This window comes from Streptomyces sp. WP-1 (assembly GCF_030450125.1).
Classification (GTDB): Bacteria; Actinomycetota; Actinomycetes; order Streptomycetales; family Streptomycetaceae; genus Streptomyces; species Streptomyces incarnatus.
This window is the reverse complement of the sequence record NZ_CP123923.1, coordinates 56,728-172,070: the sequence shown is the minus strand read 5'-3', so window position 1 is coordinate 172,070 and position 115,343 is coordinate 56,728. Positions and strand designations below refer to the sequence as shown.

Here is a 115,343-nt window from a genome sequence, read left to right as displayed (position 1 = left end):
CGACAAGGGCCTGCGGCCCGCCCCGGACCACCTTCCCGCAACACCCCGGACGCAGCAGAGCGCTGTGCCTTTCACCAGGAGAAGATGATGAACACCCGTATCCGCCGTACCGCCGGTCTCCTCACCGCCGCCGCCGTGCTCCCCCTGGTCCTGACCGCCTGCTCCGGCAGCGGCAGCGACTCGGGCAAGTCCGACTCCTCCGACCGGGCCTCGGCCTCGGCCACCACGGGCGGCAACGACATGAGCACGATGGACCAGCCGTTCGGCCCGGCCTGTTCGTCCGTGCCGAAGAACGGTGCCGGCTCCTTCAACGGCATGGCCAAGGACCCGGTGGCCACCGCCGCCTCCAACAACCCGGCCCTGTCCACCCTCGTGACGGCGGTGAAGAAGGCCGGTCTGGTCGACACCCTCAACAACGCCCAGAACATCACCGTGTTCGCGCCCACCAACGACGCCTTCGCCAAGATCCCGAAGGCCACCCTGGACAAGGTCCTCAACGACAAGGCGCAGCTGACGAAGATCCTCACCTACCACGTCGTCGGCCAGAAGCTCACGCCGAAGGACCTGGTGAACGGCTCCTTCGACACGCTGGAGAAGTCGAAGGTGACGACCACCGGCTCGGGCGAGTCCTACATGGTCGACGGCTCCGCCAAGGTCGTCTGCGGCAACGTCCAGACCGCCAACGCCAACGTCTACATCATCGACACCGTCCTCATGCCGAAGAGCTGACACCACCGCAGACCGGGGACGCGCGCCCGACCGGGTCGCCTCGACGGGAGCGACCCGCCGCCGCGCGTCCCCTTGTACCAGGGCACCCGCCTGCCGCCCGACCGGCAGGGCGCGGCCGGTGCCCTGCTCCCGGGCCGGTGCGCGAGCGACGACGCCCGCGCACCGGCCCCGAGGAGTTCTTCACCCGAAGGGGAGGCAGACCACACCATGGAACGACCGTCCCACGCGGCGCCGAGCGCAGCGGCAACCGGCGCCGGCGGTCCGCGCCGTACGGCCGTCATCGGCAGCGGCGTCGCGGGGCTGACCGCCGCGCACATCCTGGCCCGCGCCCACCACGTCACCCTCTACGAGGCCGACGACCGACTGGGCGGCCACGCCCACACACACGACCTGACCGCGCCGGACGGGCGCGCGTACCGCGTCGACTCCGGTTTCATCGTGCACAACCACCGCACCTACCCGAACCTGCTGCGCCTCTTCTCCGAACTCGGCGTCACCACACAGGAGTCGGAGATGAGCATGTCCGTGCGGTGCGAGGGCTGCGGACTGGAGTACGCCGGGGCCCGCGGCCTTCGCGGACTGCTGGCCCAGCCGCGCAACGCCCTGCGCGTGCCGTACCTGCGGATGCTGGCCGAGGTGCCGCGCTTGCACCGGGCCGCCCGCGGCCTGCTGGAGCGGGGCGCCGACGACACGCTCACCCTGGGGGAGTTCCTCGACGCGGCGGGCTTCTCGCCGTACTTCCGAGCCCACTTCATGACGCCGGTGGTGTCCGCCGTGTGGTCCTGCGACGCGCAGACGGCCCTGCGCCACCCGGCCGCCCACCTGTTCCGGTTCCTCGCCCACCACGGCATGCTCTCGGTGAGCGGATCACCGGTGTGGCGTACCGTCACGGGCGGCTCCGGCACGTACGTCGCACGGATCGCCGCCGCCCTGCACGAGGTCCGCGCCGGCACCCCGGTACGGTCCGTGCTGCGGCACGCCGACGGCGTGGCGGTGACTGCGGCCGACGGAAGCACCGCCTCCTACGACCACCTCGTCGTCGCCACCCACCCCGAACAGGCACTACGGCTGCTCGGCGACGCGACCCCGGTCGAGAAGGACGTCCTCGGCGCCTTCCGCTACTTGCGCAACACCACCCTGCTGCACACCGACACCTCGCTGCTCCCGAGGTCGAGCGGGGCCCGCGCCTCCTGGAACTACCTGATGCCCCACTGCCGGGCCGGCGCCGACCGGGTGCGGGTGAGCTACGACATGAACCGGCTCCAGCGACTCGACGCCCCGGTGACGTACGTCGTCACCCTCGGCGGCCAGGAACGCGTCGACTCCGACCGGGTGTTGGCCCGTATGACCTACGAACATCCCGTGTACACACCCGAGTCGGTCGCCGCACAGCACCGGCTGCCCGAACTGAACACGGCCGTCACCGCGTTCGCGGGCGCCTACCACGGCTGGGGGTTCCACGAGGACGGCTGCCGTTCGGGCGCCGAGGCCGCCGCCGCCCTGGGGGTGAGGTGGTGACCACCGCGTCCGCCGGGCCACCGGCAGCCGCCCTGTACCCGTGCGTGATCACCCACCAGCGCCGCGCACCACAGCGCTACCTCCTGCGGCACCGCACCTACCTGTGGCTGGTCGACCCCGACCACCTTCCCGAACTGCCCCTCCCACTGCGGCCGTTCGCCCGCTTCACCGCCCGTGACCACTTCACCGGACGAGCCCCGTCGATCAGGGCCGCCCTCGACGGCTTCCTGGACGAGCACGGCATCGACCTGCGCGGCGGCCGGGTGCTGATGCTCGCGCACCCCCGGATCCTCGGACACGTCTTCAACCCCCTGACCCTGTACTGGTGTTACGGCCCCGACGGCACCATGCGCTGCGTGGTGGCCGAGGTCCACAACACCTACGGCGGGCGCCACGCCTACCTGCTGCACACCGACACGACCGGAACCGCCGCGGTCGCCAAGGACTTCTACGTGTCACCGTTCCACCCGGTCGACGGCCACTACGAGATGCGGCTCCCGCCGCCCGGTGAGCTGCTGCACCTGTCGATACGACTGCACCGGCCCGGCACCCCGCCCTTCACGGCCGCAGTCCGCGGCACCCGCCGCCCCGCGACGGTCCCGGAACTGCTGCGCCTGACCCTGTGCCACCCCTGGCCGACGCTCCTGGTGTCGGCCGCCATCCGCTTCCACGGTGTCCGCCTGTTCCTGCGCGGCCTGCCGGTGCAGCCGCGCCCGGGCCGCCGTACCCCGGAGAGTGCGCCATGACCACGATCGAAGACCGCCCCGCCACCCGCCACCCCCGGACCACCCCCGTCGACGCCGGACGCTGGCCCGACGTGGCCGCCGTACCGGGGGCGTCCTGGCCGGTACGGGCCGTCACCGCGGCCGTACTGGAACGCGCCCTGCGGCAACTGCCCCTGCGCGTACGGTTCGCCGACGGCACCATCCTCGGCCTGGGCGGACCACTGATAGCGGTGTACGACCGGAAGGCGTTCCACTCCCGCATCGGCACCAGCGGGCTGATCGGGTTCGGCGAGTCCTACCTGGCGGGGGAGTGGGACGCCCCGGACCTGGTCGGCGCGCTCACGGTCCTCGCCGCCCACTCGGCCGACCTGATCCCGCCCGGCCTGCAACGGCTGCGCGGCCTGTGGGCGCAGCGCCAACCTCACGCGCAACGCAACACCCCCGACGGGTCGCGTACCAACATCAGCCGCCACTACGACCTGTCCAACGACCTGTTCGCGACGTTCCTCGACGAGACGCTCAGCTATTCCTCGGCCGTGTTCCGCGGCTTCCCCGCCGACCGCTCGCTGCTGGCGGCCGCCCAGCGGCGCAAGACCGACCGGCTGCTGGACCTGGCCGAGGTGCGCGAGGGCACCCGGCTGCTGGAGATCGGCACCGGCTGGGGCGAACTGGCGCTGCGGGCCGCCGCCCGCGGCGCGCACGTCACCTCGCTCACCCTGTCCCGGGAGCAACGCGAACTGGCACTGCGACGGGTACGCGAGGCCGGGTACGACGACCGCGTCTCGATCGAACTGTGCGACTACCGCGACGCGCACGGCACCTACGACGCCGTCGTCAGCGTGGAGATGATCGAGGCCGTCGGCGCGGAGTTCTGGCCCCTCTACTTCCGGACCCTCGACGAACGCCTGGCACCCGGCGGCCGGCTGGCCCTCCAGGCGATCACCATGCCGCACGAGCGGATGCTGGCCGGCCGCGACACGTACACCTGGATCCAGAAGTACGTCTTCCCCGGCGGCCTCATCCCCTCGACGACGGCCGTCGAGGAGACGGTCCGCGACCACACGGGTCTCGCCTTCGCCGCGCGGGACGGCTTCGGCGCGCACTACGCCGAGACGCTGCGCCTGTGGCGGGAGCGGTTCACGGACCGTGCCGACGACGTCGCCGCACTCGGCTTCGACGAGACCTTCCGCCGCTTGTGGACCTTCTACCTGGCCTATTCCGAGGCGGGTTTCCGCTCCGGATACCTCGATGTCCAGCAGTACCTGTTCACCAAGGAGGACCCGGCCCGATGACCACCACCCGCACCCCGGTCCGCACCGGGGCCGCGCAACGGCTCGCCGCCCTCGCGGAGGACACGCTCGGCGGCCCGCTGCCCGTGCGGCTGCGCGCCTGGGACGGCAGCTCGACCGGCCCCGCGGACGCCCCCGTGGTCGTCGTACGCTCCCGGCGCGCGCTGCGCCGCCTGCTGTGGCAGCCCGGCGAACTCGGCCTCGCCCAGGCGTATGTCACCGGCGAACTCGACGTCGAGGGCGATCTGGCCGAGGGGCTCCGTGCCATGTGGACCGCCGTACGGGAGCGCGGCCTGCACACGCCGACGCCCTCGGCGGCCGACCGGGCGCGCATGATCGGCGAGGCTCTGCGACTCGGCGCCCTCGGCCCGCGCCCGCCCGCCCCCGCCACCCAGGCCCGGCTGCGCGGCGGCCTGCACAGCAAGGCCCGGGACCGGGCCGCGATCAGCCACCACTACGACCTGTCCAACGACTTCTACCGCCTCCTGCTCGACGACACCATGGCCTACTCCTGCGGCTACTGGCCCGATACGGAGCCCCCGATCGGCTCGGCCGACGCGCAGCGCGCCAAACTGGAACTGGTCTGCCGCAAGCTCGGCCTCGTGCCCGGCGGCCGCCTGCTCGACATCGGCTGCGGCTGGGGCTCGCTCGCCTTGTACGCGGCCGAAGTGCACAAGGCGCAGGTCACCGCCGTCACCCTGGCCCGGGAACAAGCCGCGTACGTCCGCGAGCAGGTACGGGAACGGCGGCTGGGGCACCGGGTCGACGTGGTGTGCCAGGACTACCGGGACATCACCGGCTCCGCCTACGACGCCGTCGCCACCATCGAGATGGGCGAACACGTCGGGGACGACGAGTACCCCGCCTTCGCCGCCGCCCTGCACCGGCTGGTCCGCCCGCGCGGACGCGTCCTGGTCCAGCAGATGTCCCGGGGCACCCGCGCACCGGGCGGCGGCGCGTTCATCGAGGCGTACATCGCCCCCGACATGCACATGCGGCCGATCGGGGAGACCGTCGGGCTCCTGGAGACGGCCGGGCTGGAGGTGTGCTCGGTGGAGTCGCTGCGCGAGCACTACGCGCGCACCGTCGACGCCTGGCACCGCAGGCTGGAAGAGCGCCGGCACGACGTGGTGCGCCTGGTCGGCGAGGAGACGGCCCGGGTGTGGCGGCTGTACCTGGTCGGCGGGGCCCTGGCCTTCCGGGAGCGCCGCATGGGCGTGGACCAGATCCTGTGCGTCCGGCCCACCACCGACGGCGACAGCGGTCTGACGGCCGCCGAGACCGCCGACTGGTACCGGAACCTGGGGGCGACGTGAGCGCCTTTCCGTGGGGCGCCTACGCGGTGAACCTCGGCTGGGCGGCGGGGTGCGCCCTCGCGGTCCTGCTCGCCACGTTCCTGCTCGCCCTGCGCAAGGGCGTGCACCGGATCGTCGACAGCGCCTGGGGAGCCGCCTTCGCCGCGGTCGCGCTGCTGACCTACGGCCTGTCGGCGGGCACCGGCGACGGGGGCCGGCGCGCCCTCGTCGCGCTGCTCACGGCCGTATGGGGGCTGCGGCTGGCGGTGCACATCGCCTACCGGGGCCGCGGCCACGGCGAGGACCCCCGCTACGAGGACCTGCTGTCACGCGCGCCGCGCGGCCGCGCGCTGTACGCGCTGCGGACGATCTACCTGTTGCAGGCCGGACTGGTCTGGCTGGTCTCGCTGCCGGTGCAGGCGGCGGCGTACGCGCCCGGACCGCTGTCCGGCCCGGCCTGGACCGGTACGGCCCTCTGGGGCGTCGGGATGTTCTTCGAGGCCGTCGGGGACGCGCAGTTGGCCCGGTTCAAGGCCGACCCGGCCAACCGGGGCCGGATCATGGACCGGGGCCTGTGGCGGCTGACCCGGCACCCGAACTACTTCGGGGACTTCTGTGTCTGGTGGGGGCTGTTCCTCGTCGCCTGCGACGGCGGAGCCGCCCCCGCCGCCGTGTCCCTCGTCTCGCCCCTGGTCATGAGCCTGCTGCTGATCAAGGGCAGCGGGAAGCGGCTGCTGGAGCAGCGCATGGCGGGCAGGCCGGGCTGGGCCGAGTACGCGGCGCGCACGAGCGGCTTCTTCCCCCGCCCGCCCCGCGACCGCCGTTGACCGACAGCACAGCCCCCGGCACCGGCGAACCGGTGCCGGGGGCCATCTTCCCGCCCTCTCAGATGGCGGCTGGCGTCCGCACGCGCCGGTCCCTGGAGAGTCGGGAAAGCGGACGCGCGTGTCGCGGGTTCAGGACGGGAGCGCCAGCAGTCCGATGGGCGCACTGGTCGGCCGCGCCGAGCCACCGGCCGGCTCCACGGTGATTCCGACGCCCGAGGCCCCGTCCACGCCGCCCCGCATCAGCACGGTCTGACTGGCGCGGTCAGGACTCATGAGCCCGGCCGAACGCATCGTCCCGCCGACGGCGAACCACAGCTGGTAGACCTTGCCCCGGGGAGGCTCGGCCATGCCCGAGGTCACGAACACCGCCCGGTCACGTCGGGCCGAGACCACCACGGTGCCCGTACCGCCCGCCACCCGCGCCGAACGCGTCTTCGCGTCCGGTGCGGCCAGCACCCCCGCGATCTCCTCGGCGTGCCGTTCGGACTCGGCCGCCTGATGCCGGGCGTCCCGGGCACGCTCGTACTGCCAGGCGGCGGTCCCGCCGAACGCGGCAGCGGCGGCCACACTGGCGGCCAGCGCCCATCGGGTCAGGCGCCGTCCACGCCGTACACCGCGGCGTACCCGCTCCGAGGGCGCCGCGCCGGGCGGCACCTGCCGCACGGTGGTGATGCGCGTGAGGACCTGTTCCCGCATGCCGGGGCGCGTGCGCACCGTGGCGGCCAGGGCCAGGCGCCCGGCCGTGGCCGTGAACTCCGCGACCTCCTGCGCGCAGGCGGCGCAGTCGGCCAGATGATGCTCGAAGGCGGCACGCTCCTCGTCCTCCAGCGCGTGCACCGCGTAGGCACCGGTCAGGGCGTGCGGATCGGTCGTGGTCATGCCGTCACCCCCAGGCAGTCGCGGAGCCGGATGAGTCCGTCGCGCAGGCGGGTCTTCACCGTGCCGAGCGGCAACGCGAGTGCCTCGGCGACCTCACGGTAGGTCAGACCACGGTAGTAGGCCAGGGTGACCGACTGGCGCTGGAGATCGGTCAGGGTGCGCAGACAGCGCCGCACCTGCTCCTGCTCCAGCCGGCTCTCCACCTGCTCGGTCACCTCGTCGTACGCGGGCTGATGATCGAGAAGCGCGGCCTTGGTGTCACGGGCCGCGGCCGCCTCCACCGACCGGACCCGGTCCACGGCCCGCCGGTGGGCGAGGGTGAGGATCCAGTTGACGGCACTGCCGCGCTCGGGCTGGTAGCGCGGGGCCGTGCGCCACACCTCCACCAGCACGTCCTGCGCCACCTCCTCCGACTGCGCCTGATCGCGCAGAACCGCCCGGACGACCCCGAGAACGGATCCGGCGACGGTGTCATAGACCGCCGCGAAAGCCTCCTGGTCCCCCAGCGCCACCTCGTGCAGCAGGCGCTGCAGATCGGGTTTCGCGGAGGGGTTCGTGCCGATATGTACTGGAACTGGTTCTTTCACCGTGGTTCTCTCCCGTGGCCGTCACCGAACATCACCTGTAATCCGGGGCCACGCGGGCTGCGGATTGCTCCCGAGGAGAAGTGTGGGCGACAGCGCACCTCCGTCCGCTGTGCCACGGGCCGTATGAGCGGTCCTTGAAGGGGTACGCGGTGGATCACAACCCTGAGAACTGAGGAGGCGTCAATTGTCCGCGTCGTTGGTGGAAACCGTTGATCTCCAGGCTCCCGTTTCCGTTGCCTGGGCGCTGTGGAGCGATGTGGCCCGGTGGCCGGAGTTCCTGAGTCACGTGGCCAGGGTGGACAAGCTGGACGAGCGGCGCTTCGGCTGGCAACTGGAGCTGCCGGGAGCCGACAAGGCCTTCATCGCGGAGCTGACCGAGGTGATCCCGGAAGACCGTATCGCCTGGCACACGGTGAACGGCGTCGAGCACGCGGGAGTGGTCACCTTCCATCGCCTGAGTGATACGACCAGTCGTGTCACCTTGCAGATCGAGTACGACCCGAAGGGATTCATCGAGCATCTCGGCGCACTGACCAATCTCGATTCGGCGCTCGCCAACTACGATCTCGGTGAATTCCAGAAGCTGGCCGAGACGACAGCCGGAGCCTTGTGATACTCCAGGTAATCCAGTCGTAGCCGAAAGATCCGCCCGGTGACTTCAAGGGCAGCTGCCCCAGTGAGTGCCGTCGCTGCGGGCTCATGCGCGCGCCTCCTCCCGCACCGGGCGCAGTCCCGGCCGCGTCCCGCAGGAGCCGGCGTCCGTGTACGACGCCGTGAAGGAGCCGTCGTAGCCGAAGAGCGGCCCGAAGCGGCGGTTCACCACGCGCACCCGGATCCGGAAGCGCCCGGTGGTGTCGTCGAAGGACTCGCGCACCTCGGCCGTGGCGCCGATGAGTTCCGGTATGCGCACATCCACCGGGCCTTCCCGGAAACGGTGTTCGCCGGATCGGATGAGCAGCGAGCCGTCCGCCTCGGCCGCGAAGTGCAGTTCGCTGGCGAGGTGCTGATGGGTGCCGAGGTAGTCGAGGATCCGGTCGCCCTTGGGGCTGAGCACCATCTGGGCGTCGAAGCGGCGGGGGCCGCCGGGCAGGTCGAAGGTGCGCACGAAACTCACCGTCTCCCGGCCGAAGGTGTCGGTGTACGGGACGTTCTCGATCACGAACGGGATGTCGCGGCCGGCCCGGGGGACAAGGATGTTGCGGGTGGCGCCGAGGGCGAGGAACGGCTTTATGTAGGCCGGGCCGTGCCATATCCGGTCCATGACGCCTCGCCCGGTGCAGGCTTCCCCGCTCGCCAGGCCCACCGAGAAGCGGCGCCGCAGTTCGGGGTGGAGGCGGTCGAAGCCGTCGCCGAGGACGGTGCGGAACATCGAGGCGGGGGCGGTCATCAGTGCTTCTCCAGGGTGCGCAGGACGCGGGGGGTCCGGGTGTGTTCCGCCGGGGCGCGCAGGCACCGGCGGGCGGCGGGGGTGCGGGCGAGGGGAGCCTTGAAGAGGGCGAGCGCCATCACGGCCGCCAGCAGGAGCGGGCAGAGGCAGGCCACGCCGGTCCCGAACCGGCCGAGGGCGCCGATGGCGGGCTCCAGCCCCAGGCCGGTAAGGCACCCGGCGAACAGCAGCGCCCGGACGGCCAGTTCGGCCAGCCAGTTGGCCCGGGCGCGCTCGGGGCTGATGCCCCGCTCCAGCCACAGCCGCAGCCGGTCGAAGGACCAGGCGGTCGCCCAGCCCATCAGGGGGCGGAACAACAGCCGGTCGGCGAACGCGCCGAGGACGCCCCAGCGGGGCCGGTAGTCGTAGCCGGTGAGGAAGCGCACGCCGTGCGCGTCGGGCACGTAGCGCCAGTAGCCGCTGCCGTGGGCGAGCAGAGAGAGCGGGTGCGGGGAGGCGAAGCGCAGGGCCGAGGTGCGGGTGCCGTCGGGGCGCTCCCGCTCGCCGGCGGCGATCCCGGTGCCGGAGATCGTGAGGAAGGGCAGGACACGCACGGCGTAACGGAAGCGCTGGGGCTCGCCCGCCGCGCGCGGAAGGTAGTCGATCTCCGAGAACCGCAGGTCCCAGCGCCGGTGCTGGGCGGGTTCCTGGGTGCGTGACCAGAGTTCGTCCAGGTCGGCGCGTATATGCGCCTCCACGTAGAGACCCATCGTGTTCCCCCCGGTTCCTCGGCGTTTGAGCGATCGCTCAAACACTCTGCGAGGGAAGGTACACCGCTTTGAGCGATCGCTCAAAACCTTGAGCCGGAAAAACCCCGGGCCCGGGAACTGTGAGACCCGGGGCCGGGGTTCACTGTCGTGCCCGGAACCTGGCTTCCCGTCAGACGAAGAAGGCGTTCATGCCGGGAACGTCGGACAGATAGGTCTCGATGCCGGCGATCCTGCCGTCGCGCAGGCGGCAGACGGTGCTCAGGTATTCGTCGAGGACCGCGTCCGGGCGCTGGGCGGTGTTGTGGAGCGACAGGGCCATGTTCTCGCGGCTGACCAGGATGTGCAGCAGCTCGAAGGACAGGCCGTAGGAGGCGATCTTCCGGGCGCGCTCCACCACGGCGTCCGCGCCGACGACGGTGCCGCTGATGGTGTTCTCGCCCGGCAGGGTGCACCCGCCGACATCGGTCGCGGCTTCGGCCCGCGCAACGGCTCGGATGCCGTGGCCCACGTGCTACGGGCGGGGTTGACCCAGCGGTCGCACTCGCCCGAACTGCTCAGCAAGGACGAGCACTTCGTCGTCGGTGGTGGACGTGGCGCGCGAACCCTAGGAACTTTCCCTGATCCGCTCGGCACGCGCTTCGGAGAAGCTGGCGGTCAGCGGCGGGACAGCGGTGGAAGCCGTCATCGACAGCACCACTCCGTGACCGGGACACGAGGTCCCACGCACGGGGCGGATCATGAGCGGAGTTTCGAAGTTTGCATTCCTTGACCCATGGGACGCCCGAGTCGGGAAGGCCGTCGCACGCACGGACCGGTGGGAGGCGGGGAGCGGGGGAGCGGTACCCCTCCGCAACCATCCGTCCGGCGCGCACCGCGGGGCGGGGACGCGGATGATCGAGGGAACGCGTGACACCCGCATCTCGACCATCCTGACCCTGTTGTCGCAGCGCGCGGAACTCCATGTCCGTCTGCTGCCCTCCGTCCTGGGCGTCTCCGGTCCCACCGTGCGCCGGGACCTCGCCGTCATGGAGGAGAGGGGACTGATCCGGCGGTCGTACGGAAGGATCGCCGCCGCCCGGCGCAGCGCCGAACTCCCGGTGAGCCTGCGGCGGTCGCAGAACACCGAGGCGAAACGCCGGATCGGTGCGCTCGCCTCCTCCCTCGTCCCCGGCCGCCCGCTCACCCTGGCGCTCAGCGGAGGCAGCACGGCGGGCTTCGTGGCGAGGAGCCTGGCCGGCAGGTCGGACCTGACTGTGATCACCAACGGGCTGGACACGGCGACGATACTGACGGAGCGTCAGGCGGCGAGGGTGGTGGTCACCGGCGGCACCGCACGGCCGCTGTCCAACGACCTCGTCGGCAGACCCGCCGAGAAGACACTGCGTTCCTACCGCTTCGACTACGCGATCGTGGGTGCCGACGGCATCAGCCCGGCGGCCGGGTTCACCCAGTACAGCTCCGACGGAGCGGAGATCGACCGGGTCATGCTGGAGCAGGCGACACAGCGGATCGTCGTGGCCGACAGTTCGAAACTGGGGCAGGTGCACCAGGCCAAGATCGCCGACATCGACGCCGTCCATACCGTGGTCACGGACTCGCACGCGAGCACGGACCTGGTCGCCCAACTGCGCGCTACCGGCCTGAACATGGTCCTCGTGGCCATGCCCTCGGCCCTGCGGCCCCACCGTCGCCGCTCCTCCTGACAGACGCGGTCGCCGCGGCCCGGGGCGTTCCGCGCCCGCTTCACCGGCGATCGCCCGCGCCGCCCGCCTCCTGGACCCGTCGGCGCAGTTCTCTACGGCTGCGGATACCCAGCTTCACGAACACGCTCCGCAGGTGGTACTCGATCGTCTTCGCACTGAGCGTCAGCTCGTCGGCGATCTCCCGGTTGGTGCAGCCGAGCCCCACCAGGCGGGCCACCTCGCGCTCTCGTCCGGTCAGCAGGTGGTCCAGGGCCGACGCGTCCCCGCGCTCGGGCACGCAAACCCGGCGCTCGGCCCGGCACTCCTCCAGGAACGGCCGCGCGCCCAGGCGGGTGAACAGGTCTTCGGCACTGTCGAAGTACGCGGCCGCCGAGCCCTGCCTGCCGAGCGCCGCCGACACCCGCCCGCGCGAGATCTCCAGCAGCCCTCGCACCAACGGGATGTCCCGGCCGGGCCCGAGCAGTCCGACCGCCTCGGCGTACCGGCCGAGCGCGTCCTCGTGCGCGCCCGCCGCCTCCGCCGTACGGCCCCGCAGCCAGGCGTCGGCGACACGCAGGTGCGGGTTGGACGCGGCGCCGGCGGACCGCAACTCCTCCAGGGCCGCACGCGCGAGGTCGGCGAGCCCGCACGAGACGAGCGACTCGGCGAGGAAGGGCAGCCAGCTCGTGGAGACGATGCGCACGCGCTCGGAGTGCGCGGAACGCTCGGCCAGTATCTGAAGGGCGTCCACCACACCCCGGTGGTCCCCCCGCGCCCGCGCCCGCATGGCCCGGGCCATGGCCGTGTGGTACTGCGGACCCCCGAAGTCCAGCGGTTTTGCGAGTCGTTGGGCCTGGCTCAGACTGGCCTCGGCCGCCCTGTCGTCGCCCCGGAACGCGTCGAGGACCGAGCGCAGGGACCACAGGGCGGGCGGGTCGAAGCAGCGTCCCTGATCGTCGTCGAGTGCCGTCTCCACCTCCCGTACCGCCCGGTTCCAGTCGCCCCCGAGCAGATGACACATGACGAGGTGCACCGAGGCACTCGTACCGAGGAGGCGGGCGGCGGCGGGGCGGCGGCGGGCCGTCACCATGGTCAGGTCGGCCGTCCCGGACGACAGCTGCGCGTCCGCGAGCCGGAGTATGCCCCGGACGGTCAGGGCCGGAAGGTCCTCCTCACCGATCCGGTCCGCGTCCTCGGGCAGGCCCGCCAAGAGGTCCAGCCCGGCCCGGGGGCCGTCCCGCAGCGCCGTACCGTAGGCGGCCAGAGCCCCCGCCGCCTGCCGGACACCCGGGGGTACGACGACGTACGGCGCCTGCGCGCAGACATCCGGGTCTCCACCGGACGGCGGGCGGGCGTCGGCGGGGCCGCCCGGCACCGGCTCGACCACGGCCGGGCCGGTTCCCCGGCGGCGTCCCACGGGACCGTACGGGCACACATCCCCCGCCGGGGGAGCCGAGTGGAGGGCCTGGTCGGCGTGGAGCCGGGTGGCTTCCCCCTGTCCCAGGATCGCGTGCACCAGAGCCAATTCGGTGCGGATGACGGCCTGTTGGCCGGGATCAGCCTCGCGCAGGGACTCCTCTGCCCGGTCCAGCAGCCGCCGTGCCGAGGTGAGGCGCCCGGCGGCGAACTCGGCCAGGCCCAGCGCCTCGTCCCGCCAAGGACAGGGCCGACGGGTGGCCAGCGCGGGCCCGTGCCGGGTCAGCTCCGCGTCGGCACCGGCCCAGAAGAGGAGCCGCACGGCGCCGTAGAGCAGATGGTCGGTCCGGTGGTCGTCGGCGGGCGAGAGGGACGCCGCCGACAGCAGCGTCCGTGCCGCGTGCAGGATCCCGCCCTCGGCGAGTTCGCGGGTCGTGGTCTCCAGGAGGTCGGCGGCCAGGCGCGTGTCGACGGCCTCGGCGGCCGCCACCTTGTGCGCCAGCGCCTGCCGCTCGTCGACCACCTCGACCGCGGCGACGTGCAACGCGCGCCGCCGCGCGGCCGGAAGCGTGCCGTACAGCGCGTCACGGAACACGCCGTGCCTGAACGCGACGGTGGGCACATGGACATCCGTCCGCGTGATGAACTCCTCGTGGACGAGCGGATCCAGCGCCGAGGCGCAGTCGGGGGAGCCCAGGACGGCGCCCAGGGCCGGCACGGTCGCGGAACCGCCGAGCACGGCCAGCGCCTGAAGGGCCGCCACGCCCTCGGGCGGAACGCCCTTCAGCTGACGTCGCACCACGGACGCGGGCAGGGCGTGCCGGGGCGGGCCGCTGGGCCGGGCGGTGCCGTGGCCGTCGAGCAGGCTCCTGAGGTACAGCGGATGGCCGCCGGACCGCAGCACCAGGCGACGTATGAGCGCGTCGTCGGCGAGATCGCCGAGCGCGGTGGCCACCAGGGCCCCGGCATCCGCCTCCCCCAGCTCGGCCAGGTCGACATGGGTCAGGGGAGCCACCGTGTGCAGCGCCCGCAGGACCTCCTCGTCCCAGCCGCGCGAGTGCCGCGCGGCCAGCACGAGACACAGGGGGCCGCCCTCGCGCGCGGCCTCCAGCAGCGCCTTCAGGGAGGGGCTGTCCGCCCACTGGGCGTCGTCCACGAACAGGGCCCAGGGGGCCGCCGCCGACGTGTCCAGCAACTCCCGCAGCGCACCCGGCCCCGAAGGAGCGGCGGCGGGCCGCTCCGGCCCCGGCGCACTCGGCCCTCCGGTGGGCAAGCGGTGCGGCACCCGCACCGTCGCCTGATGCAGCAGGCGGGACAGGCAGTCGAAGTCGGCGGGCGCGGCGGACGGTGTCGCCGCGCCGTCCAGCACGGTGAAGTCACCCAGCCCGGCCAGGAACTGCCGCACGAGGGTCGTCTTTCCGATGCCGGGCGGCCCCTGTACGAGTACGACCGTGGCCGTGCCCGCGTGGGCCGAGTCGGCGGCGGCGCGCAGCGCCCGCGACTCGCTCAGGCGGCCCGTGAACATCTCCACGTCGTCACCGCCACGATCCTGGAACCGGTTCCCTGGTGCTCTCATGCTGGTCTGGCCGTACTTGCTCTCTCCGCCGGGCCCGTACGCCTGGCCATCCAGGCCGTGACCTCGGCTCCGCACTGTGGAACGGCAGCCTATGCCACCGGCGACGGAGCAAAGCCGCGGTGCGGGGTCGGGGGTGCCCGGGACGCCCTCCACGGGCCCTGCCGTCCGCACGCGCCGGATCGTGTTCCCCAGCCGCCGTCTCTCGCCCCGAGGCTGGCCGGACGGGTAACTCGGCCCGCCCCAGCACACGAATTCCGCACCGAATCCATTACACCGACCCCGCCGTGCCGAGTCGCCGGAACGGAAAGAAAACCGGGCAATTCCTCGGGAAAGCGTTCGGACGGATCGTGCACGAACGGTGAGCGTTTCCAGCCCGTCGTCATACCCTCCGGTTGCCCCGGTCCGCCGCAGGGGGACGATGTCCCGGACCACGCCGTCGCGGGGTCGCCCGGGACCGTTGCCGATGGATCACCGCTGGTCACTCCGGTGTGGAGTGGCTTCGGGGCGGGCCGAGAGCCGTGCCGCAGGCGCGCGTGGTGGTTCGGATCCGGGGCCGAAGCGCCGGTTCCGGGGCTCCGGATCCCCAACGCATGCGGAAATTGGATGCCTTGACGAGAATCGACCCCGGGGACTAAAACGCATCGCGGAGCCGGCCGGAACAAACACCCCCCTCACGGATTCATTCACCCCTCAGGCCGCCTCCTTGCTCACGAACAGTCCCTCTCCTCGCGAAGGCCGAATGATTCCGGCAGCGCGCCGGAGGAAAAGAAAGTGGAGGCACGCCGCAATGAGAAGCAGGAGTGACCTGGACCGCAGCCCGGGCGCCGGAAGGAGGCGCCGTCTGTGCGCGGCGGCCGTGAGCGCGGGCATGGCCGCCGGCGCCCTGGTCTCCCTCCCGGTCGGCGACGCGTCCGCTGCCGCCGGCATCCAGCAGAGAGTGGCCGTACCGGCGTACTTCAACCCGGGCGACGGCAACCTGTGGGCACAGCTGTCCAGTTCGGCCCCCGGCGCGGGCCTGGCCGTCGCCAACCCGCAGACCGGACCCGGCGACAGCAAGGACACCGGCTACGCGAACGCGATCAAGGCGGCGCACAACGCCGGGACGAAGGTGGTCGGATACGTCGACTCCGGATACCTCGGCACCAAGGGCTGGACCGCGCCCGACGGCGGCACGTCCATCGACGACTGGGTCGACGGCGCGGAGCGGAACATCGACAAGTGGTACAGCTACTACGGCGGTTCCGGCCTGGACGGGATCTTCTTCGACGACGGCCTCACCGCCTGCGGCACCCCGTCCGACGCCAACGCCTACGTCGACGCCTACAAGAGGCTCCGGTCCTATGTGAAGGGGAAGGACGCCGGCGCCGAGGTCGTCGCCAACCCGGGCGCCTCGCCCGAGGAGTGCTACACACAGGCCGCCGACACCCTGGTCACCTTCGAGGGCACCTACGACGACTATGTGAACCACTACGGCGACGACCGCGAGTCCTGGGAGGCGACGGCCGACCCGTCCAAGATCTGGCACCTGATCCACACCACGGGCAGCCAGGCGCGGATGCAGAACGCCATCGCCCTCTCGAAGCAGCGCAACGCGGGCTACGTCTACGCCACCGACGACGACAACTCCCACGCCCCGGGCCAGGAATGGGGCAACCCGTGGGACACCCTCCCCTCGTACTGGTCCGCCGAGGTGAACACCGTCGGCTGACCCCGGCCGGTCCCCGCCGCCGGCCGTCATGACCCGCGGTCCTGCGCCGTCGGCCACCAGGCCGGCCTCCAGGACCGCGCAGATGGCGCCGTCGGGCAGCGATTCCCGCTCCATGACGGCGCCATGAACCGCCTCCCGCCGACCGCGCCCCCCACCGCGGTCGGCGGGAGGCGCCACACCGGCGACACGGTGCCGCACGCGCCCCTCGCCGGCGGCCCCACAGGCCGCGTGCATGGCCCCTCTCACCCACCGGAGCGCTATATGAGGGCCCTACCAGCCCCACCCCGCAGAATCGCCCTGCTGACATTGTCCGCACTGCTTCTCTTCCTACCCGTCCTGTGGCCGCCGCTGACGCAGCCCGCGTCGGCCGGCACCGGCTCCTTCTCGCTGCTGTACGACCCCGGCCCCTCGCACGACTGCTATTCGCTGGTCGTGGAGGATCCGCCGGACAAGAACACGACGCCCGATCCCGGGCGTACCAGCAGCGCCGGCTGCGGCGCCTTCGCCGGTACCGAGGAGTTCACCCGGAAGAGCCCCGAGCGCCCCACCTGGGACATCGGCACCTACGGATGGAACACCTCCGCCTGGGGGGCCTCACCCGGTTACTCGTTCACCACCCAGACCGCCGCCAAGACGGTGACCATGCAGAACGACGCCTCCGGGGTCTGCGGGCTGCACGAGACCAATGTCAGCTACACCTACCCCGACTCCCAGCTCGAACCCGGGCCCGACCGCGCGTACCGCACCGCGGCGGACGGCCGGATCGATGTCTCCTACCGCGCGAAGGTCCAGCAGACCAAGCCCTTCACCTGCGACGAGAAGCGCGCGCTCCTCACCACGGACCTCATCTTCGAGGACTCCGAGCACGGCTCGGCGCACCCTGACGTGATCTCCGTCGTGCACTACGACCCCGGCACGTTCAAGGCTCCCGACGCCAACGGTGTCGTCTGGTACACGAGGGACGACACGACGAAGACCTGTCCCGACGGCTGCCGGGTCATGGTGCGCAGCCCCGACCTGATGAAGGACGCCACCTGGGCGTCGATCGACGACGACTTCAGCCAGTTGTTCGACAAGTACGTGGACTACGTCAACCCCGAGCACCTCCCGAAGTCCGACTTCGTCCTGCGTGGCGTGCAGATCGTCAGCAGCAACACGGGCAGTTCCACGACCGCCTCGGTCAGCGACGTCGACGCGCGCATGACGCCGAACGCACCCGTCCACGCACCCCTGACGTACGGCCTCAAGGGCAGCGAGGGGCAGTCCCTGTGCCTGGACGACTACGACAACGCCACGCAGCCCCCGGCCGTCGCCGACATCTGGGACTGCAACGGCGGCGACGCGCAGGACTGGACCATGGGCCAGGACGACACCCTCCAGGTGCACGGCATGTGCCTGAGCGCGTCCGGAGACGGCACGGCCGACCACACGCCCGTCGGCCTCGACCGGTGCGACGGGGGACAGAACCAGAGGTGGGTCCTGGGCCGCTACGGACAGGTGTACAACCCCGTGTCCGGCCGCTGCCTGGAGGTCGCGAACGCCTCCACCACCCGGGGCGACAAGAACCTCGAACTCTTCGACTGCTGGGGCGGCACCCAACAGAAATGGTGGACTCCGGCCGGCGACTACCGCTGAGGGATCACCCGCCACCGGTTACCGGTGGCACCCGCCGAAGTCGTGGCCTGCGCCTCCCCGCCCGGGTGAGCTGATCATCAGAGGTGCCCTGGACGGGATCGTCCGCAAGCCGGGAGTGGAGCAGTTCCGCGACGGTCACCTCTACTCGCCCGCATACGAGCGGCATCTGTGCCGAACAGAGCCGGACGGGACATTTGTTAGGCTCCCCTTGTCTCCCGTGGGGGAAGTCCGGTGAGAGTCCGGCGCTGACCCGCAACGGTGTGCACGACGACCGGTCCGACGGTCGTCGTGCGAGCCCGATCGCCTGCGGGGGCGTATCGACCCGATGACTGCTCGCCGTGGACTGCGAGAAGGGGGCCGGGCCGCCGGATCGGCCGCACGGGGTGCTCCTGCTCGACGTCCCACGGCGGCCCGCGTGAAGGACGGCTCTCCCGTGCGTCGAGGTACGGCCCCCGGCCACATACCCGTGCTGCCGCTCGGCTTCGCCCTGGCGGTGCTGCTCCTGCTCTCCCTCGTGAGCGGGGTGGGCCTCGGGGCCGCCGGCGTCGGCTGGGCCGACGTGCTGCGCTTCTTGTGGGCCGGACTCAGCGGCGGCACCGTGCACGCGCGTGACGAGGCCGCGTACACCATCGTCTGGGAGCTCCGGCTGCCGCGGGTGCTGCTCGGCGCCGTGGTCGGAGCGGGTCTCGCGGCCGTCGGGGTGGCCGTGCAGGCGATGGTCCGCAACGCGCTGGCCGATCCCTTCGTCCTCGGCATCTCCTCGGGCGCGGCGGTGGGCGCCAACGCCGTCATCCTGCTCGGAGCGTTCGCCGGGCTCGGGGTGTGGGCGCTGTCCGCGTCGGCGTTCGCCTCGGCGCTCGCCGCCATGGCGCTGGTGTACGCGGTGGCCCGTTCCCCGCGGGGCCTGACGCCCTTGCGGCTGATCCTCACCGGTACGGCACTGGCGTACGGCTTCGAGGCCGTCACCACGGTCATGGTCTTCGGCGCGGCCCGCGGCGAAGCGGCCCGGTCGGCGATGATGTGGCTGCTGGGCAGTCTGGGCGGTGCCACCTGGGCCCAACTGCCGCTCGCCGCGGTGACCGTCGCGGCGGGATGGGCCTGGCTGCGATGGCGGGCCGAGCCGCTCAACGCCCTCGCCATGGGGGACGAGACCGCCGCCGCGCTCGGCGTCGGACCGGCTCGGCTGCGCCGGGAGCTGTTCCTCGTCACCGCGGCCATGACGGGGACGGTGGTGGCGGTCAGCGGAGCCATCGGGTTCGTCGGACTGATGGTGCCGCACGTCGTACGGATGCTGGTCGGCGCCGACCACCGACGGGTGCTGGCGGTCGCCCCGCTCGCGGGAGCCGTGCTGCTGGTGTGGGCGGACCTGTTGTCCCGGTTGCTGTTCACTCCCGCCGAGCTGCCGGTCGGGGTGATCACCGCGATGGTGGGTGTGCCCGCGTTCCTGCTGCTGATGCGGCAGGCCGGCTACGCGTTCGGAGGGCGTTGAACATGCGACTCGACATCGATGACGTGACGATCGAGGCGGCCGGGACCCGCCTGGTCGAGCACATCGATCTCACCGTGGACAGCGGGGCGTTCGTCGGAGTCGTCGGCCCCAACGGCAGCGGCAAGTCGACGTTGTTGCGCTCCCTCTACCGGGCGCTGCGGCCGGCCGGGGGAGTGGTGCGGCTGGACGGCCGCGATCTGCACGCCATGGACGCGCGGTCCGCCGCCCGGGTGCTGGCCGCGCTGCCACAGGAGTCGTCCGCCGAGTTCGACTTCACCGTCGCCGAGGTGGTCGCCATGGGCCGGCTGCCGCACCAGGGCCGTACGGCCGCCTCGGACCGGGAGATCTGCGACCGGGCGATGGCACGCACCGGCGTTGACCACCTCGCCGAGCGGGGGATCCTCGGCCTGTCCGGCGGCGAGAAGCAGCGGGTCCTCATCGCCCGGGCCCTGGCCCAGCAACCGAGGATTCTGATCCTCGACGAACCCACCAACCACCTCGACATCGCCCATCAGTTGGACATCCTGTCCCTGGTGCGCGGCAGTGGTCTGACCGTGCTGGCCGCCCTCCACGACCTCAACTTGGCGGCGGCGCACTGCGATGTCCTCCATGTCCTCGACGGCGGCCGGATCGTCGCCTCCGGACCGCCCCGGGACGTCCTTCAACCCCCGCTGCTGGCAGAGGTGTTCGGCGTCCGGGCCCATGCTGTCCGGCACCCCGAGACGGACGCCGTGCGGCTCCTGTTCGACCTGCTCCCGCCCACCACCTGAAGGACGACCATGCGCAAGCAGCTTGTCGCCACCACCCTCTGTCTCGCCGCGACCGCCACGGGATGCGGCGCGACGGTGGAACGGGCCGAGGACGCGAAACCGGCGTCCGCGGTCACCCTCACCAACTGCGGTCGCCAGGTGACCTACGACAAGGTTCCCGAGAGGGTCGTCACCAACGACGTCGGCATCACCGAGTTGATGTTCGCCCTCGGGCTGGAGAACCGCATGGCCGGCTTCGCCATGCCCGACGACAAGGGCGATGTGCGCGATCTGCCCTGGAAGGACGGCTACGACAAGGTGACGTGGCTGTCCAAGGACCAGCTCACCAAGGAGAACGTACTCGACGCCCGTGCCGACCTCGTCTTCGCCGGCTGGAACTACGGCTTCCGGGAGGACGGCGGCTTCACCCCCGACAGCCTGAAGAAGCTCGGCATCGCCTCGTACATCCTCACGGAGTCCTGCCACAACGGGCGCGGGAAGTCCGCCCGGGGCATCATGCCGCCCCTCGACGCCCTGTACGCCGACCTCACCAACCTCGGCAGGCTCTTCGGCGTGCAGAAGCGCGCGGCCGCGCTGATCGCCGATTTCAAGAAGCAGATCGCGGACGTGCGGGCCAAGGCGCCCAAGGGCGCCGACCGTCCCTCGGTCTTCCTCTACGACAGCGGCCAGGACACGCCCTTCACCTCCGGCCGCTACGCCGCCCCGGAGCAGATCATCACCGAGGCCGGCGGCGTCAACGTCATGCACGACCTGGCGGACTCCTGGACCACGGTCGGCTGGGAGAGCGTCGTGCAGCGGAACCCGGACGTCATCGTCATCTGCGACTACGGCGACGTCAGCGCCGAGCAGAAGAAGAAGTTCCTGCTCTCCTACCCTCCGCTGCGGAACGTCGCCGCCGTCGCACACCGGCGGATCATCTCCCTGGACTACGCCGACCTGGTCGAAAGCCCCCGCAACCCGTCGGCGATCGCACGGCTCGGTGCCTATCTGCGGACCGTGCCGGCCGGCCGGTGACGCGGCGGCTCAGCGGACCGTGCCGTGTCCCACCGCCGTGCCAACCCGGTCGACGCGGATGGCGTCCACGGCGACCGGAACCCCGGCACAGCTGCGGCGAGCGACGAGGGCGTAGGCGTACGGCAGAGACGTGCGGACCGTTTCCATGAAGTCCTCGCCCTTCACCGCGCCGTTCTCGGCTTCGGTGAGCAGGCGAGGGGAGACGTCGAGCGACATGAGCGATGCCCTGTCAGCGCTCGGGTGAGGAAGTCGGGCCGGGATGGTCAGTACGGCGGGGCCGTGCCGGAATTCGGGGCCGGCCTGGGCGGCGAGATCCGGTCCCGTCGCCGCGTCGGCCCGAGCGGTGGCATTGCACAGGTGGGAGTGCACGGCGTGCGCCCGGACGGCCGCCCAGTCCTCGGGGCGGCCGTCCAGGGCCTCCCGCAGCCGGCCCGGGTTGGCGGGTGTTGTGGCGGATCCAGGCCGCCGTGGCCGCGGCTCCCGTGTGCTCGACACGCCGCGGTAGAGGTTGCGGGTGGTCTCGGCGCCCTGTCCGAAGTCGGCGACGGTGGTGCCGCGCGGCCCGGCCGCTCGAACGCTCCAGAGCACGGTCGGTGGCGATGCACCGAAGGGCCGCACCAGCCGAGATGCGGCCCTTCGACACGCCCGCCTCATCTCAGGCAGGGCTCTTCCCGATCACGCCAGCGAGAACTTCTGGGCGGCGGAGCCGTTGCAGTCCCAGATCTGCAGGCGGGTGCCGTTCGCGGTGGCGCCCGAGGGTGAGTCGATGCACCGGCCGGTGGTCGGATTGGACACCGAACCGTCGGCGTTGGCGACCCAGTTCTGGTAACCGCCGCCGTTGCAGTTGGCCAGCTGAAGCTTTGTGCCGGCCGCGTTCACACCACCCGCGATGTCCAGGCACTTGCCCAGGGTGCGCAGGGTCTGGCCGCTCCACGTCCACTTCTGGTCGAGCGACGTGGCCTGCTGGCAGTCCCAGAGCTGGACCGCGGTGCCGTCACCGCCGGTGTCGTCACCGGCCACGTCCACGCACTTGCCGCCCGGTCCGTAGATCGGGGTCCCGATGGCGAACTGCTGGGCGCCGGAACCGTTGCAGTCCCAGATCTGCAGGCGGGTGCCGTTCGCGGTCGCACCCGACGGCGAGTCGATGCACCGGCCGCTGGTCGGGTTCCGCAGCGAGCCGTCGGGCTGCCGCACCCACGACTGGTAGCCGCCGCTGTTGCACGTGGCGAGCTGCAGCTTCGTACCGGCGGCGCTGTTGCCACCGGCGATGTCCAGGCACTTGCCCAGGGTCTGGAGGGTCTGCCCGTTCCAGGTCCAGTGCTGGTCCTTGGCCGCCGACTGGCAGTCCCAGAGCTGGACCGCGGTGCCGTCACCGCCGGTGTCGTCACCGGCCACGTCCACGCACTTGCCGCCGGGCCCGGTGATCGTCTGGCCGCTCACCGAACCGCCGCCGCCCCCGGAGCCGGGTCCCTTGTTGTAGACGGCCACCGAGTCGATGACCAGCTTGCCGCCGGAGACCGTGGCCGCGTTCGGGCCCCCGCCGAAGGCGTCCGGGAAGCCGCCGCCGATCGCCAGGTCGTAGATGATGAAGAAGGGGTGGTCGACCGCGTCGGACCAGGTCGTGGCGTCCACCTGGTTGGCGTTGATCGTGTAGAAGTTGTTCCCGTCGAGGTAGAACCTGATCTGCTCCGGTGACACCGAGCGGTCGATCTCCGCCGCGTAGTCGTGGAAGCCGGTCTGGCAGCCCGGACAGGCGCGTTCACCCGAGCCGATGCCGGTCGACTCGTTGCACGGCCCACCCGGGTTCACCCCGCAGTGCAGGGTGCTGAAGACGGAGCTGCGGCCGTTGATGTCCTCCATGATGTCGACCTCGCCGGACTTCGGCCAGGTCACACCGTCGCGCAGCGGCGCGCCGAGCATCCAGAACGCCGGCCAGTAGCCCGCCCCGTTGGCGGTGGTGACGTTCGGCTGCTGGAGGACGGACTCGATGCGTACGACACCGCCCGCCGGGGCGCCGAAGCCCGCCGACTGGGTCTCCACACGCCCGGAGGTCCATCCGCTGCGCGCGTCGGAACCCGAGTGCAGGGCCTGGAGCACGAGATGACCCTGACCGTCGTAGTAGACGTTCGAGGTGCTGTTGGTCATCGTCTCGATCTCACCGGTGCCGAAGTTGCTGCCCGGCCCGGTGTCGTACTTCCACAGGCTCTGATCGATGCCGGTGCCGGACGCACCGTTGAAGTCGTCGCTCCAGGTGAGCGTGAAGCCCGACGGTGGCGAGGGCACCGCCGCCTGGGCGTTCAGTGTCGTGGTGACGGTGGCGGCCACCGTCATCATGACGACGGGAAGCAGAGAGAGCGCTCTCTTCCACCCGACGCGGCGTGCCCTTGCAGGGGGTAGTTGCATAGGTCTGGCCTCCGAAGAAGGAGATGATCGGGTCTGTTCGATATCCCGCCCCCGACCGGCGGATGCATCGTCAACTCTGCTGCGAAGCAGCGGTGTTGAACCGTGTGGAGTTCTGGGCGAGGCAGAGGGTATTGGCGCATACCAATACCGTCAAGGCTGCGTAACAGGGCCACCCATCGGCTACCGGGCCGGTGCGGAGCCTGCTCGCGCGCAGGGCCCAGCCGCTGACCGGCCGGGACGGAAGGAGCCGCGCTCTCGCCGCGTCACGGGGGTTGACGGGATCGCCGGACGGCCCTAATTTCACGGCTTGTAAAAAGCGGTAAGACGAGCACGGCATCTGGCTTGTCCGGCAAGGCATTTCACCCCGGAAGGGACTCGCCCCGTGCCTCTTTCGTCCCGCCGCCACCGCCACCGCGACCGCGACCGCGACCGCCACCGCCACCGCGACCGCCACCGCCGCCGGTCGCGCGCGCCCCTGGCCATCGTGCTGGCAGCCTCCCTGGCCGTGGCCGGCGCCCTGGTGGCCGTCGACTCCGGGCCGGCCCGCGCCGCGACCGCGGGTGCCCTCACCAGCCTGGGCAACGGCAAGTGCCTCGATGTCACCGGCGCGGCCGTCACCCCGGGCAACAACGTGGCGTACCTGACGAACTGCCCGTAGCCGCCCCGAGCGCGGGACACCCCCACACCAGCCGTGCCAGGAGGAACCCCCGTGATACGAGCCCTCAGAAGATGGTTGGCCGCCTCGATCTGCGTCCTTCCGCTGGTCGCCGGCGGCCTCCTCGCCACCGCCGGAACGGCCTCGGCCGCCGCCGGCCCCGGCCCCGGCCCCGGCCCCGGCTTCCCGGCCCACTACGCCGCCCCGTACGCGGAGATGTGGAACGACCCGTCGTCGCTGATGAACGCGTACAACGCGACCGGGAACAAGTACTACACGCTCGCCTTCATCATCAGCCAGGGCACCTGCAACGCCACGATCAACGGTGACACCCCGGTCACCGACTCCGGCTGGAACAACGCCATCGACAGCCTGCGCGCGAAGGGCGGCGACGTCATCGCCTCCTTCGGCGGTGCGAGCGGCTCCGAACTCACCTCGTGCGGCACGGTCGCGGCCATGCAGGCCCAGTACAAGAAGGTCATCGACCAGTTCGGTCTGACCCGCGTCGACCTGGACATCGAGGGCGGCACCCTGGACAACACCGCCGCCAACGACCGGCGCAACCAGGCGCTCGCCAACCTCCAGCAGCAGTACGCCGCCCAGGGCAGGAAGCTGGACGTGGACTACACGCTGCCCGTCAGCCCGAACGGCCTGGAGTCCAACGGTGTCGCCCTGCTGCAGAACGCCAAGAGCCACAATCTGAGCGTCAACCTGGTCAACATCATGACCATGGACTACGGACCGGCCATGGACATGGGCCAGGCCGCGATCAGCGCCGCCGACGGCCTGCACGGCCAGCTCGGCCAGATCTGGAACACCAAGACCTCCGCCCAGCTGTGGGCCATGGAGGGCAACTGCCCGATGATCGGCGTGAACGACACCGGCGCCGAGGTCTTCACCGTCCAGGACGCCCAGGAACTGGAGTCCTTCGCGGCCACCAACGGCATCCAGGAGCTGACCTTCTGGGCGCTCAGCCGGGACAACCAGGGCTCCAGCGGCACCGCGCAGAGCGACCACCAGTTCACCGGCATCTTCAAGGCCATCACCGGCGGCGGCACCACGCCGCCCCCGACCGGTGGCACCGCGCCCATCCACGGCTACGGCGGCAAGTGCGTCGACGTCGCCGGGGCCGACTCGGCCAACGGCACCCCGGTCACCCTGTACACGTGCAACGGCACCAACGCACAGCAGTGGACGCACAGCGGCAACACCCTCACCGCGCTGGGCAAGTGCCTCGACGTCACCGCCGCCGGCACGGCCAACGGCGCCAAGGTCCAGCTCTACGACTGCAACGGGACCAACGCCCAGGCGTGGACGGCCGGTTCGAACGGCAGCCTGGTCAACACCGGCTCGGGCAAGTGCCTGGACGACACCGACTGGAGCACCGCCGACGGAAACCAACTCCAGATCTGGACCTGCACCGGCACCGCGAACCAGAGCTGGACGCTGGGCTGACCCCCGCCGGACCGGCGACGCCCCCACGGCTCAAACCACCCCCCACGCAAGGAAGTTCCCATGGCCAGACCCAGCGTCATCCGGCTTCCCCGCACCCTGCTCCGTCTGTTCGCCCTGCTGGCCGTCGTGCTCGGCGTCCTGGCGGTCCCCGCCCACCGGGCGCACGGCGCCACGCCGTTCAAGATCCTGGCGTTCTACGACGGGACCTACGACGCCGCGCACATCAGCTTCGTCCACGAGGCCAACGCGTGGTTCCCGCAGCAGGCGGCGGCGAACGGCTACTCGTACACCGCGACCAACGACTGGAGCAAGCTGAACGCGGCGAACCTGGCGGACTACCAGGTCGTGATGTTCCTGGACAACTACCCGCAGACCGCGGCCCAGCGCAGCGCGTTCCAGACGTACATGAACAACGGCGGCGCCTGGATGGGCTTCCATGTGTCGGCGTACAACGACCAGACGCCCAGCGACTGGTCCTGGTACCACGAGACCTTTCTCGGCACCGGCACGTTCCGGTCCAACACCTGGGGTCCGACCTCCGAGACGCTGAAGATCGAGGACCCGGACCACCCGGCGACGGCCGGCCTGCCCGCGACCATCACCTCGTCGGTCAGCGAGTGGTACAGCTGGCAGCACGACCTGCGGCAGAACCCGGACATCGACATCCTGGCGTCGATGGACCAGTCGACCTTCCCGGTCGGCACGGACCCCGGTCAGTCGTGGTACAGCGGCTACTACCCGATCGTATGGTCCAACCGCAACTACAAGATGATCTACAACAACTTCGGCCACAACGCCATGGACTACGCCACGAACACGACGCTGTCGTCCACGTTCGCCAGCGCCGAGCAGAACAAGCTGCTGCTCCAGGGGCTGCGCTGGCTCGGCGGCGCGTCCGGCCCGGTCACCCCGCCGCCCGGCGGCGGTTCGGGCGCGATCAAGGGCATCGGCGGCAAGTGCGTGGACGTCGCCTCCGCGAGCACGGCGAACGGCACGGCCGTCCAGCTCTACGACTGCAACGGCACCGGCGCCCAGACGTGGACCGCCGGCTCCGACGGGACGCTGCGGGCGCTGGGCAAGTGCATGGACGTCACGTCGGCCGGTACCGCCAACGGCACGAAGGTGCAGCTGTACGACTGCAACGGCACCGGCTCACAACTCTGGCGGAAGGGCGGCGACGGCTCGCTGGTGAACCCCCAGTCCGGCAAGTGCCTCGACGCCACCGGCCAGAGCTCGGCCAACGGCACCCGGTTGCAGATCTGGTCCTGCACCGGCGCCGCCAACCAGACCTGGACGCTGCCGTCCTGAGCCCGCCCCGCCCCGGCTGCCGTCGCGCCCGGCCCCGCGCGGACCGCGCCGGGGCGGCAGCCGCCCGGTACGGGAGTCGTGGCCGACATGCCCGCACGGGCCGGTGTCAGTTCGCGCCGGTCTCCAGCTCCCGCTTGAGGTTGCGCAGCGTCGCACGGATGTTGCGGGCCTGGAAGGCGGCGAAGGTGTGTCCCCCGGTGGCGATCCGGTCGAAGGTGTCGGCCACGAAGGCGGGCCAGGCGCGCCGGTCGTCCGTCCAGGTCTCGGTGACCCGCGTACCGCCGTCGGCGGGCTCGAAGCGGTACTCCCAGCCGGCGATCGGGCCGCGCAGGCGCGGCCGGCCGATGCCGATGGCATGCACACGGAAGGCGAAGCGGTGGCCCGGCTCGGCCGCCGTGACCGTGCACCGGGTCACCCAGCGGAACCGGCCGCGCTTGTTCCGTCCGACGAACGTGGTGCCGAGCTCCGCCGGCGCGTGCCCCGTCCCCTCCGTGGTGCCGAGATTCTCCGGACTCCAGCGGCCCATGTCACCGGGGCGGCAGATGGCCTGGTAGGCCACATCGGGCGATACGTCGATGTGGATGCTGTCGCTCACCGTGAACACGCGGGCCATGGGGCACCTTTCCTCGACGTCGACACCCTGGGAGTTACCAGTCGGTAGGGATTGTGGCATGCCGCCCTCGCCGACGGGCCGGAAGGGCTCCTTCAGCGGGCGGCAGCGGCGGCACCGGTGCGGGGGCGCGCCATGGGATCCGGCGAACCGGCCGGGCCCCGCGAGGCCAGGCGCGTGAAGGCGCGGCGGTAGGCGGTGGGGGTGGTGTCCAGCGCGCGCCGGAAGTGCAGCCGCAGATTGGCCGCCGTGCCCAGCCCGCAGTCCCGCGCCACCTGGTCCACCGACCGGTCCGTGGATTCCAGCAGTTCCCGCGCCCTGCCGAGCCGGGCGCCGAGCAGCCACTGCAACGGGGTCGTGCCCGTCTCCTCGGTGAACCGGCGCATGAAGGTGCGCTGCGAGAGGCCCGCGTGCCGGGCGAGAACGCGCAGCGTGAGCGGCTCGCCGAGCCGGTGCAGGGCCCAGCCGCGGGTACCGGAGAGCGAAGCCTCACCGGCCACCGCGACGGGAGCCGGCACGTACTGGGACTGCCCACCGTCCCGGTGCGGGGCGGCGACCAGACCGCGGGCGATCTCGTTCGCCACCTCCGCGCCGAGGTCGCGGCGAACGATGTGCAGGCACAGGTCGATGCCGCAGCACACCCCGGCCGAGGTGAGGACGTCGCCCTCGTCGACGTAGAGCACGTCATGGTCGACCGTGACGGCCGGGAAGTCCCGCTCGAAGTCGTCGATGTGCTTCCAGTGGGTCGTGGCGTGCAGCCCGTCCAGCACGCCCGCCGCGGCCAGCGCGAAGGCGCCCGTGCAGATCGACACCACGCGCCTGCCCCGGTCGCGGGCTTCGGCCAGCGTGTCGAGCACGGTGTCCGGCACCGCGGTGATCGGTTCGAATCCCGGCACGATCACGGTGTCGGCGGCGCGCACCTGCTCCAGGCCCCCGTCGGCGACGAGGGCGAAACCCGCGGTGGTCCGCACCTTCGTGTCCAGCGCGCACAGGGTCATCTCGTAGGTGGTTTCCGGCCGGGCGGTGAAGATCTGCGTCGGGATCGCCAGGTCGAGCGGGGTGACCCCGTCCAGCGCCAGTACGGCGACATGATGCACTGTCATGGCAAGATCCTAACGAAGCATGGAAATTTTGCCGCTCGCCAGGTCACAGCCGTCGCGGCCAGGCTGAAGGCATGACCGGACCTACTCACGAGGCGACCGCCGACCCGACCACGCTGCCCGGCACGCCACTTGCCGACGCCGTCATCGGTCTCATCCGATCGGTGGAGACGCCGTCCGTCTTCCACCACAGCATCCGCAGCTACCTGTTCGCCCGGCTGCTCGCCGTCCGGCGGGGCCTCGCCGCCGACCGCGACTACGACGACGACCTGTTGTTCGCCGCGTGCGCGATGCACGACCTCGGCGTGGCCTCGGACGGGCCGCACACCCAGCGGTTCGAAGTGGAAGGCGCCGACCGGGCCGCCTCGTTCCTCATCGACCACGCGGTGTCCGAGGCCGACGCCGACCAGGTCTGGCAGGCCATCGCCCTGCACACCTCCCCGGGCATCGCGGAACGCCGCGGCACGCTGTGCACGCTCGTGCGTGAGGGCGTGGCCCTCGACTTCGGTGGCCCCGGGGGCGCCGACCACCTCGACGTCGTCACCGACGAGCAGGCCGAGGCACTGCACGCCGCCTATCCGCGGCTGGACATGGTCCGTTCCCTCACCGACGCGATCGTCGCGCAGGCCGCGAAAGACCCGAGGAACGCGCCCCGCCACACGGTCCCCGGCGAACTGCTCCGTGAACGCGAGACCTACGGCCGGACCCGGCTGGAGCACGCCTGCCGTTCGTCCCGCTGGGGCGACTGACACCACCGGCTCGACGACCTCCACGGCCCATCCAACCCATCGGCAAAGAGAAGGACACACGGCAATGACCGTCCGCACCATCGCGATCCCCGAGGACAACCCGGTCTTCGGAGAGACCACCAGCGCCTTCGCGGACTTCGGCTACTCCGCCGCCGTCCGCGCGCACGGTCTCCTGTTCATCGCCGGAACGATCGGCCGCCGCGCCGACGGGACCGTCCCGGACACCATCGAGGAGCAGACCGGGATCGCCCTGCGGAAGATCGAGGAGATCCTCCGGCTGGAGAACCTCGACCTGTCCGCCCTGGTCGACGTCACCAGCTACCACGTCGACATCCGTCGCCATCTGCCCGGCTTCATCGAAGCCAAGCGGCGCCTCGTCGAGGCGCCCTACCCGACCTGGACGATCATCGGGGTCAGCGGCCTCGCCAGCCCGGGACTCCTCGTGGAGATCCGCGCGACCGCGGCCTACCCCGACGCTCCTCGGTAGACCACCGCTCCTGGGCCCGCCTCCGAGCCCAGGAGTTCGGCGCAGTCGACCGGCGTGATCGCGGCGTGCGGGCGGATCGCGAGGGTCCTGCGACCCCACCGACGACGAGTGAGCACGCTCCGGCCGGACCGACCACCGGCCCGGCCGGAGCGCGCCCGAGGCCCGGTGTCCCTGAGGCGCGGTGTCTCGGGCGCGGCGCCCGTGGCGACCTGAAGCCGTCGCTTGACCCGTGCCCCGGACCGAGGCCGGAGCCGGGCGCGGGTCAGAAATCGGCGGCGTGGTCCGCCGCCCAGATGTCGAACCCGGTCGCCGGGCGCCCCGTGACCCGCGTGACGGTGTCGGTGGCGGGCGAGTTGCCGGCCTCGGCGTCGTCGAGGAACCGCAGCACCGCCTCGGCCTGGTCGGCGGGCATGAACCGCGAGAACCGGTCCGAAGCCTGGCGGCGGGAGAGCTCGGTGACGGTGATGTCCTTGCCTGTGGCGGCCGCGATCACCGCGACCTGGTCGCGCCGGCTCAGGCGCGCCGGGCCGGTCAGCAGGCCACTCACCCACGGCGAGGTATTCCCCGTCAGCGCAGCGACGGCGACCGCGGCGATGTCGCGCTCGTGGACCGGAGCGGTCAGGGCATCAGGCTTGTACAGGGCCACGGCGTTGCCGGCCTTGATCGGCCACGCCCAGTTGAGCGCGTTGGCCGCCAGCACGAGCGGCCGCACCGGCACCACGGTCAGATCGGACGCCGCCGCGAAGGCGTTCTCGATCGCGCGGTGCTCCTCGGTGATGGTGTTGCCCACCGAGGACGAGTGGATCACGCTGCCCGAGGACAGCAGCACCAGCTTCTCCACCCCGGCGGCCCGAGCGGCGGCGATCACACCGTCCGTACCGCCGCGATGAGCGTAGAGGAAGACCTGGCGCACACCGGCGAACGCGGTGCGCAGGCCGGCCGGGTCGCCCAGGTCCGCGGCGAACACCTCGGTGCCCGCCGGGAATTGCCCCGGCTGCGGCGTGCGGGCCGAGGCACGCACCGCCAGGCCCTGCTCACGCAGAGCGCTGAGAACGTACGCCCCGATGCTGCCGCGGGCGCCCATGACGAGGGTGGGCCGGCTGTCGGAGTGGGACATGGGGCAAGCTCCAATGCACGTAGAACCACGCGCCATGGAGCCGCAACCGGCGTCGAGGCGTTCCGACGCTTCACCTCGACGCCGACCACCGTACGACATCCCGGCGGCAGCCGCTCGACGGACCACCCCGTGGCCTGTCGGCCGTCTCGTCCCGCGCGGGCCCTACAACTGCCGAGCGAAACCGCACCCCCCGGCCACGTGGGCGAGCTTGCCGTTCCGGCTCGCACCGCCGTCAGCGGACGGTGGCCTCGGCCCTCGTCTCCGGCTCGGCGGAGAGGATCATCCGGTCCGGTACGTGTCCGGTGTCCCGGCGGCCCACGAGCCAGTAGAGGACGGCCGGGACCAGCAGTCCCACGATCCAGGAGATGTCCGTACCGCCGAGCGGAGCGACCAGCGGACCGGTGTAGAAGCTGGTGGCCAGGAACGGCAGTTGGGCCAGAAGTCCGACGCCGTAGACGACGAGGGCGCCGACGCGCCAGGCGCCGTAGCGGCCGTGCGGGTCGCTCAGCGCGGGCAGGTCGTAACGCTCCTTGGCGATCAGGTAGTAGTCCACCAGGTTGATCGCCGACCAGGGGGTGAAGGCCGTGAGCAGGAAGAGCAGGAAGTCCTTGAAGGAGGTGAGGAAGCTGTCCTTGCCCACGAGGGCGATCGCGGTGCCCGCGACCATGATTCCGGCGATGTAGAGGGCGCGGACGCGCGGCGAGATCGTGCGCTGCTGACGGAAACCGCCGATTCCGGTCACCAGCGACATGAAACCGCCGTAGGTGTTGAGCACGTTGACCGTCAACTTGCCGAGGGCGATGACGAAGTACAGGAAGGAGGCGATCAGACCGGCACCGCCCAGACCGACGACGTAACCGACCTGGTCGTCGAGGAAGGCGCCGCCGGCCGTCGCCGCCACGAGGACGCCGAAGGTCATGGACCACTGGGACCCCAGGGCCGAGCCGCCGAGGGTCCACCAGAAGGTGGCGCGGGGAGAGGTGTCACGGGGCAGATAGCGCGAGTAGTCGGCGACGTACGGGCCGAAGGCCAGCTGCCAGGACGCCGAGAGGGAGACGGCGAGGAGGAACAGCGGCAGGTGGAAGGAGCGGTCGGCCAGGAGGGTGGTCAGGTCGGCGCGCTCCAGCAGGCGGATCCCGAGGTAGACGAAGGCGAGCGCGCACACGATGCCGGCCACTCGGCCCAGGGTGTGGATGAGCCGGTAGCCGATGACCGTGGTGACCGCTGTGACCAGGGCGAAGATCACGATGCCGGTGGTGTCGCCGAGGTGCGTGAGGTCGCCGACGGCCTCACCGGCCAGCACGCTGCCGCTGGCGAAGAAGCCGATGTACATGATGATGACCAGGGCCAGGGGTACGACGGCGCCGCGGACGCCGAACTGTGCCCTGCTGGAGATCATCTGCGGCAGCCCGAGCCGGGGCCCCTGGGCGGAGTGCAGGGCCATGACCGCACCGCCGAGCAGATTCCCGAGCAGCAGGCCGATGAGCGACCAGAGGGCGCCCCCGCCGAGGACGACGGCGAGCGCCCCGGTCACGACCGCGGTGATCTGAAGGTTGGCGCCGAGCCAGAGCGTGAACTGGCTGAACGCGGTGCCGTGCCGTTCGGCGTCGGGAACCACGTCGATCGAGCGCTGTTCGACCATGCCTGCCATAAGGATGTCCTCTTCCGCGGATACACCACCGGCTGAATGCGTCCATGCAGGATGGTTTCGAATGAATGAGAGGTCAATACTCTGGCGGGAGACAAGTGTGCCGACCATCGACATCGGTGGGCGAGGCCGCCAGGGAGCCGCAGACGGGGCGGAGATCACCCACCCGTTCCGGGGCCGCGCCAGGACCCGCAGGGCGCTCGCCGTCAAGGGGGTAGCCGGGGGAGCGGGCCATCTCGACCGGAATCGTTTCCCCTGAGGCCGGTATCGGCGCACCGAAGCCCGCAGACGGACCTCCCGCCGACCCGGCGGACCCGGATCGCGCGTTGCGGCTCCCACCAGTCAGGACGGCCGGCGCCACCGCCCACGGGCCCCGGTGGACGGATGATCGCCTCAAGTCAATTCATTCAGGGCAATGGGCGCGTTATTCGGTCAAAGCCCGTAGCGGTGTCTATGGCAACCGGGGTTGGGAACCCCGTAACGCGTACGGCACACACCACAAGGGGATACCGGGGCCCCACATTTTCCGCATCACTGATTCTCCGATTCACCCGCCCTTTCCGAGGGCGTCATCCGTGCTGTCGAAAACAAGGAGAACGCCATGTCGTTAGCGGGCGGCCGGCCCGAAGGAGCGCCGGCCATCGAGCTGCTCGACTGCACCCTGCGCGACGGCTCCTACGCCGTCGACTTCCAGCTCGACGAAGAGTTCGTGACGCACCTGCTCACCCGGCTCGACCGCATACCGGTCGCCAAGGTGGAGGTGGGCCACGGGATCGGTCTGGAAGCCGAACGCAGCGGCATCAAGCCGTGCAACATCGACCACTACCGCTGGGCCGAGATCGCCCGCTCCGCCCTGACCCGCAAGCCCTGGGGCATGTTCGCCCAGCCGGAGTTCACCCGCCTGGACACCATCGGGGAGATGAGCGCCCGGGGCATGTCCTTCGTCCGGGTCGGCATGGAGCCCGACCGGGTTCCGGAGCACCTCGACTACCTGCGGCGCGCCACCGAACTGTGCGGTCAGGTCTACCTGAACCTGATGAAGTCCAGCGCCACGCCCGTGCGGCAGCTCGTCCAGCTGCTCGACGGCGTGACCCCAGAGATCGCGGGCGTCTACGTGGTGGACTCCTACGGCGCGATGCTCCCCGCCGACGTGCAGACCTATGTGAGCGCGGTGGGTAAGTACTTCCCGGTCGTCGGCTTCCACGGACACGACAACCTCGGCATGGCCAACATCAACAGCATCACCGCCATGCAGGCGGGCGCCACCGTCGTCGACGCCACCCTCGACGGCATCGGCCGAGGATCCGGCAACGCCGCCATCGAAGCGCTGGCCGGTGTCATCAAAATGCTGGGCACCGACCTGTTCGACTACCAGGAACTCGCCAAACTCGCCGAGTACTGCCGGGAAAACATGGTCCCCATTCCCGAGGACCGTACGATGCAGGTACTCGGCGCGGTGATCGGAATCCACTCGGGCTATTTCCCGCTGGTGGAGGAATTGGCCGAGGAATACCACACCGAGCCGGCGCGGGTGATGGAGACGGCCGTAGAGATCGCCGACCACAGCCCGCGCAAGGCCGACTTCCGCACCGCCGCCAGGCGGATCAGCGCCTGACCGCCCCACGGGCCGCGCTCGCCGCGCCCACCACGCGTATCAGGCGTCGTCACCGGCCACAGCCCTGCGCGGGGATCCAGCACCTTGCCCGGCCACCGTAGTCCGGGGCGGCGCGGGCCGTACTCCATCCCCCCTCACCCGTCGGCCCGCCGCGCCCGCTCGGAGCGGCCGGAACCGGAAGCAGGGCCCAGCCGACCGGCGGCCCGGTACGCCCACCCACGGGAGACCACCATGAGAATCACCAGGACCGGCAGGACCGGCACGTCCACCGGTGGACACGGCATCGCCGTCCACCACCGCGACCAGTGGTTCGACCTGTCCGACATACCCGGCCACGCCGACAGGACCCGGATCGGCGACCTCCTCGGCGAGACCGAGTCCCAGGAGCTGACCCGCTCCCTCGAACGGAACGCGGACGCCCACCTCCCCGCACCACCCGACCTCGACCTCGCCCCCACCGTCGTCGACCCCGGAGCCGACATCTGGGGCGCCGGTCTCAACTACCGTCGTCACTCACAGGACCTGGCGTCCGAGCAGCCCCGCTCCGGGCCCGGTTCCTATCTGCGCCCCGCCAACTGCCTGATCGGCAACGGCGATCACATCGAACTGCCCCGGCAGTCCCGGCGGGTCACCGCCGAGGCCGAACTCGGCCTGGTCATCAAGACCACCTGCAAGAACGTCGACCGCGCCGACTGGCGCTCCGTCGTGGCGGGCGTCACCGCCGTCCTCGACATGACGGCCGAGGACGTCATCCGCGAGAACCCCCGGCACATCCCCTGGGCCAAGGGATTCGACACCTTCTGCAGTGTCGGCCCGGTCCTGGTCACACTCGACGAGTTCGGCGACGACGACCTCACCGCCCTGCGCATCGCCACCGTCCGCAACGGAGAGACGATCGCCGCCGCCACCCCCGCCGACATGAAGTTCGGCCTGGACCGCCTGGTGGAGTACTTCAGCGCGGGACGCACCCTCGAAGCCGGCACCGTCATCTGCACCGGCACCCCCGGAGCGGCGGTCATCGACGCCGGGGACACGGTGCAGGCGGTCGTACAGGACGTCGGCACGCTCACCCACCCCGTCCGGCAGCAAGGGGCGGGCCGCCACGAGGCACGGTTCCCGGCAGTCCACAGCGAAGGAGGGTGACATGACAGCCACAGCACAACCGGTGGTCGACGGATTCGACCGCGCCGTCCGGGAGTATCCGGACAACGAGGCACTGCGCACCACGAGTTCCGTCCTGACCTACCGTGAACTGGGCGGCCTGGCCGACGAGTTCGCGCAGCAGTTACGGCAGCGGACCCGCCCGGACGAATGCGTCGCCCTGCTCGGCACCCGAGGCACGGCGGCGATCGTCGCCCTCCTCGGCGCGCTGAAGGCGCGGCGGCCGTTCGTCTTCGTCGACGAACGGGACAGCGACACGTCCAACACCGCGAAGACCGGCCTGCTGGGCGTCCGGCTGCTGGCCCGCGGCTCGGGCGGCGACGGTGACGGCGACATCAACGGTGATGTCGACGGCGACGTGGAACTCACCGAACTGCCCGCCCGCTGGCGCACCACGGTCGGCACACCCGAGACGCGCCATCTGCCCTTCGCGGACGGCGAGATCGGCTACGCGATCCACACCTCGGGCTCCACCGGCACCCCCAAGTGCGTCCTCGTCCGGGCCGCCCCGCTCGCCCCGGTCGTCCGGGACCACATCACCCGGCTGTCCGTCGGACCGGGCAGCCGCACCCTCCAGTTCGCCCGGCTCACCTTCGACGGCTGCCTCACCGAGATCCTGTGGACGCTCACCGCCGGCGCCTGCCTCGTCGTCGTGGACGAGAAGCGCCTCGCGCCGGGCGCCGTGCTCGCCGACACCCTCGAACGGTTCGGCATCACCCACCTCAAGACGACACCGTTCGCCCTGACGGTCACCGAACCCACCGACGGGATGCGCCTGGAACACGTCGTCAACGGGGGCGGCCCGTGCCGCCCGGCCGTGGTGCGCACCTGGTCGAAGGCGGCGAGCTTCCACAACGCCTACGGCCTGACGGAGACCACCGTCTGCAACCTGCTCAGCGACGCCCTGGACCCGGACGAATGCCAGGACGCCGTACCGCTGGGCGAACGCGTCGGCGACTGCGCGTACGTCCTGCGCGACGCCCGCACGGGCGCCACCGGGCCCGGGGTCCGGCGGGGCGAACTCGTCGTCACCGGCGCCTCCGTGGCGGCCGGATACCTCACCGAGGAGGGGGTCACCCCGCTGCCCGGCCCCGCCGGGACGGGCGGCTACGCCACCGGTGACATCGTCGAACTCCGCGACGGGCGGCTGTACTTCGTGGAGCGGCTGGACCGCCAGGTGAAGGTGCGCGGCTACCGGCTCGACCCCGGCGAGATCGAGGCCGCGGTGTGCCGCCACCCGGATGTACGGGAGGCCGTGGTGGTGGCCGAGGCCCAGACCGACGCGGCCGAGACCCACACGGACATGGGCGAAGCCCGCACCGACGCGGCCGAACCCCACACCGACGCCGCCCCCGCCGCCGACACCCTGGTCTGCTACTACCAGGGCGGCGCCGACCCGCGCACCCTGCGGGCGCACCTCGACGGTCTCCTCGACCCCTACAAGATCCCCTCGGTGCTGGAACGCGTCGACGTCTTCCCCAGCACCCCCAACGGCAAGATCGACCGGGACGCCCTGCGCACACGGCGGCACGCCCCCACCCCCGCGGACGCCCCCGACGGCCCGGACGAGCAGCTGCTGCACCTCGTACGCACCCTCACCGGGGTGCGGGACGCCCGGCTGGACGACAACTTCTTCGAGCTGGGCGGCGACTCCGCCTCGGCCGTCGTACTGGTCACCGGTATGAAGAAGCTCGGCTGGACCGACGCCGGCGTCCGTGACGTGCTCCGGGCGGAGGACCTGCGGGTCCTCGCCGACCGGCTGCGGGAACGGAGCGTGTGACACGATGTGCGGCCTGTGCGGGACCTACGCCCCGGACAAGACCCTGGACCGGTCCGTCGCCGCCGCGATGCACACCCGGCTGGTGCACCGCGGTCCGGACGAGACCTACTCCCTCGACACACCCACCCTCTCCGCCAAGCTCGGCCGGCTCGGGATGACCGCGCTGAAGGACGGCTGGCAGCCGGCCGAGGACCCGAGCGGCCGGTACACGGCCCTGACGAACGGCGAGATCTACAACACCGCCGAACTGCGCGCCCTGCTCGGCGGCGCCCCGCCCGACAACCGGCTCGACGTCGCCGTACTGCCGGAGCTGTTCGCCCGCCACGGGCCCGCCGGGCTGGCCCGCGTCGACGGGCAGTTCGCCACCGTCATCCACGACCGGGCCGACGACACCCTCTACCTGGGCCGGGACCGCTTCGGCATCTGCCCCCTGTTCTACGCCGTGCTCGGCACCCAGGTGCACTTCTGCTCCGAACTGAAGCCGCTCGTGCGCAGCGTGCCGCGCACCTGGCGGCTCGACCTCGGCGCGGTCGACCAGTACCTGGCGCTCGGCAACATCGTCGCACCCCGGACCCTGGTCGAGGACGTGCGCGCCGTGCCTCCCGGCTGCGTGGTCCGCTTCGGCGACGGAGCGCCCGAGACCGTGCGCTACTGGCGGTACGGGGACTTCGAACCGGCCGGCCGACCCGTCACCGGGGAGGAGATCCGCGCGGCCGTGGAACGCTCGGTGGCGGACCGGCTGCACGCGGACGTCGAGATCGGCGCCTACCTCAGCGGCGGATTCGACTCCAGCACGCTCGTGCTGGAGGCGGCCCGCGCCCGGGGGAAACCCACCCGTACGTACTCCGTGCTCTTCGACGACGCCGCTCTCGACGAGGGGCGCTTCCAGCGCGAGGTCGCCGACGCCGTGGGCAGCGAGCACCACCAGATCCGCTGCACCCCGGCCCATGTCGCCGCCGAGTTCGAGGACATGGTGCGCCACTGCTGCTATCCGCAGCGGGAGACCTACAACGTCGCGGCCCTGATGCTCGCCCGGAAGGTCCGGCGCACCGGACTCAAGGGCGTGATCTCCGGCGAAGGCGCCGACGAACTGTTCTTCGGCTACGACTCCTACGCGTTCGACGGCGCCCGCAGAAAGCCGCCCGAGCCGCACGCCGAGAACGAACAGGCCTGGGGCCGGGCCGACTTCGCCTGGGAGACCGACCGCGCCCGCACCGCGCGCCGACGGGAGCTGTGCCTCGCACCGCAGGCGCTCCGGGCACTGCCCGGCAAGGAGTACTGGCAGGACCGGCTCATCCCGTTCGACGACCGGGAGACCGCCGCGCTGACCCCGATGCAACTGCGGTCGATCGCCGACGTGTACGTGCAGCTGAGCGGACATCTGCTCGGCGACCACGGCGACATGATGCTCATGGCGAACTCCGTCGAGGGCCGCTACCCCTTCCTCGGGGAACCCGTGGTCACGCTGGCGCTCGGCATCCCCGACGAGCGGAAGGTGGCCGACTTCGAGGGCAAGGCGTGCCTGAAGGAGGCCTACGAAGGCATCGTGCCCGAACGCGTCCTGCACCGCGCCAAGCAGGGCTTCACCGCCTACGGCCTCGCCGACACGGCCGACGAGCGGACCATGGCGCGCTGGCGGGACCTGGTCGCGGCCACCGGCGTCTTCAGCCCCGACGCGCTGACCGCCCTGGCCGCCGACCCCACCCCCGACAAGTGGGACGTCCGGCTGAGCCTGATCAGTATCAGCGCGATCATCGACGAGTTGGGACTGCGGTCATGACGGACACCTGGCACGACCTGCTGCACGGCCCGCAGTGGTCCGGCGCGGACACCGTGTGGGTCGAGGACGGCACCGAGTACAGCTGGGCGGACGTCGACCGGCTCGCGGCGGCGGTGGAGGCCGCCGTCCGCGCCGAGGGCCCGGCCCGGGTGGTCGTCGTCCGGTCGCGGGACCGGCTCGGCTGCTTCGCGGGACAGCTGGGCGCCTGGCGCGCCGGCTCCGTCGCCGTCGCCGACGACCACACCCTCACCGAACCGGACCTCGACCGCGTCCGGCCCGACCTCGTCCTCACCGTGTCGGCGGGCCCCCACCCGTCCGTCGAGCCCGCCGGGCGCGCGGACGACCGGCTGCCCCCGGAGCGGCTCCCCGAAGAGGTCGTCGCCGTCAACTACACCTCCGGGAGCACCGGCACCCGCAAGGCCGTCGCGGTCACCCGCGGCAACCTGCTGGCGCTGTTCGGCTGCCGGGACCTGGACGTACCCGAGCCCGGCCGGCTCACGGCGGGCGGCTTCGCCACCCCGACCTACGACGGCTGGTGGTTCGACACCTGGCGCACGGTCGCGGCGGGCGGACGCGTGGTCTGCCTGCCCCACGTCAACGACGACATCTTCGCCTGGCCCGGCCTCACGCGGACGTACGGCATCGGCCGACTGCTGCTGCCGGCCGCCGTCCTCGCGACGGTCGTCGAGGTGCTGCCCGAGGCCGTCGCCGACGTCCCCCGCCTGTTCAGCGGCGGCGAGCAGTTCCGGATGTCGACGTACCGGCAGGCGAGGGAGGCGGGCCTGCGGCGGCAGTTCGTCAACCTGTACGGGCCGACCGAGGCCACCTTCGCCACCCACCACTACCGGCTGCCGGAGGACCTCGACGCACCCGCCGTACCCATCGGCCGCCCGCTGGACGGGTGCCAGCAACTGCTGCGCCCACCGCGGGACGGCGCGCCCGACGTCCGCGAACTGGTCGTGAGCGGCCCGTTCGTCTGCCTGGGCTACATCGACCGGGGCGTCATGGCCCGCCGGTTCCGCGACGCGGACGGCGTGCCGTCGTACGACACCGGTGACCTGGTGCGCGTCGACGGCGACGGCGACCTCGTGTTCGCCGGAAGGCTGGACGGCGGGGTCAAGGTCAACGGGATGCGGGTCGACACGGCCGACCTGGAACAGCGGGTCACCGCCCTGCCCCGGGTGCGGGACTGCCGGGTCGTCCAGCACGAACGGCACACCGTGGCCTTCGTCCGGACCGACCGGCCCACGATCGAGGACCCGGCCGCCCGGACCCGCATCGAGACCGTCGTCCAGGGCTTCTCACCCGCGATCGGGGTCCGCCTCGTGGACCGCTACCCGGTCCGGGCCGGCGGCAAGGTCGACGTCCCCACCCTGATGGACCACTACCGAACGACAGACAAGGCCGAAACGACCGACAGGGCCGATACGACAGACAGGGCCGAGGAGACATGACAGACATCTCGCCAGCTGCCATCACCGACTGCGTACGCACCGTACTCGACCGCGAACTCGCCGACGACACCGACATATTCGCCGCCGGTGTCGACTCGCTGGCCGTGCTGCGCTGCCGCGCCCTGCTGAAGGAGCGGACCGGGGTCAAGGTCCCCGGACACGTCTTCTTCGAGGGCCGCACCCCGGCACGCATCGCCGGCCTGATCGGAGGCCCGCATGCTCGTCGTTGAGGACAGCCCGCTGTACTCGCCGGAGTTCTTCGCCGACGGCGACCCGTGGTCGTACCTGGCCGACCTGCGCGCACACCACCCGGTGTCCGTGCACCGCCGGGACGACGGCTACGAGTTCCACGCGCTGACCCGGTACGCCGACATCTACGCGGCCTACGTCGACCACCAGCGGCTCAGCTCGTCCTACGGGACCATGGTCGACGGCTCCTACCTGCCGCAGAAGGACTCGGCCTCGGGCCGCATGCTCATCGTCACCGACCACCCCGAGCACACCGGCATCCGCAAGCCGATCAAGACGAGCGGATTCAGCCGGGAGATGCTCGCCAGGGTCGGCCGCACGGTGCGCCGCAACATCCGCGACGCCCTCGGCGAGCTGTCGGTCGGCGACCGGCTCGACTTCGGCAGCGTCGTCGCACCCGAGCTGCCCAAGGGCGTCCTGGAGGTGCTGTTCGGCATCGGCCCCGGGGACGCGAACAAGCTCCTGGAGGACACCCGCACCATGATCGGCTACCGGGACGAGGTGTACGCCGGCACCTCCCCGCTCGACGCGCTCGTGGACGCCCAGCTGGACGTGCTGGAGTTCATCGACGAGCTGATCGGGCACCGGCTCGACTCCGGACAGGCCGACGACATGATCGGCTTCCTCGCCCGGTGCGTGGCCGACGGCACCATGCCCCGCGACGTCGCGGTGCTCAACGGCCTCAACGTCGCCGTCGGCGGCAACGAGACCACCCCGCACACCGCGAGCCTGACCGTCCACACCATCGACGGGCACCGGGACCAGTGGCGCACGGTGGCCGACGGCGACACCGGCTGCGACGTGGCCACCCAGGAGTTCCTGCGGTGGACCTCCACCAACAGCTACGTGCAGCGGCTGGCCGTGGAGGACTTCCACGTCGGCGGCCACGTCATCCCCGCCGGCAGCTTCGTCACCCTGTGGAACATGTCGGCCAACCGGGACGCCGACGTCTTCGACCGCCCCGACGACTTCCTGATCGACCGCGCGGACAACAGGCAGCTCGCCTTCGGAGCCGGGGTGCACCGCTGCGTCGGCGCCCCCGCGGCCACCCTGGAGATCCAGACGTTCGTCGAGGAACTGGCGGCCTGGGACAAGGCGTTCGCGGTGCTGGAGGAGCCGCGCAGGCTGCGCTCGAACTTCATGCTCGGACTGACCGAACTCCAGGTGGAAGTCGTCGACGCCAAGGAGTTCCACACGTGAGCCGGGCCGCCGCGGACCGGGACCTGTGCGTCTGCTTCCCGGCCGCCGGGGGCGGCGGCGCCCCGCTCGCCCTGATGAGGGACGCCGCCGCCCGGCTCGGACTGACCGCGCTGGCCCTGCCGAACGCCGAGTCCGTGACCGACCTCGACTCGGGGCAATGGGAGCGCCGGAGCGTCGAGGCGATCCGGCGCGCGGCGGACCACGGGGCCGCCCGCCGCCTCGTCCTCGCCGGGCACTCCATGGGCGGACTGTCCGCCATCCGTCTGCTCCCGGCCCTCGGTGTGCGAGAGACCCGCCCGATCGGGGCACTGGTGATCAATACGCCGTGCCCCGACTCCTCAGGACGCATACCGACGATGTCACGACTGCCCGACCCCGAGATCGCCCGGATCCTCGCCCACGACGGCTTTCCCCAGGAGGTGCTCGACGACGAGAACATGCTGGCGGAGATCGCCCACGGCCTGCGCGGCGACACCGTGGTGGCCGACCGCCTGGCCGAACGCCTGGACCCCGCCGACCACCTCACCGGCCTGCACGTGCTGTGCGGCCGGGACGACCGGTTCATCCCACCCGAACGCTGCGCCGCCTGGGCCCACCGGGTGTCGGGGGAGTTCCACCTGACGGTCGTCCCCGGCGGACACAGCCCGGACCCCACCTGGGCCGCCGCCCTCGACCGCGCCCTCACCGGCGTGCTCGCCACGACCCCGGCCGCGAAGGAGGCGGCGTGAGCGGACTCCAGAAGTCGCTGGGCGGCGCCGTCGGCACCTTCCTCGCGCTCTCCACCATCCTGGGCAGCGGGATGATGATCCTGCCCGGCACCAGCTACCAGGAACTGGGCCGCTCCGCGTGGCTGCCCTGGGCCGTCGCCGCCGTATCGGTCATCCCGCTGCTGTACTGCTACGCCTGGCTGGGCCGCCGCCACCCGTCGGCCTCCGGCGTCGCCCACTACTCGGAGGTGGCCTTCGGGCGGCCCGTCGGACGCTCCGCCGGACTGCTGGCCACTCTCGCGCTGGTCGCCGGCATCCCGGCGACGGCCATCACCGGCGGGCGTTACGTCGCCCAGTTCTCCGGCCTGCCGAGCCTCGCCTGGCTGTTCCCGGTCGCCGTCCTCGCCGCCGCCACCCTGATCGGCTGCCTGGGCACGAACGTCTCCGGGAAGGTGCAGGTCACCCTGGTGCTCGCCCTGTTCGCCCTGATCACCTGTACGGCCCTGGTCGCGCTCGGGGTGCACGGGGTGCGCGCGCCGAGCACCGCGGTACCGCCGCTGGGGAAACTGGGCGGCGTCCTCACCGCCGTCTACGTCGCCTTCACCGGCTGGGAGACCGTGGCCTTCACCTTCGAGGAGCACAAACGCCCGGATGCCATCCCGCGCATCTTCGCCGCCTCCTACGTCATCGTGGTCGCCCTGTACGGGCTGGTGCTGCTGGGCCTGTTCAGCGCGGTGGACCCCGGCGACAAGGCCCTCGACCAGGCCCCGCTGCTCCGACTGGCGGAGCGCTCGCTCGGGGAGCTGGGCCGCCCGGTGACGCTGGCGCTGGTCGTCGCCGCCATCGCCGCGAACGTGTGCGCCTCCGTGCTCGCCCTGTCCCGGCTGGTGTACGGCATGGCACGCAGCGGGTACCTGCCCGGCCCGCTGGCCCGGGTACGCACCCGGGACGGCAACCCGGTGACCTCCGTGCTGGCGGTCGGCGCCGTCCTGACCCTGATCGCGCTGCTCGGCTCCACGGGCGTGATGTCCTTCCAACTGCTCTTCGTGCTCTCCGGCGGGATCTACTTCGTGCTCTACGGGCTGGGCGCGGCCTCCTACTCGAAGCTGGCCGGGCCCGGCGCGCCCCGGGCGGTCGCCGTGCTCTGCGCGGTCACGGTGGTCGCCGTGACCGCGCTCGCCGGTCCGCCGATGTGGTTGTGCTGGGCGCTGTTCGCCGTCGTCTGGCTGGCCACCGCCGCGCTCACCCGGCGCCCGTCGAAGGTCGAACCCGAGTACGAGAGCGCGGACCGGTGAGCCCGACGGCGAACCCACGGCAACGGAGGCCGGAACCATGGACAGCGTCAATACTGTGTTCTTCCCCGGCGCCGGCTCCTTCGGCACGGAGTTCCGTCCGCTGACGAAGGAACTGGGCCGGACGTCCTGGGCGGTGCGCTATCCGGGACGGCCCGGCCGGGACTTCGGGATCCCCGCCGACTCCTTCGACGCGGTGGTGGGGTCCTGCGCCGACCAGATCCTCCGCCGGGCCGCCGCCCGGATACTGCTGTTCGGGCACAGCTACGGCGCGTACGTCGCCTACGCCACCGCGGCCCGTCTGCGCGCGGCCGGTACGGAGGTCACGGCGCTGGTGGCGGTGGGCGCCGCCGGACCCGCCCGGCTGCGGGTGCCGGAACAGGCCGCCGCCGGCCCGGCCGGGGCGGCGGCCTTCCTGGACCGGGCGGACCCCGGCGCCCTGGCCGGGGCACCGTCGGACGACTGGCGCGCCGTGGTCGCCGAGACGGCCGCCCAGGACCTGCGCCTGCTGAAGGGGTTCGACCCCGCGGCCGTTCCCGGTCTGCGCTGCCCGGTGCTGGCCGCACGGGGCAGCGAGGACCCGCTGACGACGGACGACACGATCGCCGCGTGGCAGCACACCACGACCGGCCCGTTCACCCGGCGCACCTTCCCGGGCGGCCACTCCGGCCTGCTGGGCACGCCCGCGTGCGCCGCGTGGCTCCTCGGCGTCCAGGAGATGACGGGCGTCGGGCCGTCCTGAACCGCCTGCGGTGACGCGGGGCCCACCCCGCACCCCCGGGGCGTTTCCTGGTTCACTGGTGCTTCCCGGCAGCGACACGGAAGGCCCAGCTCCCGCCATGGTGTATCGGCGTACGGAACGCACGGAGCGGCACGCTCGCACGAAGGAAGAGGCCTTCGTGCGAGCCGCGCACGAGTTGGTGGCCCGGGAGGGCTTCGCCGGGGCGAAGGTGGCCGCGGTGGCCGGCGCGTGCGGGGTGAGCGCGGGCTCGCTCTACTCGTACTTCGGCAGCAGGGACGAGCTGCTGGCCCGGGTCTTCCGGCGTGCCGCGGGACGTGAACTGGACGCGGTGCGCGCCGCGGTGGACACCGCGCCCGGGGACCCCGAGGCCCGGCTCAAGGCGTTCGCCGACACGTTCACGGGGCGTGCCCTGCGCGGCCGGCGGCTGGCGTGGTCCCTGCTCTTCGAACCGGTCTCGCCGGTGGTGGAACGCGAACGGCTGCTGTACCGGCGGGAGTACGCCCAGCTGTGCGAGGGCGTCATCCGGGACGGCGTCGCGGCCGGGCTGTTCGCCCCCCAGAACGCGGCGGTCTCGGCCGGCGCCGCCATCGGCGCCATCTCCGAGGCACTGGTCGGCAGACTCTCACCGGAGGTCGCGCAGAAGCCGGAGGTGCCGGACGGGCAACTGGTCGCCGAGATCCGCGACTTCTGCCTCCGCGCCCTCGGCCGCACATCTTCGTGACCGACGGCTTCGTACTACCGAAGTCCCATTGCCTCGCCCCCGTACCGTTCCGTAACATGAATTGAACGAGCATTCATAGCTTGAACTGCGACGGGGACCCCATGCGGCACAGTGAACAAGTGGCAATGATCGACCGCCTTCTCGCGCTGCGCGAGACGCGCCGTGACGAGAAGATGCTCGACGAGGTCGTCACGATTCCGGTCAGCAAGTACACCGACGAGACGCTCCTGGAGCGGGAGATCGCCTCGGCCTTCTCCCGCTACCCGCTGATCGCGGGGCACGCCTCCGCGCTCGGCGAACCGGGGGCCTATCTCACCAGCGACTGGGACCAGTTCCCCTATGTCGCCGTCAGGGGCGAGGACGGCCGGGTCCGCGCCTTCTACAACCAGTGCCGCCACCGCGGGGCCCGCCTCGCCGACCAGCCGACGGGCACGGTGCAGAACTTCATCTGCCCCTTCCACGGCTGGGTCTACGGGCTCGACGGCACCCTGAAGGGCATCACCCGGGCCCATGACTTCCCCGGCGTCAAGACCTGCGACTACGGCCTGGTGGAACTGCCCGCCGCCGAGTCGGGCGGCCTGATCTGGGTCGGCCGCACACCCGGGCAGACGCTCGACATCCCCGGATTCCTCGGGACGTTCCACGACGACCTGGTGAACTTCGACGTGGCCTCGCTCGTCCGGTACAAGAAGACCAAGGTGGTCAAGGAGGCCAACTGGAAGCTGCTGATCAAGACGTATCTGGAGGGCTACCACGTCCCGTATCTGCACCGGGACACCCTCGCCTTCGCCTTCAAGAAGGGGGTGATCGCGCACGACGAGGACGGACCGCACATCCGGCTGTCCGCGGCGCGCAGCAACATCGGCGAGACGGCCCTGAAGCCGCGGGAGGAGTGGCGCATCCTGGACTACGCCTCGGTGTACTACACGCTCTTCCCCAACACCTTCTTCATCCTCCATCCCGACTACGTCTCCATCAACACCTTCTGGCCCCTGGCGGCGAACCGCACGATCTGGACCCACGAAATGCTCTACCGCGACGGTGACTTCGCCGGATCCGCCGGACAGAGCGCGCTGGCCAAGCGCTTCCACTTCACCAACGACACGGTCTTCGACCAGGAGGACTTCGCCATCGCCGAGGACGTGCAGCGGCATCTGCCCCACGGGGGCAGCGACCACCACGTCCTGGGGCTGGCGGAGGGCCTGCTCGCGATGTTCCAGCAGAACATCGACGAGCGGCTCACCGACCCGGACGCGGACACCCCCACCACCCCTCAAGCATCAGGACGCCACTCATGACCATGGACCACGCCGGTTTCGCGCAGAGCATCTTCAAGGCCCAGCCGTTCAGCATGTTCCTGGGCGCCGAACTCACCTCCGCGGGGCCTGACTCGGCCGAGATCCGCGTGGCCAACCGGCCGGAGATCCAGCAGCAGCACGGCTTCGTGCACGGGGGAGTGCTCAGCTATCTGGCCGACAACGCGCTGACCTTCGCGGGCGGACTCGCCCTGGGCGGTGACGCGCTCACCGCCGAATACAAGATCAACTATGTGCGGCCGGCCGTGGGCGAGTCCGTCGTCGCCCGCGCCAAGGCGACCGTCACGACCCGGCGTCAGGCCGTGTGCCAGTGCTCGGTCTACGTCGTCTCGGAGCAGGGGGAGGAGCGCCTGGTCGCCGTGGCGCAGGGGACGATCGTACGGGCGGGCAAGCAGGAGGACTGAGACGCCGCGCGGGGCCGGTCGGGCGGCCGGCGGCCGACCGGCCCCTGGCGCCAGGCGTGTCAGGGGCCGGTCCGCACCTGCTCGCGCAGGATGTGCTTCTGCACCTTGCCGGAGGGCGTGCGCGGCAGCGACGGGACCACCACCAGATCCCGGGGGATCTTGTACTTGGCCAGCCTGGTGGAGAGGAAGCCGCGCAACTGCTCCAGCGTCACCGCCGGGTCCGCCTCGACCACGGCGACGACCGTCTCGCCCCAGTCCGGGTGCGTCCGCCCGACGACGGCGGCGTCCCGGATCGCCGGATGCTGGAGGATCGCCTCCTCCACCTCGGGCGAGTAGACGTTCTCCCCGCCGGTGATCACGACGTCCTTGATCCGGCCGACGATGAACAGGTACCCGTCCTCGTCCACCCGCGCGAGATCCCCGGACCGGTACCAGTCGCCCACGAAGGCACGCTCGGTCGCCTCCGGGTCGTCGAGATACCCCAGCATGCGGGTCCCCGAGCGCAGCCACAGCTCCCCGGTCTCGCCGGCCCCGGCGTCCACGCCGTCGTCCTTGACCACGCATATGTCCACGCCGGGCATGCCGCCCGCCCCGATCGACCCCGCCTTGGCGAGCTGCTCCCGCGGGCGGAGCACGGCACCCACCGGCCCCATCTCGCTCATCCCGTACACCTGGCAGAAGCGGTCCGGGCCGTACGCCGCCTCCAGCGTCCGCACCGTCTCGGCGCCCAGCGACGCCCCGCCGTAGGCCCACAGCCGCACGCTCGACAGATCGAATCCGGACAGCTCGACCCCCGCCGCGGGCAGGGCCTTCAGCGGGGCGAGGTAGGCGATGGGGGCGCCGAAGAAGGCGGTGACCCGGTGCCTGCGCACGGCCTCCAGGAAAGCGAGCGGCTGGTACTCCTTCAGCAGGACGACGGTGCCGCCCAGGTAGATCATCGACAGGAACCAGTTGTTCAGGGGCGATGCGTGCCAGATCGGCATGGCCAGCAGGAACCGGTCCTCGCGGCGCAGCCCTGCGGCGGCCGTGGTGTACGCGGGTACGGCGGACAGCCCGCGGTGCGAGTGCAGACAGCCCTTGGGCGCGCCGGTCGTCCCGGAGGTGTACAGCACCTGCGCGACGGCATCCGGTCCGACCTCCACCCCCTCCCATTCCGGCGCCCCGGCGACCAGCCCGTCGAACTCTCCGCCACCGGTGTCGTCCGTGGTGAGGACATCGACCTCGGGGGCGCCCTCGCGCATGCGCCCGGACAGTTCCGCCGCGACGACGGCGACCCGCAGCTTCGAATGCCGTGCGACGTACGACAGTTCGGGCGCGGTCAACTTGTGATTGACCGGCACCAGTGCCGCCCCGGCCCGCCAGATCCCGAACGCCGCCACGGCGAAGGCGGGGGTGTTGTACGTCATCACCCCGACGCGATCCCCCGGCCGCACCCCGCGCTCCCGCAGCACGGCGGCGGCCCGCTTCGAGGCCGCGAGCAACTCGGCGTACGTCATCGACCCCAGATCGGAAACGAGGGCCGGCTTCTCGCCGCGACCGCGGGCCGACGCCTCCAGCATCCATGTCAGGTTCACCGCAGGGTCCTCCGCGTTCCGGTGGGGCTGCCGTGCCGGACGATCCCGTCGGCACGGCAAGAATTGAATCATCGTTCAATATCCCAGGGGAAGCTTCAACTCCCTTTACCGCGAGGGGTTCCCGGGCCGAGGCAAGACGGCGGCCTGGACGGCGGGTCCGGCCGCGAGGACGCCGGCGACGGGGTCAGCGCTCCTCGCGCAGCCCCCACGGAGTCCCGTACTCGATCAGCAGGTCGAGGAAGGGCCGGGGCGGGAGCGCCTCGGGGCCGAGGACGCCGGTGCCCCGCCACGCGCCGCCCGCGATCAGTTCGAGGGCGATGACCGGGTTGACGGCCGTCTGCCAGACCACGGCCTGGGAGCCGTACTCACGCATCGACCACTCGTTGTCGACGACGTGGTACAGGTACACCTCGCGCGCGGCGCCGTCCTTCGTGCCCTTGACCCACGTGCCCGCGCAGGTCTTGCCCTTCATCCGCTCGCCGAGCGTGGCCGGGTCGGGCAGACAGGCGGCGACCACGTCGCGCGGGGAGACCTCGACCGGTCCGTCCGCGCCGGGGACGGCGACCTTCGCCGTGGCGTCGAGCCCCAGCTCGTGGAGGGTCTTGAGCCTGGCGATGAAGTCGTCGCCCAGACCGTACTTGAACGTCACCCGGCGCGCGTCCACCCAGCGGGGCATCAGCAGCACCTCCTCGTGCTCGACGTTCACGCACTCCACCGGGCCGATGCCCTCGGGAAAGTCGAAGACCTCCGGCTCGCTGAACGGCGGCGTGGTGAACCAGCCGCGGTCCCTCTCATAGACCACGGGCGGGTTGAGGCACTCCTCGATGGTCGTCCAGATGCTGAAGGAGGGCGCGAAGTCGTGGCCCTCGACGGTGAGATTCGCGCCGTCGCGGACCCCCAGCTCCTCGATCTCGTCGAAGAGTTCGTCGGCGGCGTAGCGGGCGAAGACGTCCGACAGACCCGGCTCCACCCCCATCCCCACCAGGGCGAGGCGGCCGGCCTCCGCCCAGTCCGCGGCGCGGGCGAACTGCTCGTCGCCGAGCTTCACCCCGCACCGCTCGTACGGCGCGGTCGCGTGCGGCACGGACAGCGACATCGCCATGTCCAGATAGTGCGCGCCCGCCGCGAGCGCGGCGTCGAACAGCGGCATCACGAAACGCGGGTCCGTCGCGTTGAGCAGCACGTCACAGCGCTGCGCGACGAGGAGCCGCCGCACCGCCTCCTCGTCGGAGGCGTCCAGGCGGCACGCGCTGAAGCGGCCGCCGGGGTCGTCGAGCGCGGCGACGGCCGCCTCGGCACGGGCGAGGTCGTAGTCGGCGACGATCATGTGGGCCAGGAAGCCGCGACGGGCCGCGATGCGGGTGACGGCGGTTCCGACACCGCCCGCACCGACGAGGAGTACGCGCATGTCACACACCACTTCGTTGAGACGGTCCCACGGGCGGGAGCCCCGGGAGGTGACCCGATGGAACACGAGGCGGCTTGTTAAGGTCTACGGCGTTGGCATAAGGAGCACGAGGCGGTGACGCGATGCCCAAGAAAGTGGTTCCGGAGGCGGAACGGCGCAGACGGCGGCCGACCCGGCAGGGCACCGTCCTGTCGGAGGGGCTGATCGTGCGGACGGCCCTGCGGATGCTCCACGAGCACGGAGCCGCCGGGCTGACCGCCCGCCGCCTGGGGGCCGCTCTGGGCGCCGACCCGAGCACGCTCTACCGCTACTTCGCCGGCCTGGACGGACTGACCCGGGCCATCGGCGAGGAGCTGATGGGCAGGGCCCTGGACAGCTGGACGCCCACCGGGAAGTGGCGCGCCGACCTGCGCGCCCTCGGCCTCGCCATCCACGCCTCGTACCTCGCCCACCCCCACGCCGCGCTGCTCACCGCCAGCCGCGTCACCGGCCGGCCCCGCGAGATCGCGGTCGACGAGACGATCCTCGGCATCCTGCGCGGTGCGGGCTTCGACGACGCGGACGCCGTCGGCGTCTACCACGCCTTCATCGACCTGACGCTCGCCTTCGCCGCCCTGGACGCGGGCGCACTCGCCATCAAGGACGAGGACAGGGAGGCGGACGAGGAGGTCTGGACCTCGACGTACGCCCGGCTGCCCGCCGAGACCCATCCGCACATCGCCGCCACCGCGCACCTGCTGGCGGACCGGATGAACCTCAGCGCCTATCCGGTCGTACTGGACACCCTCCTGGGCCAGGCCGAGGCCCGGCTGGCAGGGGGTTCCTCCGCTCGCCGCACACGACCGGGAGAGCCGTGCGCGGCGAGCGGAGGTCCCCGGACCGACGAAGCCGTACGGTACGGCCGCTCGCCGGCTCAGTGACGCAGGTGCGGCCGACCGGAGCCGGTCCTCTGGCCGGGCACCCGGCCCGTCCCTACGAGGCGCTGGTCCCGGCGAACCGACGGCACCTCACCTGCCGGCTTGCCGCGACGCGCGCCACCGTGCTCACCCCAGTACAGGACGCTGCCGGCGGCCAGGGAGAAGCCGATCCCCGCGCCCACCGGAGCACCGAAGCCCCCTCCCGACGCGAAGCCGACCAAAGCTCCGGCCAGCAGTCCCACCAACGAGGCGAGGGTGAAGTACCTGCGGATTCTCTCGTCCATGAAATCACCGCCTTTCATAGGCCCCTGTGCCCCGCCGTACGGCATCAAACCGACGATTCGTCACATTAGGCGAGTGATCGCGGTGCCGAAGAGAACTGAGTTGCTTTCAGTTCGGGGCCACGAACCGTGCAGCCGCCTTCGCCGCGTTCCCCACCGAAGCCGGGCCGGGAGCTGCCGGACAGTCCGGTCGTCGGCGAGGCCCCTGCCCGCTGCGGCGCGGTCGCCCACGGCGCGAGGGTCGATCGAGGCCGGCATCCCTCGCCAACGGCGACCCGGAGTGAGCCATGCTGTCGGATGAGACATAGCCGGATCTCCTGAGTACCGCCGTGAAGGAGCGCGTTCTTCAGCAACTCGGAGACGATCAGCATCGTCTTGCCCTGGGCGTCCTGTTCACGGGGTGGCGCCGACCGGACCATACGCGCGAGGTCACTGCCGCGGTAGCGCAGGCGCGGGGCGCAGTTCCGGGCCACGTCGGCGAGCGCGCGTCGACAGGTGCGTCGCGGGGCAGCAAGATGCTTCATCGTCTGGACTTCGCCTGCTGCGGCGCCGATCGCCCCCGCGGCTGCGGGACCACCTGACGGAGCGGCTTGCGCCGTTCGGGGCCTGAGCCCGCGTCACCTGCGGCGGTGTACGCCGCGTCGACCTGGACGGCGGCCTGGATCTCGGCAGCGCGCTGGTCGCCCTCATGCCGTTCGACCCCGAGTTGTCCGCCGACCTGATCCGGCACGTGGTCACCTGCCCCCATGTGGAGTACGGACTCGCGATCGGCCGCAGGCCGACGTGTGGCAGCTGATCGCCGTGGGCTGCTCGGGCCGCTTATGACCTGAGCGTTTTTCGTGGCGCGGACGAGCCTCTCCGTGTAGCGTCAGGGTCAGCTGTCGTGGTTCCGAAGTACCGGTCGCCCGTGAGCAACGCGCACGGGCGATTCTGCTGTTCACAGTCTCTGAGGACCAGGGCGATCACCTCCGGTTCCCGCACGGTGCGGGAGCCGACCTGCGAGTCCCCTTGGAGGGCACAATGGCCAGCGGAACCGTCAAGTGGTTCAACTCGGAAAAGGGCTTCGGCTTCATCGAGCAGGACGGCGGCGGCCCCGACGTCTTCGCCCACTACTCCAACATCGCCAGCTCCGGTTTCCGTGAGCTCCAGGAAGGCCAGAAGGTGAACTTCGACATCACCCAGGGCCAGAAGGGCCCCCAGGCGGAGAACATCACCCCCGCCTGAGCCCCGCCCCACGCTGCTCTCGGCACCCGCCCCGCGACTTTCGCCGGGCGGGCGCCGTGCGTTCAGGAGCTGATTTCGTCCGCAGGCCGCGGCCTCGAAGGACCTGCATGCATCCGCGCCGATAGGCTGTTTCAACACACCCGGTCACCACGGCATTGAGCTGACCGGCCTCCTCGTGCCCGGCGACGCACGGCGCGACGCCGTACCCTATCGCCCGGGCGGGGGAGGAGAGCCAGGACGTCACGGCCTCGCCGCTCACAGGTCCCGGCGGTGGACGGCCCCGCCCTTCATGACGAAACGGACGCGGCCGGTGGCGGTGATGTCCTCGAACGGGTCACCGTGCAGCGCGATCAGATCGGCGGTTACTCCTGTGGTGATCCGGCCGAGGTCGGGCCGTCGCAGCAGGTCGGCGGCGACGGTGGTGGCGGCGCGCAGAGCCCGCGGGGCGGTGATTCCGTGAGCCAGCATGGTGGGGAACTCCCGCCAGTTCTCGGCGTGGGGGAACATTCCGGCGTCCGTGCCGAACGCCACCCGGACTTTGGAGGCGGCCGGCCTCAGCAGTCCGGCGCGGAGCGCGGCGGCGTACTTCCGGTACTGGGAGCGCATGGTCGCCGAGCCGTTCCAGAAGTCGTCGTCGTCCAGCCGGTCCAGGAAGTACGTCTGCGCGTAGTGGGTGGGAACGAGATAGATCCCCTGGCGTGCCATCAGCGCGTAGGAGGTGTCGGTCGCCAGGCAGGCGTGCTCGACGCTGCGGACTCCTGCCCGCACCGCCCGGACGACGGCCTCGTCGGTGAAAGCGTGGGCGGCACACGGCAGGCCGAGGTCGCCGGCCGTCGCCACGAGCGTGTTCACCTCGTCCTGCGAGTAGGGCACGCTCGACGGGCTGTCGACCGGCGAAGAAAAGCCGCCGCTGCCCGCGTACTTGATCCAGTCCGCCCCCGCACGTGCCTGCTCACGCACCGCGCGCCGTATCTCCTCGGCACCGTCGGCCAGGGTGCCGACCTCGGTGCCGTAACGCTGGCCCAGGTCGGGCTCCTTGTCGCCGTGGCCCGACCTGGGGGACAGGATGTTCGGTGCCGCGAGTACGCGCGGCCCCTCGACCAGCCCGTCGTCCACGGCCCGCGCCAGTGACACGTTCAGCGGCAGGTGCGCGCTGCCGAGATCCCGTACGGTGGTGAAGCCGCCGTCGAGCAGGGCGCGCAGCGCGGGTACGGCGGTGAGCAGTTGGTAGCCGGCCGGCGCGGTTTCCGCGGCCTCGTCCAGCAGATGGACGTGGCAGTCGATGAAACCGGGCGTGAGGGTGCAGCCGGGGAGGTCCACGACGAGGGCACCGGCCGGTGGTTGGGCGAGGTCGCCGACGGCCGCGACGAGTCCGTCCCGCACGAGGACGCCCAGGCCGGTCACCGGCGCGTCGTCGACCCCGTTCCAGACCCGGTCGGGCCGCAGCAGGACGTCCTGGTGGGAATGTTCGCTCATGAGGATCCTCCTGGGGAGCGAGGCGGGATGTCCTGTCCGTCGAAGACGAGGGGCGTGTAGTCGGGATCGGACCACACATCACCGGGGCCGGGATTGCCCGGCTCATGGCTGCCGCCGAGCAGACGCAGCACGCCCCACGCGGCGTTGAGACCCGAGGCGAGAGCGTGGTCGAGCCAGCCCGGGGACCAACTGGTGTCGTCGCCGGCGAGGAAGAGGGCGTTGCACGGTTCGCCCGGTACCGCGGGCGCTCCGGTGAAGTTCTTCATGAAGTGGGCGAACAGGTCACGCACGTACGCCGCCTCTCCTGGGCGGGAGAAGCGGCACAGACCGCGGAAATGGGGCTCGTTCTCCCACGAGATGGTCACCGCCTCCGCCGTGTCCGCGTACCGCGTCAGCTCGGTGGCCACGTCGGGGTGGATACGGGCGAGGTCGCGGACGAAGAGGCGTACCCGGTCGCCGAGGCCGGAGGAGGCGACCTTCATGGCGTCCTGGGCCCAGGTGAACGACAGGTCGAGCACCGCCCGGCGGCCGCCCTCCCCGCGCGCCGGCCCGTAGTCGACGGTGTAGGCGGCACGGGGCAGCCGGTCGGTGAGGGTCACGCCGTCGAGAGTGGTGCCTTGCCAGAAGGGCTGTTCCAGCACCAGAGCCGTCTTGGAGCAGGGCCGGTAGCTGAGCCCGCGGACGGCACGCCACAGCCGTGGACCGAGCGGAGACCGCCCCGCAGTGGTGGAGCGAAGGTCGACGTCCGTCTCCAGCAGATGCAGCTGCGGGGTGAAGACGGCCGCGGCGAACCGTTCGCTTAGGCCGTCTTCACTGTGCACGACCACGCCGCGGTCCGGGTCCTCCGCCACCTCCAGCACGGTCACGGCTGGCCGGGGCGCGCCCTCGTTGATCTCTTCGAGACTGGTGGACCGGCCGGCGGGGGAGGACACCCGGTGGCACCAGAAGCCCTCGGCCAGGGCGCTGATCCCCTCGCGGGGGCGGTACATGGTGCCTCCCTGGGTGCAGAGCAGCAGCCGGAAGACCTCCAGCATGCTGATGTCGAAGAAGCTGTCCCAGGCGGCGGGGCCGATGCCGGCCGTGCCCAGCAGACGGGCCTGGTCGGCGCTGAGTCCGGCACCGCCGGGATCGCGCAGGAAGCGGTAGAAGGTCCACTGCTCGTAGTCGCGCACCAGCCGGGTCCAGTGGGAACGCAGTGCGCCGAGGGCCCGCGCCGCGACATCGCGCTGTACCTGCTGGAACCCGACGCGCGTGAGGGCCTGCTGCCACCGCGTGTGGGCGCGGCGGAAATCCTCGTGCAGGTCGTGCAGGTCGGTGATCTCCTCGGCGGGGTACTGCTTGCCGTCCACGTCCCATACGGTCACGGGGGTGGTGCCCTTGGCGTAGTTCTCACGGAACGGGTCCCAGTGGATGCCGAAGGTGTCGGCATACTGGCGCAGCAGCCGGGCGGAGTCGGGGAAGCGCATGCAGCCCAGCTCCACGACGGCGCTGTCCGCGGGGTTCAGCCGGACGCTGTGCATGCGTCCGCCCAGCCGGCGTCCGCCGGGTCCGCTCGTGTCGGACTCCGCTTCGTACAGCACGGGTCGGCAGCCGGCCCGCATCAGCTCGTAGGCCGCCGCCAAGCCGCTCCCGCCCGCGCCGATGACAGCCACCGGCGTGCCGAGAGCCGTCTCGGGCAGACGGCCGACACGCCGGGTTCCGGCGATGTGGGCGGCGTAGTCGAAGGGGAAGTCGACCTGTAGGTCGCAGGCGGGTGGAGGCGTCAGGTCCATGGCATTCAGCGCTCCTTGTCGTGCTTGGGTCCGGTCGGGCGGAGGGTGAGGCGGCGTTCGGGGCACGGCCAGGTGTGCACCGGGGCACCACCGGCGGAGAGTTCGGCGTACTCGGCGGTGACCCGGCGCAGCGCGGTGGTCCGGTCGGCGTGCCGTTCCTGGGCGGACAGCCGGCGCTGCTGCCACACGGCTCCGGTCATGCCCGTGATGACGCGGCGGCCGATGGTGTCCAGCAGCCGCCCCGTCTCCCGCGGGTCGACTCCGAGCAGGTCCAGCCCCTCGGCCGCGTACGGCAGCAGCCCGGGTACGAGGACGCGCGCCGGATGACGATCGGGGCCGCCGCCCCGGCCGGACGGCCACCACAGACGGGCATCGGGGCCCGAGCGGGCGGCGCCGTAGAAGTTCGCGGCCGCGTGCTCGGGGGACAGCTCGGCGCGTACGCCCGGATCGGCCGCCAGCCGGGCGGTGAGGCCGACGAGGAACGCGGTGTTGGCCGCCATGTCGGTGGCTGTGGGACCGGAGGGCAGGGCCCGGAACTCGATGCGCAGGTGCCCCGCCGGATCGTAGACGGGCCGGTTCCAGCGCCATACGGTGCTCAGGTGCACGCGCAGTTCGTCCAGCAGCGGCAGACCGCTGTGCGGGTGCCGGCGGGAAGCCGCGGCGGGGGACGACGCGGGCAGCAGGACCGGGTGTGACAGGGCCGGCTCCGCGAACAGATCGTACGCGCGGCCACTCGTCCCGACACCGCCGAAGGCGACCCTGCTCGGGCGCCGCGCGGCACGGTCGCCGAAACCGCGCTCGTACAGGGGGACGCGCCCCTCGTGCCACAGGCGCCGCCCCAGCACAAGGGACGAGTTGCCGCAGACGGACAGTACCGGTCCGGTGGCGAGCTGCGCCGCGTCGTAGGTGCGCACGAGCGCATCCGGAGGGACAGTGAGGTGTACCTGCCAGGAACAGGCCGCGCCCTGCACGGCGATCGACTCACAGCGCAGGGACCGGCCCTCCGGCCCCGGCAGGGCGACGGTGAACGGTGTGGGCCGGCGGTCGGCCATCGACCGCTCCAGCGCCAAAAAGCGCGGCAGCGCGGTGAGGGCGGAGGGCCCGAGGTCGTCCGGCGTCAGGGAGGGAAGGCTGCCGATGGGCACGGCTCGCGCCCCCAGAGCCGCCGGCTCCCGCGCCACGCGGTCCAGCATCTCGTCGATCTCGTGGCTCATGGCGCTGAAGGGCGCCCCGGCCAGGGGGAGGGGGGTGAGGTTCAGCTCCAGGTCGCACTGGCTCACCTCGGGGGCCAGGCGCCGGTCGGCCACGGCCGTGCGTACGGCATCGGCGCGGAACACCGGCCGCCCCGCCCGGCTGCTCAGAAAGAACTCCAGCTCAGCGCCGACGGTCGGTGGCACCTGGCCGAACCCGGGGGCGACCAGCACCCGTGCCAGTTCGGTGAGGTCCTCGCGCAGGCGGCGGGCGGACGTCGCGAGGTCCGTTTCGTCGAAAGCCTCCCGGCTGATCGCCCGGCCCATCAGTGGTCCGCTTGTCCTGTTCCCGAGGCGACGGACCGCCACCAGGCACGCAGGGCCGGCTCCATCCGCACCGCGCTCCGGGCGACCCACTCCTCGCGCTCGCCCCGGCCCAGGCCGTACTCGATGACCTCCAGGACACCGTCCGCGACCTCCGGCGGGTTCTGACGGTAGGCGTCGACGTAATCGACGATCTCGCTCGGCACGTCGGGTACCTCCCGCAGGACGTCGCCGAGCGCGGCGCAGGTGTTGCACCACAGGGTGAAGTCGGTGCGCGCCAGCAGGGCGGCCTCCGCCGCTCCCGCGTGGAGCGCCACCCAGGAGATGAACTCGGTGAAGCGACGCACCGGTTCCGCGACCGGCGCGGTGCGCATCTCGTCCGCGGACAGCCCCACCGAGGCGGCGGCACCGGACACCATCCGGTGCCGCGCCTTCATGAGTTCGTGGGCCACGAACGAGAAGAAACCGCCTGGCACTTCGTGCGGGTAGCGCGACAACAGAAGTCCATAGGCCGTGAACTCCGCCTCCTGCGACTGGAATTCAGCCAGGGCGAATCGCCTCAGATGCGACGTGTCGATGTTTCCCTCACGGGCCAGGGCGATCAGCTCGTTGCTCCTGACATGGTCGGCGACGTTCGCGCCGACCGCGTCGATGAACTCCGTGGCTGCCATGGGTAACCCTCCTCATGGGTCGGATGCGTGGCATACGGATGGTGCTTCGGGTGACTTGAGGGCGAAAGGTCTTTCCACGTGGTCGAGTTCGCGGCACGATCACGCGGTTCGTGCGGCTCTTTCGTCTGAGCCGGTCGACCATGCACGAATAGCCCGCGCCGCGGACCCTATGCCGTAACTGCACTGGTACCTTCGGGCTGGTCCGTACGGGAAGACAGGGAATCGCCGTGTCCGGTGGTACCGGATCCGTCTCCCGATCTCTCTCCCTCTCTCTCCCGGAACACGCATCACACCGATGAGCATGATTCGGCACATCGCTGACCGGTCACCACGGGAAAAGTTCCGGGCAATATGTCCACGGCCCCGCCGGTGTGTTGCTTCGCCGAGGCGGCAAGGAGTATCACGAAGTACGAGCGCTGAGAAGTGTTACCGCCGCGCCACCCTCGCACGATCTCCGCCGGAAAGAAGTTGATCTTCCATCATGCCACACGTCTGCGAAGTGGGCGGAGAGCATGCGCACGTGTGCTCCGAATGTTGCCTGAAGTGCGAACTGCGATCTTCTCTCCGAAAGATCTCCGACACTTTGAGCAGGATTGAAGAGAGATGCAATGGTGGGCACGGCGAATGCGGGAGTTCCCCGCTCGTCCCCTCTCCAACGGGGCAGTCCACGAAGGGAAAGGACGACGAATTTCCCTGGTCGCAGCTCACCGACCGGGAGAGGCAAGCGGTCGACTTGCTCGTCACCGGCGCCTCCAACCGGATCATCGCGAAGAGGATGGGCCTCTCCGAGCGCACGGTCAAGAACCATCTGCAGTCCGCCTACCGGAAGTTACAGGTGCACAGCCGCTCAGAGGCGATACTGAAACTGGTGGGCTGGGCCGCCCGGAACCCGACGGCCCCCGCACCGTCGGACGTCGATCCCTGACCGCGGCCCTGAGACGAGGGCGCTGCCTCCCTGGCACGCGGCGCGGGCGGCGACTCCGCACCGCTCGACGCCGGCGGAAGGAGGCTTCTGCGACTTCCAGCCCGTCGTGGACGGCGGCACCTGCCCCTGGAACTTCGACTGCCACAACTGCGACAAGTTCGCCATGACGGGCGCCGGTCTCGTCCACTGGCACCGCAAACGCGAGCACTGGCGCACGCTTGCCGAAGGCGCCCCCGACCCCCGCCACCGGGGCTACCCGCACAAGTACTCCGACCCCACCGCCCGCGCGATCGACGGGCTGGAGGGCGCTTTGACCGCCGTCGGCCTGCTCGAAGAGGCCCTCGGCCTCGACCTGCGCCGCCCGCAGCACTTCTGCGGCCGCGTCTGGTCCGCCGCCTTCCGGGCCGGTGAACTCGCCTACCAGCAGGACGGGTTCGAGACCGACCTCGACGACCTCAGCCCCCGGGCCGGCTGAACGATGACGTCCATCATCCCGCCCGCGGCCGCCCTCGCCGCACGGCACCGGCAGACCGAGCGCGGGCTCGCCGACGTCCAGGCCGCCATCGCCCGGCTGCGCCGCGAGACCGGACAACTCACCGTCACAGCCATCGCCCGTCGCGCCGGCGTCTCCAGCACCTTCCTCCACGAGAACCCACAGGCCCGCCTCCTGATCCAGGACGTGGTCGCCACCGCCCGAATAGCGCACCCGCCGCGTCACCGACGAGCACGACCGTGTCGAGGCGGCCTGGCACGAGCGTGCCCTCAAGGTCGAGCACGGCCTCACCCAGGCACACCACGAGATCCGGGCCCAGCGCAATCGCATCGGCGAGCCCATGGGCCGGCTTCGCGGCACCGAGACGACCAGCAACGGTGCCCCCAGCTCCTCGCCCGCTGCCAGCCGGTCGACGGTGGACACGGTGTTCCGGCTCGGCCCAAGGCCCGCCGTGAGTACCAGAACCGGGTAGGCCACCCTCACACCCTGACCAAGATCGTTCTCACCGACAACCGCTGTACCGATGTTCCAACCGCCGCCAATTGCATCAGATGCGAATTGGCGACAGCGTGCGAATCGCCCTGAAGGGGGGCGCCAACCGCGCTGCGGATTCGTGGCGTTGGGCGCTTGAGCTACCGGTGACAGTAGCGGCAGACACAGCCTTGCCGCCACCCATCCAGGGGGCTGACCTGCGGGTTTTCTGGCGACTCGCATAGGATGCGATTTCCTCGCATCAGATGCGAGTCGCGGAGAGTGGTGAATCGGTGGGGTTCAACGGGTCGATACCGGGTGCGGCAAGGCTGCATCTGGTGGACGGGGTCGCGCTGCTGCGGCCGGAGGAACAGGTCTTCACGGCGATGCTGACGGGGTTCGCCAATCAGCAGCTGGCGCGGAATCTGGCCCGCACGACCGTGGAGGGCCGGGAGAACGCGGTGAAGGCGTTCACCGCGTACGTGAACACCTACCCGTGGAACTGGACGCCGGCGATGGTCGACGAGTGGCTCGGGGATCTGCGCTCGCTGCGCGATCTGAAGCGTTCGACGATCCGTTCGTACTCGGAGGCCGTCCGGTCCTTCTGCCACTTCGTGACCGACCCCCTCTATGAGTGGACCGCGACCTGCGAGGAGCGCTTCGGCACCCACCCGGTTCAGGTGGTGCACGAGTGGAACACCGCGGTGCACGTCCAGGACAATGAGTCCGACCCGAAGAAGCGGGCGTTCACCAAGGCTGAGCTGCACGCCTTCTTCGCCCACTGCGACGACGAGGTCGCCCGCATCCGCTCGCTGGGCCGCAAGGGCTGGCTGCCCGCGTTCCGCGACGCCACCGTGTTCAAGACCGCCTACGCCTACGGGACACGGCGCAACGAAACGCGGATGCTCGATGCCGCCGACTTCGGCCGGAACCCCCACGGGGCCGAGTTCGGCGAGTTCGGCCGCTGCCAGGTGAGGTTCGGCAAGGCGAAGAAGGGCTCGCCGCCCAAGCGCCGCGGAGTGCTGACCGTGTTCGACTGGACCCCGGACGTCCTGGACGAGTGGTTCACCGAGGTCCGCCCTCACTTCGGGACCGACGGCAACCCGGCAGCGTGGCCGTCCGAACGGGGCCTGCGGATCGGCTGCCAGCGGATCAACTCCCGTTTCAAGGCATACCGCGAGGCCCTGGGCCTGGACGACGGACTGGACTTCCACTCGCTGCGGAGGTCCTACGTCACCCACCTGATCGAGGACGGGTGGGACCCCCGCTTCGTCCAGGAACAGGTCGGTCACGAGCACGCCAGCACCACCTCCATCTACACCTGTGTCTCGTCGGACTTCCGCACCCGGACCCTGCGCCGGCACCTGGACGACACCATCGCTGCGGCCCTTCAGACCCGAAGCGGGAGGAACGCATGAAGCGCAAGGTCGGCTACACCTGGCGGCTGCGCGAGGTGATGGCCCAACATCAGATCTTCACGGCCACCGAGCTGGTCCCGCTGCTGCGTGAACGCGGGATCGACCTGTCCGCCTCGCAGGTCCACCGTCTGGTCTCCGGGACCCCGGAACGGCTGTCGTTGCAGGTCATGGCCGCACTCTGCGACATCCTCACCTGCACCCCGGCCGACCTGGTGGCCACCACCGCCGAGAACGCCGGGGTCCGCAAGACCGCCACCGGCGACCTTCCGGCCCTGTCCGCGAACGTCGCCAAGCTGCGGCCCCGCGCGGCCCGCATCCTGCCCGACGCATGAGTCGGACCTATGCCACCGACGAGCAGTACGAACGCTGGTTCCTGGCGGAGTGCTGCCGCTGCGGACGCCGCAAGCACAAGGCCGGCACCTGGCCGGACGGCTACGTCTGCCGGACCTGTTCGGACCGCGCGGTTCGGACACGGGGCACCTGCCCCGGATGCGGCCAGGACCGGGCGCTTCCCGGTCTCCGTCCCGGCGACGGCGCCGCGATCTGCACGACCTGCGCAGGTTTCTCCCAGACCTTCGACTGTTCACGCTGCGGCTTCGAAGGCAAGCTCCTGGGCGGGCGGCTCTGCGAACGCTGCACGCTCGCCGACCGGCTCACCGCTCTGCTGGACGACGGCACTGGCCGCGTCCGCCCGGAACTGACACCGCTGTTCGACCTGCTGGTGGCGATGGATAAGCCCAGCAGCGGGCTGGCCTGGCTGGCCATGCGCCGCGACCAACCGGGAAACGCCTCCGAGCGGCTCCGGCAGCTCGGCCTCGGCCAGATCCCGCTGACCCACGACGCCTTCCACGAACTCCAGCCCTGGCGGTCGGGCGCTCACCTGGAAGAACTGCTGATGGCGAGTGGGGTCCTACCCGCCGTCGACAAGTACATCTGCTCGTTCCAGCGCTGGCTGCCCGGTCATCTGGCCGATATCGCCAACCCCGAGCACGCGAAGACGATCAGGCTCTTCGCGACCTGGCGCGTCCTTCCTCGACTGCGGGCACGAGCCGACCGCGGCCACATCACACCCAGCATCCGCCGCTTCGCCGCCGAGCAGATCAAGCACGCGACCGCCTTCCTCCAGTGGCTCGGCGATCGGAACACCACCCTCGCCACCTGTGGCCAGACCGACGTCGACGCCTGGTGGGCCGAGAACAGCGAGCACGGCCGCAACTGCCTTCGGGCCTTCCTCAACTGGGCCATGCAGAGCCGCCACTGCCGACGCTCGCTCTCGCTACCCGCGATGAAGACCACCCGGCGAGCCGCGCTGAGCGAAGACGAACGCCTGGACGCCCTCGGTCGACTGTTGACCGATCCGGACACGCCGACGAACCTCCGCGTCGCCGGCGTCATCGTGCTTCTCTATGCCCAGCCCCTCACCCGGATCGTCCGGCTCACCGTCGACGACGTGATCCACGACGGAGACGCAGTCCTGCTCCGGCTCGGGGAACCGGCCTCACCCGTCCCCGAGCCGGCCGCCTCCCTGCTGCGGGACTACATCGCCGACCGCGACCACATGAACACCGCCACCAACCAGGCGTCCCCCTGGCTGTTCCCCGGCCGCGGTGCGGGCCAGCCCTTCCGCCCCGACCACCTGTCCGCACTCCTCAACGAGATCGGTGTCCCAGTGGCAGCAGCCCGCGGCGCCGCCATCCGGCAACAACTCCTGGAAATGCCCGCCCCCGTCGTCGCAGACGCTCTCGGCTACCACGACAAGACCACCACCCGCCTCCTCAAGGAGACCGGCGGGACCTGGAGCCGATACGCCACCGGAGATCACGCAAAGTCACCAGCAGGCTGGGTCCCACGAGAAACTGGCGACAGTTGAATACGAGCCCCTACCAGTACCGAGGCCGGTGACCGACGCTGCGGCATTCGAGGACGCCTTGGCCGACAGCCTGGACCGGGCCGTGACACCTGTCCGGTGAACCGGGGCCCCGGTGTCTCCGTAGTACCGGACGCGTCCGCGGGCGGCATCCGGATCCGGTGCCGCCGCGCTGTGGTCCGCGTCCGCGGACACGCGGACGTCCTTCGCCGACAGATGGTTACGGCGTGAAACACGGCCGGGTTCACGCCATGGACGGAAAGGAGCCGAGAACCGGGCGCGAGCGCGGTGCGTTCGCCCCGCACGGGCACCGGGAAGGTGTTGCCGGTGTCTGTTCGTTCGGCCGCGCGACGCGGCCGAGGACCGTACAAGCGATAAGGACCTTTTTCATGAGCCGGACCAAGTCACCTACGCGGATTCCGAAGACGATGCCCGCGGTGGCGTACCGCACTCCTTTGCAGGCCGATGATCCGGAGAGCCTGCTCGACGTCGTACTGGACGTGCCGGAACCCGGGCCGCGCGATCTGCTGGTGAAGGTCGAGGCGATCGCCCTCAACCCGGTGGATCACAAGGTGCGGCAGAGCACCGACCCGGGCGGTGAGGCGAAGGTGTTGGGCTGGGACGCGGCCGGCACCGTCGCGGCCGTGGGCGACGAGGTCGAGCTGTTCTCCCCCGGCGACGAGGTCTACTACGCGGGCGCTCTCGACCGGCCCGGCGCGAACTGCGCATACCACGCCGTCGACGAGCGTCTCGTCGCCCACAAGCCGGCCACCCTCAGCTTCACCGAGGCGGCGGCGCTGCCGCTGACCTCGCTCACCGCCTGGGAGGGCCTCTTCGAGCGGCTGAACCTGCGGGAGCGCCCCATGGAGCGGACGGGCAGCCTGCTCGTCACCGCGGCGGCGGGCGGCGTGGGCGCCATGGTGACGCAACTGGCGCGGGCGCTCACCAGTCTCACGGTCATCGGCACCGCCTCCCGCCCCGAGACGGCCGACTTCGCCCGCAGGATGGGCGCCCGGCACGTGGTCGACCACCACCAGCCGCTGCTGCCCCAGCTGTCGGAGGTGGCGCCCGACGGCCTGGAGCACGTCTTCAGCACCGCCGGCACCGACCGCAACCTGGAGGCCTACGCCGAGGCGCTCAGGCCGTTCGGGCACATCGTGGCCGTCGACGACTTCGAGAGCCTGCCCGTCGGTCTCCTCAAGCCGAAGAGCATCTCGTTCCACTGGGAGTTCATGTTCACCCGCTCGATGTTCGGCACACCCGACCAGGCCGCACAGCACCACATCCTGGCCCAGGTGGCCCGCCTGGTCGACGCGGGCCACCTCACCACGACCGCCACCCGGGACCTCGGTCCGGTCAATGCCGCGAACCTGCGCCGGGCGCACCAGCTCCAGGAGTCCGGGAAGACGGTCGGCAAGACCACGCTCACCGGGTTCTGAGCCACCACCGGGACAGCGCGCGGAAAGGGCCGGGACAGCGGCGACAGGTGCACTGGGCTCACCGAACAAGGAGCCCAGATGGCCAACCCCGTGGATCGCCCCGACGCGGCATCCTCCTGGACCACGCCGGACGTCGAGGACGCCGGCGTGGTCCTCACCCCGCTGATGAACCAGCGGTACCTGCGCGACCTGGCCCGGTACCGGTGGCTGCTCGCCTCCGCCACGCGGGTCCCGTACGACCGCGCGCAGGCCCTGCTGGACTGGTGGAACACCCTCACCACGGTCATGACCGCACACCACCAGGCCTTGGAGGCGACCTTCCGGGCGCTGCCGGCCGCGACGGACCCCGAGGCCGAATCCGCGCTCTCCGCGCTGGCCACACGGCACGCCCTGCTGGCCGCGTCGCGCGCCGACGCCGGCATGTTCCTGACCCACGTCCTCGACACCGGCCGGCCGTCCAGCTCGGCGCAGCTGCCCTTCATCCGTTTCCACGAGGAGGCGACGGCGACCGCCTTCTGGGAGGAGCGCGAGTTCCTCCCCCTGGCGGCACGGTCCCTCACGCCTGCCGACCGGCTGCGGGTCGAGGCCTCGGTCCTGGCCGTTCAGGCAGCCGGGGACACCCTCGCCTTCGTCCTGCCCTGGCTGTGCGAGACGCTGCCGCCGTCCCGACGGCAGGTCATCCTCTCCGCGTTCCCCGCCGGCATGACCCGCGTCTACCACGAACAGTGGCTTCCCGCCCATGCCCGCCTCGCCGCCCGCGCGTGGAGCGGACCGCCCGCACAGCCGCACGGGCCCGCGTGAAGGCCGGTCCACCCGCGGTGCGCGGGCCCCGGCGTACCGGGCCGCGGTGAACCGGGGTGCGGCAGCCGCCGTAGCCAGGCGTGAAACGGCGTCGAGCACGGTGAACCACCGGCATGCGCCGTCCGTAACCATCCACGACCGAGTTTTTCCCCTCATACGAAGGAATCGACATGCCGCTCACAGGAAACCTCGCCCAGCCCTCTCCCGCCGAGGAGCAGGCGGTCCGCCATATCGACACCGTCTTTCAGATGCTCACGGGGCACTGGGTCGCGCAGACGGTGCGGGCCGCCGCGCATCTGCGGATCGCGGACCACCTCGCGGCCGGGGACCGTACGGCGGACGACGTCGCGCGGCGGGAGAGGAGTGACCCCGCGACCACCTACCGTCTGATGCGTGCCTGTGCCTCGCTCGGGCTGCTGGCCCATGAGGGAGAGGGCCGCTTCACGCTCACGCCGCTCGGCGAGGTGCTGCGCGAGGGCGTGCCGGGTTCGCTCCGCGAGGCGGCTCTCGCCCAGGGCGCCCCCGGCCACTGGCAGAGCTGGGGGGTCTTCCCCGAGGCCGTCAGGGTGGGTGGCAACGGCAGCGAACTCGCCCTCGGTGAGAGCCTGTTCGACTACTTCGGCAAGAATCCCGCCGAGGCCGCGCTGTTCTCCAAGGCCATGTCCAACATGACCGGTCTGGTCGTGGAGGACACGGTCGCGCTGCTGGACCTGGCCGGTGCCGAGCGGGTCGTGGACCTCGGTGGCGCGGACGGCGCCCTGGTCATCGCGCTGATGCGGGCGCACCCGCGTCTTGAGGGTCAGGTGTTCGACCTGCCGCACGTGGTGGGCGGCGCCGAGCAGGCGGCGGCCAGGGCCGGTGTGTCCGACCGCTTCACGCCGGTTGCCGGGGACTTCTTCGAAGGCGTGCCGGAAGCCGACTACTACCTGCTGAAGTGGGTCCTGCACGACTGGGCGGACGAGCAGTGCCGGACCATCCTCGCCAACTGCCGCGAGGCGGCACGGCCGGGCGCCCGCATGCTGGTGATCGAGGCCCTGGTCGGGGAGACCGGCGGACCCGACCCGGCCGCCGTGCTGGACATGAACATGTTGGCCGTCTCCAGCGGACAGGAACGCGACCTGGGCGAGTTCGACGCCCTCTTCGGCGCCACCGGCTGGAAGCGTACGGACATCCGTCCCACCCGGTCGCTCTACTCACTCATCGAACTGGAAGCGGTCTGACGAAAGCGCCGCCCGCCCCGGTCCGTCCGCCCTGCCCCCGCACCCGTCGCGGGGGCAGGGCGGAGGCATGTCCGCACACCGGAAAGCGAATTGTCACAGAACTGTCTCGACGCATTGTCCGGCGAACCGCTTCCGATGAATCCCCGTAATCCGAGTGTCAGCGTCCCACCGCGACGGTGTGGGGCTGAGGTTGTTCCATGTTCCGATTACCAAGGGGTACGAGATGTTCCGTACGCGCACCATGGCTGCCGTTGCCGCCGTGACCGGTGCACTGCTGCTTTCCGCCTGCAATGGCGGTGGCGGCGGCGAGACCAAGAGCGACGCGGCTGCGGTCGACACGAGCGCATTCCGGTTTCTGTCCGGTACGGCCAAGCAGAACAATGCCGACCTGACCCAGGGCGACACCGCGGCCGGCGCGGTGCCGAGCGTTGTGACGAGGAATCCGAAGCCGATCCTGCGCAAGTGGGTCCAGCTGTCCGCCGGAAAGGCCGGCGACCTGAATCCGGTGACGATCAACGGCGCGGGATTCGTCCTCTACCGATTCGACAAGGACTCGACCGACCCGTCCAAGTCGAACTGCTCCGGCGACTGCGCCACCATGTGGCCGCCGTACCTGGTGGCTCCGGGCGGCCGGGTCTTCCTGGACGGCGTCAAGAAGGAGAACGTCGGGTTCATCCGGCGGGACGGCGGCTTCCAGGTGACCATCGGCGGCAGCCCGGTCTACCTCTTCAGCATGGACACGAAGGCCGGTGACACCAACGGGCAGGGACGCCAGGGCACTTGGTTCGGTGCGACCCCCGACGGGCAGCGCGCGGGCCGGAAGGGCGACGGCAAGGGGGCTCTCCCGCCGCTGCCGTCCGGCCCCGGCACCACTCCGGCGGCCACCAGCGCCACCTTCTTCGACTCGGCCGACTTCGCCGAGCCGGCCGAGGGCATCGTCGGCCCCGGCTGCAAGCCCGTCCGGTTCGACGGTTCGGTCTCCATCACCGGTTTCGCGAAGGTGTGGTCCGGTGACAACTGCACCGGCAAGTCCGCGCGTATCGACAAGAACGTCAAGGACCTGAAGGCGCTGGGCATCGGCCCGGTCAGGTCCATCGGCTTCACCTCCGGCGACTCGGCCGGCAGCCCGAGCCCGAGCGCCTCGGCCGCGGCGAACGCGACCTTCTTCGACGCGCCGAACTTCGGTGAGCCGGCCCAGGGTCTGGGCGGTCCCGGCTGCCAGGCCGTACGGTTCGGTGGCTCGGTCTCCATCTCCGGTACCGCGAAGGTGTGGTCGGGTGACAACTGCACCGGCAAGTCGAAGGTGATCGACAGCAATGTCGCCGACCTGGACTCGCTGGACATCGGCCCCATCAGGTCGGTCCGCTTCTCCGGCTGATCCTCTTCGCTCCGGGGGGGGCTTCCCCCGGTTGACCAGTGGGCCCCCGCACAGCCGTGTGCGGGGGGCCACTCGCACACGCGGCGCCCACCGGTCGCGCGTTCCCGTGGGCTGCCTCAGCAGAAGCACGCCAGTACGGAGGGCGTGGCGGCGAACCAGGCGTGGACCGTGCTCACGTCGACGGCGGCGGCACCGGCGGCCGACCGGCCGGCGTCGAGCCGCTCCAGCAGGACGCCGATGGCGCGACGGGCGAGGGGTTCGAGCACCCGGCCGTGGGCCTCCCGGGCTCGGCCTGTCCACAACGCGGAGGTTTCGCGGGCCTTTCGAGGGTCCGGGAAGCCGCACAGCGCGACGGCCGCGAGACCGGCGGCGGCCACCGCCCGGCGGTCCAGCGGCGCGGCCGGGGAATCCCAGACGTCCCGGAAGATCGTTTCCGCGTCGCCGAAGTCGCGGCCGTGCAGCGCGAGGAACCCGCGCAGGCCGGCCGTGGCCGCCAGGAGGTCGTCCGCGCTCAGCTCCTGCGCGATCCGCACCGCCTCCACCAGCCGCCGCTCGGCCTCGGCGAGGGCTCCCTCGGACAGGTCCAGGAAGACGATCCTGAGCACCACGTACGCGTACCGGGCGCGGGCCCCGATGGGCCGCAGGACGCGCGCGGCCTCGGCCCACTGGTCGCGGGCGCGTTCGCGCAGGCCGTCGCTCTCGTCGGCGTCGCCGCAGAGCATGAGCGAGAAGGCGCGCGCGAAGTCGTCGTTGCCGGCGCGGGACGCCGAGACCGCGATCAGTCCGTGCCGCCGGGCGCCGTCGACGTCGCCGTGCTGGAGGCAGTAGGTCGACCAGTTGGTCTGGAGGACGGCCCGTTCCCAGTGGAAGTCGGTGTGCCGGACGACGGACTCGGCGCGGGCGAAGCGTTCGGTGACGTCGTCGTACCCGTTGAGCATCGCGTGCAGGGTGTCGTAGCACGGTCCGACGACGGCGAGGGCGGGGTTGCTCGCGTGGTGCCAGGCAGCTTCGTGCCGCTCGATGAAGGAGCCGGCCTCCTCGTGCCGGCCGGCGACGTGGTTGAGCCAGGCGAGCCAGGCGATGGTGTAGAAGAGTGCCCACTCCTCTTCCTGCGTGGGAACCGGGGACGGCTCACCGGAGGCCGTCGTCCGCTCCGCGAGTGCCGCGTCGTAGGCACGCAGACCGCGCCGGAGGCGGTCGATGCCCTCTTCCTCGCGGCCGCTGATGAACCAGTAGTAGCCGAGCCGGGCCTCCAGCAGCAGGCAGGTGACGGTTCGTGAGCGGGCCTTCAGCAGGTCGGAGGCGGCCTTGATGTTGGCGGACTCCTCGGTGAGCCGTGCGGCCCACCGGGCCTGGTCCCCGGAGGCGAGGTCGCGGGTGCCCTCGGCCACGAAATGGACGGCCCACCGCGTGAAACGCTCCTCGGCCTCGTCCGCCGTGCCCTCCTCACGGAGCCGCGCACCCGCGTACTCGCGGACGGTCTCCAGCATCCGCAGCCGCGTCCCGTGCGCGCCGGGGGCCGGAACGAGGAGGGACTTGTCGACCAATTGCGCGAGCACGTGCAGGATTTCGGAGCTGTCCTCGCCGGCGAGCCGGGCCGCCGACTCGGCCACCTCCACACAGCAGCCGCCGGCGTAGAGGGAGAGTTCGGTCAGCAGCTTCTGTTCGGCCGGCTCGAGCAGCGCGTAGCTCCAGTCGAGGACGGCGCGCAGGGTGCGGTGCCGGGCCGGGGCGGTCCGTTCGCCCTTGACCAGCAGGGCGAAGCGGTTGTCGAGACGCGCCTCGATCTCCTGGACCGACAGGACCCGGACATGGGCCGCGGCCAGTTCGACGGCCAGCGGCAGACCGTCGAGCCGGCGGCACAGGGAGCGGATGTCCTGCCGTGCGGAGCCTTCCCGTCCGAAGGACGGGTCGATCATGACGGCGCGCGCGCTGAACAGGTCGGCCGCCTCGTCGTCGGGCAGCGGTGCCAGGGTGTGGACGGCCTCGCCGTGGATGCCGAGCGGCTCCCTGCTGGTGGTCAGCACGGTCAGGGCGGGGCAGCGTCCAAGGAGGGCCGCCACCAGCGAGGCCACGGGCTCCAGCACGTGCTCACAGTTGTCGAGCACGAGGATCACCTCGCGGCCGGTGAGGAACGACACGAGGCGGTGCGTGGTGTCGTGCGGGGGCTGGTCGGGACGGACGGAGGCGTCGGACAGGCCCAGGGCGACGGCGACCGCCGCGATGACGTCGGTGGCGTCCGCCGAGGCCAGTTCGACCCACCAGACGCCGTCGCAGGACGGCTGGAGCCGGGCGCAGGCCTCCAGGGACAGCCGCGTCTTTCCGACCCCTCCGGGCCCGAGCACGGTCACCAGCCGCTCGCGTACGACCGCGGCACACAGGTCGTCCAGCTCGCGGTGCCGACCGACGAACGGCCCGAGGGAGGGGCTGAGGTTGCCCGCGGGCAGCGGCTCGGCGGAGGGTGCCCCGGCGGCGCGGGGACTCGCGGCGCGGGTGCCTTCGGCAGGGGCGCGGGCGGGTCCGGCGAAGGCACCGGGTCCGGCAGAGGAGGGGGCGGGCCCCGCAGGGGTGCGGGAAGGTCCGGCAACCGGACTCAGGGAGGCGTCCTGGCGCACCATCGAGGCGTGCAGGGAGCGCAGTTCGACGGAGGGCACGGTACCGATCTCGGCCTTGAGGAACCGCCGCCCCTCCTCGTACGCCTCCAGGGCTTCGGCGACGCGTCCGGCACGGTAGAGGGCCAGCATGAGGCGGCCCCGCAGCCCCTCGCGCAACGGTGAGCGGGACACCAGAGCCTTCAGTTCCGGGACGAGTTCCTCGGCCCGGCCGAGTTCGAGTGCGGCCGACGCGCTGTCCTCCAGGGCGCTCAGCCGCAGTTCCTCCAGGCGGGCCCGCTCCGCGTCGAAAGCCGGCCCCTCCAGGTCCTCCAGCGCGGACCCGCGCCACAGGGACACGCCCTGCCGGAAGGCGTGCAGGGCCTCCAGGTGCCGCCCCGCGGCGAGTTGGGCCCGGCCGCGCGCCACCGCCGAGTCGAAGAGAGCGACGTCCCTCTCGTCGTCCGGTTCCAGCTGCAGCCGGTAGCCGCCGTGCCCGAACAGCAGCCGGCCCTCCTCACCGTGCGCGGCCAGGACGGCGCGGGTCTTGGCCACCTGGACCTGGAGGGCGTTGACCGGGTCCTTCGCCTCCCGGTCCTGCCACAACTCGTCGATGAGGGTGTCGCGTCGTACGGTGGCGCCCTCGGCGAGGAGGAGCCGGCCGACGATCGCGCGGGAGAGGGCGCCGGGCAGGAGGACCGCGCCTTCGCGGCTGTCCAGCTCCAGACGGCCGAGCAAGCGGAACTGCATGGAGGTCATTGTGCCGTGCCCTCGCCACCTGCCCGAACGGGAGTAGTTCCGGGCGGGGAGAGGCGGCACGTCTACGGGGCCGGTCCGGTGAACCACAGGCGCACCGCGGTCGTATGACAGCTGCGGCCGGAAAGGTGTCCCTTCCCGGCCGGTCCGGGCCCACTTGTCCCTCCCGGCGCTGGGCCCGGACCTCCTCCCTCCGTCCGACGGCGCGACGGCGCGCGCCATGCCCTCCCGGTGGCGTGTTCAGGCGGTGTGTCCCCGCTTGGCCAGTGCTTCGCGCAGCGACTTCAGGGCCAGGTGGGTGCGGGACTTCACCGTGCCCGAGGGGATGCCGAGGAGCTGCGCCGTCTGCGCGACGGGCCGGTCGAGGTAGTGGACGTGGACGAGTATCTCCCGGTGCTGGAGCGACAGGTCCCCGAGTGCCTCGCGCACGATCTTCTTGCTGAGGGAGCGCTCCACGTGCTCCGGGCCGGGCAGGTCGTTCAGCGCGGCGTCCCCGGTCTCCGGGGGGCGGGTCTGCCGGGCCCGGTGGCCGTCGATGACGAGGTTGCGGATCACGGTGACGAGCCAGGGCCGTACGCCCTCCGCCTCCGGGTCGAGCCGAGCCGCGTGCCGCCATGCGCGCAGGACGGCCTCCTGCACCACGTCCTGCGCCTGGTGGGAGTCCCCGAGGAGGAGCCCGGTCGCGAACCTCAGGAGGTGGACGCCGTGCTTGTCGTAGACGGCGCGGATGAACGCCTCGTCGCCTTGCCGTTGCTCTTCCCTCTTCCGGCCAGCTCTGTCCCCGTTCCCCGCGCCGCGTTCCTGCCCGGCCTCGATCGGCCGGCCCGGCGCCGTCCCCCGGTTGCCCGTACTGAGTCTCATGCTGTCCCCGATGCGTGCCGGTGGTGAGGCCGGACACCTGTGCTCGTTGAAAACTGAACGAGACCCACCATCGGAGAGGGCGCTTACCAGGCTCTTAACGCCCGCCTTCCCCGCTCGCCCGGCCGGGAAAGCACCGCGAAAGCGCCGGAAAGGGGGACGGGAACACCCCCGCGCGAGCCGCCTGTTCAGCCCTCGCCGCCCGGCCGGACCCGCGAGACGGAGAGGCCTTGCAGGAACGGCGACACGTGCGGCCGCGTGCGGGTCCAGTGCCTCGCAGATGGCCAGGGCCGTCCCCCACGCCTCGCGGGTGCCCCCGGGGTCTCCCATGGCGAGCTTGGTCCGCCGACGTGGGAGAGGGCGTCGGCCTCGTTGACGGCGTCGTCGAGGCCCCGGTCGACCTCGTGCCTGGCAGCATGCCCGAGGCTTGAATCTCGGCGCGTCCCCCGGAGACCGGCGAGGATCAACTCCTCGGCCTCTCCTGCCTCGACGACGCCGACGGCCACCTCACGAGGAGGGTCGTCCGCGACGCACTGGGGCGACCGCCGCTGGATCCGAACCGCACCGCGCCCCTGTACGAGCGGGCACGCCTCGTCGCCGGCCGCTCTGGCGGCCCGGATGCGTGCCGCGCGGTGTACGGAGCGATCGGGCTCCCGGCCGTACGCCGTCTCCGTGCCCGCCGTCTGGAGGCCGCCCCCGACTCGCAGCCGTTCCGCTCCGGCCCGAAGGACGGCCGCCGCCTCCTGGAGTTGGAGACCGGTGTCGACACGGTGGAGCAGACCCGCCGGATGTTCGAAGCCGCCGCCCGGCTGGCCGCCCGGCTCCAGGACGGCACGTGGGAGCGCGCCGTCGCCCATGCCCCGGCTACTGCCCGCCCTGGCGACGGCCCGGCAGCCGGGCACCCGGCAGCCCGGCACCCGGCACACGCCGGGCCGGACCACTGGAGGAGTTGTGCGAGCATCCCGGAAGAACGCCCCGACCCCGTCGCCGCACTCGCACGCGCCCGTGCGGCCCGCGCGGAGACGGCCGCCGCGCTCGACGAGGACCAGGAGCCCGGACCCGGGCCCGATGAGCTCCCGGGGGCAGCCGGTCTGGAAGCACCCCCGGAAGCCGAGGCCGATGGCTGCGAAGAAGAAGAAGGAGGAGCAGTGGAGTCCACCCGGTGGGCTCCACCGGGTGGACTCCACTCCGCTGGGCGGCAGCCGCGGTTTCCAGGACGACGCGCTGCTGCGGGTCGACCGGACGTTCAGCAGGCGGGGATCAGTTGAGGATGTTGATCTGAGTGTTGCGGATGGTGGTGCCCAGCGGGCACTCGACATCGGTGCGTGTCCGGCCGCCGTTGACGATGATCGGCGCGGAGGTCTTGTTCTGTCCGTAGGTGCAGTTCAGGCGGAGACTGAACGTCCCGCTGCCCGAACAGGCTCCCCATCCCCAGGTGTTGCCGCTGCCGGCGTCGATGCCGGAGCCGCAGTCGTAGAGACCCGACGCCGAGGCGGTGCCCGCTCCCACCACGCCGGGCACTACGGCGCCCGCCAGCAGGGCGGCCGCCACCAGCAGTCGGCGCACGCGGCGGGCGGGGCGGCGGGCCCCGGGGACGGCTGCCGACGGAACGGATGTGTCTTCAGACATGACGATTCCCTTCGGTTCGGCCGGGCTTGCCACCGGTGGTGCCGCCCGGTGCCGTCTTTTGTAGACCGCGGTGCGGCCGCCCGGGCCCGAGTGTGCACGGGCCCGTCGCCCGTGCACACGCGCTGCCGTGCCCGGGCGCCGTGTGGTATAGCGCGCCGCCGCGCAGTATGTGGCGCCCCTCGTCCGAAAATCGGCTCGTAGCGAGGGACAAAGTGCTTCAGGGTGGGGTGAACGGGCAAACGCGGCAGAGCGGATCGGCCGGTGTGCAGAGGGGGCCGTGTGAAGGGCAACGCCTTGGCCGGCCCGGCGGCCATCCGGTACATGCCGTGGCAGGTGTGCGCGGGCTGGCTGCTGCGTGCCCACCGGCTGTGCTCCGCCCGTACGTCCCTGCGATCCCTGCCCGCATTCGCCCGCGCCTTCCACGACGGCTATCAGGGCGCGGCGGGAAGGAGCCCCAGCTCGCTGTCCCGCTGGGAAACCGGCCGCGTCCCTGTGACACAGGAAGCCGTCAGACGGTACGAGGAGGTCCTCGGCCTGCCCCCGTACTCCCTGCTCGCCGCGATCCAGACCGTCGCACGCCACGAGGGCGGTGCCACCGCGGCGGTCTTCCTGCGGGGAGGAAGCGGCCCACCGGTGTCCGGCGTACCGGGCATCCGTTTCGAGTCGCTCCTGGACCGGGCGCTGGACGGCGGCGTACTCACCGGCGACGACTGGGACAGCCTCAGCCGCACCGCCGTACACGGGCCGGCACACGTGACACCGGGACGGGTCCGCAGCGCCGTCGCCCGGCGGCTGCTGGAGGAGACACTGGTGTCGGACGGCACCTCGTGGATGCGGCGTTTCGAATCGCTGGGAAGACTGATGGCCGATCCGCGGTGGGGCCCGGAGGTGACAGCCGTCTGCTCCGGCGCGGCCGAGCAGCCCGGACACGTCGGCCTGATCGAAGCGGTGTGCGCGCTGGACGGCAGCCCGCACCCGGACGCCGGACGCGCGGTACTGCGACAGCTCACGCACCCGACGACCCAGGACAGCAGGTACGGAGCCCTGCTGGCCTGCGCCCGCAAAAGCCGCAGGCGTCACTTCGACGCCGGGCAGACACGCACCCTGGTGGACGTGGCCGACGCGATCCTGACGAGCGGTCCGGGACCGGAACTGTCCCCGGCCGCCGTCGAGGCCGCCGCCGTCCTTCTGCACGAGCTCCCGCTCACACCCGCCCACTGCGCACGGCTCCTGCGCACGGTCACCCACCAGAACGACACCGTCCGGGCGATCGTGCTGCACGGCTCGCTGACGGATCCCGCCTCGGCCTCGGTCGGCGTCAGCCGCATCCTCTCGCGGCTCACCGCCGAAGTGCCCCCGCAGACCGCCACGGTCCTCAGCGGCCTCCTGGACAACCTTCTCCACCACCCGGTGGCTGACGTCCGCCTGTACACGGCGATGCTGCTGCGGGCCAGCCCGTTCGGCCCCGCGGTGGCCGCCGCGCTCGCCGCCGAACTACGCCGGTCCGCCACGGCGCGCGCAGAGCACCGCGCCATACCGCTGCTGCACGCGCTACGCGTCCTCGCAGGCCCCGAGCAGCGCGACACCGTCGCGAACCTCACCCTGGAACGGGGAGTGCCGGCAGGCGTCGCGCTGGCCGCCGTCCACGCACTGAGCCATGTCGGCGGCCGCAGCCCCGAAAGCTACTGGCGCGCTCTCTTCGACCACCACACCGCGACGATCGCCGCGGCCGACCAGTACACCGTGGTCAAGCGACTGGTCTACTGCTTCGCGATGGCCGGCGAACTTCCTCTGCTCACGCGCCTCATCGAACAGGAACGGGACCGGGCCGCACCCGCCCGGCGCCTGTCCGTGTGGTGGGTCAGCCTCGCCCACCACATCAGCGCCAGCGCCCGCCGATAACGAACGCCCCCGACAGCGACAGCGTCCCAGGAACACTGCTCTCCGCGAATAAGCACCGGCCCGACACCCATCGGCAGCTGCGGATTCTCTGGGCGATCGGCGTCAACACGCTCATCGCGGGCACTTGCACGGTGTTCCCGAAGCTGGGCGCCAGCCGGCCGTCCGGGCGGAACCTGGCTCATGCCGCGCCGTACTCTGACGACCGGGCGACGAGGAGGGGCGCATGGCTGTGGGGGCAGGCTCGGGCACGGTGCTGGTCGTGGACGACGACGCCGCGATCCGCCGTTCGCTGGAGCGCGGGCTGCGGCTGGGCGGCTTCACGGTACGCACCGCCGCCGACGGCGCCCAGGCGCTGGACGCGATCGGTGAGACGCCTCCCGACGTGCTCGTCCTGGACGTCTCCATGCCCGGCATCAGCGGTATCGACGTGTGCGTCCGGCTCCGGGACGAGGGCAGCGACCTGCCGGTGCTCATGCTCTCCGCGCTGGACGAGACCGCCGACCGCATCGCCGGCCTCCAGGCCGGGGGCGACGACTATCTCGTCAAACCCTTCGCCCTCCAGGAGCTGGTGCTGAGGCTGCACGCCCTGCTGCGCCGAAGGCCCCCGGACGTCCGGGACACGCTGCGGGTCGCGGGCCTGGTGATCGACCCGGCAGCCCGCACCGCCACCCGCGACGGCCACCCGCTGGAGCTGACCCGTCGCGAGTTCGAGCTGCTGGAGGTGCTCGCCCGCAACGCGGGCCTGGTACTCACCCGGACCCAGCTGCTGGAGCGGGTGTGGGGCTACGACTTCGACGTGCGTACCGACACGGTGGACACCTTCGTCAGCTATCTGCGGCGCAAGCTGGAGACCGGCGGGCGCGGCCGGCTCGTCCACACGGTCCGCGGGGTCGGGTTCGTGCTCCGCGAGGAACAGGGCGCCCGGTGAGGCTCTCCACCCGGATCGGCCTCGCCGTCGGCTGCACCGTCCCGCTGCTGGTCCTGGCCGCCGGCTGGCTGCTGCTGCACCTGGTCGCCCGCGACCTGCACCGCGCCGAGGACCAGCATCTGAAACAGCGCGCCGCGGCACTCGCCCCCCAGGCCCGGGCCCTGCTGCGCGCCACGGCGAACGACCGCTCCAAGGTTGCCGACACCCGGGAACGACGGCTGTTCAGCGCCGCCCTCGACGTCGGCGTACGCGTCACCGCGGCGGACGCCGACTTCCGCGGCGGACCCCAGCCCGGCCCCGCGACCCCGCTGCCGGCCCACGCCACCGCACCGGTCACCGTGCACGACGGTGCCAGGGGCTGGCGCGTCCTGTCCCGGCCCGTCCAGGTGGCCGACGGCACCGGCACGCTGTGGGTGTTCGCGCCCGACACCGCCGACCGCACCCAACTGCGGCTGGTCCGGCGCCGCGTGCTGTTCACCGCGCTGCTCGCCGCGCCGCTGTCCGGGCTGCTCGCCTGGGGCCTGGCCGCCGGTGCCGGGGCACCGTTGCGCCGGCTGACCCGCCGTACCGCGGGCCTCGACCCGCGCACCAGCACCGCCCGGCTCGATCACCGGCCCACCGGGGTGACCGAGGTGGACGAACTGGCGGCCACCGTGCGGACCGTACTCGCCCGCTACGACGAGCAGGCCGCCCGCACCGCCGAAGCCCTCGACACGGCCCGCTCCTTCTCCTCGGCCGCCGCGCACGAACTGCGCACCCCGCTGATGAGCATGGGCACGAACCTCGACATCCTCGCCGGGCACCCGGGCCTGCCCGCCGCCGACCGGGACGAGATCGTGGCCGACCTGTGCGGCGAACACGCCCGCCTGCTCAACCTGCTGATGATGCTGCGCGCGCTGGGGCGCGGCGACCTGGTGGAGGCGGAGTCCCTGGGCGCCGTCGACGTGTCCGAGCTGGCCGAGGCGGCCGTCGCCGGGGCGCGCCGCGCGGCACCGGACGCCGACGTGCGCCTGGACGCGGCGCCCGGCGTCACCGTGCACGGCTGGGAGCCGGGCCTGCGGATGCTGCTCGACAACCTGGTCGGCAACGCACTGGCCCACGGCCGCGACGACCGGGGCCGGGCCGTGGTGCGGGTGGGCGTGCACGGCGGACCGGACCTGGTGACGATCACGGTGGACGACCAAGGGCCGGGCGTGCCCCCGGACGCCCGCGAGTCCGTCTTCGAACGCTTCCGGCGCGGCCCCGCCGGCGACGGTTCCGGGCTCGGCCTCACCCTCGTCGCCCAGCAGGCGGCGCTGCACCGGGGGAGCGTGACCGTCACGGACGCGCCCGGCGGGACGGGCGCCCGCTTCGAGGTGCTGCTGCCCTCGGGCGACGGCGGACTGCCCGGCCGGCGGGACTGGCTGATCGGCACCGCCGGGACGAACCGGTCACAAGGTTTCCCCAAGAAGCCTTCCTAGCCTCCCTCACGACGGGCGGCCGACGGTGGCCGTCCGGGAAGTGAACGGAGAGGCAGATGAACGGACGACGACGCACGCGCACCCTGCTCGCCGGTGTGGCCGTGACAGCCGTGCTGGCGGGCTCGGCGACAGCGGCGGCCGCCGCCGACGGCACCTCCTCGGCGGGTCCGTCCGGTGACGGGGCGAAGGCGTTGTGCAAGCGGCTGCCCAAGGTCGACCGGCGCGTCGAGCGGGCCCTGAAGCGACTTGACGCCAAGGCGGGTACGCGCGGTTCGGTGGCGCGGCTGGAGAAGCGTGTGGACAACGCGAAGAAGGCCGGGCACACCGAGATCGCCACCTACCTCCAGAACCGGCTGACCTTCCGCAAGACGCTGCGCACCACCTTGCAGCAGCGGCAGAAGGACATGGCGGCCGTCAAGACGTGGTGCCAGAAGAACGACGACGGGAAGGCGGCGAGCTGATGCGGAGCCGGTGGCCGGTCCGGGCCGCGGGGACGGCCGCCGTCCTGGTGGCCTTTGCCACGGGCTGCTCGCACCAGGACGACGCCCCGTCGCCCAAGGCACCGGGCGCCTCCCCGTCGGCACCGGCCGCCACCGGCGCCCCCTCGGGCTACGACGAGATGGAAGGCAGGCTGGACGCGGCCGAGTTCGCGGCGGCCGCCGCGGACCGGGACGCCACCAGCGCCGCGGACCGGTGACCCCGGCAGGCGGGGAGCGACCAGCGCTCCGCGCCCGGTGCACCGCCTCGGCGCGAGTCGGCCGACGTGTTCGAGGAGCACGGCCCGGTGACCTGTGCGGAGCCGTTCGAGTTCGTCGTCCGGGCGCAGGACGTTGCCGATGAACAGTCCGGGTCCGGCGACGGTCCACCGGTAGCGGCGTCCTTGGCCTCCGCTCCGGCAGACGGCCAGTGAGAGGGCAGCGGTGGCGACGGCCGTCAGGGCCGACGGAGCGGAAGACACGGCGAGTGGTCATGATCCGAGCCCCCCGACACGGGGCGTCCACAGGCGTGGTCCCGGCCGCCGCCCGCTCGCGCATGCCGGTCGGCCGCCTCTGCTGGCGCCCTGCGCGTCGTCGAATGAGCCTCGGCTAGGAGTTGTTCGTCACCTTGTTCGTCACCTTCTGCCCGCCTTCGATAACGGCCGCACCGCCATCTTCCGCGAAGTGGGCGCGCACGCGGTCCACCGCGTCCAGGTGCGACTCGCGGACGACGTAGCGGGTGATGCCCCAGCGGCGCCGGTGCTCGTCCAGGGCGCCCGTGATCTCCCGCGCCGTGCCGATCCATGCGTAGGGCGAGGCGAGCACGTCGGCCGCGGAGCAGTTCATTTGCCCGGCGATGCGGTGGGCCGCGGCCTCGGCGTCGTCGGTGACCTCCACCATCTGGACCAGTGCTTCGCGCGCCGGGGCGGTGGACCGGCCGGCGGCGCCCTGTTGGATCAGGTCGACCTGGCGGTCGATGTCCTCGGCGTTCCAGCGCGCCTCGTGCGTGTGGCCGTCGGGCAGGGTGCGGCCCAGCCCGCTCAGGCCCACGGCGTCCGCGTGCGCCCCCGCCCAGCGCAGCAGCGCGGTGTTGCCGCCCCCGAAGGTGAACGGCACATCGCCCCGGACCGGGCGCGGCCCGGTGAGCCGGGCCTGGTGGGCGCGCGCCTCGGGGCCGTCGAGGGTGACGGTCTCGCCCGCGAGGAGCGCGCGGCAGGCTTCGGCCACGACCTGGAAGCGCCGGACGCGCCCCGCCACGTCCGGCCGCCGCCCGCCCAGCATCTCCCACTCGGCCGGGGTGTGGCCCGCGCCCAGGGCCAGGCGCGCGCGTCCGCCGGAGACGAGGTCCAGGGTCGCGACGTCCGACGCCAGCAGCAGCGGCTCGCGCACCCCCGCGTGGGAGACGTAGGAGCCCACGCCGAGGCGTTCGGTGACCGCCGCCGCGGCGGCCAGCGCGACGAACGGGGAGGCGGCGGTGCCCGGGTGGTCGGCCGCGAGCAGCGCGTCGTACCCCCCTGCCTCCGCGCGCCGGGCCAGCGCGGTCCAGGAGGCGGCGTCTCGCGGTTGGGCCTGTACGGAAACGATCGGTGACTGCATGTCAGGAGGCTAGGGTGAGGCCCCGCCGGGCGGTGGTCTTTGCGCGTGTGGCGAAACCGTGCCGCCCGGTTCGGGCGCGGCGTCAGCCGGTCGTCGCCGCGTCCTCGGAGACCCGTGTACCTGCCTCCACGGGCCCGGCGAGGCCCCGCAGCGGGCGGTTCCTGACCACGTAGCAGATGAGCAGCACGTACAGGCCGCCGAACAGTCCGAGGGTGGGGCGCAGGCCGATGTTCTGGGCGAGCCAGCCCGTGGCGAAGATGCCGACCGGCGCGGCGGCGAAGGCCATGGCCATCACCGCACCCCAGACCCGGCCCAGCGCGTCCGGCGGGGTGGAGCGCTCCACGACGCCGGTGACGAGGGGGTTGACCGGTCCGCTGGCCAGTCCGATGGCGAAGGTGATCGCCAGCATGATCCACAGCCCGGGTTCGGCGACCATGGCCAGCCGGGCGGCGCAGATCAGCGCGAAGCAGCCCACGAAGGTCGCCCACCGGTTGGCCAGCAGCCTGCGGCTCGCCGGGGCGTAGGCGAACGATCCGACGACCGCGCCGATGCCGTTGGCCGCCAGCAGCAGCCCCACCGCCCGCTCGCCGCCCAGCAGTTCACGGCTGTAGACCGGCAGCACCACCGGAGTCAGCGCGTCGTCCAGGAAGTTGGTGCACACCACCACGCTGATGATGGCCGCCAGCACCGGGGTGCGCAGGATGTAGCGCGCGCCCTCGGTGACCTCTCGCAGCAGGCCCGGACGGGCCCCGGCGGGCTCCGCCGTGTCGCCCGGCTCCGCCTTCCGGGAGCGCGCGGCCGGTTCCCCGCCCGGCACCGCCATGATCAGCAGGGCCGAGGCGAGGAATGTGCCCGCGTCCACGTAGAGCACGGCGGTCGGACCGGTCAGGCCCGCCATCAGCGCGGCGAGCGGCGGACCGACCACGAACGCCACCCGCTGGGCCGAGGCGAACAGCGAGTTGGCGGTGTCCGAGCGCACTTGCCCGCGGGCGGTCACCCGGGGCAGCAGCGCCAGCCGGGCCGCGGCGCCCGGCGCGTCGGCGAGGGTGCGCAGGAACAGCAACGCCATCAGGGCCGGCAGCGCCAGACCCACCGTGCCGTGCAGCAACGGCACCGCGGCCATGCACGCCCCGGCGGCCAGGTCGGCGACCACACTGGTGCGCTTCGGGCCGACCCGGTCGGCGATCACGCCCCCGGCGAGGCCGGCCACGATCATGGGCAGCGCGTTGGCGAACCCCGCCGCGCCCGCCTCGGTGGCGCTGGACGAGATCTGGAGCACGTAGAGCGGCACCGCGACCAAGGTCATGGTGTTGCCGATCCAGGACAGGTAGTTCGCCGTCACCAGCGCGGTGAGGGGGCGCCTGTCACGGGTGGTCGTCGATGTCATGCGGTAGGGCTCTTCTTCTCTCGGGTCAGTTCGGCGAGCATGCGGTTCACTTCGTGCAGGGACATGCCCGCCGTCGAGGGCGGCTGGGCACCGCGCTGCCCGGCCAGCCGGGTGAACTCCTCGGCGGCGCCGGCCGCAGCGGCCCGCACGGCCGCCCCGTCGACGGCCTCCGGGTCGAACTTCCAGGTGAACACGGCTTGTTCGCCGTCGGTTTCGAAGAGGACGGCGACGGCGTGGTAGCGCGTGGCGTCGTCGTTCCCCGAAGGCCCGATCTGCTCGCCGACGGTGAACAACCGCCCGCTCTCCGCGCCCGCGAGCAGCGTCCCCAGGTAGTTGAAGGACAGTTCGGCCCGTCCCCAGCCGGCGGCCTCGCGGCGCACCTCGGGATCGGCGGACCAGCGCAGCGCCAGATAGCCCTTGCCACCGTCCGGTACGGCGTCCAGGGCGCGGCCCACCTGCCCCAGGTGGCGGCCGGGGTCGTCGGCGAAGGGGAGGCGCAGCGGGTGGCTGGTGGCGTAGAAGCCCACGGCGCGGCCCGGATCCCAGCCGTCGACGGGCGGCAACTCCCGCCCGGGGGCGATGAGATCGAGGACGACGTCCCGGCCGCCGAACCAGGGCCGGGTGGCCCTGGCGACCGCCGTCAGCGCCGTGGCCGGCCGGTCCGCGGCGTCCGCGCCCGACGGTATCGCCGCGAGCACCCGGTACGCCGTCTCGCCGCCGATCCGGTCCGGCCCGCCGGTGCGGCAGCCCAGGGGAGCGGCACCCGCCAACTGGTACCGCCAGTAGTCGCGTTGGCCTCGCACGTCGTGGTCGCGCCAGGCGGCCGCGTACGCCGACGGGTGCCGGGCCTCGGCGGCCGGCCGGGCGCCGTGATAGGCCCGGTCGAGGTCGTCCACCAGGATCTGCCAGGACAGACCGTCCACGACCAGGTGGTGTGCGGTCAGGACGATCCGGTCCGGTTCGCCGGGGATCAGGGAGGCCGCGAACAGCGGTCCCTCGCGCAGGTCGAAGGCGGCCCGGTGGGCGGCCGCCACCGCGGCCGGATCGGTGCCCGGCGCCTCGACGCGCCACAGCCGGCGATCCGTGGCGTCCGCACGCCAGCCGGTGTCCGCGCGCCGGAACGCCGAGCACAGGCCGGGATGGGCGGCCGCCACCCGTTTGACGACCACGGCCAGCCACTCGGGGTCCAGCGGCCGGGCGGCGGTGAGCACCAGGCTGTGCGCCCACAGCTCCGGGCGCGGCAGGCCGCCCTCCAGCAGATCCTCCTGCTCGGGGCTGACCGCCCCCTCCACCGTCTCGGCACCGCCCCGGACAGCGGCCGACTCCGGTTGGGCCAGAGCCAGTTGACCGCGCATGGTGGGGGCGCGGAACAGCTGCCGGGCGGTGAGGGCGAACCCGGCCCCGCGCAGCGCGTGGGCCAGCCGGACCGCCGTCAGGGACGTACCGCCGCACTCGAAGAAGTTGTCGTCCGGGCCCGGCTCGGTGCCCAGCACCTCCCGCCAGACCGCCGCGATCCGGCGCAGCTCGCCCGGATCCACCGGAGCGGGGGCCGCGGGCGCCGCCGCGGCGGTCCGCGCGGGGGCGGGGGCGGGAGCCGCGGCACGGGCGCGCAACGGTTCGTCCGGCCGCTCCACGAAGACCCGTACCAGTTCCAGGAGACGCCCGACGAGCCGGTCGACGGTGGCGTCCATGAACAGCTCGGTGCGGTACTCGAACCGCCCGTACATCCGGTCACCCGCCCGCCACCAGCCGACCGTGATGTCCATCGGCGACACGCCGTCCTCGACCTCGACGCCGTGCACCTCGGCGTCGGGCACCCGGACCACGGTGTCGTCGAAGTCCAGCACGAGGTGCATGGTCTGCAACAAGGGATACCGGTCGAGACTCCGCTCGGGCGACACCGCGTCGACGATCTCGCTGAAGGGCACTTCACGGTGGTCGGCGACGGCGGCCGAGGCCTGCCGCACCACGTGCAGGATCTGCGTCGGCGTCGGGTCGGCGGGCAGCCTGGCGCGCAGCGGGACGTTGGTCAGCAGGAAGCCGATCAGGTCGTGGGTCTCGGGCCGGCCGCGGGTCGCGCTCGGCAGGCCGACGACGATGTCACGCGACGCGGTCTCCTCGTGCAGCAGGCCCACGTAGACGGCCAGCAGCGCGTCGGACAGGGTCAGCCGTGCGGAGCGGCACATCGCCAGGAAGGCGGCGCTGAGCCCGTCGTCGAGCCGGAAGTAGTGGTGCCTGCCCTCGTGCCCGCGGCCCTCCGGGGGCGCGTCGTAGGGCAGCGGCAGATGCGGCGGCACGCCCTCCAGGTGGGCGCGCCAGAAGTCGCGGTGCGTCCGGCGGCGGTCACCGGTGAAGCACTGCCGCTGCCAGACGGCGAAGTCGCCGTACTGCACGGGGAGTTCGGGCACCTGTGCCAGACGGTGCTCGCGGGCCGCGCGGTAGTGCTCCAGGAGTTCCCGGTTGAGGCGGACGAACGACCACTGGTCGGTCACCGAGTGGTGCATCGTCTCGATCACCTGGTACTCGTCGTCCGCGGCGCGCACCACGACCACCCGCAGCAGTCCGCCGGCGGCGAGGTCGAACGGCCGCCGCACCAGCTCCCGCACGGTCTGTGCGACGGTGTCCGGCTCGGCCCGCAGGTCGAGGAACTCGACCGGCGTCGCGAACTCCTCGCTCACCCGCAGCACCGGCAGGCCGTCACGGACCTCCACGCGGGAGCGCAGCAGTTCGTGGCGGCGCACCAGCGCGGTGACGGCCGCCCGGAACGCCTCCTCGTCGAAGGCGCCCTTGAACCGCAGCCCGGTGCTGATGTTGTACGTGTGCCGGCCGGGATCGAGCTGGTCGAGGATCCAGATGCGCTCCTGGTCAAGGCCCAGCGGAAAGACGGAGCGGTCGCCGGAGCGCCGGGTGAGTTCAGGCTCGGCGGCCGGGCCCTCCTCCGCGTGCCGCAGTCGGCGCTGGAGGGCCGCCCGCTGCTCGGGCGTCAGCCGGGCCAGCCGGTCGGCGACGGTGCGCGGTCGAGTCACGGTCACTGGCTCCTGACGGCATCGGCGGTGGTGGGTCGGTCGGCCGGCAGCAGCTCGGCCAGCCGGGGCAGGCCGGCCAGCACGTCCCCGGCCGGCAGCCCGAAGTCGACGAGGCAGCCCACCTCGTCGGCGCCCGCCTCGGCGAGCCGGGCCAGCACCCGGGCGGCCTTGGCCGGTGTGCCCAGGAGCGAGGGGCCTGCCAGGTAGTCCTGGAAAGCGGCCTCCAGCAGGACGGGTTCGTCGCCGCCGCCGGTCTGCGCCCGGTAGGAGGACAGGTAGTCGTGCAGCGCGGGCCGCAGCCTGTCCTCCACGTCGGGCTCGTCGCTGACGTGCGCGTGGGTCATCACCACGACGTCACCGTGCCCGGCGTGCCCGGCGTCCCGCCAGGCGGCCCGGTACCGGGCCACGTTCTCCCTCAGCTGGGGCAGCGTCTGGCCGAGCAGCGCGGTCATCACGCCGTACCCGGCGGTGCCCGCGGCCCGGAAGGTCTCCGGGTGCCCGGCCGCGGTGATCCACACCGGCAGTTCGGGCTGCACCGGGCGCGGCTGGGTGAGCACCCGTGCCGTCGTGCCCGCGGTGCCGGGGAAGGCCAGCTCCTCGCCCGCCCACAGCCGCCGCACCTGTTCGACGGTGCGCATCAGCGTCTCCTTGCGCTCGTCGTACGGTTCCCGGGCCAGCACGAAGTCGTCCGGGTGCCAGCCGCTCGCGAAGGAGACGCCCACCCGTCCGCCGGAGATGTTGTCCACCACCGCCCACTCCTCGGCGACGCGGACCGGATGGTGCAGCGGCGCGGCGACGCTGCCGGCCCGCAGCCGCAGCCGCCGGGTCACGGCCGCCACCGCGGCGGCGAGGACGGAGGGGTTGGGGTGCGAGCCGCCGAAGTCCACGAAGTGCCGCTCCGGGAACCACGCGGCGTGGAATCCCCGCTCGTCGGCGAACTCGCAGGCCCGCAGCATCATGGCGTAGTAGTCGGGGGCCGCGAGCGCGCGGGCCTGCGGGAAGAAGTACAGGCTGAGCCGGACCCGCGGCACCGCGTCCGGCGGCCCGTCGGCGGCCGGGACCTGCCGGGCGCGTTCGCGCAGCCGCAGCCGCAGGGCCGCGCGCTGCTCGGGGCTCAGCTGTCCGAGTCGTTCGCCGATGCCGCTCACGCCTGTCCCTCCTCTTCTTCGCCCTGCCCCTCGATCTCGGCCAGCAGCGCCAGCAGTTCGGCGTCGTCGCGTTCGCCGAGGATCTCGTCCACCCGTGCCGCGAAGTCGCCGAACGTGGAGTGCTCGTACAGGTCCTGAAGACGCACCTCGACCAGCAACTGGTCGTTGACGACGGAGATCAGCTGCGCCGCCTGGAGCGAAGTGCCGCCCAGTTCGAAGAAGTTGTCCTGCGGGCGGATCGCCGGGCCGCCGAACGACTCCTGCCACAGGGCGGCCAGCAGGGACCGCGTCCCCGCGTCGTCGGGCGCGTCTCCGGCACCCGGCTCGTCCTGCCCCGAGCGGGCCGGCACCGTCTCGGGGACGCCCGTCGCGGCCGCCCCCCGCGAGGGCGCGCCCCCCGAGGCCGCATCCTGCGCGGGCGTGCCGTCCGGACCGGCGGCCGGCCAGTGGCGGGTGTCGGCGAACGCGTACCCGGGCACCCGGGCCGGGGCGGCCGGCGGGGCGACGAGGTCGCCGGTCGCGCAGCCCGCCGTCCACGCGGCGCCGAGCGCGGCCAGATGTACCGTCGCCTCGTCGCGCTTCCCGTCGCCGAGGAGCTCGGCGATGACGGGACGGTGCTCCGCGCCCCGGGTGGCGCGCCGCAGCTGCGAGGCGAACGTCCGCCCCGGCCCGGCCTCCAGCACCACGTGGGGCGCCGCGTCGAGCAGCACCTGCACCCCCTGGGCGAAGCGGACGGTGGTGCCCAGCTGACGGCCCCAGTAGGCCGGGTCGGTGGCCTGCGCCGCGTCCAGCGGCGCCCCGGTGACGTTGGACAGCACCGGCTCGCGCGGCGCGTGCAGGGAGAGGCCGCCCACCACCTCGGTGAACGCCTCGGCGGCCTCGGCCATGGACCGGGAGTGGAAGGCGTGCGCGGTGGCCAGCCGGCGCACCTTCACCCCCGCGGCGGCGCACCGGCGTTCCACCTCCGCCAGATGCTCCGCCGCCCCGCCGAGGACCACGGTGTCGGGCGAGTTCACCGCGCAGACGTCCACCGGCAGCCCCGCCGCCAGCTCCCGCGCCGTGTTCTCCCCGGTCAGCACGGCGGCCATCGCACCGGCCGGCGCGCGGCTCATCAGCCGGCCGCGTTCGACCACCGCCCGCGCCCCGTCCGCCTCGGAGAACACACCCGCCCAGGTGGCGGCGACCAGTTCCCCGACGCTGTGGCCGAGGAGGACCGAGGGGGTGACACCGTGCCGCCGCAGCCCGTGCAGCAGGGCGAGTTCCACGCTGAACAGCAGTGGCTGGACGACATCGGTGCGCAGCCAGCGCGGATCGTCGTCCGGCCAGGTCCAGCAGCCCTCCAGGTCCGGCCCGTCACACGCGCGGACGAGGGCCCGGGTGCCGGCCCACTCCCGGGCGAACCCCTCGTCGGCCGCGAGCAGTCCGCGCCCGGTACCGGCCAGGGCCACCCCCTGGCCCGGCAACAGCACGGCCACGGTCGGCTCGGGCACCGCCTTCGCCTGGGCCGCCGCCGACTCCAGCGCGTCCGCCAGCGCGGCGCGCGCCGCTGCCTCGTCCGCCGCCTCGATCGGGCAGGCCCAGCGGTACGGCAGTCGCCGCCGACCGTGCCAGAGCGTGCCGAGGACGTCGTCCACCGGCAGGGTACCCTCGCGCGCCGCGGCGGCGAGCCCGGCCGCGGTGCGCTCCAGCGCGTCCGGGCTCGCGGCGGAGAGCACCGCGGGTCCGCGCCCGGGCGGGCCCGCGGGCGGTTCCGGCGGCCCTGCGGCGACGGCCGGTTCGGCGAGGACGACATGGGCGTTGGTGCCGCCCAGCCCGAAGGAGCTGACCGCCGCGTACCGGGTGCGGCCGTCGGGCCAGGGCATCGCCTCGCGCGGCAGGTGGAAGCGGTCCGCGCCCAGCGGCGCGTCGGGGCCGTCCCCGGGCTGTGCGGGGATCGGCGGGATCACCCCGTGCTGGACGGCGAGCACCGCCTTGATCAGACCGACCACGCCCGCGGCGGTGTCCGTGTGCCCGATGCCGGCCTTCACCGCGCCGAGCGCGCACGGCTCCGCCGCGCCGCCGTACGCCTGGGCCAGCGCCGCCAGTTCGACCTGGTCGCCGAGTTCGGTCGCGGTGCCGTGCGTCTCGATGAAGCCGATGTCCGCAGGTTTGCGCCCGGCCACCGCCAGCGCCTCCTCCAGCACCGCCGCCTGGCCCCGGGGGCTGGGCGCGACGAGGCTCATCCGGTCGGCGCCGTCGTTGTTGACCGCGCTGCCCAGCAGCACCGCACGGGCGCCGCGCCCGGCCTCCTCGGCCCGGCGCAGCACCACCACCCCGGCGCCGCTGGCGGGCACGGTGCCCCCGCTGCCCCGGGTGAAGGGCCGGCAGCGGCCGTCGGGGGACAGCACGTCGCCCTCCTGGTAGGTGTAGCCCGCGCCCGGCGGCAGTTGGACGGTGACCCCGCCCGCGATCGCGAGGTCGCACTCGTAGGTGAGCAGGCTGCGCAGGGCCACGTGGACGGCGACCAGCGAGGTGGAGCAGGCGGTCTGCACGGTGAGCGCCGGGCCGGTGAGGCCCAGCCGGAACGCGAGGGAGGTCGCCAGGTAGTCCTTGTCGTTGCCGAGGGAGATCTGCTGGCGGCCCGCGGCCCGCACCAGCGTGGGGTCGGCGTCGACATAGCGGTGCCGGTAGCCGCTGTCGCCGCAGCCGAGGAAGACTCCCACCCGGCCCGGGTCGCGCTCGGTGTCGACGCCCGCGTCCTCCAGCGCCTGCCAGGCGACCTCGGTGATGATCCGCTGCTGGGGGTCGGTCACCGCGGCCTGGGTCGGGCTCACGCCGAACAGCTCCGCGTCGAACCGGTCGACGCGGTCGATCCCGCCGACGCCCAGGGTGCCGTCGGGCAGCGCCCCCGGCAGTGCGACGTGCCCGCGGACCACGTCGGCCCAGAAGGTGTCCGGGTCGGCGGCTCCGGGCACTCGGAGGGCCACTCCGATCACCGCCACCGCGTTCTCGGGTGCCTGCATCTGCGTCCGCCTCGATTCCTGGTACCTAGAGGGTCGATGAGGGCCGCCGGCCGGCGCGCCAGCCGCTGAGGGCGCGGGAGCGGTCGCGGCCCCGGGCCGCGCCTTGCGCCGCGGGTCCGTCGGCGACGGCGGCGCCGTCGAGGTGTGCCGCGAGGGCGCGCACGGTGGTGTGGCGGAACAACTCGGCCGCCGTTAGCTGGGGATGGGCGGTGCGCAGCGCCGCCAGCACCCGCAGCACCCCGTGCGAGGTCCCGCCGAGCTCGAAGAAGGTCGCGTCGTGGTCCCGCACGGGACGACCGAGGACGGTCTCCCACACCTGGCACAGGCGCGCCGCGGTGGACCCGTCCGCCGGGGGCGGCCCGGTGGTCGCGGCCGGCCGCCGGTCGGCCGCCCAGCGCGCCAGGGTGTCGCGGTCGAGTTTGCCGTTGGGCAGTTGCGGCAGCGCGGGGACGCGCAGCCATGCGCCGGGGACCGCGGCCGCGGGGAGCCAGGCCTCGGCGTGGGCGCGCAGCTCCCGCAGCGGGCCGGGGGCCGCCGGGCGGGGCGTCCCGTCCGCCGCGACGCCGTCCGGCAGGAAAGCCACCAGGTGGGTGGAGTCGGCGTTCGGGGCCACGGCGACCTGCGGCGCGCCGCCCGCGCGCAGGGTGGCCTCCACCTCCTCCACCTCGATCCGCTGGCCGAGGATCTTGCACTGTCCGTCCCGGCGGCCGAGGAACCGCAGCCCCTCCGGGCCGTCGAGGACGACCAGGTCCCCGGTGTCGTAGCCGCGTCCGCGGCCCCCGCCGAGCGCCACGAACCGCTCGGCGGTCAGCTCCGGGCGGTGCCAGTACCCCTCGGCGACCCCCAGGCCGCCGATGACCAGCCGGCCGGGGCAGCCCGGGGGCAGCCGCCGGCCCAGCCCGTCCAGCACCTGGCAGGACTCGCCCGGCAGCGGCAGCCCGATCCGGACGGCGGCGCCCCGGGAGACCCGCCAGGTGGTGGACCACACGGTGGTCTCGGTGGGGCCGTAGCAGTTGACGACCGGCCCCGGGACGGTCGCCGTCAACTCCTGCGCCAGATCGCGGGCGAGGGGCTCGCCGCCCACCAGCAGGGCGCCCAGCCGGCCCAGCAGGGCGCGGCCCGCCGGGTCGGCGAGCAGCAGCCGGGCGATGGTGGGCGTGCACTGGTACAGCGATCCGGCCGGCACGTCCTGCTCGGCCGCCTGCCGGTGCCCGGTCACCAGGACGGTGCGGCCCCGGGTGAGCGGCCACAGCAGTTCCAGGACGCTGATGTCGAAGGACAGGCTGGTGCCCGCGACGGTCAACGGCGCCCCGGGCAGGGCCCGGTCGCACGCGTCGAAGAGCGCGGTCAGCCGGGCGTGTCCCACCACGACGCCCTTGGGCCGGCCGGTCGAGCCGGAGGTGTGCAGGATGTACGCGCGACCGGCCGGGTCCGCCGGCGCGGCATCGCCCGCCTCGCCGTCCGCCGGTACGGCAGGCCCGACGTCGGCCATGTCCAGAGGCAGGACGCCGGGCGTGTCCCGCAGCGCCCCCGGCAGGGCCCGGTCGCCCAGGACGACGGCCGGGGCGGTGTCCGCCACGATGAACCGCAGCCGCTCGGCCGGGTACTCGGGATCCAGTGGCACGTACACCGCGCCCGCCCGCCAGACGGCGAGCACGGCCACCACCAGGTCCGTGCCCCTCGGCAGGCAGATACCCACCCGGTCTCCGGGCCGCACCCCCCGCCCCATGAGCGCCCGAGCCACCGCGCCCGCCCGCCGCTCCAGGGCGGCGTAGGAGAGCACCCGGCCCCCGTCGGTGACGGCGGCGGCCTCCGGAATCGTACGGGCGTGCCGCAGGACGAGTTCGTGCACCGGCCGCGGGTCGGGGTCCAGCGGGGCGCCCTCCAGGACGGCCAGTTCGGCCTTCTCCGTCTCGCCGAGGAGGTCGACGGCGGCGAGCGGGCGCGCCGGGTCCTCGGTGAGCCGCTCCAGGAGACGGACCACGTGGTCCACGGTGTTGCGGGCCCGCTCCGGCGGCAACGCGCCCTCGCGGTGGACGAGTTCCAGCCGTATCCCGCCGTCGGGCAGATGGCGCAGGGCGAGGCAGCAGTCGTACTCCGCCTCCCCGGTGTCCGTCTCGCCGACCGTCCAGCGCAGCCCGCCCGCCTCGACCGCCGGCACCGGGACGGTCTCGGTGCACAGGATCTGGGCGAGCGGCTTGCGGCCGGGCTCCCGTACGGCGCGCACGCCGGACAGGATCTCCTCGAAGGGCAGTTCGGCGTGGTCGAGCGCGTCGAACAGGGCGTCCATGGTTCGGTCCACCACCGTCGAGGTGTCCGCCCCGGCCAGGCCGACGCGGACCGGGACGGTGTTCTGGAGACAGTCGATGCGCCGGTCGCCGCCGCCCCTGCGGCCGCTCACCGGGACCGCGAGGACGACGTCGTCCCGGTCCAGGTACCAGGCCGTCACCGCGCCCACCGCGCCGAGGAACTGGACGAACGGACTGGCGCCGGTGGTCCGCGCGCGGTGCCGCAGCCGGTCGCGGAGCGCGGCCGGCAGGTCCCGGACGACGGTCCGCTTGCGCCGGCCGGCCGCGGGCCGCGCCCAGGGCAGTTCGGTCCGCTGCGGGCAGCCCTCCAGGTACCGCCGCCAGAAGGCGCACAGTCGTTCTCCGTCCGCCGGTGGCGCCGGCTCGTCGTCGTCCAGGGTGCCGACGGCCGGTCCGGTCGTGGCGGGGCCGGCGTAGGCGCCGGTGAGCGCCGACAGCAGCAGGGCCGTGGAGTCGTCGTCGAAGACCGCGTGGTGCACGGCGATCAGACAGTGGGTGCGCCGCGGGCCGACCAGCGCCCTGATCCGGCACAACGGGCCGCCGCCGTGTTCGAACGGTACCGCCAGCGCCGCGGACTCCGCCGCCACCAGCGCGTCCGGGTCCGGGGTCGTCCGGATCACCATGTCCACGGTTTCGGGGTCGTGCACCCGCCGGCGCAGCCCCTCGGGGTCGAGGTGCAGCGAGGTGCGCAGCGCCGGATGGGCCGTGACCACCGCGCGCAGCGCGTCCCGGAGCCGCCCTGGATCGGCCGCACCTTCCGCGGTGATCCGCTTGACGAGGGTGCGGGCGGCGCCGCCGTCCTGCTGGTCCAGCAGGTAGAACCGCAGCTGTCCGGGGGTGGCCGGGCGGGTGTCGGCGCGGCTCATCCGGTGCTCTCCGGACGTGTGCCGGCCCTGACGCGCAGCAGTGCCGTCATGGCCGCCGGGGTGGCATGGCGGATGACCTCTTTCAGGGCCAGTTCCGGCAGTCCGGCGCCGCGCAGCGCCGTTTTGAGCCGCAGCGCGAGCAGGGAGGTGCCGCCGAGGTCGAAGAAGTTGTCGTCCGGGGCCACGGGTACGTCCAGCACGTCGCGCCAAGCCCCGACGACCCGGTCGAGGACGTCACCGGACGCGTCCGGGGAGCCGGCAGGGCCGGCCGGGGCGTCCGCGTCCGGCTCGGGGGCGGGCAGCAGCGCGGTGTCGAGCTTGCCGTTGGCGGTGACCGGAAGGGTCGTGAGCGCGGTGACGGTCTGCGGGACCATGTACTCGGGCAGCCGGGCCGCCGCCCGTCGGAGCAGCCCGTCGGTGGAGCCCCCGGCCGTGAGCACCACATAGGCGTCGAGCCGGGCCTCGGCGGTGCCGGCGCCGTGCACGACGACCGCCGCGGACGTGACCGACGGGTCCCGCAGCAGAACGTCGCGGACCTCGCCGAGTTCGATACGGAAGCCGCGCACCTTCACCTGGTCGTCCAGCCGCCCCAGATGTTCCAGCTCCCCGCCGGGCAGCAGCCGGCCCTGGTCGCCGCTGCGGTAGAGCCGTCCTCCCGGCACCCGCGGATGGCGGTCGGCCGTGAAGCGTTCGGCCGTCAGCTCGGGACGGTCGAGATAGCCGAGCGCGACCCCCGCGCCGCCCACATGCAGTTCTCCCGCGACGCCGGGCGCCACCGGACGGCCACGCGCGTCCAGGACGTATAGCTCCCAGCCGGGCAGCGGACGGCCGACGACCCGGCTGCCGGTACGGGCATCCTCGGGGGTGACCGTGTGGGTGGTGCTGTGCACGGTCGTCTCGGTGATGCCGTACATGTTCTCCACACGCACCCGGGGATAACGCGCGAACCAGGGCGACAGGGTGCGGGTGTCCAGCGGTTCGCCACCAAAGACCACCAGACGCACCGACAGGCGGCCCCGCGCCAGCCGGTCGGTGGCGAGCAGCAGCCCGAACGCCGTCGGTGTCTGGCTGAGGACGGTCACCTCCTCGTCCTCCAGCAACTGGTGGAACTCCTCCGGATTGCGCGAGACCGCCCGCGGTACGACCACCAGCCGGCCGCCGGTGAGCAGACAGACCCAGATCTCCCAGGCGGAGAAGTCGAAGGCGAACGAGTGGAACAGCGACCACACGTCGTCCGGGCCGAGGCCGAAGCCGTCGCGCGTCGCGTTCAGCAGCGAGGTCACGTTGCGGTGTGTCACCAGCACGCCCTTGGGCCGTCCGGTGGACCCGGAGGTGTGGATGGCGTAGCAGGGCAGATCCGGGTCGACGGCGGGCAGTGGCCGGGCCGGGTCCCGTGGCCGGGTGTGCACCGGCAGCCAGTCGATGTGCTCCGGCAGGTCCGCCGGGCGGGAGTCCGCGTCGCCGACCACGACCCGCACGTCCGCGTCGCCGATCACGAGGGCCAGTCGCGCCTCGGGGTAGGAGGGGTCCAGCGGCACGTACGCCGCTCCGGTCTTCAGCACGCCCAGCAGGGCGACGATCAGATCGCAGGAGCGTTCCATGCGCACGCCCACCCGGTCCCCGGCCCGCACCCCGGCCTCCGCCAGCGCGCGGGCCACCGTGCTGGAACGCTCCTCGACCTCGGCGTAACGCAGCGCGGTCCGCCCGTCGTTGACGGCGATACGGTCGGGCGACAGCCCGGCGCGCCGGGTGAACAGCGCGGGCACGGACCGTTCTTCGGGCGCGAGAGGGGCGCCGCGCCCGGCGTCCAGGACCCGCTGCCGGTCCGCCTCGTCGAGGACGGTCACCGAGGCCAGGCGCGCCTCGGGCCGCTCGGCGAACTCGCGCAGTACGGCGACGATTTGGCGGGTGAACAGCGCCGCCTGGTCGGCCGAGAACCACCGGTGCCGGAACTGGAGCAGCCCCCGCGCGGCGCCCTCGGCCGCCAGGTCGACGTAAACGAGCAGGGGGAACTTCGCGGCGCCCGCGAAGGGGTGGGGGAGCGGCCGCGCGGTGAGCCCCGGCAGACGCAGCGGCGGCGGGGTCCACAGGGGGGCGACCGCGGCGGTCAGCGGACCGGCGCCCGAGGGGTGGCCGGTGGGCAGCACGTCGAAGAGCGGCAGGTCCGCGTCCCGGTAGGCGGCGAGGCACTGGCGGTGGCAGGTGCGCAGGTAACCGGCCACGGTGCCGTCCTCCGCCAGGCGCACCGGAACGGGGACGGTGTTACTGAAGTAGCCGATGGTGTGCCGCTGCGCGGCCGGCCGGCGGGTGACGAAACTGCCGACCAGCGAGGCGTCCGTGCCGCCGTTGCGCGCGAGCACCAGCCCCGCCGCGGCGGTCAGCGCCGAGTAGCGGGAGATGCCCAGGCCGCGGGCGGTGCCGGCCAGTTCCCGCCATACGTCCTCCGGAACGGTGAACGGCAGCTGGCCGCCGTCAGCGTCGGCCGCGTCGCCGTCGCCGCACCCCCAGCCCGCTGCGGAGCCGAGCGGGAGGGCGGACAGTTCGGCGCGGCGGGCGGCCGCCCGGCCGGCGCCGCGCCGGGCGGCCCCGGCCGCGGCCGTCGCCCAGCCCGGGTAGTCGCCCGGGGGCCGTGTGGTGTCGCCCGTGAGCACCTCGGTGACGGCCGTCTCCATCGCCTGGTCGTCGACGACGAGGTGACTGGCGGTCAGCACCAGATCGGCGCTGCCGTCCTGGCGGCGCAGCAGCGCCCCGCGCATCAGCGGTCCGTTCCGCGTGTCGATCGGGCGCAGGCACTCCGCCAGGCGCCGGGCCGCGCCGTCGTCGTCCGCCGCGGACGGCGGAAGGATCTCGTCCCGCCACTCCGGGGCGGTGTCCGACCGGGCCATGCCGAGGGCCGGGCCGTCGTCGACGAGGCGCGAGGACAAGGCCGGATGCCTGCGCACGAGGGCGCGGAACCGCTCCGCGAGCAGCTCACCGTCGAACGTGCCGGTCAGGCGGTAGGCGGCGACCACCGTGTGCAGGCCCGGCCGTTCGGCCAGGGCGTCGGCGAGGTGGACGCCGACCTGATTGGGTGCGAGCGGCCAGCCGGCCCCGGCCGGACGGGCGCCGGCCGCCGGGCCGCCGCCGTCGATTGCGCCGTCGTCCGGGGCCGGCCCCACGAACCCGCCACTGCGGTCGATCACGGCTTGCCTCCAGTCGGTGCGTGTCCTGCTGGTGAGGGGCCGCGCCGCGGCGCGGAACGCCGGCCGGTCGCCCGGGGCCGGACGGTACGGCTGTGTCCACCGTCCCGTGCGCGCGGCCCCGCGCAGACCGGCTCACTCATAGTCGATCCAGTCCATGGCCTCGATCGCGGCCACCGTCTCGGCGAGCGCCGCCGGATCGGGAGCGGACCCGCTGAGCGCGGCCACGTTGCCGGCCGCGCCGATCCGCCAGTCGACCGGCGCGCCCGGTTCGACCAGCGGTACCACCCGGTCCACGTACGGCAGCCGGCGCAGCCCGGTCAGGTCGCGCATCGCCTTGACGCGGGTGGCCCCCACGGGCGGCACGATCAGATAATGGAAGACGGCGGGGCCGCGCCCCACCGGGTCGGGGGTGGTGTACGGGCGTCCCAGCGCCGCCTTGACGGCGATGTCGGCCGGCACACTGCTGCCCGCGCGCACGCCGAGGTCGTCCACCCAGGCGCCCAGGCGGCCGTTGACCTCGATGACCCGCGGGCCGTCGGGGCTCAGCTTGATCTCGACATCGGCCACCCCGTGCACACCGAGGGCGCCGACCGCCCGGCACGCCAGGTCGGCCACCTCCCGGACCAGGTCGTCCGGCACCACCGACTGCCCGCCGTACGCGCCGCGTTCCCGGAAGGGCTCGGCGAGCGCGAACTTGCTGCTGACGAAGACCGGGCGCACGTCGTCGCCGCGGGCGACGCAGTCCACCGCCATGTAGTCGCCCCAGGGGGCCTCGACCGGCATGCCGACCAGCAACTCCTCCAGGACGACCGCGGTTTCGGCGGGGCCGCCGATACCGCCGAGCGCCGCCGCGACCACCGCGCGGCACTCGTCCGCCGTGGCGACGGCGGTGGTGTTGCGGCTCGACGCGCCGACGACCGGTTTGACGATCGCGGGCAGTCCCACCCGCGCGATGGCCGCGTCCACCTGGTCGGTGGCGGTCACGGTGCAGAACCGCACGGTGTCCAGGCCCACTTCGGCGAACCGCTCGCGCTGGCGGTCCTTGTTGGTGACCGCCTCCCGCAGGGCGGGGGAGTGATAGGGCAGGCCGAGCGCGGCGGCCAGCCGGACCGTGTCCGCGATACGGAATTCGCTGAACGTGATGATTCCGGTGGGGTTCAGCCCGCGTAATTCATCGACGACCGACGCTTCGGTACGGCCCGCCGTGTTCACCACCCGGCCCATTCTGCCGAGGAGTGGGATCATCTGCTGTGCGTGTGCCGAGTCCGTGGCCACGAACGCGATTTCGCAGTCATTGTCGCGGGCCACCTGGGAAAGACGGAGCGGCGCGAGACTTCCGACGTCGTAGACGGCGAGGAGTACCGGTGAATCGCTCAAGTGGGTGGTCCTTCCCAAGTGATCGACATGAGAGGCGGCAGAAGCATAGTCATTGACCAGGGCTCCGACAATGATCGATTTTCAGCCATCGCTTTCCGGGTGATTTCTCCGGGGATTGCGGAGTGAGCTGCGTCACATCAACTGGCGGAAGGTTTCGCCACATGCGGCGCCGACCAATTTCCTAGCGTTGGCAGCCCAATCCCGTCCGTGGGTCCGCGTCGGTCTCGGAATCGTCGTGCGTTTGATGAGGTGAGGAGTCAGATGAACCAGATTCCCGGTACGGAAAACGGTGCGGACCGTATTACGGTGTTGTGGGCAGAAGTCCTCGGAACGGGTTCCGACCCGGATCTGGGTTTTCTGGAGAACGGTGGGGATTCTTTCCGGGCCCTCACTCTCTCCACCATGATCCATGAGGAGACGGGCGTCGAGATAGATTTCCTCGACATCCTGGAGAGCGAGAACGCCCACGCAGTGCGCGACCTTGTGCGCTCCGCGGCCGACTCGTCCTGACGCAATCGGACGGTGGGCCCCGAAGATGAGAATCCGCGATCGGAGGAAACACGTGTCCGCTCCGCGTGCCGCGGAAGAGACGGCCTCCCCTGAACCGGGCGCTCCCCGGCCCCTGCGGATGATGTGCGTCCCCTACGCGGGAGCGGGCGCCGGCGTGTACCGGGGACGGCGGCCGGAACCCGGCGCCGAACTCGACGTGGTGCCGGTCCAACTCCCCGGGCGGGAGGAAGAGTTCACGGCGCCGTTCCACCGTACGGTCCGGGCGGCCGCCGAGGACGTCGCCGGCCGGGTCGCCGGGCTCGCCGACGGGGCCCCCTACATCCTCTTCGGCCACAGCCTCGGCGCCCTCCTCGCCTACGAGGCGACCCGCCACCTGCTGGAGACCGGCGGTCCGGCGCCCCGGCACCTGGTGGTCAGCGGCTCGGTGAGCCCCCGGCGCCGCCGCCCCGAGAAACTGTCCGACGACCCGGCGCGGGCCGTCGCCCAGTTGCGCGAGCTGACCGGGCAGCCGGAAGCCTTCGCCGACCCCGAGATCCGCGACCTGCTGCTGCCCGCCCTGCGCGCCGACATCGCGATGGCCGAGGGCTACCGCCCGCAGCCGCACCGTCCGCTGCCGGTCCCGCTCATGGCCCTTCGCGGCACCTTGGACGCCTCCGTCCCGGTCACCGACTGGCGGGACTGGGCGGCCTACACCTCGGCGGGCTTTTGGACCGTCGAGTTCCCCGGCGGCCACATGTACCTCACCGAATCCTGGCCCGCCGTGCTGCGCGCCGTCGCGGAGCTGGTGTGACGACTCCCGGTACGCAACGAAAGGAGCCGCCCGTGGCAGCGGCCGCCCCCGCGACCCTTCATGAGCTGTTCGCCCGTTCCGCCGCACGCCATCCGGACCGCACCGCGCTGGAAGTGGACGGCCGGACGTTCAGCTACGCGGAACTGGACCGCCTGTCGGACCGGCTGGCCGGACGGATCCTGCGTCGGGCCGGCCGCCGCCCCGCACGGGTGGGGCTGCTGGCCGCCCGCAGCCTCACGGCCTACGCGGGCTATCTGGCCGCGCTGCGGCTGGGCGCGGCGGCGGTGCCGATCAACCCCGCGCACCCGCCCGCCCGGCAGCTGGCGATCGTCAAGGACGGCACCCTCGATCTCGTCGTCGGCGCGCCCTCGCGCACGCGGAACGGGGCCCAGGCGCGGCCCGACCTCGGCGTGCCCTGGCTGCTCGTCGACGAGGTGTCGCTGACGGAACCGGCCGACGGAACCGGCGGGGCAAAGGGCGACGACGGCGGGGACCGGCCGGACGGAACAGCCGCCGCGCCGCCACGGCCGGACGACATCGCCTACATCCTGTACACCTCGGGCTCCACCGGTGCGCCGCGCGGTGTGCCCGTCCGGCACACGAACATCGTGCCGTTCATCGAATGGGCTGTCGACGCCTGCGGTTTTGGCCCGCAGGACCGCACCTCCCAGAACGTCGAGTTCTCCTTCGACGTGGCCGTCTACGAGATGTTCGTGACCTGGGCGGCCGGCGGCGCGCTGGTCGTGCCCCGCGCCAACGACGTGCTGCGGCCCTCCCGGTTCGTCAACGAGCACCGGATCACCCACTGGTTCTGCGTGCCGTCCCTCGGCAGCCTCGCCGAGCGCACCGGCGCGCTCGCCCCCGGCTCGATGCCCACCCTGACCAAGGTCATGCTGGGCGGCGAACGCCTCACCGCCGAACAGGCGCGGCAGTGGGCCGAGGCCGCGCCCAACGCCGTACTGCACAACATGTACGGGCCGACCGAGGTGAGCGTCGTCTGCGTGCACAAGGACCTCGGGAGCGTCGGCCGGCTCGTGCCCGCCGGCTCCAACGGGACGATGCCCATCGGTGAGGTGCTGCCGCACCTGGAGAGCGTCGTGCTCGGGGAGGACGGACAGCCGGCCCCGACCGGCGAGTTGTGTCTGCGCGGGCCCCAGCGGTTCGCCGGCTACCTCGACCCGGCCCACAACGAGGGGCGGTTCCTGCGCCGCCGGCCCGGGGCGGCCGCGCTCGCCCTGCCGGCGGGGGAGACGCCCCGCGACACCGACTGGTACCGCACCGGCGACCTGGTCCGCGCCGAGGGGGAGGGACTGGTCTTCCTCGGCAGGCTGGACGACCAGGTGAAGGTGCGCGGTCATCGCATCGAAGTGGGCGAGGTGGAGGCGCAGTTGGCGTGCCACCCCGCGGTCCGGGAAGCCGTCGTGGTCGCCCACCACGCCGGGGCGGAGGCGACGCTGGTCGCCCACTACACGGGGACCGTCACCCCGGCCGCCGAACTCACCGGCTTCCTCCGCGAGCGGCTTCCGCGCTACATGCTGCCGAGCCGCTTCCTGCACCGGGAGTCGTTCCCGCTGAACACCAACGGCAAGACCGACCGCCGCTCGCTGCCGGCCCCGGCGCCCGACCCCGGACAGGCACCGCACTGAGCCGCGCGCCCGGCCGGGGCGCGCGCCCACCACCACGTCGACCCGCTGCGGAGGAGACATGTCAGGCATCACGACCGGTGAGATACCGAAGATCCTCCTCATCGGTTCCGGTGACCTCACCACACGGTTGGGTCATCTGCTGGCGAGCGCGGAACCGGAGACCCGGCTCGTCCTCGCGAGCCGCTCGGCGGAGCGCGCCACGCGCTTCGCGAACCTGACCAAGCTGGCGGCCGCCAACCTCGGCCGGATACGCGAGGTCGAGGCGGTGGCCATGGACATGGCCGACGTGGACCGCACCGCGGAGCAACTGAGGCGCATCCGGCCGACGATCATCTTCATGGGCGCCTCCATCCAGGCCGCCCGCGCCATCATGGACCTGCCCGGGGACCTGTTCCGACGGCTTGACGAGGCACAGCTCGGCCCCTGGCTGCCGATGCACCTCACGCTCGTGCACGAGCTGATGCAGGCCGTCCGCCTCGCGGAGTCGCGGGCCGTCGTCGTCAACGCCGCCTACCCCGACGCGGTCGGCCCCGCCCTCGCGGCGCTCGACCTGGCGCCCGACGTCGGGATCGGCAACATCGGCAACATCGTGCCCGGCATCACCTGGGCGGCCGCCGAGGAACTGGGCGTCTCCCCGGCCGAGGCCGAGGTAAAGGCCGTGGGGCACCACTACTTCAGCCACCACGTGCACCGGTTCGGCGAGGCCCGCGGCATCCCGCACCTGCTCGACGTCCGCGTCGCGGGGACGCCGGCCACGCTCGACGCCGACGCGCTGTACGCCCGGCTGGCCGGCGGCCTGCGGCGCCAGGGCGGCAAGGAGGGCCAGCAGCTGACGGCCACCTCCGCCGCGCGCCTCCTGCTCGCGCTGCTGTCCCGCACGGAGCACACCCTGCACGCGCCCGCCCCTGGCGGCATGACCGGGGGCTACCCGGTGCGGGTGTCGCGCGACGGCGTACGGCTCGACCTTGCGCCCGGCACCACCCCCTCGGCGGCCCAGGCCGTCAATCGGCGCTGCCAGCTCCTGGACGGGATCGAGCGCGTGAACGCCAACGGAACGGTCCAGTTCACCGAGGAACGGATGGCGGTGATGCGGCAGATGCTGGGCTACCACTGCACCGAGCTGAAGATCGCCGACGCCCGCTCCGCGGCGACCGAACTGGCCGGGCGCTACGACGCCTTCCTGCGCCGGCACGGACTGGGCGCATGACCGCGCGCACCGTGCTCTTCGACCTCGACGGCGTCCTCGTGGACAGCCAGGACGCCGAGGTGCTGGCCCTGCTGGAGTTCGCCGGGACCGTGCACGCCCGGGTCCCGGCCGAGGGCTTCGCCGAGCGGGTCGCGGGCCGCCGGATGAGCGAGTCGGTCGCGATCATCGGGCAGTACACGGACGACCCGTTGCCGAACGACGCGGTGGCGCGGGTCAGGGAGATCGCCGAGCGCTACCTGGCGACCCGGTTGCGCGCCACCCCCGGGATGGTGGCGGCCCTGCGGGAGATCACGGCACCCGCGTACGTGGTGTCGAACTCCCCGCTCGGCATGATCGAGGACCGCCTGCGCCGCACCGGCCTCGCCGGCTTCTTCACCGGCCCCCACTTCTCGGCGTACGAACTGGGCACGTGGAAACCGGACCCCGGCCTCTACCGGCAGGCGGTACGGACGCTGGGGGTGGACCCCGAGACCGTCGTCGCGGTCGAGGACAGCGAGGTCGGCGTGCGCTCCGCCCACGACGCGGGCCTGCGCGTCCACTGGTACCGGCCCGACCGGTCGGAGGAGAGCCGGTGCTCGGGGCGCGTCCGGGTCTTCGGAGACATGAGGGCACTGCCCGAACTGCTCGCGGCACGGGTGTGACCGGACGGCCCGCGCCGCAACCGCCCACACGGAATCCGCGTCCGCTGTCTCCGTGACTCCGGCGGCACAGGGCCGTACGGCCACAGCTGCCACAGGCCGGGGCCGAGGGCGTCCAGGTCGGCGAGGACGCGGTGGTGGCGCTGCCGGTTGAGTGGCCAGGGACAGTTCCAGTCCGGGCCGGTCGCCGTCCGCCGCCGCGCGCGTGCGGCGGCCCCCTTCGGGCCGTTGCCGCGACCGCCCTTGCGCGGAGATCGGCCATGTTCCACCCAACGGCTACCAGACCCCGGGGCTCGCTGTCGTCCTGCTCCCGGTCCTGGCCCTCGCCCTCGGCAGCTGTACGTCCTGCCTCCCGTAACCGCCTTGTGGGTGCGCTCGTTGGCCCGAAGCGAAAGAAGATGATCTCACCGAAGGGAGACCCGGCATGGCATGTGACGCCCCCTGGATCGAGAAGCGGCGTTACGAGTACGCCGGCGGCCGCTACATGGGCTGTGGAAACTGCGGCGGTGACCTGTGCACTGTCTGCGGATCCAACCACCTAGAGCCGAGCGACGTGCACTTTGAGTTCAACGACGACAACGTCTGCCCAGACTGCAGTCCAAGGCGCTGATCGAGGACCGCGGAACCGTCCGGTCGGCGGCGGTCTTGGCGATTGAGTCATTGGGGACCTCACGGTCGGGGCCCACGACTCCGGGCTGGGCCGACCGTGGGGCGGTGGGCATCCGTGGAGGGAACCTCCGGGTGCGGCGCGGCGGGCACCGGCGTGGGTGCTCCTACTGTCGGCTGGTGTGACGCACGAGACGAACAGACCAGCAACCGGCCCCGCGAGGCGCAACCTTCTGACCGTCGGCGCCGGGGCCGTCCTCGCCACGGGGTGCAGCCGCTTGGTGGCCGCCCCGGACCTCGGGGCGGGCCCGTCGTCCTCCGGCACCACGGCGGGCGCCGATCTGACGCCCGGAGCGATGACGCTCTTCAAGGACGCGGCGTACAACTTCAACGGGCTTTTCGCCCTCGGCGCGTCCGGCGCGGGCGCGGCCGAGGTCGGAGAGGTGCTCACCGCCGTCAACGCGGTCAATGGGGCGGGCCTGTCCGCACAGTCGTACGTCACGACGTTCAGCCGGCTGGGCGACCGGCTCATGGCGGCACCCGCGGGCGGCGAACCGGACGGCCGGACCACACGCTTCCGGGCTCTTCGCGCGGCGCAGTACTACGGCCAGGCGCTCTTCTTCGTCCTCGGCTCCGACGCTCCCGGCGACGAGGAGCGGCTGTACAAGGCAGGTCGCGCCGCCTGGGACAAATTCTGCTCGCTGTGCGACCCGCCGCCGGTGACGGACCGCGTCCCGTACGGGAGGACCCCCCTGCCGGTCTGGTTCTTCCGGCCCGACGGGTCCGGGAGGCGGCGGCCCACGGTCATCCTCACCAACGGCAGCGACGGCCAGAACGTCGACATGTGGACGTACGGGGTGCCCGCGGCGCTGGACCGGGGCTGGAACGCGCTCGTCTACGACGGTCCCGGGCAGGGACAGCTGCTGTTCGTCGACCAGGTGACGTTCACGCCGACCTGGGAGAAGGTCGTCGCCCCGCTGATCGACTGGCTGTCCCGGCGGCAGGACGTGGACACCGGGAAGATCGCGCTCACCGGGCTGAGCATGGCGGGCGACCTGGTGCCCCGGGCGGCCGCGTTCGAACCACGGCTCGCCGCCGCCGTCGCGATGCCCGGCTGCGTGGAACCGTGGCGGGGCTTTCCCCCGGAGATCCGGGAGATCCTGCGGCCGGGCAAGGCGGAGACCAACGCCATCTGGACCAAGGAGGTCGTCCCGCACCTGCCCGCAGCCGACGCGGCGACGATGAAGAAGCGCTTCGAGCCGTTCTCCGTCCCGGCGATGCTCGCCGCCCGCCAGGGGAAGATGTTCACGGACTTCTACACCCCGGCCCGAGCCGTCCAGGCGCTCACGATCACCGACGTGGTGAGCAGGATCAGGACGCCGATGCTGGTCCTCGACTACGAGGGTGAGCAGTTCTACCCCGGCCAGGCCCGCGAGCTGTACGACAAGCTGGCCTCCCCCAAGGACTACGTGAAACTCACCGCCGCCGAGGGCGCCCAGCTGCACTGCTCGCCGATGGCTCCCCAACTCCACTGCGAGGTGGTCTTCGACTGGCTCCAGGAGACCCTCTGAGGCGGGGAAGCGTCCGCGGCCAAGGATGACCGGGCCGGACCGGACGGGCACCACGACCAGGCCGCACCCGGCGCACGGGCACCCCCCGACACACGGTCCCAAGCGCCCAAGCGGCTCCCCGCCCACGCCCGCAAGGTGACCGAAAAACGCCCCTGACCAGGTTCTATGTGCCACGCGCGAGGCAGTGGCCGATTGTCGCGCCGATCGGCTGCCGAATTTCGTGCTCATCGGCGTAACGCCTTAGAGTCGTCACATGGTTGGCCCAGGCAACCTTTGTTGCAGGTGTGCCGCCACCCCGCGTGGAGTAGCGCCCACGCGACCGAGGCCATGAGGCGCACGTCTCCTGACCACCCCCCACAGATGAACAACCATCAGGCCGGGTCACGCAGCGCCGCGTTCCGGCTCAGGAGGATCACACATGTCCGATGTCGCCCCAGGCTTCCGCAACCATGTGGAGCACATCCTCGACGCCCTGCGGGAGAACCCCGACCGCGAGGCACTGGTATACGGCGACCAGCGGGTCACCGCGGGCGAGCTGCGCAGCCTGGTGTACCGGATGGCGTGGGCCATGCAGGCCCAGGGCATCGAGCGCGGCCAGACGGTGACTCTGCTCAGCGGCAACCTCCCGGAGGCCCTGGCCGTGCGATATGCGGCCAATCTGATCGGCGCCCGGGTCAATCACCTGTACAGCAAGCTCGCCGCCGACGTACAGGCCGCGATCGTTCGCGACGTGGAGAGCCGGGCACTGGTCGTCGACCCGCGGATGACCGACCGCGCCGCCGACATCACCGAGTCGGTACCGGTCAAGTCGGTGCTGGTGCTCGGCCCGACCGAAACGGGCGAGGACCTGCTGGCGCTCTGCGCGGCCCAGCCCGCAGAGCCCTTCGCCAGCCAGGCGCAGCCGGACGACATATGCGCCATCCGGCACACGGGCGGCACCACCGGCCATCCGAAGGGCATTTGCACCACCTACCGTCAGGTGCAGGCGCAGCGCTCCGCGCGCCCGGTCGACGAGACCGCCGCCCTGACACACCGTCAGCTCGTGGCCACCACCATGGCCCACGTCGCCGGCATGCTCATGGACGCCGTGCTGGAGTACGGCGGCGCCGTGGTCCTGCTCGACGACTTCGAGCCGGGGCAGGTGCTCGAGACCATCGAGCGCGAGCGCATCACCCACCTGTGGCTACTGCCGCCCCTGCTCTACCAGTTGCTCGACCACCCGCGCATGGAGCACACCGACACCTCCACACTGCGCCAGGTCCTCTACGGCGGCTGCCAGGCGTCCCCGGCACGACTGACCGACGCCGTACGCCGCCTCGGCCCCGTACTGCTCCAGGGGTACGGACAGAACGAGGCGGGCCTGATCAGCATCCTGTCCGCTGACGACCACACCCGCCCCGAGCGGCTGCGCAGCGCGGGAAAGATCCTGGACGGCGTCGAGGTCGAGATCCGGGACGAGGACGGCAACGTGCTCCCCGACGGTGAACACGGCGAGATCGTGGTGCGCTCGGACATGGTCATGGAGGGCTACTGGAAGCAACCGCGGCTCACCGCGGAGATCCTCCGGGACGGCTGGCTGCACACCGGCGACATCGGATTCCGGGACCCCGACGGCTACTTGACCGTCGTCGACCGGCTGAAGGACATGATCGTGGTGGTCGGCGGCCACGTGTACACCACCGAACTGGAGGACCTGCTCAACAGCCACCCGCAGGTCGGGCAGAGCGCCGTCTTCGGTGTCCGCGACGAGGACCGCACGGAACGCGTCCACGCCGCCGTGCTGCTCGCCCCCGGTGCCACCCTCGACGCGGACGAACTGCGTGCCTTCGTACGCGCCGAACGCGGGCCGATGTACGAGCCGGCCCACATCACCTTCCCCACCGAACTGCCCCTCACCGACGTGGGCAAGCCCGACAAGAAGGAACTGCGCCGCCGCGCCACGGCCCGGCCGTGAGGCTCCGCGACGCGGCCGACGGCCCGTCACCGCGGTACCACCGGGCCGTCCCGGAAGCCGGATGAGGCAGGTACGACGGGGAGGCGTGAGATGTCGGATGCCGGATGCCCTGGAGTTCTCCGGGGCATCCGCTGCTGGACCCGACGGTCCGTGTCGGTCTTCGGCAGTGCGCACAACGTAATACGCGCTGTACCCGTGGTGTGCGCCGATATCGTGGTGGAGCACACCATGCTGCCCTCGGAACCGACCCACTTCGAAGACGGTGTCCGAGCTGAACTCGCCCTTGATGACGGCGGATTCACCTCTCTCGCCCTCCGCCACGCGACAGACGAGTGCCTCCGCCGCCCCACGGTCGGCCGAACTGCCCTCAGGAGAGGGCATTCCCCGACGATATTTCCCCACGGACGGTCACGGTCTCCCGGCTGAGCCCCCCCGGGTCAGGTCGGCGCCGTTGAGCGGCATCGCGGTTGCAAGGACCTCTCGGATGGGACTTTCCTGTCCTCAAGGCACCAGGCGGGTTGTACACCTGTTCTAGCGGGTGGTCGGCGACACCGGAGCGTGTCCAGCCCGCCAGAACGGTGCGGATCTGGTCCTCCATGACACTGGTCACCTGGTCAGTTCCGAGTCGAGCATGTCGTAGAGCCGGCCCGGCGAAGGCAAGTCGGCGGACGTCCAGGGCATCAATCACGCGGGCGGTTCAGGGCGACAACCCCGGCCCCCCTCCGGGCTGCGGACAAGTTCGGGGCCCCGAAGGGTGGCGGACGGCATACGGGGGCGGATCCTCACGGACACGAGCTGAGGCCGCGAGTCCGTCCGCTCCGGTCAATCGCGTGTTCCTCCTTCGAGGTTGCGTACTCCACGGCGGGCCGCCGCACCGCCTCACGGTTCCCGGGCGCCGCTGCCAGGGCCTCCAGATTCACCTTGCCATCTTGACATGTGCGTAACAATTCAGTCGTCAATATTCATCCGGGGCGGGCATCGCCCCGCCCGACAGGAGGCCGGTATGTCCCCGTTCAGGAAAGGCCCGGCGGCGACCGGGCTGTCGCTCGTCGTCGCCCTGCTCACCGCGACCCCCGCTGCTGCCACCGGAGGCCCCCGTACCGGCGCCGACGCCCACGCGGTCGCGGCAGCGGTGGTCTGTGACACGTACTGTGACGCGCGCGATCCCTCCGCCGCCACCTCGGACCGGATCCCGGTCAGCAGTTCCCTGTACGGCCGGACCGTCCGGCTCCACCTCTCCGACAACGATGTCATGGGCTGGGCGTCCATCGACGACGGAAACCCCGGCGACGAGGTGTGGCTGGACCGCAGTTTCGACGGCGGCCGGACCTGGTCCTCCGGAAGCAAGCTCGGCGACACCAAGACCCCGCAGGGATACCGCGGCTGGCGGACCCAGATGTACAACGTGGACGATTGGAACACCGCCGGAGTCGGAGCTTTGCGCGCGTGCGGCAAAGCCGGTGACCGGGCGGAGATCACCTGCACCCCCTGGGCCCGGGTCAACCGGAACGCCTGGAGCCGGGGCACCGCGGCGGCCACGGCACTGATGATGTCCTACGACCGGGGCACCGGGCTGTTCGGCGGCAACGGCTGGTGGACCGGCGCGAACGCGCTGACGGCCGTCATCGACAATGCCCGGGTCAGCGGCATGCCCAGCTACAAGTACGCCCTCTCCACCACCTACGACAAGAACCTCGGTGCGCAGGGCGGCAACTTCACCAACGACTATCTGGACGACACCGGTTGGTGGGGGCTGGCCTGGGTCGCCGCGTACGACGCGACCGGTGACAGCCGGTACCTCAGCACCGCTCGCACCGACGCGGACCACATGAACGCCTACTGGACGGGCACATGCGGCGGCGGGGTGCTGTGGAACGAGTCCAAGACCTACAAGAACGCGATCACCAACGAGCTGTTCCTCCAGCTCAACGCGGCGCTCCACAACCGGATTGCCGGTGACAGCGTCTACCTGGACCGTGCCCGGCAGGAATGGTCCTGGTTCCGGCAGAGCGGCATGATCAACCAAGACCACATGATCAACGACGGCCTCACCGACGCCTGCGCCAACAACGGCCAGACCACGTGGACGTACAACCAGGGCGTCGTGCTCGGTGGCCTCACCGAGCTGTACCGGGCGACCGGCGACACCGGCCTCCTGGACACCGCCCGCCAACTGGCCGACGCCTCCACCACACGGCTCCAGACCGACGGTGTGCTCCGTGAACCCGGGGAGTCCGACGGCTGCACCGGCGACGGGCCTTCCTTCAAGGGCGCCTACGTACGCGGGCTCGGCAAACTGAACGCGCAGTTGTCCGGCCATCCCTACGCCGCGACGCTCACCCGGTGGGCGGACACGGCCTACGCCAAGGACCGCAGCACTCTCGACCAGTACGGCCCGCACTGGAACGGCGGTTCGGGCACCACCGACTACGGGTGCCAGCAGAGCGTTCTCGATCTCCTCAACGCCGCAGGGCAGTAGCCCGGCCAGGGCCACGGAACCGTCGGCGGCGCCCCCGAAGGAGGCTTCGGCACGGGCGCCGTCGAACGGTTGACCGGGACCACTGTCGCTCTCGTAACGCACGCCGCGACGCACATCCTGCCAACCCGTCCGGCCCCGGCCCGGAAGGTGCGGGCGTGGGGGAGTGGGGCCGTTGACGGCGGCGGTGGACGTGCCGCTGCACCGGTTGCGTCAACACCACCTGCGTGGTTGCCGTTTCGAGCGGCGGGGACGGGCTCGGTCACCAGCTCGCCGGACAGCCGGCGCGCTCCCTGGCCCCAGCAGGTGAATTACACGCCCACCAGGGGCCAGGGGCCAGGGGCCAGGGGCCCGGGACGGAAAGCGGGCCCTCCTCGACGACACGCCCCTCTTTGAGGAAGACCACGCGGTCCGCGGTGCGGATGTTGCCGAGCCGGTGGGCGAGGATCGCCTGGGGGGCGGTGGTGAGAGCGGCCGTGACGGCGGCTCCGTTTCCGGGGCATCAGCCAGGGTGTTGTCCCGTATGGTGATGCCGGAGGCGGGCTGGGACAGGCCCTCGACCAGAGTTGCCCGGCGAGGAGTCGGAACGCCCTCGCCGGGCAGTACGACGATCACCTGGCGAGAGATTCCGAGGCCATGGTGGACAGTTCGCTCGGCAACGCGTGCGGCGGCTGCTGTTCCTTTCGCCTGCCGCTCCGCGGGGGCACACCGACTCCCCTGGGAGTAAGCGACGCCGGGATGGCCACGCCCGCTGAGGCATTCTCCGCCGACGAGCCGCCGCCGGTCAGAGGAAGTTGTTCGGCCAGATCATGGTGCGCCACATGTGGGCCACGGGAGAGCTGTCAAAGCCCAGGCCCTGCGCGGGCTGGCGGAAGTGGCGGCCGACCACGTCCTCGAACTCCTCGAAGTCGACATGGACATCGGGGTCGAAGGTGTACAGGTCGTTGATGGTGACCATGCGCGCCGACATGTACCAGCGGTGTCGGCGGGCCTCAAGATAGGCGGCCCGGGTGTGGGCGGGTGGCTGGTACTCGGCGCCGAAGAAGTCGCTGTACGCCTCCGGGTAGCCATAGCCGACGCTCTCGTCGGGGAAGTAGCGCAGGATCTCGTGCTGGCGGATCGCCCAGGCCACTTCCTCGTCGACATAGGGACCCACCAGCTGGGCGCCCCAGTGGCCGTGCTGGCTGCGCAGCAGGCCGGCGACCGAGATGTCGTGCAGCAGGCAGGCCAGCACCACCTTCTCGTCCGCTCCCTGCTCCCGTGCCTTGCGCGCGCTCTGCATCATGTGGCGCGTGGTGAAGGGATCGAGCGCGAGCCTGCGGCGGAAGAAGTCGGCGAGGGTGGGCCGCTCGGGCATGGGGGGAAGCGTCGGGTTGTCTCCCATCATGAAGACCTGTCCCGACTCTCGCGAGGACAGCCACCTGTCACCGGAGCGGTGACCATCGGTCCCCAAGGTCGCAGCAGCCGGCGGACAGATGACGCGGGCGTGCTTGTGCTGGCCGTGAGACACGTACTGCCTTTCTGAGGGGTGCCACCGGATCGGGCACCGAGGCTTTGATCCCATCAGGAAGATCAACAGCCGAAGCTCCGGGTTCACCCGAATGGCGGGGCTTGCGACGGGAAACCCCCCGCCACGGTGAGCCCGGCGCACAACAGCTCGAAGCGCCGCGCAACCAGCAGTGCGGGTGATCATGGCGGAGGACCGGCTTGCTCATGGCGAGGCGGCCGGGCGGCGTCGGTGAAAGGAGAGGGCTCATCCGTTTGACCGGTGATCCGGCTGGTTGAATGCTGGACGTCGTGACGCGCAGAAGGCGAGGAGCCGCATCAGCCGAGGAGACCACCCCCGGGGAGCCCGGCGCCGGGGCCCAGGGAAGCCCCGCGGAGGGGGTGGCGGGCTCGGGCCTGTCGACCCGTCTTCTCGTGCTCATGGCCGTCGGAGCGGGTATGTCGGCGGCCAACACGTACTACGTGCAGCCGCTGCTCGACACGCTCAGCCATGACTTCGGGGTCGGCAGTGGCATCGCCGGGCTGGTCACGACCTTCGGCCAGGTCGGTTACGTCCTGGGGCTGGCCCTGATCGTGCCGATGGGGGACCTGGTGGAGCGTCGCCGTCTGGTGACGATCACGACGGTGGTCACCGGGCTGGGGCTGCTGGGGATGGCCGCGGCACCGAACATCGGGGTGCTGATGGCGCTGGCGGCGGTCGTGGGCTTCTGCACGGTGACGGCCCAGATCTTCGTCCCCTTCGCGGCCCATCTGGCGACCCCGGCGAATCGCGGGCGCTCCGTGGGGATCGTCATGAGCGGGCTGCTGGTCGGCATTCTGCTCGCCCGGACCGTGTCCGGCGTCATCGCCGGAGCCACGAGCTGGCGGGTCGTCTACCTGGCCGCAGCCGTGCTGACGTTCGCACTGTCCGTCGCCTGCCGCATGGAGCTGCCGTCCTCGGCGCCGACCACACGCACCGCCTATCACCGGTTGCTCGGCTCGGTGGTGCGGATCTACCTGGACGAACCCGCTCTCCGCCGCCGCGGACTCTACGGGGCCCTCGTGTTCGCGTCGTTCAGCACCTTCTGGACCGCGATCGCCTTCCAGCTGGCCGGTCACTACCACTTCAGCCAGACGGTGATCGGGCTGTTCGGTCTGCTCGGCGTCGCCGGCGCCTGCTGCGCGCAGATGGCCGGGCGCATCGCCGACGCGGGCTGGGGACGCGTGGCGACAGCGGGGTTCATCGGGCTCACCGCGGTCAGCTGGATCGCCGGGTGGGCCGGTGGCTCCCGCGTCGGCTGGCTGGTCGCCGGGGTCCTGCTGCTCGACCTGGGGGTGCAGGGCACCCATATCTCCAACCAGAGCGAGGTCTACCGGCTGCGCCCGGAAGCGCGCAGCCGGCTCACCACCGGTTATATGTGCACCTACTTCGTCGGCGGAGTCGCCGGCTCCGGACTGGCCGGCGCCGCCTACGGCGCCTACGGCTGGAACGGAGTCTGCCTGCTCGGTGCCGTTTTCCCCGCCCTGGCACTCCTCGTCTGGCTGACCGAGGCCCGCTGGCCACTGCGGACCATGGCCCGAGAATGACGTCGAATCCTCACGGGTCCTCACGGGCAGGCTACGGCGCACCGACATTCAGACAGCGCCATCCAGACACCGCCGCGGACAGCGACGTCGCCGGAATTTGATCAGCTTGCCCGGAGCCGACTGCATGTCGGCTCCTGATCCCATCGATTCCGGCCGGCGCCCGTTCTGTTCGTCCGCCGACCGTCGCGCCGGGGGCCCGTGGGCGTGGTCAGATCTGAGCGAGACCGCCGTCGACGAAGAACTCCCCGCCTGTGCTGAAGGAACTTTCGTCGCCGGCCAGGAAGAGCGCGAGGGCGGCGACCTCGTCCGTACGCCCCATCCGGCCGAGCGGAACCTGGGTGGTGAAACTGTCCGCCAGCCGCCGGCGGGCCGCGGGGTTGTCACCCGCGAGACCGAGGATGCCGGGAGTCTCGATCGGGCCGGGGCTCACGGCGTTGACGCGGATACCGCGCTCGGCCAGTTCCGCGGCCCAGGAGCGGGCGAGACTGCGGATGGCCGCCTTCGTCGCACTGTAGACGCTCATGGCGGGCACGCCCTTGGAGGCGTTGGTGGAGGACAGCAGGATGATCGACCCTCCTCGGTCCAGCAGGGGCAGCGCCTTCTGGGCGGTGAAGACGATGCCCTTGACGTTGATCGCGAAGGTACGGTCGTAGTCCTCCTCGGTGATGTCCCCCAGCCGTGCCAGCTCACCGCCGCCCGCGTTGGCGACGAGGATGTCCAGACGGCCCGAGCGGTCACGGACGTGGGCGAAGAGACGGTCGATGTCGTCGAGGTCGGACACGTCACCGCGGACCGGGACGGCCCTGTCGCCGAGCTGCTCGGCCGCGGCCTTGAGTTCGTTCTCGCGGCGGCCGGTGATGTAGACGGTCGCGCCCTCCTTCACGAAGCGCTCGGCGATGCCGAGTCCGATACCGGTCGAGGCGCCGGTGACGAGGGCGATCTTGTTGTCGAGCTGTCCCATGATTTCGCTCCTTGTAACTATGACGGTTACGTCTATGGGCGAGGGCGGGCCTCCCGTACGCCGGACGGGCCCCGGCCCGCGGTCAGTGAGCGGCGAGAACGCCGCGCAGGACGTCGGCCAGGCTCGACCCGGCGAACTCCTGCCGCACCGCGGCCTCCGCCCGGTCGTACACCTCGCCGATGGCGGGCTGGATCCCCCGGCCCACCGGACACTCCTGGTTGGGCAGGGTGCGGTGCATGGCGAACAGGGGCCCCGGCTCGACGGCGTCGTACACCTCCAGGAGGCTGATCTGCGCCGGGTCGCGGGCCAGGACCCAGCCCGCGCCCGCGCCTCGCCGGGAGGAGACGAGACCGGCCTTGCGCAGGTCGCCGAGCAGGCGCCGGATCACGACCGGATTGGTGTTCACGCTCTCGGAGATCTGCTCGGACGTGGCGACCGTGCCGCCCTGGCGCCGGTACAGCTCCATCCATACGAGCACATGGGCCGCGACCGTCAGTCGGCTGTTGGCGCTCACCCGTACCACCTCCCAGATGTAACCATAACAGTTACATCGCGCTTGTGTGCCGTCCGGGCGTTTCCGTTCGCGCGGGCGTGGAAGCGGCTCTCTGGTGGATGCGGCAGGGCTCGGCACCGGGGTGCGCGGACAGAAAGGGCCGCCCTCATGCCGATGTCACGCCCTGATCGCGTCCTCGCCGGCCAGGAACGGACGCAGCAGGGTGAGCAGGGCGTCCGGTCGGTGCAGTGGAATGATGTGGCCGCAGTCCTCGATGACGTGTCCGATGAGGTCGTCGGTGACCGGGCGGAGCTGGCGTTCCAGCGCGGAGCCGACGGGCCTGGCACCCAGCGCCATGGTCGGCACGGTCAGACGGGCGGTGGCGGTCGCCTGCTCGATCTGCAGTGCGCTCTCGGGCAGGGCCCGGTAGTACGAGAACGCGCGGCTCAGCGCATCCCTGCCCGTGTACGCGCGGACAAAGGCATCCCGGACGGCGGGGGACACTCCGTCGCCGAGCGTACCGGTGCGCAGGAACCAGTCGACATAGGCGGCCTCATGGCCTTGCAGCACGGTCTCGGCGAGTCCGGGCGCGGCGGCGTGGAAGCCGAACCACCACGGCGGGCCGTCGGCGAGGAAGTCCTCGGCGCCGGGCAGCCGGCCCAGCAGGGACTCCATGACGACCAGGCGCCGGACGAGACGGGGGTGACGCAGGGCGAGGAGGAAGGCCGGCGGGGCGCCCGCGTCGATCCCGACGACCGCGGCCGGGGACACGCCGAGCGTGGTGAGCAGCGCGGCGGCGTCGTCGGCCAGGGTGCCGGCGTCGTACCCGGAGGCGGCCCCGCCGCTCGCGCCGAAACCGCGCAGGTCCGGCGCGATGACGCGGTAGCGGTCGGACAGGTCGGCCATGATGTCCGTCCACAGCTCCCAGGTGTGCGGAAAGCCGTGCAGCAACAGGACGGGCGGGCCTGATCCGGCGAGGGCGACGTTCAGTTCGACATCGTTGACAGGGATGCGCCGCAGCTCGGGCACGAGAGGACTCCAGGGGTGGTGAGGAATGGTGACAGGGTCACGCTAGGGAACTACCCTGGGCCGTCCAAGACGGCACTTTCCCCTCAGGTGGTGAGCTGCGGGTGACCACATCCAGGTCCGGTGGACCCGGTCGACGGCCCGGTGCGCGCGGTGATCTGCTGGATCCGCGCTGCCCGACCCGCCGGTTGCTCGACCGCATCGGCACCAAGTGGACGTCGATGGTGGTCAAGGTGCTGGCCGAGGCGGCACCCGGCGAGCTCCGCTTCGCGGAACTGAGGCGCCGTATTCCGGGCATCTCGCAGAAGATGCTGTCGGTCACTCTGCAGAGCCTGGCTCGTGACGGCCTGGTCGCGCGCAGGGTCGAACCGACCGTGCCGCCCGCCGTCCACTACCGGCTCACCGAGCTGGGCCAGTCCCTCGAAGGACCGCTCTCCGCCCTGCGGGTGTGGGCCGAGACGCACATGCCGGAGATCGACCGGAACAACCAGCTCGCCGAAGCCGGGCAGACGTGGCGGGAAGGGGGAGAGGAAGAGTGAGAGCCGCCGGCCCCGGGTCGATGACGGGTTCGAGTACGGCCGCCTCGTGTACGGCCGCCTCGTAGTCGACTGCCGGACTGGTCGTGTCGCGCGGCAACGGCGCGGCGCCTCTCGCGGCGGTTGATCCCGCACCCCGTGCCGCGATCCTGGCGCACCGCCGCCGGTGGGCGTGAGCCCCCCGGGAGCCCGTCCCCCCTGGGCAAGGTCGACCAGGCGTACCGCTGCGACCGCGCGGCACACGTGGAATTCGTCCCCGGGAGGGTACGACTCCGGTACTTGCGGTCAGCGTCTGGAGCCGCAGGAGGGGCAGAAGGCGGCGTCGTCCGGGAGGCTCTGATGGCACGCGGAGCAGCTCGCGGTCTGGGCCAGATGGTGGCCGCAGCCGTGGCAGAACGCGCCGCCTCGGGTTTCCGTACGGCAGTTGGGGCAGACCAGCTGGCGGGGGGTGGTGACGTCGTACCCCACGCCCTGCTGCTGGCCGACGCCGTACGCGCGCTGGGAGACCATGTCGTTCAGTCCACGCTGCTGGGCCGCCTGTGCCTCCGCCGCGGTGTCCGGCGAACACGTCAGGCACAGCCCCTGCCCCTGGTTCCAGCAGCGGGCGCAGACATAGGAGGTGCAGCGCGGGCAGCGGTTGAAATGGCCCTGCGCGCGCTCGATGGCGCGGGTGAAGGCGGCGTCCCGCTGGCTGCCGAAGTTCGCTCCCGCCAGGCCGTCCGCGGCGTTGGTCACGCTCTGGCCGGTGCTGCCGCCGATGATCGACCAGGCGGCACTCACACCCCGGGACAGCCAGCCCGCCATCTGCCCGGCCCGAAACGGTTCGAACGGCGAACGCCAGCAGTCCGAGCAGCGCGAGCACGAGAACTCGAACTGGAAACCCGCGCCGGTGCCTTGCTGGACGCACAGGTCGCGGTGGTTGTTGTTGAAGTAGATCTCGGTGCTCATGACGGCCGCCCCCCACAGAAGTCGCTCCCGGCGGAGAGTGTATAGCCGATGGCCGAAACCGATCAGGGGGGATCACGACTCCGGCCGCGGGCGTGAACACCGTTCGCCCAGCCGGGCCTTGGTGGCGAGACTTCGCCCGGTGTGCGTGGAGCGCCTCCCCGGCCGGTTTGCAGGGGCATGGGCGAGCCGCCCTCACGCCGAACGTGGCGACGAGGTGTCCCGCCGAGGCCGGTGGGCGGCCCGGGTGTTGAGCCCGAGGTGGCGCAGGAGCCGGGCCGTGGCCTGTTCTGCGGAGCGGAGGGCGCCGTAGGTGCTGGAGGGGCCGAAGTAGTCACCCGC

At 72.0% G+C, this 115,343-nt stretch carries 93 protein-coding genes, 1 pseudogene and 1 riboswitch (1 of these 95 running past the window's edge); of the genes and pseudogenes, 57 read left to right on the top strand and 37 right to left on the bottom strand.

Translation table 11 applies throughout. The annotated features are described in order from the left end of the window. The first annotated feature begins 87 nt into the window (after positions 1 to 87). The 6 genes from QHG49_RS00755 (at position 88) to QHG49_RS00730 (ending at position 6,383) form a co-directional block, all read left to right on the top strand. A complete protein-coding gene (locus QHG49_RS00755; RefSeq protein WP_159697654.1) occupies positions 88 to 729 on the top strand; it encodes a fasciclin domain-containing protein in 642 nt (213 codons plus the stop codon). A gap of 207 nt (positions 730 to 936) precedes the next feature. Then, positions 937 to 2,247 (top strand): NAD(P)/FAD-dependent oxidoreductase, encoded by a 1,311-nt coding sequence (locus QHG49_RS00750; RefSeq protein WP_301486792.1) that lies wholly within the window; start codon positions 937 to 939, stop codon positions 2,245 to 2,247. Beyond that, positions 2,244 to 2,993 (top strand): DUF1365 domain-containing protein, encoded by a 750-nt coding sequence (locus tag QHG49_RS00745; RefSeq protein ID WP_159697650.1) that lies wholly within the window; start codon positions 2,244 to 2,246, stop codon positions 2,991 to 2,993. Before QHG49_RS00750 ends, QHG49_RS00745 begins: the two co-directional genes overlap by 4 nt. Beyond that, entirely contained in the window at positions 2,990 to 4,264 is a 1,275-nt protein-coding gene (locus tag QHG49_RS00740; protein ID WP_301486788.1) for a cyclopropane-fatty-acyl-phospholipid synthase family protein, read from the top strand. The genes QHG49_RS00745 and QHG49_RS00740 overlap by 4 nt, the downstream gene beginning before the upstream one ends. Beyond that, entirely contained in the window at positions 4,261 to 5,577 is a 1,317-nt protein-coding gene (locus tag QHG49_RS00735) for a cyclopropane-fatty-acyl-phospholipid synthase family protein (protein ID WP_301486786.1), read from the top strand. The genes QHG49_RS00740 and QHG49_RS00735 overlap by 4 nt, the downstream gene beginning before the upstream one ends. Further along, entirely contained in the window at positions 5,574 to 6,383 is an 810-nt protein-coding gene (locus QHG49_RS00730; protein ID WP_301486783.1) for a DUF1295 domain-containing protein, read from the top strand. Before QHG49_RS00735 ends, QHG49_RS00730 begins: the two co-directional genes overlap by 4 nt. 129 nt (positions 6,384 to 6,512) lie before the next feature. Here the strand turns inward: QHG49_RS00730 and QHG49_RS00725 are convergent, their stop codons facing one another. Next, the gene (locus QHG49_RS00725) at positions 6,513 to 7,262 is read right to left on the bottom strand and encodes an anti-sigma factor domain-containing protein (RefSeq protein ID WP_145489365.1); all 750 of its coding nucleotides are present in this window, start codon (positions 7,260 to 7,262) and stop codon (positions 6,513 to 6,515) included. Further along, positions 7,259 to 7,849, bottom strand: coding sequence for a sigma-70 family RNA polymerase sigma factor (locus tag QHG49_RS00720; RefSeq protein WP_145489367.1), 591 nt, complete (start codon positions 7,847 to 7,849; stop codon positions 7,259 to 7,261). Before QHG49_RS00720 ends, QHG49_RS00725 begins: the two co-directional genes overlap by 4 nt. A 184-nt stretch (positions 7,850 to 8,033) precedes the next feature. Here QHG49_RS00720 and QHG49_RS00715 point away from each other — a divergent pair, with 184 nt between their 5' ends. Then, the gene (locus tag QHG49_RS00715) at positions 8,034 to 8,462 is read left to right on the top strand and encodes an SRPBCC family protein (protein WP_145489369.1); all 429 of its coding nucleotides are present in this window, start codon (positions 8,034 to 8,036) and stop codon (positions 8,460 to 8,462) included. 84 nt (positions 8,463 to 8,546) lie between these two features. Here QHG49_RS00715 and QHG49_RS00710 read toward each other — a convergent pair whose 3' ends face one another. The 3 genes from QHG49_RS00710 to QHG49_RS00700 form a co-directional block, all read right to left on the bottom strand. Then, positions 8,547 to 9,236 carry a DUF4166 domain-containing protein gene (locus tag QHG49_RS00710; protein ID WP_301486778.1) on the bottom strand — a complete coding sequence of 230 codons (690 nt, stop codon included), beginning with the start codon at positions 9,234 to 9,236 and terminating at the stop codon, positions 8,547 to 8,549. After that, complete coding sequence (locus QHG49_RS00705) at positions 9,236 to 9,985, bottom strand: hypothetical protein (protein ID WP_301486776.1); 750 nt, start codon at positions 9,983 to 9,985, stop codon at positions 9,236 to 9,238. Before QHG49_RS00705 ends, QHG49_RS00710 begins: the two co-directional genes overlap by 1 nt. Before the next feature lie 169 nt (positions 9,986 to 10,154). Beyond that, positions 10,155 to 10,493, bottom strand: a complete 339-nt coding sequence (locus tag QHG49_RS00700; protein ID WP_236576151.1) for a nuclear transport factor 2 family protein — start codon at positions 10,491 to 10,493, stop codon at positions 10,155 to 10,157. 382 nt (positions 10,494 to 10,875) lie between these two features. Between QHG49_RS00700 and QHG49_RS00695 the strand changes: the two genes are divergently transcribed. After that, complete coding sequence (locus QHG49_RS00695; RefSeq protein ID WP_145489378.1) at positions 10,876 to 11,688, top strand: DeoR/GlpR family DNA-binding transcription regulator; 813 nt, start codon at positions 10,876 to 10,878, stop codon at positions 11,686 to 11,688. A 40-nt stretch (positions 11,689 to 11,728) separates the two neighbouring features. Here QHG49_RS00695 and QHG49_RS00690 read toward each other — a convergent pair whose 3' ends face one another. Further along, the gene (locus QHG49_RS00690; RefSeq protein ID WP_301486773.1) at positions 11,729 to 14,659 is read right to left on the bottom strand and encodes an AAA family ATPase; all 2,931 of its coding nucleotides are present in this window, start codon (positions 14,657 to 14,659) and stop codon (positions 11,729 to 11,731) included. Between the two features lie 787 nt (positions 14,660 to 15,446). On the opposite strand from QHG49_RS00690, the gene QHG49_RS00685 reads away from it, so the two are divergent. From QHG49_RS00685 to QHG49_RS00665, 5 genes are all read left to right on the top strand, one after another. After that, positions 15,447 to 16,367, top strand: a complete 921-nt coding sequence (locus tag QHG49_RS00685) for a spherulation-specific family 4 protein (protein ID WP_301486771.1) — start codon at positions 15,447 to 15,449, stop codon at positions 16,365 to 16,367. Between the two features lie 306 nt (positions 16,368 to 16,673). After that, positions 16,674 to 18,002: an RICIN domain-containing protein gene (locus tag QHG49_RS00680; RefSeq protein WP_301486769.1), complete on the top strand. Its 1,329-nt coding sequence runs from the start codon at positions 16,674 to 16,676 to the stop codon at positions 18,000 to 18,002. Between the two features lie 191 nt (positions 18,003 to 18,193). Then, a riboswitch (cobalamin riboswitch) is annotated at positions 18,194 to 18,329 on the top strand. 175 nt (positions 18,330 to 18,504) lie between these two features. Beyond that, the gene (locus QHG49_RS00675; protein WP_370530556.1) at positions 18,505 to 19,491 is read left to right on the top strand and encodes a FecCD family ABC transporter permease; all 987 of its coding nucleotides are present in this window, start codon (positions 18,505 to 18,507) and stop codon (positions 19,489 to 19,491) included. A 2-nt stretch (positions 19,492 to 19,493) separates the two neighbouring features. Beyond that, on the top strand, positions 19,494 to 20,261 hold the full coding sequence (locus QHG49_RS00670; protein WP_301486765.1) for an ABC transporter ATP-binding protein: 768 nt from the start codon (positions 19,494 to 19,496) through the stop codon (positions 20,259 to 20,261). Between the two features lie 9 nt (positions 20,262 to 20,270). Continuing rightward, complete coding sequence (locus tag QHG49_RS00665; RefSeq protein WP_301486763.1) at positions 20,271 to 21,275, top strand: ABC transporter substrate-binding protein; 1,005 nt, start codon at positions 20,271 to 20,273, stop codon at positions 21,273 to 21,275. A 99-nt stretch (positions 21,276 to 21,374) separates the two neighbouring features. Here QHG49_RS00665 and QHG49_RS33985 read toward each other — a convergent pair. Both QHG49_RS33985 and QHG49_RS00655 read right to left on the bottom strand, forming a co-directional pair. Then, positions 21,375 to 21,491: pseudogene (locus QHG49_RS33985) on the bottom strand (hypothetical protein); the annotation flags it as partial. A 459-nt stretch (positions 21,492 to 21,950) separates the two neighbouring features. Beyond that, positions 21,951 to 23,606, bottom strand: a complete 1,656-nt coding sequence (locus tag QHG49_RS00655) for a ricin-type beta-trefoil lectin domain protein (protein ID WP_236576149.1) — start codon at positions 23,604 to 23,606, stop codon at positions 21,951 to 21,953. A 454-nt stretch (positions 23,607 to 24,060) separates the two neighbouring features. On the opposite strand from QHG49_RS00655, the gene QHG49_RS00650 reads away from it, so the two are divergent. Genes QHG49_RS00650 through QHG49_RS00640 form a run of 3 tightly spaced genes read left to right on the top strand, consistent with a single transcriptional unit; the run spans position 24,061 to position 27,096 of the window. Continuing rightward, positions 24,061 to 24,336 (top strand): hypothetical protein, encoded by a 276-nt coding sequence (locus tag QHG49_RS00650; RefSeq protein WP_301486760.1) that lies wholly within the window; start codon positions 24,061 to 24,063, stop codon positions 24,334 to 24,336. Positions 24,337 to 24,387: 51 nt separating this feature from the next. Continuing rightward, the gene (locus QHG49_RS00645; RefSeq protein ID WP_301486758.1) at positions 24,388 to 25,788 is read left to right on the top strand and encodes a ricin-type beta-trefoil lectin domain protein; all 1,401 of its coding nucleotides are present in this window, start codon (positions 24,388 to 24,390) and stop codon (positions 25,786 to 25,788) included. Between the two features lie 60 nt (positions 25,789 to 25,848). Beyond that, positions 25,849 to 27,096: a ThuA domain-containing protein gene (locus QHG49_RS00640; protein WP_301486755.1), complete on the top strand. Its 1,248-nt coding sequence runs from the start codon at positions 25,849 to 25,851 to the stop codon at positions 27,094 to 27,096. Between the two features lie 106 nt (positions 27,097 to 27,202). Here QHG49_RS00640 and QHG49_RS00635 read toward each other — a convergent pair whose 3' ends face one another. Beyond that, positions 27,203 to 27,709: an SRPBCC family protein gene (locus tag QHG49_RS00635; protein WP_145489392.1), complete on the bottom strand. Its 507-nt coding sequence runs from the start codon at positions 27,707 to 27,709 to the stop codon at positions 27,203 to 27,205. 92 nt (positions 27,710 to 27,801) lie between these two features. Continuing rightward, positions 27,802 to 28,809: a GlxA family transcriptional regulator gene (locus QHG49_RS00630; RefSeq protein WP_301486751.1), complete on the bottom strand. Its 1,008-nt coding sequence runs from the start codon at positions 28,807 to 28,809 to the stop codon at positions 27,802 to 27,804. A gap of 71 nt (positions 28,810 to 28,880) precedes the next feature. Here QHG49_RS00630 and QHG49_RS00625 point away from each other — a divergent pair, with 71 nt between their 5' ends. Both QHG49_RS00625 and QHG49_RS00620 read left to right on the top strand, forming a co-directional pair. Next, on the top strand, positions 28,881 to 29,555 hold the full coding sequence (locus QHG49_RS00625) for an HD domain-containing protein (RefSeq protein WP_301486748.1): 675 nt from the start codon (positions 28,881 to 28,883) through the stop codon (positions 29,553 to 29,555). Between the two features lie 64 nt (positions 29,556 to 29,619). Further along, the gene (locus QHG49_RS00620; RefSeq protein WP_301486746.1) at positions 29,620 to 30,042 is read left to right on the top strand and encodes a RidA family protein; all 423 of its coding nucleotides are present in this window, start codon (positions 29,620 to 29,622) and stop codon (positions 30,040 to 30,042) included. A 262-nt stretch (positions 30,043 to 30,304) separates the two neighbouring features. Here QHG49_RS00620 and QHG49_RS00615 read toward each other — a convergent pair whose 3' ends face one another. Further along, complete coding sequence (locus tag QHG49_RS00615; protein ID WP_301486744.1) at positions 30,305 to 31,159, bottom strand: SDR family oxidoreductase; 855 nt, start codon at positions 31,157 to 31,159, stop codon at positions 30,305 to 30,307. 232 nt (positions 31,160 to 31,391) lie between these two features. After that, positions 31,392 to 32,810: a cytosine permease gene (locus tag QHG49_RS00610; protein WP_159697616.1), complete on the bottom strand. Its 1,419-nt coding sequence runs from the start codon at positions 32,808 to 32,810 to the stop codon at positions 31,392 to 31,394. Positions 32,811 to 33,408: 598 nt separating this feature from the next. Here QHG49_RS00610 and QHG49_RS00605 point away from each other — a divergent pair. From QHG49_RS00605 to QHG49_RS00545, 13 genes are all read left to right on the top strand, one after another. Continuing rightward, positions 33,409 to 34,422, top strand: coding sequence for a hypothetical protein (locus QHG49_RS00605; RefSeq protein ID WP_301486740.1), 1,014 nt, complete (start codon positions 33,409 to 33,411; stop codon positions 34,420 to 34,422). A gap of 231 nt (positions 34,423 to 34,653) precedes the next feature. Further along, complete coding sequence (locus QHG49_RS00600) at positions 34,654 to 35,565, top strand: fumarylacetoacetate hydrolase family protein (protein ID WP_301486738.1); 912 nt, start codon at positions 34,654 to 34,656, stop codon at positions 35,563 to 35,565. 1 nt (position 35,566) lies between these two features. Then, complete coding sequence (locus QHG49_RS00595) at positions 35,567 to 37,363, top strand: non-ribosomal peptide synthetase (protein ID WP_301486736.1); 1,797 nt, start codon at positions 35,567 to 35,569, stop codon at positions 37,361 to 37,363. A 4-nt stretch (positions 37,364 to 37,367) separates the two neighbouring features. After that, positions 37,368 to 39,143 (top strand): asparagine synthase (glutamine-hydrolyzing), encoded by a 1,776-nt coding sequence (gene asnB, locus QHG49_RS00590; protein ID WP_301486733.1) that lies wholly within the window; start codon positions 37,368 to 37,370, stop codon positions 39,141 to 39,143. Further along, positions 39,140 to 40,597: an AMP-binding protein gene (locus QHG49_RS00585; protein ID WP_301486731.1), complete on the top strand. Its 1,458-nt coding sequence runs from the start codon at positions 39,140 to 39,142 to the stop codon at positions 40,595 to 40,597. Before asnB ends, QHG49_RS00585 begins: the two co-directional genes overlap by 4 nt. Next, positions 40,594 to 40,827 (top strand): acyl carrier protein, encoded by a 234-nt coding sequence (locus tag QHG49_RS00580; RefSeq protein WP_111587165.1) that lies wholly within the window; start codon positions 40,594 to 40,596, stop codon positions 40,825 to 40,827. The genes QHG49_RS00585 and QHG49_RS00580 overlap by 4 nt, the downstream gene beginning before the upstream one ends. Continuing rightward, positions 40,814 to 42,046 carry a cytochrome P450 gene (locus tag QHG49_RS00575; protein ID WP_159697606.1) on the top strand — a complete coding sequence of 411 codons (1,233 nt, stop codon included), beginning with the start codon at positions 40,814 to 40,816 and terminating at the stop codon, positions 42,044 to 42,046. The genes QHG49_RS00580 and QHG49_RS00575 overlap by 14 nt, the downstream gene beginning before the upstream one ends. Further along, complete coding sequence (locus QHG49_RS00570; protein WP_301486727.1) at positions 42,043 to 42,774, top strand: thioesterase II family protein; 732 nt, start codon at positions 42,043 to 42,045, stop codon at positions 42,772 to 42,774. Before QHG49_RS00575 ends, QHG49_RS00570 begins: the two co-directional genes overlap by 4 nt. After that, on the top strand, positions 42,771 to 44,048 hold the full coding sequence (locus QHG49_RS00565; RefSeq protein WP_301486725.1) for an APC family permease: 1,278 nt from the start codon (positions 42,771 to 42,773) through the stop codon (positions 44,046 to 44,048). The genes QHG49_RS00570 and QHG49_RS00565 overlap by 4 nt, the downstream gene beginning before the upstream one ends. Positions 44,049 to 44,085: 37 nt before the next feature. Then, a complete protein-coding gene (locus QHG49_RS00560; RefSeq protein ID WP_301486723.1) occupies positions 44,086 to 44,787 on the top strand; it encodes a thioesterase II family protein in 702 nt (233 codons plus the stop codon). 157 nt (positions 44,788 to 44,944) lie between these two features. After that, a complete protein-coding gene (locus QHG49_RS00555; RefSeq protein ID WP_208764911.1) occupies positions 44,945 to 45,508 on the top strand; it encodes a TetR/AcrR family transcriptional regulator in 564 nt (187 codons plus the stop codon). A gap of 125 nt (positions 45,509 to 45,633) precedes the next feature. Beyond that, complete coding sequence (locus tag QHG49_RS00550) at positions 45,634 to 46,806, top strand: aromatic ring-hydroxylating dioxygenase subunit alpha (protein WP_236576631.1); 1,173 nt, start codon at positions 45,634 to 45,636, stop codon at positions 46,804 to 46,806. Beyond that, the gene (locus QHG49_RS00545; protein WP_159697594.1) at positions 46,803 to 47,228 is read left to right on the top strand and encodes a PaaI family thioesterase; all 426 of its coding nucleotides are present in this window, start codon (positions 46,803 to 46,805) and stop codon (positions 47,226 to 47,228) included. Before QHG49_RS00550 ends, QHG49_RS00545 begins: the two co-directional genes overlap by 4 nt. Before the next feature lie 59 nt (positions 47,229 to 47,287). Here QHG49_RS00545 and QHG49_RS00540 read toward each other — a convergent pair whose 3' ends face one another. Then, positions 47,288 to 48,802 carry a class I adenylate-forming enzyme family protein gene (locus QHG49_RS00540; protein WP_301486719.1) on the bottom strand — a complete coding sequence of 505 codons (1,515 nt, stop codon included), beginning with the start codon at positions 48,800 to 48,802 and terminating at the stop codon, positions 47,288 to 47,290. Positions 48,803 to 48,986: 184 nt separating this feature from the next. Beyond that, positions 48,987 to 50,210 (bottom strand): saccharopine dehydrogenase family protein, encoded by a 1,224-nt coding sequence (locus tag QHG49_RS00535; protein WP_301486717.1) that lies wholly within the window; start codon positions 50,208 to 50,210, stop codon positions 48,987 to 48,989. 122 nt (positions 50,211 to 50,332) lie between these two features. On the opposite strand from QHG49_RS00535, the gene QHG49_RS00530 reads away from it, so the two are divergent. Further along, positions 50,333 to 51,130 carry a TetR/AcrR family transcriptional regulator gene (locus QHG49_RS00530; protein WP_301486715.1) on the top strand — a complete coding sequence of 266 codons (798 nt, stop codon included), beginning with the start codon at positions 50,333 to 50,335 and terminating at the stop codon, positions 51,128 to 51,130. Here QHG49_RS00530 and QHG49_RS00525 read toward each other — a convergent pair. Continuing rightward, the gene (locus tag QHG49_RS00525; RefSeq protein WP_145489425.1) at positions 51,124 to 51,411 is read right to left on the bottom strand and encodes a hypothetical protein; all 288 of its coding nucleotides are present in this window, start codon (positions 51,409 to 51,411) and stop codon (positions 51,124 to 51,126) included. The two genes, QHG49_RS00530 and QHG49_RS00525, sit on opposite strands and share 7 nt — an antisense overlap. Before the next feature lie 1,017 nt (positions 51,412 to 52,428). Between QHG49_RS00525 and QHG49_RS00520 the strand changes: the two genes are divergently transcribed. Then, the gene (locus QHG49_RS00520) at positions 52,429 to 52,632 is read left to right on the top strand and encodes a cold-shock protein (protein WP_138906060.1); all 204 of its coding nucleotides are present in this window, start codon (positions 52,429 to 52,431) and stop codon (positions 52,630 to 52,632) included. 255 nt (positions 52,633 to 52,887) lie between these two features. Here the strand turns inward: QHG49_RS00520 and QHG49_RS00515 are convergent, their stop codons facing one another. The 4 genes from QHG49_RS00515 to QHG49_RS00500 are packed head-to-tail and all read right to left on the bottom strand — an operon-like array spanning position 52,888 to position 58,065. Next, entirely contained in the window at positions 52,888 to 54,108 is a 1,221-nt protein-coding gene (locus QHG49_RS00515) for an amidohydrolase family protein (RefSeq protein WP_301486710.1), read from the bottom strand. Further along, positions 54,105 to 55,880: an FAD-dependent oxidoreductase gene (locus tag QHG49_RS00510; protein ID WP_301486707.1), complete on the bottom strand. Its 1,776-nt coding sequence runs from the start codon at positions 55,878 to 55,880 to the stop codon at positions 54,105 to 54,107. The genes QHG49_RS00515 and QHG49_RS00510 overlap by 4 nt, the downstream gene beginning before the upstream one ends. A 5-nt stretch (positions 55,881 to 55,885) precedes the next feature. Continuing rightward, the gene (locus tag QHG49_RS00505) at positions 55,886 to 57,397 is read right to left on the bottom strand and encodes a glutamate--cysteine ligase (protein ID WP_301486705.1); all 1,512 of its coding nucleotides are present in this window, start codon (positions 57,395 to 57,397) and stop codon (positions 55,886 to 55,888) included. Then, on the bottom strand, positions 57,397 to 58,065 hold the full coding sequence (locus QHG49_RS00500; RefSeq protein WP_145489434.1) for a hypothetical protein: 669 nt from the start codon (positions 58,063 to 58,065) through the stop codon (positions 57,397 to 57,399). Before QHG49_RS00500 ends, QHG49_RS00505 begins: the two co-directional genes overlap by 1 nt. A 583-nt stretch (positions 58,066 to 58,648) precedes the next feature. On the opposite strand from QHG49_RS00500, the gene QHG49_RS00495 reads away from it, so the two are divergent. From QHG49_RS00495 to QHG49_RS00455, 9 genes are all read left to right on the top strand, one after another. Beyond that, a complete protein-coding gene (locus QHG49_RS00495) occupies positions 58,649 to 58,990 on the top strand; it encodes a response regulator transcription factor (protein ID WP_301486702.1) in 342 nt (113 codons plus the stop codon). 106 nt (positions 58,991 to 59,096) lie between these two features. After that, positions 59,097 to 59,465, top strand: a complete 369-nt coding sequence (locus tag QHG49_RS00490; protein WP_301486701.1) for a hypothetical protein — start codon at positions 59,097 to 59,099, stop codon at positions 59,463 to 59,465. Positions 59,466 to 60,220: 755 nt separating this feature from the next. Next, positions 60,221 to 61,372 (top strand): site-specific integrase, encoded by a 1,152-nt coding sequence (locus QHG49_RS00485; RefSeq protein WP_301486700.1) that lies wholly within the window; start codon positions 60,221 to 60,223, stop codon positions 61,370 to 61,372. Beyond that, positions 61,369 to 61,704, top strand: a complete 336-nt coding sequence (locus QHG49_RS00480; RefSeq protein ID WP_301486699.1) for a helix-turn-helix transcriptional regulator — start codon at positions 61,369 to 61,371, stop codon at positions 61,702 to 61,704. Before QHG49_RS00485 ends, QHG49_RS00480 begins: the two co-directional genes overlap by 4 nt. After that, positions 61,701 to 63,242 (top strand): hypothetical protein, encoded by a 1,542-nt coding sequence (locus tag QHG49_RS00475; protein ID WP_301486697.1) that lies wholly within the window; start codon positions 61,701 to 61,703, stop codon positions 63,240 to 63,242. Before QHG49_RS00480 ends, QHG49_RS00475 begins: the two co-directional genes overlap by 4 nt. A 386-nt stretch (positions 63,243 to 63,628) precedes the next feature. Then, on the top strand, positions 63,629 to 64,678 hold the full coding sequence (locus tag QHG49_RS00470) for a zinc-binding alcohol dehydrogenase family protein (RefSeq protein ID WP_301486694.1): 1,050 nt from the start codon (positions 63,629 to 63,631) through the stop codon (positions 64,676 to 64,678). A gap of 78 nt (positions 64,679 to 64,756) precedes the next feature. Next, entirely contained in the window at positions 64,757 to 65,479 is a 723-nt protein-coding gene (locus QHG49_RS00465) for a hypothetical protein (RefSeq protein WP_301486692.1), read from the top strand. A 170-nt stretch (positions 65,480 to 65,649) separates the two neighbouring features. Next, complete coding sequence (locus QHG49_RS00460) at positions 65,650 to 66,699, top strand: methyltransferase (RefSeq protein ID WP_301486690.1); 1,050 nt, start codon at positions 65,650 to 65,652, stop codon at positions 66,697 to 66,699. 259 nt (positions 66,700 to 66,958) lie between these two features. Further along, positions 66,959 to 68,077: a hypothetical protein gene (locus QHG49_RS00455; protein ID WP_301486688.1), complete on the top strand. Its 1,119-nt coding sequence runs from the start codon at positions 66,959 to 66,961 to the stop codon at positions 68,075 to 68,077. Positions 68,078 to 68,193: 116 nt separating this feature from the next. Here the strand turns inward: QHG49_RS00455 and QHG49_RS00450 are convergent, their stop codons facing one another. From QHG49_RS00450 to QHG49_RS00435, 4 genes are all read right to left on the bottom strand, one after another. After that, on the bottom strand, positions 68,194 to 71,418 hold the full coding sequence (locus tag QHG49_RS00450; protein ID WP_301486686.1) for a BTAD domain-containing putative transcriptional regulator: 3,225 nt from the start codon (positions 71,416 to 71,418) through the stop codon (positions 68,194 to 68,196). 246 nt (positions 71,419 to 71,664) lie between these two features. Continuing rightward, positions 71,665 to 72,285 (bottom strand): sigma-70 family RNA polymerase sigma factor, encoded by a 621-nt coding sequence (locus tag QHG49_RS00445; protein ID WP_159697566.1) that lies wholly within the window; start codon positions 72,283 to 72,285, stop codon positions 71,665 to 71,667. 185 nt (positions 72,286 to 72,470) lie between these two features. Beyond that, positions 72,471 to 73,223, bottom strand: a complete 753-nt coding sequence (locus tag QHG49_RS00440; protein ID WP_301486683.1) for a hypothetical protein — start codon at positions 73,221 to 73,223, stop codon at positions 72,471 to 72,473. 319 nt (positions 73,224 to 73,542) lie between these two features. Beyond that, a complete protein-coding gene (locus QHG49_RS00435; RefSeq protein ID WP_159697564.1) occupies positions 73,543 to 73,911 on the bottom strand; it encodes a hypothetical protein in 369 nt (122 codons plus the stop codon). Positions 73,912 to 74,190: 279 nt separating this feature from the next. Between QHG49_RS00435 and QHG49_RS00430 the strand changes: the two genes are divergently transcribed. The 5 genes from QHG49_RS00430 to QHG49_RS00410 all read left to right on the top strand — a co-directional run bounded on the left by QHG49_RS00430 (position 74,191) and on the right by QHG49_RS00410 (position 78,898). After that, positions 74,191 to 75,813, top strand: coding sequence for a helix-turn-helix transcriptional regulator (locus QHG49_RS00430; protein WP_301486681.1), 1,623 nt, complete (start codon positions 74,191 to 74,193; stop codon positions 75,811 to 75,813). 223 nt (positions 75,814 to 76,036) lie between these two features. After that, positions 76,037 to 76,741: a response regulator transcription factor gene (locus tag QHG49_RS00425; RefSeq protein WP_145490896.1), complete on the top strand. Its 705-nt coding sequence runs from the start codon at positions 76,037 to 76,039 to the stop codon at positions 76,739 to 76,741. Continuing rightward, positions 76,738 to 78,201, top strand: coding sequence for a sensor histidine kinase KdpD (locus QHG49_RS00420; RefSeq protein ID WP_301486677.1), 1,464 nt, complete (start codon positions 76,738 to 76,740; stop codon positions 78,199 to 78,201). The genes QHG49_RS00425 and QHG49_RS00420 overlap by 4 nt, the downstream gene beginning before the upstream one ends. A gap of 56 nt (positions 78,202 to 78,257) precedes the next feature. After that, complete coding sequence (locus QHG49_RS00415) at positions 78,258 to 78,662, top strand: hypothetical protein (RefSeq protein WP_159697558.1); 405 nt, start codon at positions 78,258 to 78,260, stop codon at positions 78,660 to 78,662. Next, positions 78,662 to 78,898 (top strand): hypothetical protein, encoded by a 237-nt coding sequence (locus QHG49_RS00410; RefSeq protein WP_301486674.1) that lies wholly within the window; start codon positions 78,662 to 78,664, stop codon positions 78,896 to 78,898. The genes QHG49_RS00415 and QHG49_RS00410 overlap by 1 nt, the downstream gene beginning before the upstream one ends. 388 nt (positions 78,899 to 79,286) lie before the next feature. Here QHG49_RS00410 and QHG49_RS00405 read toward each other — a convergent pair whose 3' ends face one another. From QHG49_RS00405 to QHG49_RS00370, 8 genes are all read right to left on the bottom strand, one after another. Then, complete coding sequence (locus QHG49_RS00405) at positions 79,287 to 80,273, bottom strand: LLM class flavin-dependent oxidoreductase (protein WP_301486672.1); 987 nt, start codon at positions 80,271 to 80,273, stop codon at positions 79,287 to 79,289. Positions 80,274 to 80,355: 82 nt separating this feature from the next. After that, positions 80,356 to 81,660, bottom strand: coding sequence for an MFS transporter (locus QHG49_RS00400; protein WP_301486670.1), 1,305 nt, complete (start codon positions 81,658 to 81,660; stop codon positions 80,356 to 80,358). Continuing rightward, positions 81,657 to 84,686 (bottom strand): condensation domain-containing protein, encoded by a 3,030-nt coding sequence (locus tag QHG49_RS00395; RefSeq protein ID WP_301486668.1) that lies wholly within the window; start codon positions 84,684 to 84,686, stop codon positions 81,657 to 81,659. Before QHG49_RS00395 ends, QHG49_RS00400 begins: the two co-directional genes overlap by 4 nt. A gap of 2 nt (positions 84,687 to 84,688) precedes the next feature. Then, positions 84,689 to 85,834 (bottom strand): MupA/Atu3671 family FMN-dependent luciferase-like monooxygenase, encoded by a 1,146-nt coding sequence (locus QHG49_RS00390; RefSeq protein WP_301486666.1) that lies wholly within the window; start codon positions 85,832 to 85,834, stop codon positions 84,689 to 84,691. Beyond that, a complete protein-coding gene (locus QHG49_RS00385) occupies positions 85,831 to 88,836 on the bottom strand; it encodes a type I polyketide synthase (protein WP_301486664.1) in 3,006 nt (1,001 codons plus the stop codon). The genes QHG49_RS00390 and QHG49_RS00385 overlap by 4 nt, the downstream gene beginning before the upstream one ends. Before the next feature lie 25 nt (positions 88,837 to 88,861). Further along, positions 88,862 to 92,011 carry an amino acid adenylation domain-containing protein gene (locus tag QHG49_RS00380; protein WP_301486662.1) on the bottom strand — a complete coding sequence of 1,050 codons (3,150 nt, stop codon included), beginning with the start codon at positions 92,009 to 92,011 and terminating at the stop codon, positions 88,862 to 88,864. Beyond that, positions 92,008 to 95,193, bottom strand: coding sequence for an amino acid adenylation domain-containing protein (locus QHG49_RS00375; protein WP_301486660.1), 3,186 nt, complete (start codon positions 95,191 to 95,193; stop codon positions 92,008 to 92,010). The genes QHG49_RS00380 and QHG49_RS00375 overlap by 4 nt, the downstream gene beginning before the upstream one ends. A 132-nt stretch (positions 95,194 to 95,325) precedes the next feature. Then, entirely contained in the window at positions 95,326 to 96,438 is a 1,113-nt protein-coding gene (locus QHG49_RS00370) for an acetyl-CoA carboxylase biotin carboxylase subunit family protein (RefSeq protein WP_301486658.1), read from the bottom strand. Between the two features lie 393 nt (positions 96,439 to 96,831). Here QHG49_RS00370 and QHG49_RS00365 point away from each other — a divergent pair, with 393 nt between their 5' ends. The 8 genes from QHG49_RS00365 (at position 96,832) to QHG49_RS00325 (ending at position 107,971) form a co-directional block, all read left to right on the top strand. After that, positions 96,832 to 97,080, top strand: coding sequence for an acyl carrier protein (locus QHG49_RS00365; RefSeq protein ID WP_159697536.1), 249 nt, complete (start codon positions 96,832 to 96,834; stop codon positions 97,078 to 97,080). A gap of 52 nt (positions 97,081 to 97,132) precedes the next feature. Next, a complete protein-coding gene (locus QHG49_RS00360) occupies positions 97,133 to 97,870 on the top strand; it encodes a thioesterase II family protein (protein ID WP_301486654.1) in 738 nt (245 codons plus the stop codon). A gap of 32 nt (positions 97,871 to 97,902) precedes the next feature. Then, entirely contained in the window at positions 97,903 to 99,516 is a 1,614-nt protein-coding gene (locus QHG49_RS00355) for an amino acid adenylation domain-containing protein (RefSeq protein ID WP_301486652.1), read from the top strand. A gap of 58 nt (positions 99,517 to 99,574) precedes the next feature. After that, a complete protein-coding gene (locus tag QHG49_RS00350) occupies positions 99,575 to 100,723 on the top strand; it encodes a hypothetical protein (RefSeq protein WP_301486650.1) in 1,149 nt (382 codons plus the stop codon). Continuing rightward, complete coding sequence (locus QHG49_RS00345; protein WP_301486648.1) at positions 100,720 to 101,364, top strand: HAD family phosphatase; 645 nt, start codon at positions 100,720 to 100,722, stop codon at positions 101,362 to 101,364. The genes QHG49_RS00350 and QHG49_RS00345 overlap by 4 nt, the downstream gene beginning before the upstream one ends. 785 nt (positions 101,365 to 102,149) lie before the next feature. Further along, entirely contained in the window at positions 102,150 to 103,538 is a 1,389-nt protein-coding gene (locus tag QHG49_RS00335) for a S9 family peptidase (protein WP_301486646.1), read from the top strand. Positions 103,539 to 103,956: 418 nt separating this feature from the next. Continuing rightward, positions 103,957 to 105,492, top strand: a complete 1,536-nt coding sequence (locus QHG49_RS00330) for an AMP-binding protein (protein WP_301486645.1) — start codon at positions 103,957 to 103,959, stop codon at positions 105,490 to 105,492. Positions 105,493 to 106,495: 1,003 nt separating this feature from the next. Next, a complete protein-coding gene (locus QHG49_RS00325) occupies positions 106,496 to 107,971 on the top strand; it encodes a glycoside hydrolase family 76 protein (protein WP_301486642.1) in 1,476 nt (491 codons plus the stop codon). 781 nt (positions 107,972 to 108,752) lie between these two features. Here the strand turns inward: QHG49_RS00325 and QHG49_RS00320 are convergent. After that, entirely contained in the window at positions 108,753 to 109,325 is a 573-nt protein-coding gene (locus tag QHG49_RS00320; protein ID WP_201300476.1) for a hypothetical protein, read from the bottom strand. A gap of 569 nt (positions 109,326 to 109,894) precedes the next feature. On the opposite strand from QHG49_RS00320, the gene QHG49_RS00315 reads away from it, so the two are divergent. After that, positions 109,895 to 111,040 (top strand): MFS transporter, encoded by a 1,146-nt coding sequence (locus QHG49_RS00315; RefSeq protein WP_301486639.1) that lies wholly within the window; start codon positions 109,895 to 109,897, stop codon positions 111,038 to 111,040. Between the two features lie 208 nt (positions 111,041 to 111,248). Here QHG49_RS00315 and QHG49_RS00310 read toward each other — a convergent pair whose 3' ends face one another. From QHG49_RS00310 to QHG49_RS00300, 3 genes are all read right to left on the bottom strand, one after another. Beyond that, entirely contained in the window at positions 111,249 to 112,001 is a 753-nt protein-coding gene (locus tag QHG49_RS00310; RefSeq protein ID WP_145490947.1) for an SDR family NAD(P)-dependent oxidoreductase, read from the bottom strand. 82 nt (positions 112,002 to 112,083) lie between these two features. After that, entirely contained in the window at positions 112,084 to 112,515 is a 432-nt protein-coding gene (locus QHG49_RS00305; protein WP_159697518.1) for an Rrf2 family transcriptional regulator, read from the bottom strand. Between the two features lie 156 nt (positions 112,516 to 112,671). After that, entirely contained in the window at positions 112,672 to 113,523 is an 852-nt protein-coding gene (locus QHG49_RS00300; protein ID WP_301486634.1) for an alpha/beta fold hydrolase, read from the bottom strand. Between the two features lie 101 nt (positions 113,524 to 113,624). Between QHG49_RS00300 and QHG49_RS00295 the strand changes: the two genes are divergently transcribed. Continuing rightward, entirely contained in the window at positions 113,625 to 114,059 is a 435-nt protein-coding gene (locus tag QHG49_RS00295) for a helix-turn-helix domain-containing protein (RefSeq protein ID WP_301486632.1), read from the top strand. A 282-nt stretch (positions 114,060 to 114,341) separates the two neighbouring features. Here QHG49_RS00295 and QHG49_RS00290 read toward each other — a convergent pair whose 3' ends face one another. Beyond that, positions 114,342 to 115,004 carry a zinc ribbon domain-containing protein gene (locus tag QHG49_RS00290; RefSeq protein ID WP_145490956.1) on the bottom strand — a complete coding sequence of 221 codons (663 nt, stop codon included), beginning with the start codon at positions 115,002 to 115,004 and terminating at the stop codon, positions 114,342 to 114,344. A 192-nt stretch (positions 115,005 to 115,196) separates the two neighbouring features. Further along, positions 115,197 to 115,343, bottom strand: the final stretch of a protein-coding gene (locus QHG49_RS00285; RefSeq protein ID WP_301486629.1) for an NAD(P)/FAD-dependent oxidoreductase. Its footprint extends 1,239 nt past the window's final position; only the last 147 of its 1,386 coding nucleotides appear in the window; the start codon falls outside the window, past its right edge — the gene reads right to left on this strand; it ends in the stop codon at positions 115,197 to 115,199.

Excerpts from the sequence above, each read along its gene's own strand:
- QHG49_RS00475 (WP_301486697.1), top strand. The coding sequence starts at position 61,701 with ATGAGTCGGACCTATGCCACCGACGAGCAGTACGAACGCTGGTTCCTG.
- QHG49_RS00670 (WP_301486765.1), top strand. The coding sequence starts at position 19,494 with ATGCGACTCGACATCGATGACGTGACGATCGAGGCGGCCGGGACCCGC.
- QHG49_RS00470 (WP_301486694.1), top strand. The coding sequence starts at position 63,629 with ATGAGCCGGACCAAGTCACCTACGCGGATTCCGAAGACGATGCCCGCG.
- QHG49_RS00600 (WP_301486738.1), top strand. The coding sequence starts at position 34,654 with ATGAGAATCACCAGGACCGGCAGGACCGGCACGTCCACCGGTGGACAC.
- QHG49_RS00735 (WP_301486786.1), top strand. The coding sequence starts at position 4,261 with ATGACCACCACCCGCACCCCGGTCCGCACCGGGGCCGCGCAACGGCTC.
- QHG49_RS00615 (WP_301486744.1), bottom strand. The coding sequence starts at position 31,159 with ATGTCCCACTCCGACAGCCGGCCCACCCTCGTCATGGGCGCCCGCGGC.
- QHG49_RS00750 (WP_301486792.1), top strand. The coding sequence starts at position 937 with ATGGAACGACCGTCCCACGCGGCGCCGAGCGCAGCGGCAACCGGCGCC.
- QHG49_RS00550 (WP_236576631.1), top strand. The coding sequence starts at position 45,634 with ATGATCGACCGCCTTCTCGCGCTGCGCGAGACGCGCCGTGACGAGAAG.
- QHG49_RS00370 (WP_301486658.1), bottom strand. The coding sequence starts at position 96,438 with ATGATCCCACTCCTCGGCAGAATGGGCCGGGTGGTGAACACGGCGGGC.
- QHG49_RS00480 (WP_301486699.1), top strand. The coding sequence starts at position 61,369 with ATGAAGCGCAAGGTCGGCTACACCTGGCGGCTGCGCGAGGTGATGGCC.
- QHG49_RS00505 (WP_301486705.1), bottom strand. The coding sequence starts at position 57,397 with ATGGGCCGGGCGATCAGCCGGGAGGCTTTCGACGAAACGGACCTCGCG.
- QHG49_RS00630 (WP_301486751.1), bottom strand. The coding sequence starts at position 28,809 with ATGACAGTGCATCATGTCGCCGTACTGGCGCTGGACGGGGTCACCCCG.
- QHG49_RS00535 (WP_301486717.1), bottom strand. The coding sequence starts at position 50,210 with ATGCGCGTACTCCTCGTCGGTGCGGGCGGTGTCGGAACCGCCGTCACC.
- QHG49_RS00450 (WP_301486686.1), bottom strand. The coding sequence starts at position 71,418 with ATGCAGTTCCGCTTGCTCGGCCGTCTGGAGCTGGACAGCCGCGAAGGC.
- QHG49_RS00500 (WP_145489434.1), bottom strand. The coding sequence starts at position 58,065 with ATGGCAGCCACGGAGTTCATCGACGCGGTCGGCGCGAACGTCGCCGAC.
- QHG49_RS00400 (WP_301486670.1), bottom strand. The coding sequence starts at position 81,660 with ATGACATCGACGACCACCCGTGACAGGCGCCCCCTCACCGCGCTGGTG.
- QHG49_RS00425 (WP_145490896.1), top strand. The coding sequence starts at position 76,037 with ATGGCTGTGGGGGCAGGCTCGGGCACGGTGCTGGTCGTGGACGACGAC.
- QHG49_RS00580 (WP_111587165.1), top strand. The coding sequence starts at position 40,594 with ATGACAGACATCTCGCCAGCTGCCATCACCGACTGCGTACGCACCGTA.
- QHG49_RS00290 (WP_145490956.1), bottom strand. The coding sequence starts at position 115,004 with ATGAGCACCGAGATCTACTTCAACAACAACCACCGCGACCTGTGCGTC.
- QHG49_RS00310 (WP_145490947.1), bottom strand. The coding sequence starts at position 112,001 with ATGGGACAGCTCGACAACAAGATCGCCCTCGTCACCGGCGCCTCGACC.
- QHG49_RS00325 (WP_301486642.1), top strand. The coding sequence starts at position 106,496 with ATGTCCCCGTTCAGGAAAGGCCCGGCGGCGACCGGGCTGTCGCTCGTC.
- QHG49_RS00365 (WP_159697536.1), top strand. The coding sequence starts at position 96,832 with ATGAACCAGATTCCCGGTACGGAAAACGGTGCGGACCGTATTACGGTG.
- QHG49_RS00380 (WP_301486662.1), bottom strand. The coding sequence starts at position 92,011 with ATGAGCCGCGCCGACACCCGCCCGGCCACCCCCGGACAGCTGCGGTTC.
- QHG49_RS00510 (WP_301486707.1), bottom strand. The coding sequence starts at position 55,880 with ATGGACCTGACGCCTCCACCCGCCTGCGACCTACAGGTCGACTTCCCC.
- QHG49_RS00655 (WP_236576149.1), bottom strand. The coding sequence starts at position 23,606 with ATGACGGTGGCCGCCACCGTCACCACGACACTGAACGCCCAGGCGGCG.
- QHG49_RS00405 (WP_301486672.1), bottom strand. The coding sequence starts at position 80,273 with ATGCAGTCACCGATCGTTTCCGTACAGGCCCAACCGCGAGACGCCGCC.
- QHG49_RS00515 (WP_301486710.1), bottom strand. The coding sequence starts at position 54,108 with ATGAGCGAACATTCCCACCAGGACGTCCTGCTGCGGCCCGACCGGGTC.
- QHG49_RS00755 (WP_159697654.1), top strand. The coding sequence starts at position 88 with ATGAACACCCGTATCCGCCGTACCGCCGGTCTCCTCACCGCCGCCGCC.
- QHG49_RS00595 (WP_301486736.1), top strand. The coding sequence starts at position 35,567 with ATGACAGCCACAGCACAACCGGTGGTCGACGGATTCGACCGCGCCGTC.
- QHG49_RS00385 (WP_301486664.1), bottom strand. The coding sequence starts at position 88,836 with ATGCAGGCACCCGAGAACGCGGTGGCGGTGATCGGAGTGGCCCTCCGA.
- QHG49_RS00560 (WP_301486723.1), top strand. The coding sequence starts at position 44,086 with ATGGACAGCGTCAATACTGTGTTCTTCCCCGGCGCCGGCTCCTTCGGC.
- QHG49_RS00520 (WP_138906060.1), top strand. The coding sequence starts at position 52,429 with ATGGCCAGCGGAACCGTCAAGTGGTTCAACTCGGAAAAGGGCTTCGGC.
- QHG49_RS00460 (WP_301486690.1), top strand. The coding sequence starts at position 65,650 with ATGCCGCTCACAGGAAACCTCGCCCAGCCCTCTCCCGCCGAGGAGCAG.
- QHG49_RS00410 (WP_301486674.1), top strand. The coding sequence starts at position 78,662 with ATGCGGAGCCGGTGGCCGGTCCGGGCCGCGGGGACGGCCGCCGTCCTG.
- QHG49_RS00525 (WP_145489425.1), bottom strand. The coding sequence starts at position 51,411 with ATGGACGAGAGAATCCGCAGGTACTTCACCCTCGCCTCGTTGGTGGGA.
- QHG49_RS00485 (WP_301486700.1), top strand. The coding sequence starts at position 60,221 with ATGCGAGTCGCGGAGAGTGGTGAATCGGTGGGGTTCAACGGGTCGATA.
- QHG49_RS00315 (WP_301486639.1), top strand. The coding sequence starts at position 109,895 with ATGGCCGTCGGAGCGGGTATGTCGGCGGCCAACACGTACTACGTGCAG.
- QHG49_RS00610 (WP_159697616.1), bottom strand. The coding sequence starts at position 32,810 with ATGGCAGGCATGGTCGAACAGCGCTCGATCGACGTGGTTCCCGACGCC.
- QHG49_RS00690 (WP_301486773.1), bottom strand. The coding sequence starts at position 14,659 with ATGAGAGCACCAGGGAACCGGTTCCAGGATCGTGGCGGTGACGACGTG.
- QHG49_RS00435 (WP_159697564.1), bottom strand. The coding sequence starts at position 73,911 with ATGTCTGAAGACACATCCGTTCCGTCGGCAGCCGTCCCCGGGGCCCGC.
- QHG49_RS00705 (WP_301486776.1), bottom strand. The coding sequence starts at position 9,985 with ATGGGTCTCTACGTGGAGGCGCATATACGCGCCGACCTGGACGAACTC.
- QHG49_RS00575 (WP_159697606.1), top strand. The coding sequence starts at position 40,814 with ATGCTCGTCGTTGAGGACAGCCCGCTGTACTCGCCGGAGTTCTTCGCC.
- QHG49_RS00415 (WP_159697558.1), top strand. The coding sequence starts at position 78,258 with ATGAACGGACGACGACGCACGCGCACCCTGCTCGCCGGTGTGGCCGTG.
- QHG49_RS00330 (WP_301486645.1), top strand. The coding sequence starts at position 103,957 with ATGTCCGATGTCGCCCCAGGCTTCCGCAACCATGTGGAGCACATCCTC.
- QHG49_RS00445 (WP_159697566.1), bottom strand. The coding sequence starts at position 72,285 with ATGAGACTCAGTACGGGCAACCGGGGGACGGCGCCGGGCCGGCCGATC.
- QHG49_RS00695 (WP_145489378.1), top strand. The coding sequence starts at position 10,876 with ATGATCGAGGGAACGCGTGACACCCGCATCTCGACCATCCTGACCCTG.
- QHG49_RS00685 (WP_301486771.1), top strand. The coding sequence starts at position 15,447 with ATGAGAAGCAGGAGTGACCTGGACCGCAGCCCGGGCGCCGGAAGGAGG.
- QHG49_RS00320 (WP_201300476.1), bottom strand. The coding sequence starts at position 109,325 with ATGCCCGAGCGGCCCACCCTCGCCGACTTCTTCCGCCGCAGGCTCGCG.
- QHG49_RS00665 (WP_301486763.1), top strand. The coding sequence starts at position 20,271 with ATGCGCAAGCAGCTTGTCGCCACCACCCTCTGTCTCGCCGCGACCGCC.
- QHG49_RS00640 (WP_301486755.1), top strand. The coding sequence starts at position 25,849 with ATGGCCAGACCCAGCGTCATCCGGCTTCCCCGCACCCTGCTCCGTCTG.
- QHG49_RS00620 (WP_301486746.1), top strand. The coding sequence starts at position 29,620 with ATGACCGTCCGCACCATCGCGATCCCCGAGGACAACCCGGTCTTCGGA.
- asnB (WP_301486733.1), top strand. The coding sequence starts at position 37,368 with ATGTGCGGCCTGTGCGGGACCTACGCCCCGGACAAGACCCTGGACCGG.
- QHG49_RS00635 (WP_145489392.1), bottom strand. The coding sequence starts at position 27,709 with ATGGCCCGCGTGTTCACGGTGAGCGACAGCATCCACATCGACGTATCG.
- QHG49_RS00345 (WP_301486648.1), top strand. The coding sequence starts at position 100,720 with ATGACCGCGCGCACCGTGCTCTTCGACCTCGACGGCGTCCTCGTGGAC.
- QHG49_RS00585 (WP_301486731.1), top strand. The coding sequence starts at position 39,140 with ATGACGGACACCTGGCACGACCTGCTGCACGGCCCGCAGTGGTCCGGC.
- QHG49_RS00465 (WP_301486692.1), top strand. The coding sequence starts at position 64,757 with ATGGCCAACCCCGTGGATCGCCCCGACGCGGCATCCTCCTGGACCACG.
- QHG49_RS00725 (WP_145489365.1), bottom strand. The coding sequence starts at position 7,262 with ATGACCACGACCGATCCGCACGCCCTGACCGGTGCCTACGCGGTGCAC.
- QHG49_RS00350 (WP_301486650.1), top strand. The coding sequence starts at position 99,575 with ATGTCAGGCATCACGACCGGTGAGATACCGAAGATCCTCCTCATCGGT.
- QHG49_RS00710 (WP_301486778.1), bottom strand. The coding sequence starts at position 9,236 with ATGACCGCCCCCGCCTCGATGTTCCGCACCGTCCTCGGCGACGGCTTC.
- QHG49_RS00545 (WP_159697594.1), top strand. The coding sequence starts at position 46,803 with ATGACCATGGACCACGCCGGTTTCGCGCAGAGCATCTTCAAGGCCCAG.
- QHG49_RS00530 (WP_301486715.1), top strand. The coding sequence starts at position 50,333 with ATGCCCAAGAAAGTGGTTCCGGAGGCGGAACGGCGCAGACGGCGGCCG.
- QHG49_RS00605 (WP_301486740.1), top strand. The coding sequence starts at position 33,409 with ATGTCGTTAGCGGGCGGCCGGCCCGAAGGAGCGCCGGCCATCGAGCTG.
- QHG49_RS00625 (WP_301486748.1), top strand. The coding sequence starts at position 28,881 with ATGACCGGACCTACTCACGAGGCGACCGCCGACCCGACCACGCTGCCC.
- QHG49_RS00740 (WP_301486788.1), top strand. The coding sequence starts at position 2,990 with ATGACCACGATCGAAGACCGCCCCGCCACCCGCCACCCCCGGACCACC.